Annotated in this window: 113 protein-coding genes and 1 pseudogene (2 of these 114 cut by a window edge); 58 read left to right on the top strand and 56 right to left on the bottom strand. The window is 71.3% G+C overall.

Annotated elements, in window-relative coordinates; genetic code table 11:
• The 4 genes from ACSP50_RS19405 to ACSP50_RS19390 all read right to left on the bottom strand — a co-directional run.
• On the bottom strand, positions 1–2111 hold the 5' portion of the coding sequence (locus ACSP50_RS19405; RefSeq protein WP_014690956.1) for a LuxR C-terminal-related transcriptional regulator. It extends 499 nt beyond the left edge of the window; the window shows 2111 of its 2610 coding nt (coding positions 1–2111); the start codon lies at positions 2109–2111; its stop codon lies beyond the left edge, outside the window.
• Between the two features lie 115 nt (positions 2112–2226).
• Positions 2227–3555: an alpha-amylase gene (locus tag ACSP50_RS19400; RefSeq protein WP_014690955.1), complete on the bottom strand. Its 1329-nt coding sequence runs from the start codon at positions 3553–3555 to the stop codon at positions 2227–2229.
• A complete protein-coding gene (locus ACSP50_RS19395; protein ID WP_014690954.1) occupies positions 3552–6158 on the bottom strand; it encodes a glucosidase in 2607 nt (868 codons plus the stop codon). The genes ACSP50_RS19400 and ACSP50_RS19395 overlap by 4 nt, the downstream gene beginning before the upstream one ends.
• Before the next feature lie 100 nt (positions 6159–6258).
• Positions 6259–6753 (bottom strand): DUF1269 domain-containing protein, encoded by a 495-nt coding sequence (locus ACSP50_RS19390; RefSeq protein ID WP_014690953.1) that lies wholly within the window; start codon positions 6751–6753, stop codon positions 6259–6261.
• A 148-nt stretch (positions 6754–6901) separates the two neighbouring features.
• On the opposite strand from ACSP50_RS19390, the gene ACSP50_RS19385 reads away from it, so the two are divergent.
• The 4 genes from ACSP50_RS19385 to ACSP50_RS19370 are packed head-to-tail and all read left to right on the top strand — an operon-like array spanning position 6902 to position 9128.
• Complete coding sequence (locus ACSP50_RS19385) at positions 6902–7108, top strand: hypothetical protein (protein ID WP_014690952.1); 207 nt, start codon at positions 6902–6904, stop codon at positions 7106–7108.
• Entirely contained in the window at positions 7105–7521 is a 417-nt protein-coding gene (locus ACSP50_RS19380) for a hypothetical protein (protein WP_014690951.1), read from the top strand. The genes ACSP50_RS19385 and ACSP50_RS19380 overlap by 4 nt, the downstream gene beginning before the upstream one ends.
• A complete protein-coding gene (locus ACSP50_RS19375; protein ID WP_014690950.1) occupies positions 7505–8620 on the top strand; it encodes an AI-2E family transporter in 1116 nt (371 codons plus the stop codon). The genes ACSP50_RS19380 and ACSP50_RS19375 overlap by 17 nt, the downstream gene beginning before the upstream one ends.
• Positions 8621–8630: 10 nt before the next feature.
• Complete coding sequence (locus ACSP50_RS19370) at positions 8631–9128, top strand: DUF1269 domain-containing protein (RefSeq protein WP_014690949.1); 498 nt, start codon at positions 8631–8633, stop codon at positions 9126–9128.
• 107 nt (positions 9129–9235) lie between these two features.
• Here the strand turns inward: ACSP50_RS19370 and ACSP50_RS19365 are convergent, their stop codons facing one another.
• A complete protein-coding gene (locus ACSP50_RS19365; protein ID WP_014690948.1) occupies positions 9236–9607 on the bottom strand; it encodes a hypothetical protein in 372 nt (123 codons plus the stop codon).
• Between the two features lie 153 nt (positions 9608–9760).
• On the opposite strand from ACSP50_RS19365, the gene ACSP50_RS19360 reads away from it, so the two are divergent.
• Entirely contained in the window at positions 9761–11146 is a 1386-nt protein-coding gene (locus ACSP50_RS19360) for a helix-turn-helix domain-containing protein (protein WP_014690947.1), read from the top strand.
• 29 nt (positions 11147–11175) lie between these two features.
• On the opposite strand, the gene ACSP50_RS19355 is transcribed toward ACSP50_RS19360, so the two are convergent.
• Both ACSP50_RS19355 and ACSP50_RS19350 read right to left on the bottom strand, forming a co-directional pair.
• Positions 11176–11706, bottom strand: a complete 531-nt coding sequence (locus ACSP50_RS19355) for a hypothetical protein (protein WP_155123559.1) — start codon at positions 11704–11706, stop codon at positions 11176–11178.
• Between the two features lie 185 nt (positions 11707–11891).
• A complete protein-coding gene (locus ACSP50_RS19350; protein WP_231956976.1) occupies positions 11892–13271 on the bottom strand; it encodes a hypothetical protein in 1380 nt (459 codons plus the stop codon).
• Positions 13272–13395: 124 nt separating this feature from the next.
• Here ACSP50_RS19350 and ACSP50_RS19345 point away from each other — a divergent pair, with 124 nt between their 5' ends.
• From ACSP50_RS19345 to ACSP50_RS19330, 4 genes are read left to right on the top strand one after another with little or no spacing between them, the layout of a single operon-like run.
• Positions 13396–13812: a DUF6325 family protein gene (locus tag ACSP50_RS19345; RefSeq protein WP_014690944.1), complete on the top strand. Its 417-nt coding sequence runs from the start codon at positions 13396–13398 to the stop codon at positions 13810–13812.
• Between the two features lie 8 nt (positions 13813–13820).
• Positions 13821–14048 (top strand): hypothetical protein, encoded by a 228-nt coding sequence (locus tag ACSP50_RS19340; protein ID WP_014690943.1) that lies wholly within the window; start codon positions 13821–13823, stop codon positions 14046–14048.
• Positions 14048–14497, top strand: a complete 450-nt coding sequence (locus ACSP50_RS19335; RefSeq protein ID WP_014690942.1) for a DUF6325 family protein — start codon at positions 14048–14050, stop codon at positions 14495–14497. Before ACSP50_RS19340 ends, ACSP50_RS19335 begins: the two co-directional genes overlap by 1 nt.
• Before the next feature lie 4 nt (positions 14498–14501).
• Positions 14502–14777: an SHOCT domain-containing protein gene (locus ACSP50_RS19330; protein ID WP_014690941.1), complete on the top strand. Its 276-nt coding sequence runs from the start codon at positions 14502–14504 to the stop codon at positions 14775–14777.
• Positions 14778–14850: 73 nt separating this feature from the next.
• On the opposite strand, the gene ACSP50_RS19325 is transcribed toward ACSP50_RS19330, so the two are convergent.
• The 6 genes from ACSP50_RS19325 to ACSP50_RS19300 form a co-directional block, all read right to left on the bottom strand.
• The gene (locus ACSP50_RS19325) at positions 14851–15900 is read right to left on the bottom strand and encodes a YbdK family carboxylate-amine ligase (protein WP_043511727.1); all 1050 of its coding nucleotides are present in this window, start codon (positions 15898–15900) and stop codon (positions 14851–14853) included.
• Positions 15897–16313 (bottom strand): RDD family protein, encoded by a 417-nt coding sequence (locus ACSP50_RS19320; RefSeq protein ID WP_014690939.1) that lies wholly within the window; start codon positions 16311–16313, stop codon positions 15897–15899. The genes ACSP50_RS19325 and ACSP50_RS19320 overlap by 4 nt, the downstream gene beginning before the upstream one ends.
• Positions 16310–16747: a hypothetical protein gene (locus tag ACSP50_RS19315; protein WP_014690938.1), complete on the bottom strand. Its 438-nt coding sequence runs from the start codon at positions 16745–16747 to the stop codon at positions 16310–16312. Before ACSP50_RS19315 ends, ACSP50_RS19320 begins: the two co-directional genes overlap by 4 nt.
• Positions 16747–19377 (bottom strand): HAD-IC family P-type ATPase, encoded by a 2631-nt coding sequence (locus ACSP50_RS19310; RefSeq protein WP_014690937.1) that lies wholly within the window; start codon positions 19375–19377, stop codon positions 16747–16749. The genes ACSP50_RS19315 and ACSP50_RS19310 overlap by 1 nt, the downstream gene beginning before the upstream one ends.
• Before the next feature lie 10 nt (positions 19378–19387).
• On the bottom strand, positions 19388–19846 hold the full coding sequence (locus ACSP50_RS19305) for a DUF6069 family protein (protein ID WP_014690936.1): 459 nt from the start codon (positions 19844–19846) through the stop codon (positions 19388–19390).
• Positions 19847–19911: 65 nt separating this feature from the next.
• Positions 19912–21057 carry a cytochrome P450 gene (locus tag ACSP50_RS19300; RefSeq protein ID WP_231956975.1) on the bottom strand — a complete coding sequence of 382 codons (1146 nt, stop codon included), beginning with the start codon at positions 21055–21057 and terminating at the stop codon, positions 19912–19914.
• A gap of 104 nt (positions 21058–21161) precedes the next feature.
• On the opposite strand from ACSP50_RS19300, the gene ACSP50_RS19295 reads away from it, so the two are divergent.
• The 4 genes from ACSP50_RS19295 (at position 21162) to ACSP50_RS44045 (ending at position 23752) form a co-directional block, all read left to right on the top strand.
• Positions 21162–21365, top strand: a complete 204-nt coding sequence (locus tag ACSP50_RS19295) for a hypothetical protein (RefSeq protein WP_014690934.1) — start codon at positions 21162–21164, stop codon at positions 21363–21365.
• Complete coding sequence (locus tag ACSP50_RS19290; protein ID WP_014690933.1) at positions 21362–22528, top strand: cupin domain-containing protein; 1167 nt, start codon at positions 21362–21364, stop codon at positions 22526–22528. The genes ACSP50_RS19295 and ACSP50_RS19290 overlap by 4 nt, the downstream gene beginning before the upstream one ends.
• A 502-nt stretch (positions 22529–23030) precedes the next feature.
• Positions 23031–23375: a hypothetical protein gene (locus ACSP50_RS44050; protein ID WP_014690932.1), complete on the top strand. Its 345-nt coding sequence runs from the start codon at positions 23031–23033 to the stop codon at positions 23373–23375.
• Entirely contained in the window at positions 23288–23752 is a 465-nt protein-coding gene (locus ACSP50_RS44045) for a magnesium transporter MgtE N-terminal domain-containing protein (protein WP_231957042.1), read from the top strand. The genes ACSP50_RS44050 and ACSP50_RS44045 overlap by 88 nt, the downstream gene beginning before the upstream one ends.
• Before the next feature lie 112 nt (positions 23753–23864).
• Here the strand turns inward: ACSP50_RS44045 and ACSP50_RS19275 are convergent, their stop codons facing one another.
• From ACSP50_RS19275 to ACSP50_RS19265, 3 genes are all read right to left on the bottom strand, one after another.
• A complete protein-coding gene (locus tag ACSP50_RS19275; RefSeq protein WP_043511724.1) occupies positions 23865–24356 on the bottom strand; it encodes a hypothetical protein in 492 nt (163 codons plus the stop codon).
• A 293-nt stretch (positions 24357–24649) separates the two neighbouring features.
• Entirely contained in the window at positions 24650–24946 is a 297-nt protein-coding gene (locus ACSP50_RS19270; protein WP_014690929.1) for a hypothetical protein, read from the bottom strand.
• Positions 24947–25427: 481 nt separating this feature from the next.
• A complete protein-coding gene (locus tag ACSP50_RS19265) occupies positions 25428–26384 on the bottom strand; it encodes a GlxA family transcriptional regulator (protein WP_014690928.1) in 957 nt (318 codons plus the stop codon).
• A gap of 135 nt (positions 26385–26519) precedes the next feature.
• Between ACSP50_RS19265 and ACSP50_RS19260 the strand changes: the two genes are divergently transcribed.
• Together ACSP50_RS19260 and ACSP50_RS19255 are read left to right on the top strand one after the other, a co-directional pair.
• A complete protein-coding gene (locus ACSP50_RS19260) occupies positions 26520–27035 on the top strand; it encodes a PaaI family thioesterase (RefSeq protein ID WP_014690927.1) in 516 nt (171 codons plus the stop codon).
• A 179-nt stretch (positions 27036–27214) separates the two neighbouring features.
• Positions 27215–28255 (top strand): hypothetical protein, encoded by a 1041-nt coding sequence (locus ACSP50_RS19255; protein ID WP_014690926.1) that lies wholly within the window; start codon positions 27215–27217, stop codon positions 28253–28255.
• Between the two features lie 125 nt (positions 28256–28380).
• Here ACSP50_RS19255 and ACSP50_RS19250 read toward each other — a convergent pair whose 3' ends face one another.
• Together ACSP50_RS19250 and ACSP50_RS19245 are read right to left on the bottom strand one after the other, a co-directional pair.
• On the bottom strand, positions 28381–29052 hold the full coding sequence (locus ACSP50_RS19250) for a DUF4166 domain-containing protein (protein ID WP_014690925.1): 672 nt from the start codon (positions 29050–29052) through the stop codon (positions 28381–28383).
• Positions 29049–29705: a hypothetical protein gene (locus tag ACSP50_RS19245; protein WP_014690924.1), complete on the bottom strand. Its 657-nt coding sequence runs from the start codon at positions 29703–29705 to the stop codon at positions 29049–29051. The genes ACSP50_RS19250 and ACSP50_RS19245 overlap by 4 nt, the downstream gene beginning before the upstream one ends.
• Before the next feature lie 180 nt (positions 29706–29885).
• Here ACSP50_RS19245 and ACSP50_RS19240 point away from each other — a divergent pair, with 180 nt between their 5' ends.
• Positions 29886–30497, top strand: coding sequence for a hypothetical protein (locus ACSP50_RS19240; protein ID WP_043511722.1), 612 nt, complete (start codon positions 29886–29888; stop codon positions 30495–30497).
• 21 nt (positions 30498–30518) lie between these two features.
• Here ACSP50_RS19240 and ACSP50_RS19235 read toward each other — a convergent pair whose 3' ends face one another.
• From ACSP50_RS19235 to ACSP50_RS19225, 3 genes are all read right to left on the bottom strand, one after another.
• Entirely contained in the window at positions 30519–31382 is an 864-nt protein-coding gene (locus ACSP50_RS19235) for a hypothetical protein (protein ID WP_014690923.1), read from the bottom strand.
• Positions 31383–31581: 199 nt separating this feature from the next.
• The gene (locus tag ACSP50_RS19230) at positions 31582–32205 is read right to left on the bottom strand and encodes an NAD(P)-dependent oxidoreductase (protein WP_014690922.1); all 624 of its coding nucleotides are present in this window, start codon (positions 32203–32205) and stop codon (positions 31582–31584) included.
• The gene (locus tag ACSP50_RS19225) at positions 32202–32984 is read right to left on the bottom strand and encodes an inositol monophosphatase family protein (RefSeq protein WP_014690921.1); all 783 of its coding nucleotides are present in this window, start codon (positions 32982–32984) and stop codon (positions 32202–32204) included. Before ACSP50_RS19225 ends, ACSP50_RS19230 begins: the two co-directional genes overlap by 4 nt.
• A gap of 66 nt (positions 32985–33050) precedes the next feature.
• On the opposite strand from ACSP50_RS19225, the gene ACSP50_RS19220 reads away from it, so the two are divergent.
• A complete protein-coding gene (locus ACSP50_RS19220; RefSeq protein ID WP_014690920.1) occupies positions 33051–33968 on the top strand; it encodes a LysR substrate-binding domain-containing protein in 918 nt (305 codons plus the stop codon).
• Positions 33969–34101: 133 nt separating this feature from the next.
• Complete coding sequence (locus ACSP50_RS19215; RefSeq protein ID WP_080127920.1) at positions 34102–34431, top strand: hypothetical protein; 330 nt, start codon at positions 34102–34104, stop codon at positions 34429–34431.
• Positions 34432–34767: 336 nt separating this feature from the next.
• On the opposite strand, the gene ACSP50_RS19210 is transcribed toward ACSP50_RS19215, so the two are convergent.
• Both ACSP50_RS19210 and ACSP50_RS19205 read right to left on the bottom strand, forming a co-directional pair.
• The gene (locus ACSP50_RS19210) at positions 34768–36267 is read right to left on the bottom strand and encodes an amino acid permease (RefSeq protein ID WP_014690917.1); all 1500 of its coding nucleotides are present in this window, start codon (positions 36265–36267) and stop codon (positions 34768–34770) included.
• 36 nt (positions 36268–36303) lie between these two features.
• A complete protein-coding gene (locus tag ACSP50_RS19205; RefSeq protein ID WP_080128227.1) occupies positions 36304–36705 on the bottom strand; it encodes a MarR family transcriptional regulator in 402 nt (133 codons plus the stop codon).
• A gap of 96 nt (positions 36706–36801) precedes the next feature.
• Between ACSP50_RS19205 and ACSP50_RS19200 the strand changes: the two genes are divergently transcribed.
• Together ACSP50_RS19200 and ACSP50_RS19195 are read left to right on the top strand one after the other, a co-directional pair.
• Positions 36802–38391, top strand: a complete 1590-nt coding sequence (locus ACSP50_RS19200) for a DHA2 family efflux MFS transporter permease subunit (protein WP_014690915.1) — start codon at positions 36802–36804, stop codon at positions 38389–38391.
• 167 nt (positions 38392–38558) lie between these two features.
• The gene (locus tag ACSP50_RS19195) at positions 38559–39641 is read left to right on the top strand and encodes a polyprenyl synthetase family protein (RefSeq protein WP_043514731.1); all 1083 of its coding nucleotides are present in this window, start codon (positions 38559–38561) and stop codon (positions 39639–39641) included.
• Positions 39642–39713: 72 nt separating this feature from the next.
• On the opposite strand, the gene ACSP50_RS19190 is transcribed toward ACSP50_RS19195, so the two are convergent.
• Together ACSP50_RS19190 and ACSP50_RS19185 are read right to left on the bottom strand one after the other, a co-directional pair.
• Positions 39714–39950, bottom strand: a complete 237-nt coding sequence (locus ACSP50_RS19190; protein ID WP_014690913.1) for a hypothetical protein — start codon at positions 39948–39950, stop codon at positions 39714–39716.
• 3 nt (positions 39951–39953) lie between these two features.
• Positions 39954–40373 carry a hypothetical protein gene (locus ACSP50_RS19185; RefSeq protein WP_043511719.1) on the bottom strand — a complete coding sequence of 140 codons (420 nt, stop codon included), beginning with the start codon at positions 40371–40373 and terminating at the stop codon, positions 39954–39956.
• A 94-nt stretch (positions 40374–40467) separates the two neighbouring features.
• On the opposite strand from ACSP50_RS19185, the gene ACSP50_RS19180 reads away from it, so the two are divergent.
• The gene (locus ACSP50_RS19180; RefSeq protein WP_014690911.1) at positions 40468–41412 is read left to right on the top strand and encodes a GlxA family transcriptional regulator; all 945 of its coding nucleotides are present in this window, start codon (positions 40468–40470) and stop codon (positions 41410–41412) included.
• Between the two features lie 83 nt (positions 41413–41495).
• Here ACSP50_RS19180 and ACSP50_RS19175 read toward each other — a convergent pair whose 3' ends face one another.
• From ACSP50_RS19175 to ACSP50_RS19150, 6 genes are all read right to left on the bottom strand, one after another.
• On the bottom strand, positions 41496–41702 hold the full coding sequence (locus tag ACSP50_RS19175; RefSeq protein ID WP_043511716.1) for a hypothetical protein: 207 nt from the start codon (positions 41700–41702) through the stop codon (positions 41496–41498).
• 195 nt (positions 41703–41897) lie between these two features.
• Positions 41898–43745, bottom strand: a complete 1848-nt coding sequence (locus ACSP50_RS19170) for a GGDEF domain-containing protein (RefSeq protein ID WP_155123557.1) — start codon at positions 43743–43745, stop codon at positions 41898–41900.
• A gap of 134 nt (positions 43746–43879) precedes the next feature.
• On the bottom strand, positions 43880–44416 hold the full coding sequence (locus tag ACSP50_RS19165) for a hypothetical protein (RefSeq protein WP_080127919.1): 537 nt from the start codon (positions 44414–44416) through the stop codon (positions 43880–43882).
• 31 nt (positions 44417–44447) lie between these two features.
• Positions 44448–45245, bottom strand: a complete 798-nt coding sequence (locus ACSP50_RS19160) for a DUF6209 family protein (protein WP_014690906.1) — start codon at positions 45243–45245, stop codon at positions 44448–44450.
• Between the two features lie 332 nt (positions 45246–45577).
• Positions 45578–46513, bottom strand: a complete 936-nt coding sequence (locus ACSP50_RS19155) for a hypothetical protein (protein ID WP_014690905.1) — start codon at positions 46511–46513, stop codon at positions 45578–45580.
• A 111-nt stretch (positions 46514–46624) separates the two neighbouring features.
• The gene (locus tag ACSP50_RS19150; protein ID WP_014690904.1) at positions 46625–47461 is read right to left on the bottom strand and encodes an NAD(P)H-binding protein; all 837 of its coding nucleotides are present in this window, start codon (positions 47459–47461) and stop codon (positions 46625–46627) included.
• 116 nt (positions 47462–47577) lie between these two features.
• Here ACSP50_RS19150 and ACSP50_RS19145 point away from each other — a divergent pair, with 116 nt between their 5' ends.
• Entirely contained in the window at positions 47578–48393 is an 816-nt protein-coding gene (locus tag ACSP50_RS19145; RefSeq protein WP_014690903.1) for an SAM-dependent methyltransferase, read from the top strand.
• 48 nt (positions 48394–48441) lie between these two features.
• Here ACSP50_RS19145 and ACSP50_RS19140 read toward each other — a convergent pair whose 3' ends face one another.
• Both ACSP50_RS19140 and ACSP50_RS19135 read right to left on the bottom strand, forming a co-directional pair.
• Positions 48442–48864: a hypothetical protein gene (locus ACSP50_RS19140; RefSeq protein ID WP_043511712.1), complete on the bottom strand. Its 423-nt coding sequence runs from the start codon at positions 48862–48864 to the stop codon at positions 48442–48444.
• Between the two features lie 60 nt (positions 48865–48924).
• Entirely contained in the window at positions 48925–49560 is a 636-nt protein-coding gene (locus tag ACSP50_RS19135) for a TetR/AcrR family transcriptional regulator (protein ID WP_014690901.1), read from the bottom strand.
• Positions 49561–49606: 46 nt separating this feature from the next.
• Between ACSP50_RS19135 and ACSP50_RS19130 the strand changes: the two genes are divergently transcribed.
• The 6 genes from ACSP50_RS19130 to ACSP50_RS19105 all read left to right on the top strand — a co-directional run bounded on the left by ACSP50_RS19130 (position 49607) and on the right by ACSP50_RS19105 (position 54192).
• Positions 49607–50752 (top strand): FAD-dependent monooxygenase, encoded by a 1146-nt coding sequence (locus ACSP50_RS19130; RefSeq protein ID WP_014690900.1) that lies wholly within the window; start codon positions 49607–49609, stop codon positions 50750–50752.
• Positions 50753–50983: 231 nt separating this feature from the next.
• Entirely contained in the window at positions 50984–51715 is a 732-nt protein-coding gene (locus ACSP50_RS19125; protein ID WP_014690899.1) for a class I SAM-dependent methyltransferase, read from the top strand.
• An 80-nt stretch (positions 51716–51795) separates the two neighbouring features.
• Positions 51796–52311 (top strand): GNAT family N-acetyltransferase, encoded by a 516-nt coding sequence (locus ACSP50_RS19120; protein WP_014690898.1) that lies wholly within the window; start codon positions 51796–51798, stop codon positions 52309–52311.
• A 70-nt stretch (positions 52312–52381) separates the two neighbouring features.
• Positions 52382–53146 carry a hypothetical protein gene (locus ACSP50_RS19115; protein ID WP_014690897.1) on the top strand — a complete coding sequence of 255 codons (765 nt, stop codon included), beginning with the start codon at positions 52382–52384 and terminating at the stop codon, positions 53144–53146.
• Positions 53147–53192: 46 nt separating this feature from the next.
• On the top strand, positions 53193–53663 hold the full coding sequence (locus ACSP50_RS19110) for an HIT family protein (RefSeq protein WP_014690896.1): 471 nt from the start codon (positions 53193–53195) through the stop codon (positions 53661–53663).
• Positions 53664–53694: 31 nt separating this feature from the next.
• The gene (locus ACSP50_RS19105; protein ID WP_014690895.1) at positions 53695–54192 is read left to right on the top strand and encodes an NUDIX hydrolase; all 498 of its coding nucleotides are present in this window, start codon (positions 53695–53697) and stop codon (positions 54190–54192) included.
• Between the two features lie 252 nt (positions 54193–54444).
• Here the strand turns inward: ACSP50_RS19105 and ACSP50_RS19100 are convergent, their stop codons facing one another.
• From ACSP50_RS19100 to ACSP50_RS19090, 3 genes are all read right to left on the bottom strand, one after another.
• Positions 54445–55023 (bottom strand): DUF305 domain-containing protein, encoded by a 579-nt coding sequence (locus tag ACSP50_RS19100; protein WP_014690894.1) that lies wholly within the window; start codon positions 55021–55023, stop codon positions 54445–54447.
• Positions 55024–55091: 68 nt separating this feature from the next.
• Positions 55092–56366 (bottom strand): primary-amine oxidase, encoded by a 1275-nt coding sequence (locus tag ACSP50_RS19095; RefSeq protein WP_014690893.1) that lies wholly within the window; start codon positions 56364–56366, stop codon positions 55092–55094.
• A gap of 50 nt (positions 56367–56416) precedes the next feature.
• Positions 56417–57148 (bottom strand): hypothetical protein, encoded by a 732-nt coding sequence (locus ACSP50_RS19090; protein WP_014690892.1) that lies wholly within the window; start codon positions 57146–57148, stop codon positions 56417–56419.
• A 271-nt stretch (positions 57149–57419) separates the two neighbouring features.
• Between ACSP50_RS19090 and nudC the strand changes: the two genes are divergently transcribed.
• Positions 57420–58328 (top strand): NAD(+) diphosphatase, encoded by a 909-nt coding sequence (gene nudC, locus ACSP50_RS19085; protein WP_014690891.1) that lies wholly within the window; start codon positions 57420–57422, stop codon positions 58326–58328.
• Positions 58329–58424: 96 nt separating this feature from the next.
• Here nudC and ACSP50_RS19080 read toward each other — a convergent pair whose 3' ends face one another.
• On the bottom strand, positions 58425–59591 hold the full coding sequence (locus ACSP50_RS19080) for a branched-chain amino acid ABC transporter substrate-binding protein (protein WP_014690890.1): 1167 nt from the start codon (positions 59589–59591) through the stop codon (positions 58425–58427).
• A gap of 146 nt (positions 59592–59737) precedes the next feature.
• On the opposite strand from ACSP50_RS19080, the gene ACSP50_RS19075 reads away from it, so the two are divergent.
• The 5 genes and pseudogenes from ACSP50_RS19075 to ACSP50_RS45080 form a co-directional block, all read left to right on the top strand.
• On the top strand, positions 59738–61777 hold the full coding sequence (locus tag ACSP50_RS19075; protein WP_014690889.1) for a bifunctional diguanylate cyclase/phosphodiesterase: 2040 nt from the start codon (positions 59738–59740) through the stop codon (positions 61775–61777).
• A gap of 238 nt (positions 61778–62015) precedes the next feature.
• On the top strand, positions 62016–62750 hold the full coding sequence (locus ACSP50_RS19070; protein WP_014690888.1) for a hypothetical protein: 735 nt from the start codon (positions 62016–62018) through the stop codon (positions 62748–62750).
• 505 nt (positions 62751–63255) lie between these two features.
• Positions 63256–63753, top strand: coding sequence for a DUF4265 domain-containing protein (locus ACSP50_RS19060; RefSeq protein WP_080127917.1), 498 nt, complete (start codon positions 63256–63258; stop codon positions 63751–63753).
• A 186-nt stretch (positions 63754–63939) separates the two neighbouring features.
• Positions 63940–64578, top strand: coding sequence for a hypothetical protein (locus tag ACSP50_RS19055; RefSeq protein ID WP_014690885.1), 639 nt, complete (start codon positions 63940–63942; stop codon positions 64576–64578).
• A pseudogene (locus ACSP50_RS45080) lies at positions 64469–64918 on the top strand (AAA family ATPase); the annotation flags it as partial. The gene ACSP50_RS19055 and the pseudogene ACSP50_RS45080, both read left to right, overlap by 110 nt.
• Here ACSP50_RS45080 and ACSP50_RS44035 read toward each other — a convergent pair.
• Both ACSP50_RS44035 and ACSP50_RS19040 read right to left on the bottom strand, forming a co-directional pair.
• Positions 64837–66183, bottom strand: a complete 1347-nt coding sequence (locus tag ACSP50_RS44035) for an SDR family oxidoreductase (RefSeq protein ID WP_014690884.1) — start codon at positions 66181–66183, stop codon at positions 64837–64839. The pseudogene ACSP50_RS45080 and the gene ACSP50_RS44035 overlap by 82 nt on opposite strands.
• On the bottom strand, positions 66180–67616 hold the full coding sequence (locus ACSP50_RS19040; RefSeq protein WP_014690883.1) for an NAD(P)/FAD-dependent oxidoreductase: 1437 nt from the start codon (positions 67614–67616) through the stop codon (positions 66180–66182). The genes ACSP50_RS44035 and ACSP50_RS19040 overlap by 4 nt, the downstream gene beginning before the upstream one ends.
• A 65-nt stretch (positions 67617–67681) precedes the next feature.
• Between ACSP50_RS19040 and ACSP50_RS19035 the strand changes: the two genes are divergently transcribed.
• From ACSP50_RS19035 to ACSP50_RS19025, 3 genes are all read left to right on the top strand, one after another.
• Positions 67682–68896 carry a CdaR family transcriptional regulator gene (locus ACSP50_RS19035; protein WP_043511707.1) on the top strand — a complete coding sequence of 405 codons (1215 nt, stop codon included), beginning with the start codon at positions 67682–67684 and terminating at the stop codon, positions 68894–68896.
• A gap of 90 nt (positions 68897–68986) precedes the next feature.
• Entirely contained in the window at positions 68987–69427 is a 441-nt protein-coding gene (locus tag ACSP50_RS19030; RefSeq protein WP_014690881.1) for a YciI family protein, read from the top strand.
• A gap of 86 nt (positions 69428–69513) precedes the next feature.
• Positions 69514–70806, top strand: a complete 1293-nt coding sequence (locus ACSP50_RS19025; RefSeq protein WP_014690880.1) for an RNA polymerase sigma factor — start codon at positions 69514–69516, stop codon at positions 70804–70806.
• Here the strand turns inward: ACSP50_RS19025 and glpK (ACSP50_RS19020) are convergent.
• Both glpK (ACSP50_RS19020) and ACSP50_RS19015 read right to left on the bottom strand, forming a co-directional pair.
• Entirely contained in the window at positions 70803–72272 is a 1470-nt protein-coding gene (gene glpK / locus ACSP50_RS19020) for a glycerol kinase GlpK (RefSeq protein ID WP_014690879.1), read from the bottom strand. The genes ACSP50_RS19025 and glpK (ACSP50_RS19020) overlap by 4 nt on opposite strands.
• Positions 72273–72312: 40 nt before the next feature.
• Entirely contained in the window at positions 72313–73071 is a 759-nt protein-coding gene (locus tag ACSP50_RS19015; protein ID WP_043514705.1) for an IclR family transcriptional regulator, read from the bottom strand.
• Between the two features lie 138 nt (positions 73072–73209).
• Here ACSP50_RS19015 and glpK (ACSP50_RS19010) point away from each other — a divergent pair, with 138 nt between their 5' ends.
• The 5 genes from glpK (ACSP50_RS19010) (at position 73210) to ACSP50_RS18990 (ending at position 77998) form a co-directional block, all read left to right on the top strand.
• Positions 73210–74637, top strand: a complete 1428-nt coding sequence (gene glpK / locus ACSP50_RS19010) for a glycerol kinase GlpK (protein ID WP_052311925.1) — start codon at positions 73210–73212, stop codon at positions 74635–74637.
• Between the two features lie 28 nt (positions 74638–74665).
• Complete coding sequence (locus tag ACSP50_RS19005) at positions 74666–76381, top strand: glycerol-3-phosphate dehydrogenase/oxidase (RefSeq protein WP_014690876.1); 1716 nt, start codon at positions 74666–74668, stop codon at positions 76379–76381.
• A gap of 169 nt (positions 76382–76550) precedes the next feature.
• Positions 76551–76916, top strand: a complete 366-nt coding sequence (locus tag ACSP50_RS19000) for a hypothetical protein (RefSeq protein WP_155123555.1) — start codon at positions 76551–76553, stop codon at positions 76914–76916.
• A gap of 126 nt (positions 76917–77042) precedes the next feature.
• Positions 77043–77468 (top strand): SRPBCC family protein, encoded by a 426-nt coding sequence (locus ACSP50_RS18995; protein WP_080127915.1) that lies wholly within the window; start codon positions 77043–77045, stop codon positions 77466–77468.
• Positions 77465–77998, top strand: a complete 534-nt coding sequence (locus ACSP50_RS18990; RefSeq protein WP_014690873.1) for a MarR family winged helix-turn-helix transcriptional regulator — start codon at positions 77465–77467, stop codon at positions 77996–77998. Before ACSP50_RS18995 ends, ACSP50_RS18990 begins: the two co-directional genes overlap by 4 nt.
• A 10-nt stretch (positions 77999–78008) precedes the next feature.
• Here ACSP50_RS18990 and ACSP50_RS18985 read toward each other — a convergent pair whose 3' ends face one another.
• Positions 78009–80471, bottom strand: a complete 2463-nt coding sequence (locus tag ACSP50_RS18985; RefSeq protein WP_014690872.1) for an IPT/TIG domain-containing protein — start codon at positions 80469–80471, stop codon at positions 78009–78011.
• Between the two features lie 157 nt (positions 80472–80628).
• On the bottom strand, positions 80629–81783 hold the full coding sequence (locus ACSP50_RS18980) for a hypothetical protein (protein ID WP_080127914.1): 1155 nt from the start codon (positions 81781–81783) through the stop codon (positions 80629–80631).
• Between the two features lie 534 nt (positions 81784–82317).
• On the opposite strand from ACSP50_RS18980, the gene ACSP50_RS18975 reads away from it, so the two are divergent.
• On the top strand, positions 82318–84621 hold the full coding sequence (locus ACSP50_RS18975; protein WP_155123554.1) for a sigma-70 family RNA polymerase sigma factor: 2304 nt from the start codon (positions 82318–82320) through the stop codon (positions 84619–84621).
• Between the two features lie 55 nt (positions 84622–84676).
• Here ACSP50_RS18975 and ACSP50_RS18970 read toward each other — a convergent pair whose 3' ends face one another.
• Both ACSP50_RS18970 and ACSP50_RS18965 read right to left on the bottom strand, forming a co-directional pair.
• A complete protein-coding gene (locus ACSP50_RS18970) occupies positions 84677–85351 on the bottom strand; it encodes a DUF6766 family protein (protein ID WP_014690869.1) in 675 nt (224 codons plus the stop codon).
• Positions 85352–85434: 83 nt separating this feature from the next.
• Positions 85435–85830, bottom strand: coding sequence for a hypothetical protein (locus ACSP50_RS18965; protein ID WP_014690868.1), 396 nt, complete (start codon positions 85828–85830; stop codon positions 85435–85437).
• Between the two features lie 70 nt (positions 85831–85900).
• Between ACSP50_RS18965 and ACSP50_RS18960 the strand changes: the two genes are divergently transcribed.
• Together ACSP50_RS18960 and ACSP50_RS18955 are read left to right on the top strand one after the other, a co-directional pair.
• Positions 85901–86665 (top strand): SDR family NAD(P)-dependent oxidoreductase, encoded by a 765-nt coding sequence (locus ACSP50_RS18960; protein WP_043511702.1) that lies wholly within the window; start codon positions 85901–85903, stop codon positions 86663–86665.
• Between the two features lie 290 nt (positions 86666–86955).
• Entirely contained in the window at positions 86956–87900 is a 945-nt protein-coding gene (locus tag ACSP50_RS18955) for an endonuclease/exonuclease/phosphatase family protein (protein WP_014690866.1), read from the top strand.
• Between the two features lie 94 nt (positions 87901–87994).
• On the opposite strand, the gene ACSP50_RS18950 is transcribed toward ACSP50_RS18955, so the two are convergent.
• The 3 genes from ACSP50_RS18950 to ACSP50_RS18940 form a co-directional block, all read right to left on the bottom strand.
• On the bottom strand, positions 87995–89203 hold the full coding sequence (locus tag ACSP50_RS18950) for a hypothetical protein (RefSeq protein WP_155123553.1): 1209 nt from the start codon (positions 89201–89203) through the stop codon (positions 87995–87997).
• 40 nt (positions 89204–89243) lie between these two features.
• Positions 89244–91490 carry an SGNH/GDSL hydrolase family protein gene (locus ACSP50_RS18945; protein WP_172898776.1) on the bottom strand — a complete coding sequence of 749 codons (2247 nt, stop codon included), beginning with the start codon at positions 91488–91490 and terminating at the stop codon, positions 89244–89246.
• Positions 91491–91654: 164 nt separating this feature from the next.
• Entirely contained in the window at positions 91655–92269 is a 615-nt protein-coding gene (locus tag ACSP50_RS18940; RefSeq protein ID WP_014690863.1) for a class I SAM-dependent methyltransferase, read from the bottom strand.
• Between the two features lie 134 nt (positions 92270–92403).
• Between ACSP50_RS18940 and ACSP50_RS18935 the strand changes: the two genes are divergently transcribed.
• The 3 genes from ACSP50_RS18935 to ACSP50_RS18925 all read left to right on the top strand — a co-directional run bounded on the left by ACSP50_RS18935 (position 92404) and on the right by ACSP50_RS18925 (position 95849).
• A complete protein-coding gene (locus tag ACSP50_RS18935) occupies positions 92404–93360 on the top strand; it encodes an anti-sigma factor RsbA family regulatory protein (RefSeq protein WP_014690862.1) in 957 nt (318 codons plus the stop codon).
• Positions 93361–93432: 72 nt separating this feature from the next.
• Positions 93433–95100 (top strand): GAF domain-containing SpoIIE family protein phosphatase, encoded by a 1668-nt coding sequence (locus tag ACSP50_RS18930; RefSeq protein WP_014690861.1) that lies wholly within the window; start codon positions 93433–93435, stop codon positions 95098–95100.
• 95 nt (positions 95101–95195) lie between these two features.
• A complete protein-coding gene (locus ACSP50_RS18925) occupies positions 95196–95849 on the top strand; it encodes a fasciclin domain-containing protein (protein ID WP_014690860.1) in 654 nt (217 codons plus the stop codon).
• Positions 95850–95917: 68 nt separating this feature from the next.
• Here the strand turns inward: ACSP50_RS18925 and ACSP50_RS18920 are convergent, their stop codons facing one another.
• Positions 95918–96883: a LysR family transcriptional regulator gene (locus ACSP50_RS18920; protein WP_014690859.1), complete on the bottom strand. Its 966-nt coding sequence runs from the start codon at positions 96881–96883 to the stop codon at positions 95918–95920.
• 95 nt (positions 96884–96978) lie between these two features.
• On the opposite strand from ACSP50_RS18920, the gene ACSP50_RS18915 reads away from it, so the two are divergent.
• Positions 96979–98430: an MFS transporter gene (locus tag ACSP50_RS18915; protein ID WP_197688160.1), complete on the top strand. Its 1452-nt coding sequence runs from the start codon at positions 96979–96981 to the stop codon at positions 98428–98430.
• A gap of 12 nt (positions 98431–98442) precedes the next feature.
• Positions 98443–99564, top strand: a complete 1122-nt coding sequence (locus ACSP50_RS18910; protein ID WP_014690857.1) for a hypothetical protein — start codon at positions 98443–98445, stop codon at positions 99562–99564.
• Positions 99565–99731: 167 nt separating this feature from the next.
• On the opposite strand, the gene ACSP50_RS18905 is transcribed toward ACSP50_RS18910, so the two are convergent.
• Together ACSP50_RS18905 and ACSP50_RS18900 are read right to left on the bottom strand one after the other, a co-directional pair.
• The gene (locus tag ACSP50_RS18905; protein ID WP_155123552.1) at positions 99732–99881 is read right to left on the bottom strand and encodes a hypothetical protein; all 150 of its coding nucleotides are present in this window, start codon (positions 99879–99881) and stop codon (positions 99732–99734) included.
• Positions 99882–100072: 191 nt separating this feature from the next.
• Positions 100073–100255: a hypothetical protein gene (locus ACSP50_RS18900; protein ID WP_014690855.1), complete on the bottom strand. Its 183-nt coding sequence runs from the start codon at positions 100253–100255 to the stop codon at positions 100073–100075.
• A 196-nt stretch (positions 100256–100451) separates the two neighbouring features.
• Here ACSP50_RS18900 and ACSP50_RS18895 point away from each other — a divergent pair, with 196 nt between their 5' ends.
• From ACSP50_RS18895 to ACSP50_RS18885, 3 genes are all read left to right on the top strand, one after another.
• Positions 100452–101342 (top strand): helix-turn-helix transcriptional regulator, encoded by an 891-nt coding sequence (locus ACSP50_RS18895; protein ID WP_014690854.1) that lies wholly within the window; start codon positions 100452–100454, stop codon positions 101340–101342.
• Positions 101332–101547 (top strand): DUF397 domain-containing protein, encoded by a 216-nt coding sequence (locus ACSP50_RS18890; protein ID WP_014690853.1) that lies wholly within the window; start codon positions 101332–101334, stop codon positions 101545–101547. Before ACSP50_RS18895 ends, ACSP50_RS18890 begins: the two co-directional genes overlap by 11 nt.
• Before the next feature lie 119 nt (positions 101548–101666).
• Positions 101667–101882: a DUF397 domain-containing protein gene (locus tag ACSP50_RS18885; RefSeq protein ID WP_014690852.1), complete on the top strand. Its 216-nt coding sequence runs from the start codon at positions 101667–101669 to the stop codon at positions 101880–101882.
• Positions 101883–102137: 255 nt separating this feature from the next.
• Here the strand turns inward: ACSP50_RS18885 and ACSP50_RS18880 are convergent, their stop codons facing one another.
• A complete protein-coding gene (locus ACSP50_RS18880; protein ID WP_014690850.1) occupies positions 102138–103583 on the bottom strand; it encodes a PepSY domain-containing protein in 1446 nt (481 codons plus the stop codon).
• 178 nt (positions 103584–103761) lie between these two features.
• On the opposite strand from ACSP50_RS18880, the gene ACSP50_RS44030 reads away from it, so the two are divergent.
• On the top strand, positions 103762–104418 hold the full coding sequence (locus ACSP50_RS44030) for a GNAT family N-acetyltransferase (protein WP_014690849.1): 657 nt from the start codon (positions 103762–103764) through the stop codon (positions 104416–104418).
• Positions 104419–104427: 9 nt separating this feature from the next.
• Here ACSP50_RS44030 and ACSP50_RS18870 read toward each other — a convergent pair whose 3' ends face one another.
• Entirely contained in the window at positions 104428–104853 is a 426-nt protein-coding gene (locus tag ACSP50_RS18870; protein WP_014690848.1) for a DoxX family protein, read from the bottom strand.
• Between the two features lie 163 nt (positions 104854–105016).
• Between ACSP50_RS18870 and ACSP50_RS18865 the strand changes: the two genes are divergently transcribed.
• The 4 genes from ACSP50_RS18865 (at position 105017) to ACSP50_RS42030 (ending at position 109239) form a co-directional block, all read left to right on the top strand.
• Positions 105017–105688 (top strand): VOC family protein, encoded by a 672-nt coding sequence (locus tag ACSP50_RS18865; RefSeq protein WP_099343813.1) that lies wholly within the window; start codon positions 105017–105019, stop codon positions 105686–105688.
• 346 nt (positions 105689–106034) lie between these two features.
• On the top strand, positions 106035–107033 hold the full coding sequence (locus tag ACSP50_RS18860; RefSeq protein WP_014690846.1) for a glycosyl hydrolase: 999 nt from the start codon (positions 106035–106037) through the stop codon (positions 107031–107033).
• 65 nt (positions 107034–107098) lie between these two features.
• The gene (locus tag ACSP50_RS18855) at positions 107099–108064 is read left to right on the top strand and encodes a PHB depolymerase family esterase (RefSeq protein ID WP_014690845.1); all 966 of its coding nucleotides are present in this window, start codon (positions 107099–107101) and stop codon (positions 108062–108064) included.
• Positions 108065–108168: 104 nt separating this feature from the next.
• Positions 108169–109239, top strand: a complete 1071-nt coding sequence (locus ACSP50_RS42030) for a hypothetical protein (RefSeq protein WP_155123550.1) — start codon at positions 108169–108171, stop codon at positions 109237–109239.
• Here ACSP50_RS42030 and ACSP50_RS18850 read toward each other — a convergent pair.
• From ACSP50_RS18850 to ACSP50_RS18845, 3 genes are all read right to left on the bottom strand, one after another.
• The gene (locus ACSP50_RS18850; protein WP_014690843.1) at positions 109228–110994 is read right to left on the bottom strand and encodes an ABC transporter ATP-binding protein; all 1767 of its coding nucleotides are present in this window, start codon (positions 110992–110994) and stop codon (positions 109228–109230) included. The genes ACSP50_RS42030 and ACSP50_RS18850 overlap by 12 nt on opposite strands.
• Positions 110991–111128: a hypothetical protein gene (locus ACSP50_RS42025; protein ID WP_014690842.1), complete on the bottom strand. Its 138-nt coding sequence runs from the start codon at positions 111126–111128 to the stop codon at positions 110991–110993. The genes ACSP50_RS18850 and ACSP50_RS42025 overlap by 4 nt, the downstream gene beginning before the upstream one ends.
• Before the next feature lie 70 nt (positions 111129–111198).
• Positions 111199–111788: the final stretch of a cellulase family glycosylhydrolase gene (locus ACSP50_RS18845; protein WP_014690841.1), read on the bottom strand. The gene runs 1891 nt beyond the window's last position; the window shows 590 of its 2481 coding nt (coding positions 1892–2481); its start codon lies off the right edge, out of view — the gene reads right to left on this strand; it ends in the stop codon at positions 111199–111201.

The raw sequence follows: 111788 nt of genomic DNA, 5'->3' as shown, positions 1-111788 counted from the left end.
GCCAGCGCGGCCTGCACCACCGCGACGTCCGGGGACGGCTGCGGGCAGTCGGCCAGCACCGCGGCCGCGTCGTCCAGCCGGCCCGCGCCCAGCAGCAGCCGGGCGCGACCCAGCTCGATCTCCCGGCGCAGCCAGGCCGGCGCGCCGGGGACCGGGGTCAGCACGTTCAGCGCGCTGCGCAGCTCGCCGCGGACCTGCAGGCGCCGGGACCGGACCACGGCGTACGCCGCGGCCGCCACCGGATCGGTGCCGGCGCCGGCACCGCGCAGGTGCCGGTCGGCGGCCTCGATGTCGAAGCGTTCCAGGGCCACCCAGGCCAGGGCCACCTGGGCGGCGATCGGCCGGCGCCCGGCCGGCAGCCCGCACTGCCCGGCCAGGTCGACGGCCTGTCGTGCGGCGTTCTCGGCTCGGCCCAGCCGGCCGCGGTGCGCCTCCAGCACCGCGAGCAGTCGCAGGCAGTCCACCTTGAGTGCCTCGTCGCCGGGCGGGACGGCGGCCACCGCGTCGGTCAGCACCTCGACCGCGCCGGTCACGTCGCCGGCGGCGCTGCTCGCGGTCCCCTCGGCGGCCAGCAGCACGGCCCGCAGCTCCGGGTGCCGGGCCAGTTTGCGGATCGGCGCCACGGCCAGGAACGCGGTCGCGACCGGGGCGAGTTCGGCCACCCGCTCCGGGTCCGGGCCGCCGGCCAGCAGCAGCAGTTGCATCACGAAGCTGCTCAGGGTCATGCCCTCCCCGCAGTCGCCGCCCCGGGTCGCGAGCAGGTTGCCGGCCAGCGCGAACAGCTCACGCGCGGCGTCCAGCCGGGCGTCGCCCCAGGCCAGCGCGGCCCGCACCATCACCACCTCGGGCAGGTCGAGGTTCTCGGGCAGCGCGGCGAGCAGTCCTCCGAGCCGCCCGGCGGTGCCTTCCACGATCAACCGGCCGATGGCGAAGTCCTCGATCACCAGGGCCGCCGCGGCGCCCCAGTCGCCGGCCTCGACCGCGTGCCCGACCGCGTCGGCGAGCCGTCCGTTGCGCGACAGCCAGCCCGCGGCCCGCTGGTGCAGCACCGTCACCTGGTCCGGTTCGAGCCAGGTCAGCTGGGCGCGCAACAGTTCGGCGAAGAGCCGGTGGTAGCGGTACAGGTCGGTGCCGTCGCCGACCGGCTGGATGAAGGCGTTCTCCCGGGTCAGCGCGGCGAGCAGCCGGGCCGCGTCGGGCCGGGCGGTGACCGTGGCGGCCAGGTCCGCGGAGAAGGTGTCCAGCACGCTGGTCTCCAGCAGGAACCGGCGGATCGCCGGCGGCTGGGTACGCAGCACCTCCCCGATGAAGTACTCGGCGATGGTCGACTCGTCGCCGGAGATGGTGGCGACCATCCGGGTGACGTCGGCGCTGCCCTGCATCGCGCAGGCGCAGAGCCGGATCCCGGCCGCCCACCCCTCGGTGTGCTCGACCAGCGCGGTCAGGTCCGGCCCGGCCAGCGGCACGCCGTGCAGCTCCATCAGCCGGGCCGTCTCCTCGGCGGTGAACGCCAGGTCGGCGCCGCGCACCTCGCGCAACTGCCCGGCCAGGCGGTAGCGGTACAGCGGCAGCGGCGGGTCCCACCGGCCCGCGAGGACCACCCGCAACCCCGGCGCGTGGGCGAGCAGGAACTCCAGGCCGGCCGCCCAGTCCCGGCCGGGCAGCTGGGCGGCGCCGTCCAGGATCAGCACCACCGGGGTGGGCTGCTGGTCGATCACGGCGGCGAGCCGGGCGAGCACCGCCCGGCTCGCCGCGGCGCCGGGCACGGCCGGTTCCGGAGCCGGCACCCCGGCGCGGCGCAGTCCCTCCAGGACGTACGACCAGAAGGTGGTCGCCGGCTCGTCCCCGTTCTCGCAGGTGACCCAGCCGATCGGCCAGGGCACGGCGCGCGACCGCGCCCAGGAGGCCAGCAGCTGCGTCTTCCCGCTGCCGGCCAGCCCGGTGACCAGTGTCACCGGGCCGCGGACGCCGTCACTCACCCGGTCCAGCAGTCCCGGCCGGGCCACCATGAACGGCGGCGCGGCCGGGACCGTGAACTTCGAGGCGAGTAGGGAACCGTCCGCGTCGTGCTCAGATATACCGGGTGAATCCGCGATCAGGTCAATGGACACGTCTGTTCTACCTCCGAGGCCGACCCCGTTCGATCTCCTCGTCCAGACTCCCGGGGGCCGGCATCGACGCGCATCGTCCGGATCGGATAATCCGTGACCGTCCGCGCTGGTCCCGTCACTTCACGGCTAGAACATGCGTTCCCCAGGGCGGCAGATCGACGAAGAGCGCGTCGCCCTCCCGGTCGAACACCCGGCCGTCCAGCCGGTCGACGAGCCGCCACGCCCGGCCCGGTTCCGGGAGGGTCACCCAGCCCTGCGACCAGTGATCGGCGAAGTTCACCACCACGATGGCCGCTTCCCAGGCCCAGGCCAGCAGATCCGGGGCCCCGGTCTCGAGCAGCCGCCACCGGCCGTGTCGCAGCGGTGCGGCCGCACCTACCACACGTGTGTAGAAGTCGCGCAGTTCTAGATTAAACTCCTCATTCGGATATCTGGCCAGAAAGACCGGCAAGTGGGTACGCCGTCCCTCGAACTGCCCGTCGTGCCAGAGCGTCGCCCCGGGCAGCGTCGCGACCACCACCGCGGCGGCCCGCCCCCGCCCGTCCGGGAAGGTCGCGGCGGCCCGCGGCTCGTCGTGGTTCTCCAGGAACCGGATCAGCCGGTTCTGGTAGTCCAGCCCGGCGCTCAGATGCTTGCGGATCGACGCGGCGTCCTCGTGCACCAGCCGGTCGTAGAGCCGCTTGTCGTAACAGTGGTCGAAACCCTGCTGCTGCAGCGTCCACTCGGTGTCCCAGTAGGCCTCGGCGACCAGGGTGACATCCGGATGCCGGTCGCGCAGCGCCGCGATCACCTCCGGCCAGAACTCCCGCTCCGGCGGCGGGCCGACGTGCTCCCCCCAGGTCCGCGCGAAGATCTCGTTGATCAGCAGCATCGCCATGTCGCACCGGATGCCGTCGCACTGCTCGGCGATCGAGGAGAGCGCGGCCACCGTGGCCGCCCGCATCCCCGGCGCGAACGCGTTCAGCTGCATCACATCCGGCCAGGGCGGGAAGTACGGGTCCCGGCCGTTGGCGATCGCCCCGTCCATGTGCACGAACCAGTCGGGGTGCGCGGTCACCGCCGGATGGTCCGGGGCGACGTGGTTGGGCACGTAGTCCAGGAACAGCCTCAGCCCGCGCCGGCGCAGCTGCGCACGGGCCGCGGCCAGGCCCGCCGGGCCGCCCAGCCGGTCATCCACCCGGTAGCGGCGCACGCAGTACGGCGAGCCGACCACGTCCGACCCGGCCAGGTCGGGCAGCGCCTCCCGGAAGGACTCCTGCAGTTCCCGGTTGGTGCGGGCCACCTCGAGTCCGGCCGGGCTGCGCTCCCACACCCCCATCAGCCAGACGGCGTCGAGCCCGGGCACGCACACCTGATCCCACACCTCGTCCGGGACGTCACCCAGGGTGCGGCCCAGGCCGGCCAGCCAGGGCCAGGTGTCGATCTCGTAGATCACCGGATTCATCGCGGCGCCGCACCCTCCCCGGAGAACTTCCGGAACACGCCGGCCATCCCGCCGGCCAGCAGATCCTGGCCGGTCAGACCGGCGAACAGGTTGGGGAACACGGCGACCAGCCCGGTCCAGCCGGTCTGGTGGGCGGCGCCCAGACCGGCCCCGTTGTCGCCGTGGAAGTACTCGGAGAACAGGATCAGGTCTCGCCAGTGCTCCGTCGCGAAGATCGTTTGGCCGCCGTAGCACGGCCGCGCACCGTCCTCGCCGGGCAGGAAGATCCGGGTGAGCCGCGCGGACAGCTCCCGGGCCACCTCGAACAGGGTCATCTGCTGCCCGGAGCCGGTGGGGCACTCCACGGTGAACTCGTCGCCGTATCCGACGTACAGGTTCAGCAGCGCGCGGATCACCAGCGCGTTCACCGGGAACCAGATCGGTCCCCGCCAGTTCGAGTTGCCGCCGAACATCCCGCTGTCCGACTCGGCCGGCTGGTAGGAGACGCTGAACACCTGGTCGCCGACGCGGAACTCGAACGGGTGCGCCTCGTGGAACTTCGACAGCGCCCGCAGCCCGTACGGGCTGAGGAACTCGTTCTCGTCCAGCATCCGGGCCAGGACCCGGCGCAGCCGGTCGGCGTCGAACAGGGCCAGCAGCCGGCCGGGCCCGTCACTGAGCCGCAGCGTCTCATGCCGGGCCAGGAACTCCTGCGCGTCGGCCAGCACCTCGGGATGCCGATCGATCAGCGTCCGGTCGAAGACGGTCGTCGCGGCCAGCGGCAGCAGTCCCACCATCGACCGGACCCGCAGCGTCCGCGACGAGCCGTCGGGCATCCGCAGCAGGTCGTAGTAGAACCCGTCCTCCTCGTCCCACATCGACCGGCTGCCGGCCGCGATGTAGGCGAAGTGCTCGAAGTAGGTCTGCGCCTGCTCCAGGTAGACCGGGTCGCGCCCGGCCAGCTCCAGGGCGATCTGCAACATGTTCTGGCAGTACAGCGCCATCCACGCGGTGCCGTCGGCCTGATCCAGGTGGCCGCCGGTGGGCAGCGGGGCACTGCGGTCGAAGACGCCGATGTTGTCCAGGCCCAGGAAGCCGCCCTGGAACACGTTGCGCCCGTCGACGTCCTTGCGGTTCACCCACCAGGTGAAATTCTTGGCCAGCTTGTGGAAGGCCCGTTCCAGCCAGTCGTGGTCACCCTGCCCGGTCCGCGCCTTCTGCAGCTCGTTGACCAGGTAGCAGGCCCAGGCGTGCACCGGCGGATTCACGTCGCTGAAATTCCACTCGTACGCCGGAATCTGGCCGTTGGGATGCAGATAGCGCCGGCTCAGCAGCAGGTCCAGCTGGCTCTTGGCGAAGTTCAGGTCGACGACGCTGAACGCCACCGCCTGGAAGGCCAGATCCCACGCCGCGAACCAGGGGTACTCCCAGGTGTCCGGCATCGAGATGATGTCGTGGGCGTCCAGGTGGAACCACTCGCCGTTGCGGATGCCGGGCGCGTCCAGCGGATCCCGGCCGTGCTCGATCAGCCACTGCTCGACGTCGTAGCCGAAGTACTGCTTGGACCAGATCATCCCGGCCAGCGCCTGCCGGGCCACCTGCCGCTCCGGCTCCCCGAGGGCGGGCGCGAACAGGTTACGGTAGAACTCGTCGGCCTCGGCGCGGCGCGCCTCGACGACCTCGTCGAAGCTCCGGGAATCCTGGTCACTCCCGGTGGACGGACGATCGGAGAGCATCGCCCGTACGACGTGGGAGCCCCCCGGTGGCACCGTCACCGTGACCACCGCGGCGGCCTTGCTCCCCGCCTCGCCGGGGTTGACCGCCTCCTTCTCGCCCTGGATGAGCCAGCGGCCGATGGCGTCCTTGCGCCCGTCGGCGTTGTCGGTGAACAGCACCGTCGGGTCGCCCAGGCAGGTCCACCAGCGTTGGCCGAGCGAGCCCTGCTCGGCGCGGACCGCGCCGCCGTCGCGGACCAGCAACCCCTGATCCGCGGTCGCCCGGAACCACACCGTCGGCAGCACGTGCAGCACCGCCTCCTCCGGCCCGCGGTTGTGCACGGTCACCCGGGTCAGGATCTCCTCCGGCCCGGCCTTCGCGTACTCGACGACCACGTCGAAGTACCGGTCCTCGGCGAAGATCCCGGTGTCGAGCAGCTCGTACTCGAACTCGCCGCGCCCGCGCGCCCGGTTGCCCTCGACCAGCCCGGTGTACGGGAACTCGTGCTGCGGATACTTGTAGACCATCTTCAGATACGAGTGGGTCGGCGTGGCGTCGGTGTAGAAGTAGTACTCCTTGACGTCCTCGCCGTGGTTGCCCTCGGCGTTGGTCAGGCCGAAGAAGCGCTCCTTGAGGATCGGATCCCGCCCGTTCCACAGCGCGACCGCCAGGCAGAGCCGCTGGTGGTCGTCGCTGAACCCGGCGATCCCGTCCTCGCCCCATCGATACGCCCGGGACCGCGCCTGATCGTGACTCAGGTAGTCCCACGCGTCCCCGCCCGGGCTGTAATCCTCCCGGACCGTGCCCCACTGCCGTTCGCTGAGATAGGGCCCCCAGCGTCGCCAGTCGACGGCTCCGCTGTCGGCGTCGGTGAGGCGCCGCTGTTCGGCATGCTCGGTTGCGTCCATGCCGTCAGGCTGAACATGCCCAGGTCAGCGGACGTCCCCCGGAACGGATGAAACGCCGCCCGGACAGTATCCGGACGGCGTTTCGCTCGGGTCCCGCGACCTACCGCTGGGCGCCCCCGTGCAGCGCCTCCTGGAGCTCCTCCTCGGTCTCCTTCGGCAGCGACGACTTGAGCACCGTGCCGCCGTAGTGGCTCAGCGCCTCCACCGCCTTGTCCGGGGTGACCGACTCGACCACCAGGAACAGCGCGGACGTGCCCGGCTGCAGCTCGTCGCGGATCCGCTCCTGGAACTCCTTGTTGATCGCGCCCTTGGCGAGCTTGCCGGTGAGGGCGCCCAGACCGGCGCCGACCGCCATGCCCAGAACCGGGATGAAGAACAGCATCCCGAACAGCAGACCCCAGAACATGCCCCAGGTAGCGCCGCCGCCCACCGCGTGATGGTTGGTCGAGACGTGGAACTTGCCCTCCCGGTCCCGGATGATCGTGGCGATCGCGTCCGGCTGGATGATCAGGTCCTTGGCCAGCCGGTTCGCCTCCAGCGACGCCGCCGTCGCCGTGGTCTCGTCGGGGTACCCGATGGCGACCAGTGTTGCCATGACGTGCTCCTTCCGCTTGGTGAGGCCAAGTCAGCCACGGCCCGGCGCGGCCATCCTCATCACCGGCGAATGACTTCTCTCGATCCGTCCGGGGCGTTCACCCGCGGCGGACGATGCCCGGGCCGCGCGGCGCGACCAGGGTCGGACCATGCGCGAGCGATACGAGATCCGGGTCCGGGGATTCCTCGGGCCACTGCTCCGGCGGACCCTGGGCGACCTGCGGATCCGCACCATGCCCCGGCAGAGCACGATCCGTGGCCGGCTCTCCGAGCACGACCTGGAACGTCTGCTGACCCGCCTGGACCGCTCCGGTGTCCAGGTGGTCTGCCTGACCTCGGTGGGAGAGAGCCGATGAGCCGCTACGACTACCAGCGCACCAGCCCGCCGCCGTCGCCGTGGGTGGGCATGGTGCTGTTCGCCGGCGTCACCCTGCTGCTGACCGGCGGCTTCGAGGTGCTGGAGGGGGTGGTGATGCTGGCCCGCGACGACCTGGCCCAGGCCACCGCGGACGCCCTGGCCATCCCGCTGAACTTCACCTTCTGGGCCTGGGCGCAGCTGATCCTCGGCACGATCAGCGTGCTGACCGGCATCGGCGTGCTCTACGGCCGGATGTGGGCGCGGATCATCGCGATCATGATCGGGGTGGTCAGTGCCTTCACCAACATGATCATGCTGCCGGCCTATCCGTTCTGGTGCTCCATCGTGATCGCCCTGGACGTGCTCTGCATCTACGCGGTCGCGGCGCACGGCCGTGAGATCCGCGCCTGACACGCGCCCGGCCGGCCCGCGGCTGCGGCCGCCGGCGCCGGTCGCGGTGCTGCCCCGCGGTGTCCTCGTCCTGCTCGGCTTCGCCTGCCTGGTCGTCGTGGTGGCCGGGCTGCGCTGGGTGGCCGGTCTGATCGGACCGGTCTTCCTCGGCCTGATGCTGGTGGTGACCGTCGCCCCGCTCACCGGCCGGCTGCGTCGGCGCGGCCTGCCGGTGTGGCTGGCCGCGGTCCTCACCGTCCTGGTCACCTACCTGATCCTGGCCGGCCTCGGCACCGCCCTGGCGGTGTCGGTGGCCCGGCTGATCGACCTGATGCCGCAGTACCAGGCACAGTTCGCCGCCCTGCGCGACGACCTGGTCAGCGGACTGGGCGCGCTGGGCGTCTCCGCCGAGCAGATGCACTCCGCGGTCGCCGGGGCCACCCCGGACACGGTCGTACGGGTGATCGGGTCGCTGTTCGGCGGCGTCGCCGGGCTGCTCTCCAACACCCTGTTCCTGGTCGCCGTGCTGCTGTTCATGTGCCTGGACGCGGTCGACTTCCCGGCCCGGCTGTCCACCGTGGTGGCCGACCGGCCACAGGTCGTCGTGGCGCTCCGCTCGTTCGCCCGGGGCACCCGCCGATACCTGGTGGTGTGCACGGTCTTCGGGCTGATCGTGGCGGTCTGCGACACCCTGCTGCTGTGGTGGCTCGGGGTGCCGCTGCCGCTGCTGTGGGGGCTGCTGTCGTTCATCACCAACTACATCCCGAACATCGGCTTCGTGGTCGGCGTGATCCCGCCGGCGCTGCTCGGCCTGCTGCAGGGCGGCCCGCACCTGATGCTCACCGTGATCGCCCTGTACTGCCTGATCAACTTCGTGATCCAGTCGGTGATCCAGCCGAAGGTGGTCGGCGACGCCGTCGGGCTGTCCGCGACGGTGTCCTTCCTGGCGCTGATCTTCTGGGCCTGGGTGCTGGGCGGCCTCGGGGCGCTGCTGGCGATCCCGCTCACCCTGCTGGCCAAGGGCCTGCTGGTGGACATCGACCCGAGCACCCGGTGGATGAACGTCCTGCTCACCTCCTCCTCCACCAAGGATGAGGCGCCCGGTCCGGACGCGCCGTGACGATGGCGCGATGACGACGTTCACTGTGTGGAAGTACGACGATCCGCAGGGCGCGGAACACGCGTTCCGCGCCATCCGCTACGCGGCCGACGACAACCTGGTCGAGGTCGTCGACCACGCGACCGTGAGCTGGCCGGCCGGCGCCGCCGAACCCGACACCCACCACGCCCACGACAGCAACCGGCAGGGCGTCGGCTGGGGCGCGTTCTGGGGCTTCGTGTTCGGCAGCCTGTTCTTCATGCCGGTGGTCGGCAGCGCGGTCGGCGCCGGCATCGGCGGCCTCACCAAGGCCTCCGAAGGCACCGGCATCAGTCAGGAGCAGATGGACCGCCTGCGCGCCGAGATCATCCCGGGCACCTCCGCGCTGTTCCTGGTCACCGAGTACGGCGACCTGGACCGCCTGGCGGAACGCCTGCACGGGATGGGCAGCCGCCTGATCTCCACCAACCTCACCGACGCCGAACGCGACGAACTCCTCGAAGCCTTCGGCGACCACCGCACCGCGTGATCCCGGCCCGCCCGGGACCACCGGCCGCGGATGCGGATCCGTCCGGGAAAGCGCGGCCGGGCCCTCGTCCCACCCGAGTCGGGCCCGGCCGCCGCGCCGACCCGGGACTACCTGGAACCCCGGTAGCGGACATCGGCACTGCTGGCCTTGAAGCGGCAGTTCAGCTGACCCCAGTTGTCCACGGTCGCGCCGTTCGAGATCAGCACCCAGTTGCTGACCTTGTCACCCTCACCGTTGCACACCAGGTGGTTCTGGTAGTAGCCGGTGGCCGTGGCCGGCAGGCAGTGCGCGCTTGACCCGGTGTTGCCCCAGGTCGAGTAGCAGTTGTTGGTCCTGCCGCTGGTACCGCCACTGGCGTAGGCGGCACCGGCGGTCGCGGGCACGACCACCGCGATGACGGCGGTGACGGTCGCGATTCGCCACCCGGCCGTCCGGACGCCTCCGGAGGCGGACCGGGTCGGGCTGTCGCTGGTTGCCATAACGTGTCCTTCCGTTGGTGACGAACACCTCGCTCGTCGTTGCCGCGATCGGATCGCCGCGGCATCTGCCCCGTTTCTATGCGGCACCGAGGACGTCGCCTGCGGCGACGGTCTATTTGCACGAGGCGACGACCTATCGGCACGCTGGGTCACATGTCGCGTACGGAACGCCCTCTTGATCCGTCGTCCGGGCCGGCCGCCGCCTTCGCCCTGCAGCTGCGAGAGTTGCGAGTCGCCGCCGGATCCCCGAAGTACCTGCAGATGGCGCGCCGGACCGGCCGATCCGGGACTGCCCTGGCGGAGGCTGCCGGGGGCGACCACATACCGCAGTGGGAAACGGTCGAGGCATATGTGCGAGCGTGCGGCGGCGATCCGGCCGAGTGGGCCGACCGCTGGGAGCAGGCGCGTGACGCGGCATCCCGGAAGGCCCATGGCGCACCGCCGGCGTCCGTGGCGCCCGACCCGGCCGTCGGACCGGAAGACGCCGCCCGGGACGGCTGGTCACATCGCCGGGACGGGGTGCTTACCGGGCGGCCCATGCTGCTGGCGGTGGCGGCAGTGGCGCTGGTGCTGCTCGGCATGATCACGCCACGGCCCGGCGCGCTTTTCGGGCGACACCCGGACACCGCCGGCGTGGGGCAGATCCATGTCGCCCGACCGGCCGCGGTGACGCTTGTCGCCTTCAGCCGGTTCGGCAGGTTCGCCTCCGGGAACTTCGCTGTCACCGGTGCCGGCGGTGCGGTGGAGATCTGGGACACCGGCCCCGTCGCGCGGCGCCACACCCTCGTCACCGGCGATGAGCAGATCACCGAGGTGCAGTTCGATCCGCTGAACCGCGACATCCTCGCGACCGCCGGCACCAACGGCCTGCTCCGTCTCTGGAACACGACAACCGGCAAGTCCGTCCTCAGCATCGCGGGCCAGGCGGCCGGGCACAGCATGACCTTCGCATTCGATCCGCGCCGCCGAGGAATCGTCGCCACCATCGGCGCCGGCGGAACGATCCGGATCCTGCAGACGGAGACCGGCCGGATCGTCCGCGAACTGCACACCGGGCTGACCGATGTCACCGCCCTGACGTTCGACTGCCAGAACGAGGGACACCTGGCCGCCGGCGGCGACGGCGCCCTGGAAGTCTGGAACAGCGGCGACGGCACCCGCGTCAGCGTGGGCGAGAAGATACCGGGACGGGTCACCTCGATCCGTTTCGACCCGCTGACCCGGAACACTCTCGCGATCACCACTGCCGGTGCGCCACCGGGCATCTGGGATGCCAGCAACGGCCGAGTGGTGCGCTTCCTGCGCAGCGACGCCCGCCCCACGGTGACCGCGTTCAACCCGCTGATCAGGAACAGCATCGCGACGGACGACGGGCACGGCGACGTACAGATCTTCGACGCCAGCACCGGCCTGCCGGTCCACACCCTGCACGGTCGATACGGCCCGATCACCTCGCTCGAGTACGCACCCGACGGCGCCACCCTGGCCGTCGGCGCACGGGACGGCGTCGTCGGGCTGAACGCCGTGGACGACTGGTGACCACCCGGTGCCCGGCCGCACCGGGCCGATCAGCCGACCGGGATCTCCAGCACGGTGATCCCGGGGTCCCCGGTGCGCAGGGCGTCCGCCTCGGCCGCGCCGGCCAGGCGGATGCCGTCCAGGTGGAACGGGTCGATGAACAGCGGCCCGGTGGACAGGTCGAACAGCACGGCGCGCGCCACGCCGTTCTCCAGTTCGGACTCGGCGCTGAGAAACAGGGTCACGCTCCGGCAGCGCACCGGGAAGTACGTGCTCATCACTGTGCCGGCCACACTGACGAACAGCGGCCGGGTGTCCTCGTCGTCGGCAGCGTCGAACTCGTCCTCGTTGAGCTCCTCGTGCAGCCGTGGCCGGTCGGGGCCGCTGAGCCGCAGTGAGTAATCCCCGTCTGCCAGCACCATGGACAGCCAACCGGCCGGCCCGCCGAGATGGGCGTCCTTGCCGAAGATCACCGCCCGCTCCGGCGGGTCCTTGTCCAGCCAGGCCGACATCAGCATCTCGTCGAAGACGGTGTGCCGGCGCAACAGCTCGACCAGCCATCCGGGTGCTTCCGCATTCACCCCGGTGATCATAGTGACCCGGCACGGCCGGTGCCGGCGGCGCGAATCGCGGCCAGGGCGGCGCGGACGCGACCGGCGACCTGCTCGTCCGACTCCACCGGCAGCGTGACCCGCCGGCCGGCCCGCGTCGATCCCCGGGTCGCGCTCGCCGCCGAGACCGCGCTGCAGGGCCGGGCCCTGCGCCGCTACCGCGCCTGGCTCGGCGCCCGATCCGCCCACTGCCCCTTCGGGGCGACCGCGCGGGCGATCAGGGTGACCGCCACCTCGTACGCCGCCAGCAGGACCACGATCACCAGCAGCGCCGTCCAGGACGACAGGATCAGCGTCAGGATGGCGGCCACCACCATGCCGGCGATGCGCACCGGGTCCCGATGGGCGGCGATCCAGGACGGTGCGTGACCCACCAGCCGGACGCTGCCGACGCCGATGCCACGGGCGCCGCGCACCACCTGGGTGCGCAGCCAGCGGGGCAGGCGTCCGGGGCCGGCCAGATAGGCGAGCACCGCCAGCACCGTCCCGATCACGATGAGCTGGGTGCCGCGTTCCCGTAGCAGGCTGAACACGCTGGTGATCGCGGCGGCCGCCCCGTCGCGGTAGGTGCCGGCCGGCACCTGGGCGAGGATCTCCCGGCGGACGGCGCGCAGGATCGCGGTGACCGCGACCGCGGCGACCACCAGCCACAGGCCGAGTTGCAGGGTGGTGCGCCGGCGGCCCGGGGAGACCGCATACGCCGCGATCAGCAGCACGACGGTGGCGCCGACGAACAGCGCCAAGTCGCGTTCGGCGGTGGCGACGGCCTGCTGGGCGGCCCAGAGCCGGCCCGCGTCGTACACCGTGAACTGCGCGAAGTTCGCGGGCAGGCTGACCCCGAGCTGGTCCTCGACCCGCTGGCGCAGGTTGTCCGGGATGGCGCCGCTGCTCAGGTCGGGCAGCGTGATCTGCTTGCCGAACAGGGTGGGCAGTTCGTCCCCGACCTCGCGCAGGCCCTGGTTGATCAGGGGCAGCAGGTCGATGTCGATCCGGTCGTGGCGCGCGGCCAGCACGTCGCTGCGGCCGTCGAGGACGGCGAGCATCCGCTGGTGGACCCGGCGGTTGAGGTCGATCCAGATCGGCTGGAACCGGCCGCTGCGCAGCACGTTGCCGATGATCTTGCGGACCTGGTCGCGGATCTGCCCGGTGATCGGGCCGGCCACGAACGCGGCCTGTTGCGGCAGCACGGTGCGCAGCCGATGCTCCACGTCGAGCACCTCGAACAGCTGGCTGCTGGCGTATTCGGCGACCGCCGCCGACACCTGCGGGTCCTGAGGCAGCGGCGCGACGGTCGCGACCCACCGTTCGGTGTTCAGCGTGGTGGTCGCCGCCCACAGCCCGACCACGCTGGTGACCAGCGCGAACGCGGCGATCGCCGCGAGCACCGCGGCGGTCGTGCGGCGCAGCGTGCGCCGTTGCCACCCGGGCTGGCGCTGCGGGGGCGGCCGCTCGGCCAGCCGGGCGCGCAGCGACGCCACCTCGGCCCGTAGCCGGGCCAGTTCCTCCGCCTCAGCGGTCACCGGTGAGCTGGACACCCGGCGACGGTCTCTGACCGGGGCGGTCCGGCACCTCATCCGGCAGGGGTGAACGGTCCCGAAGCCCGGGGTTTCACCCTGCGCGGATGAAGCCCGGCCGGGCCCGGTGCCGCAGGGTGGGCGCATGGCATTGGGCCCGCTCGAACTCATGATCATGTCCTTTCCGGCGGATCGGCTCAACGACGGCGTGCTGACGACCCTGGACCGGCTCACCCGGGCCGGCGAGATGCGGATCGTCGACGTGCTGGTGGTGCGCGCCGACGCCGCGGGCGTGGCGTGCACCGTCGAGCTCTGCGAGCTGCCCGGGCTTTCCGGGGATCTCGCCTGGGCCCGGCTGGCGACCGGGCTGATCACCGCGACCGACGTCGAGGAGGTGGCGCGTCTCGCCGACCACGAGACCGACGTGCTCGCCGTGCTCCTGGAGCACCGGTGGGTGAACGACCTGGCCGGCCGGGTCGCCGCGTCCCGCGGCACCATCGTGGCGCTCAACCACATCCCCGGTGCGCCCGGCCACGGACGAGTGCTGACCAGCACGAGGTGAGGAGAAGCATGACCAGGAGACAGATCGCGCGGCGGCGGGCCGCCGACGCGTACGACGTGTTGCTGGGCCGGCCGGTCCGGCCCGGGTACGGGATGCTGGTGGTGGTGCCGCTGTTCGCGGCCGCCGGCGGCGCGCTGATCGGGCTCGGGGTGGACATCCTGGTGACGCAGCGGCGTACCGCCGCGGCCACCGCGCAGCCCGCGCCGAGCCCTCGACTCGAGCCGGTGAGCGCCTGATGAGCGGGCTGGACGAGATGGGACCGGTCGACTACCTCTGCATCGAGTTCCCGAAGGGCGGCCTGCGCGGCCGTGCGCTGCCGATGCTGCTCGACCTGGTCGACCGGCGGGTGATCCGGGTGCTGGACCTGCTGTTCGTGCGCAAGTCGCCGGACGGCACGGTGGTCGCCCTGGACGGACGGGAGCTGCAGCTCAACGGGCTGGGGGCGTTCCACGGCGCGGCGTCGGGCATGCTCGGCGGCGACGATCTGCGCGAAGCCGGGCAGATTCTGCAACCGGGTGCCGCGGCGGCCCTGCTGGTCTACGAGAACCTGTGGGCCGCGCCGCTGGCCCGGGAGCTGCGCGAGTCGGGTGCGCAGCTGGTCGCCGGCGGGCGGATCCCGATCCAGGAGCTGCTGGCCGCGCTGGACGCGACCGAGGCGGCTGCCGCCCCGGCCGGCGGGCGGTGACCCGATGCCCGGACTGCTCAGGGGAATCGCCCGCACCGCGGTGATCGCCGGCACGGCGACCGCCGTCTCCAACCGGGTGTCGCGCCGCCAGCAGGGTCGCTGGGCGCGGCACGACGCCGAGGACCAGTATCTGGCCGAGCAGGAGCAGGAGCCGGTCGACCAGGAGGATCCGATGACGGCGAAGCTGGACCAGCTGCGCCGGCTGGCCGACCTGAAAGCCGAGGGCCTGCTCACCGACGCCGAGGTCGAGGTGCAGAAGTCCCGCATTCTCCATTCCTGAACTTCTCAATTCCTGAACGGTAAGCGTGCGCAAAAGGGCCGGTCGGTGATCCGACCGGCTCCTTTTCCTTACGTCAGTACGCCACGGCCAGCGGCGTGGTCGCGTGCGCGAGCCACCGGACGAACCCGGCGCCACCGGAGTGCCGGGCCCACAGCCGCCGCTGCCGGTCCGCCCCGGTGCCCTCCCGGCGCAGCCGCTCGAACCCGGCGTACACCTCCCCCACATCGCCGGCCAGGTAGGGCGTGATCTTCTCGAGCAGCCGCCGCCCGTGCCCGAGCCGTCCCCGGGCGGCCAGCTCCAGGTCCGCCTCCACCCGGGCCGACGCCACCGGCACGATCTTCTCGCCCCGCCGCACGTCGTCGAGCAGCGCCGCGACCAGCGCCCGGACCACCCCGGCGAGCAGCACCGAGTCGGCCACGTCCAGCCCGGTGTCACCGATGCGCACCTCGATGGTCGGGTAGCGGGGCGAAAGCCGGGCCCAGAAGTACACGCTCGCCGCGTCGGTCGCCATGCCGGCGTCGACGTGGTCGCGCACCGCGGCGTCGTACCGGTCGGCGCTGGGCCACACCCCGGGCGGCCGGCAGGTCGGCCAGCGCAGCTGGGCCGGGTAGCGGGAGCTGGCCCAGCCGGTGTCGGCGGCGCCCGAGTACGGCGAGTTGACCGCGAGCGACAGCAGCGCGCCCAGCCAGGGCCGCAGCCGGGTGAGCACCGCGGTGGCCAGCTCCCGGTCGGGCACCCCGACGTGCACGTGGCAGCCGCAGGTGCCGCCCGCCGCGGTCGCGTCCGGGAACCGGCGGGCCAGGTCCCGGTAGCGTGCATCGTCGGTGAGCGCCTGCCGGGGGCCGCCGTCCAGCGGCGCCGAGCCGGTCGCGACCAGCAGCGCGCCGTCGCGTTCGGCGGCGTCGGCGGCGATCAGCCGCAGCCGGGTCAGGTCGCGGCGCAGCTCGTCCAGGGTCTCGCAGACCCGGGTGCTGGTCTCCAGCTGGTAGGCCATGTATTCAGGTTTGATCTGCTCGGGCAGCCGCGCGTGGCGGACCGCCGCGGCGGCCGTCGGCGACACCGCACCGTCCGCGGTGAGCAGCAGGAACTCCTCTTCGACACCGATGGTGAGCACGGGCCTCATCCCTCCCGGACGACGGCGGTCATGGCGATCTTGTCGGGCAGGCCCTGGTGCCGGCGGTCCACGATCAGCCACAGCGCGCCGATCGGGAAGTACGCCAGCAGCAGCGCGCGGACCAGGGCGGCCGGCCAGCGCACCGGGGCGCCGTCGGCCCGGACCACCCGGACGCCGAGCAGGGCCATCCCGGGGGTCCGCCCGGCCAGACCCCAGAACAGGGCGCAGTAGAGGGCCAGCAGGGTGGGCAGGAACACCAGATAGGACGACAGGACGAAACGCGCGAGGTCGCGCGCCTCGGAGCCGACCACCGAGGCGACCACCCCGAGGGCGATCACCCCGGCCCCGGTCAGCGCCGCGACGGCGACGGTGTCGATCAGGTACGCCAAGGTCCGGCTGACCAGCCCGGCGTACCCGGTCATGCGGTCTCGCCGCGCCGCGACATCCGCAGGGTGAGCCGGTCGACGGCGATGTCCCCGGCGGCCGCGCCGGCCCGCACCCGGCCGACCGCCTCGCCGACGATGCTCTCCCGCTGTCCGCGGATCAGCGCGCGGATCCGGTCCGGCTCGTTCTCCAGCAGGGTCAGCACCCGTTCCAGCTGGGCGTCGACGACCCGGCCGACCACCTCGGAGTGGACCAGGCGTTCGACGGCGGCGTCGACGGCCCGCTGCGCGCCGCGCCTGCCGCGTTCGCGTTCGGCGGCACCCCGCTCGGCGAGCAGGGTCCATCGTGCCCAGAGCTCGGACGCCGTTCGCAGGCTCTCCTTGTCGAGCCGGGACCGCAGCGTCCCGATCGTGTCGGCGCTCTTCTCGCCGGCGCGGAACGCGGCGCCGATCGCGATATCCATCAGGTACATCACGCGCTCCCGTTCCGGCGGCGCAGCACCGCCTTGCGGATCTCGGTGGGGATCACCACGACGACGCCGGCGAGCAGGCAGATCAGCCAGTGCCGGACGCCCAGGCTGCTGGTGTGCAGGATCTTCTGGAACAGGCCGAACTCGGTGGCCAGCACGATCGCGGCGGCGGACAGGCCGGTGGTGACCACGAAGCGTTTGTCGCCGAAGGTCTCCAGACTGAACACCGAGCGGATGTCGCTGCGCACGGTCAGCGAGAAGGCCAGGTTGGCGATGGAGAACGCGGTCAGCCCCATGGTGCGGGCATAGTCGACGTCGTGGCCGTGGTCCGCCCAGCCGATCACCACCAGGGTCACCGCGCCCATGATCAGGCCGAGGATGCCGAGCCAGCCCAGTGCGGCGCGGCTGAGCAGCGGCTCGTCGGAGCGGCGCGGCGGGTGACTCATGATGTCCGCCTCGGCCTTGCCGTAGCCGAGGCCGACCGACTGGAAGATCTGGGTGGTGAAGTTCAGCCACAGGGTCTGCAGTGGCACGAACGGCACGCCGGCGGCGATGTTGCCGATGCTCGCCACCAGGAACGTGATGATCATCCCGACCAGGGTGCCCATCTGGAAGAAGATGTACTTCTTCAGGTTGGCGTACAGGGCGCGGCCCAGCGCGACGGCCTTGACGATGGTGGCGAAGTCGTCGTCGGTGAGGATCATCGCGGCGGCTTCCTTGCTCACCTCGGTGCCGGTGATCCCCATCGCGATGCCGATGTCGGCCTTCTTCAGCGCCGGCGCGTCGTTGACGCCGTCGCCGGTCATCGCGACGATGTGGCCCCTACGCCGGAGCACCTCGACCAGGCGCACCTTGTGTTCCGGGGTGACCCGGGCGATCACCCCGATGCCGCCGATCTCCCGGTCGGCCTCCTCGTCGCTCATCGCGGCGAACTCGGCGCCGGTGATCGCGCGGCCGCGGATGCCGAGCCTGCCGGCGATGGCGGCGGCGGTCACCGCGTGGTCGCCGGTGATCATGCGGACCTCGATGCCGGCCGCGTGCGCCTGCTCGATCGCGTCCCTGGCCTGCGGCCGGGGCGGGTCCACGATGCCGACCAGGGCGAGCGGGGTCAGGTCCTGCAGGCTCTCCAGCAGGTCGTCACCGAGCCTGTCGAAGTCCCGGTAGGCGGTGGCCATCACCCGCAGCCCCTGCCGGGCCAGGCGATCGTTCTCGGCCGTGTAGCGTTCGCGCTGGTCGGGCGTGACATTGCTGCGGGCGAGCAGCTGATCCGGCGCGCCTTTCACATAACACCGGATCTTTCCCGACATCTCGTGGAATGTGGCCATCAGCTTGTACGCGGCGTCGAACGGCAGTTCGGCGATCCGCGGATACCTCTCCCGGGTGGCCTGAGCGTCGAGCCCACCCTTCTCCGCCAGCACGACCAGCGCACCCTCGGTCGGATCCCCGATCATCGACCCGTCGGTCACCACCGCGTCGGAGGCCAGGATCATCGGCAGCAGGAACTCCTCCAGTGGCGTGTCCGGCTCCCCGGCCACCCGTTTGATCGAGCCCTGTGTGGAGTAACCGCTGCCGGACACCACGTACCGCCGCCCCGGGATGACCATCTCGATCGCGGTCATCTGGTTCAGGGTCAGCGTCCCGGTCTTGTCCGAGTTGATCGCCGAGGTGGAACCCAGCGTCTCGGTCGACCGCAGCCGTTTCACGATCGCGTTCGCCTTGGCCAGCAGCTGGGTGCCCTGCGACAGGATGGTGGTGACCACGGCCGGCAGACCGGTCGGGATGGCCGACACCGCGAACGCCACCGCCGCGGTGAACACCACGGTGAACTCGTTGCCCCGGGCCAGGTTGATCAGCACCGAGGCGAGCAGCGCGATCCCCGAGATGATCAGGATCTGGTTGGTCAGCTTGGCCAACTGCCGGGTCAGCGGGGTGTCGGCGCCCTTGTCGGTGGCCAGCATCTTGGAGATCCGGCCGACCTCGGTGCCCATCCCGGTCGCGGTGACCAGCAGTTCCCCGGCTCCCCGGGTCACGTTGGTGTTCATGTACGCCATGTCGGACCGGTCGCCGAGCGCCACGTCCGCCTCGGCCAGCGGTTCCACGTTCTTGGCGACCGGCAGGCTCTCGCCGGTCAGCGCCGACTCGTCGATCTCCAGGGTGGCCGCGCGCAGCAGCCGCCCGTCGGCCGGCACCACGTCGCCGGCCTCCAGCTGCACCACGTCGCCGGGTACCAGGTCCTCTGCCGGCACCTCGATCAGCGTCCCGTCGCGGCGCACCCGGGCCTTGACGATCATCATCTTCTGCAGCGCGTCGATCGCCGCCGCGGCCTTGCCCTCCTGGTGCAGGCCGAGCGCGGCGTTGAGCAGGGTCAGCGCCAGCAGCAGCACGCCGGTCCCCCACTGTTTCAGCGGGTAGAGGCTGCCCAGGCCGGCGAAGAGCAGGACCAGCTGCATCGGGTCGGCGTACTGCCGGGCGAAGGACCGCCACCAGGGTTCCCGCTTCGCCTCGGCGAACCGGTTCGGCCCGAACTTCTGCCGGCGGGCGTCGGCCTCCGCACCACTGAGGCCCCGCTGCTGGTCGACGTTCTCCGCCTCCAGCGCCTCCGGCACGGTCAGCACGTGATAGGTCGCGGTCATCTCGCGCCCCTCACCGGTAGGACGGCCGGGGCCGCACCAGGGTGGTGGCCGAGCGGGCCACGCCGGCGATCAATGAGCCGATCGCGATGCCGAGGATCATGGTGAGGCCGGACGTGTAGACCTTGGCGGCCCGTTCGGCGTCGGTGACGTACGGCGCCAGCATCGCCGACACCGTGGCCAGCCCGACCACCCAGCCGAAGAAGCGCATCGGCCGCGGGGTGGTCAGGATCAGCACATGCACCAGGCCGGTAGCGGCGAGCGCGGCCACCGCGGCGCCCAGCGCGTACCAGCCGGTGCTCGCGTCACCCCAGGCGCCGTCGCCCTTCGGGGCGAGCACGCCGATGTCGAAGATGCCGCGCCCGAGCAGGATCCCGGCGACGGCGATCAGCGCCGCCACCGCCGCGGTGGCCCCGCCACCGGCCCACAGTTTCCCGGCGTTGACGGACGGTTTGACAGGTTCGGAGCTCATCGGATTCTCCTGAGGTCGCGGGAGGTGCCGCGCCTGAGAATCGCCGCCGGAGCCCCGGCGCCGCCTCATCCAGCGGGGGTGAATACCTCCGCGGCGGCCGGGACCAGCACCACGCCGCTGCACGGCCGGGCCGGGATGCGGGTCAGTGGGATGGTCAGATCCTGCTCCGGTACGGAGTAGTCGCACCGAGCCAGTCGGGTCGCCAGGTCGGCGAGCAGCATCACCACCACGTCCTCTCCCGGGCACCGGTGATTGGTCGCCGCGTCGCCGCCGCCCTGCGGGATCAGCTCGTCAGCCTGGGGCGAGATGCCCAGGAAGCGGGCCGGGTTGAACCGGTAAGGCTCCGGGAACAGGTCCGCGTCGTGGTTCTGTCCGTAGATGTCGAGCAGCACCATCGACCCGGCCGGGATGTCGTGCCCGCCCCAGGACAGGTCGCGCACCGCCCGGCCGCCGACGAACGGCGCGAACGGGTAGAACCGCCGGACCTCGTGCGCGAACGCGATGGCGTACGCGGTGTTGCCGTCCCGCAGCGGCTCGGCCTGCCGGGGCCACCGGTGCAGCGCGTGCCCGGCGAACGCCACGAACCACGACACCGCCACCGTCGGGCGCAGGATGTTCAGCATGTCGACCGCGTCCAGGCCGCGGATCCAGCTGTGCCCGAGCAGCGGTTCCAGCCAGCGTTCCCGGCGGCCGCGGGCGGTCCGGGCCCGCCAGTGCCGCGGCCCCAGCGTCGCGAACCCGTCCACCATCGCGGTCAGGTCGGCCGCCACCCGCGGCACCTCGGCGTCGCTGACCGGCACCCCGGCCCAGTCGCAGACCGCCCGGGTCAGCACCCGGCTCGCCTCGTCGAAGAGCACCACCGGACGGCCCGGCGTCCACCCGGCGGCCGTCTCGTCCCAGGCCCGCCCGGCCCGGTCGACCAGATCGGCGATGTGCCGCGGGTCCTTGAGCACGTTCAGGAAGATCGCCTTGCGGGCGTGGTGCTCGTCGCCGTCCAGGGTGTGCACGGCGCCCTTGCCGAACAGGGTGCCCTGTACCGGTTCCGGGAGCGCCCCGTGCCGCCGGATGTGCGACTCGTCGTAGAAGAATCGGACCGCCTCGGGGCCGCGCAGCGCGGTCACCTTCTGCCCGAGCAGCCGGGTCTGCACCACCGGGCCGCCGCCGGCGCGCCGCCACACCGTGGGGAGCCAGCCGTACCCTTGGACCGCCAAGCCGACACTGTCATCGAGAAGCATGCGTCCCCGGTTGCCCCGGTGTCGGGCGGACAAACGTCCCGGGTGGATTAGGAAGATCCATTCTGGGTAGCTGGAGCCGCATGGCATTGAATGAGAACGACATCGTGAGTTCCGACCCTGCGGACAAGGACACCGAGGGCCCGGCCGACGGCGGCGCGTACCCGGGTGGGCACGACGGCGGCGCGGACGGTGCCGCCGACACCGAGGGCACCCCGGACGAGGGCCCGGCCGACGGCGGCGCGAACCCGCTGGGCCACGACGGCGGAGCCGACGGCTCGGCATGACCACCAGCGCCCTGGCCCGCGCCGTCGGGATCGGCGAGGCGGAGTTCGCCGACACGTACTGGGGAAAGCAGCCCCTGCTCTCCCGCGGCCGTGCCGGCTTCACCGATCTGCTGTCCGTACCGGCGGTCGACGAGCTGCTCAGCCGCCGTGGTCTGCGCACCCCGTTCCTGCGGGTGGCGCAGCACGGCAAGGTGCTGCCGGCCGGCCGGTACACCGGTGGCGGCGGGGCCGGGGCCGAGGTCGGCGACCAGGTGCATGACGAACGCGTGATGCGCCTGTTCGCCGGCGGCGCCACCCTGGTGCTGCAGGGACTGCACCGGCTGTGGCCGCCCCTGATCGAGTTCACCGGGCGGCTGGGCGCCGAGTTGAACCGGCCGCTGCAGGTCAACGCGTACCTGACGCCGCCGGGCAGCCAGGGGTTCGCCACCCACTACGACACGCACGACGTGTTCGTGCTGCAGTGCGAGGGCCGCAAACGGTGGATCATCCATCCGCCGGTGCTCAGCGACCCGATCGAGAATCAGCCGTGGGGCGGACACGCCGACGAGGTGGCGGCGACCGCGGAGGGCACGCCGGCGATCGACACCGTGCTCGAACCCGGGGACGCCCTGTACCTGCCGCGCGGCTGGCTGCACTCCGCCCGTACCGAGCAGGTGCGCTCCCTGCATCTGACCGTCGGCATCCGCAGTCTGACCCGGTATGCGCTGGTCGAGGAACTGCTGGCGATGGCGGTGCAGGAGCCGCGGCTGCGCGCCACCGTGGCGTACCGCCGCAATCCGGAATCCGAGCTGACCGCGACGATCGAAGCGCTCCGGGAGTGGCTGCCCACCGTCGATCCGGCGGCGGTGGCCGCCCGGATGCGCGAGCGGACCGGGCCGGCCACCCGCCCGGCGCCGCTGAGCCCGCTGGCCCAGCTCGACTTCGCCGAGCGGCTCACCGACACCGACGAGGTCACCGCCCGTCCGGGCCTGAGCGTCGACGTCGACGGCGGCACCGTGCGGGCCGCCGGCTACACGGTGACCTTCCCCGGGTACTGCGAGCCGGCCCTGCGCCTGGTCCTCGACGGCAAACCGCACACCGCCGGCGACCTGCCGCTCGACCGCGACGACAGCCTGGTCCTGATCCGCCGCCTGCTGCGCGAGGGCCTGCTCACCCCCGCCTGAGCCGACCGGCACCACCGCCGGTGGATCCTCCGTCAGCTTGTCATTCAACCCGTGCGGCGCGTGCTGTGGCGGCGCGCCCGCGGATCCGGCTCGAACCTCTACCGGTCCGGACCGCTCGGGCGCACCGCGTGGGGCACCTACCAGCTGCCCGGCATCCTGGCCGCGGCCGGCGTGGTGTTCTGGCTGCTGCTGCGCCGGGCCGGCAAGGCCACCCGGGTCGACCGGGCGGCCAAGTACATGGATCGCGGCCGCAACATCGACGCCCTGACCACCGGGGCCGCCGCGACCGCGAAACGCCTCGGCGTCACCACCAGCGTCGGCCTGCCGCTCGGCGCGGCCCTGGCCGGCGGGCAGACCTTGCGGATGTCCTGGGAAGACGTCGCCGTGCACGTGTGGGGGCCCCCGACCCGGCCGCCGACGACACGATCGCCGAGGCCCTGGAGTCGCTGCGCGAAGTGGAACAGCAGGAAGCGACCGCCGGCACCCCGTGGACCGGCCAGGCGTGAGCAACCTCGGAGAGTGGGACGACCTCGCCGCCCTCGACCCGGCCGGCGCCGGCGACCAACCGGCCACCGGGCCGACGCCGGGACTGGACGGGGCGATCGCCGCAGCGTTGCGCTCGCTCGACCTGGGCGCCGCGGTACAGGCTGCACAAAAAGCGATTCAGCAGCGGATCGACCGGATCGTCGCCAAGGTGGTCACGCAGGTCGTCGACCAGGACGTCGACGCCCTCGCCCGGCTGCGCACCAGCGCCGAGGAATCGGTCGCCGCGGCGCTGACCACGGCCGCCGACACGCCGAGCCTGTACTACCCGAGCCTTCGCCGAAGTGGGCGGTTTGGCTCCTGAATGCGATGAATCCGCTTCAGGCGGCCTCGGCGTTGGCCGGGATGGATTCGGCCCTGACGGCCAGGCTGCTGGCTGAGATGCAGCCGCGTCCGGCGGCCAGGGTGCTGGCCGCGATGGAGTCCGACCGGGCAGGTTCACTTATGGAGACAATGGCCCTGAGGACACCGCACAAGGCAGTTCCGCTACTGACTGCGATGGACATGACCAAGGTATTCGACTTGGTAAATGCGACGGCACCGAGCCTGCGGAGCCGGATAATGCAGGCGACGGGTCTGCGCCAAGTGCCCGCGCTGCCGACTGAAACAGATCGGAACACGGCACACCTCATCGTGGCCGCGCTGGCGGAGCTACATACGGAACGCCCGGGCCTTACCTGACACATCAGGACGGCGGCGACGCCGAGCCGCCTTTACCGATACCGGTCCAGGGCTGCAGACTCGGCCGGACGCCGCCTCTAACCGGCACCGGACTGCCCAGTTGGGGCAACAGTTATGGCGCTGGATTCTGGCGCGGCCTGCGGCTGCGGAGCAGTCGGTCGATCCCGTCGGTCCGGTACAGCGGTGTACGGGCGTCGAGCCGGGTGGCGGGGCTCAGATTCGCACGACGTACCGCGGACGTGAGGGTGTTGACGTCGAGGTCGTGCCGGGCGGCGGCCCGCGGGATCGTTTCGGCCGGTTGGTGGTCCACGGTGATCGTGACGGTGGGGGCGGGCGTGCCGAGGATCTGCACGAACCGTAGGTCGGCGGCGCGGCGGGCGATCGCCGGCAGCGCTTCGGTCAGGGTGGTGTGGTCGGACCAGTCGAGGGCCGGGGCGGCCCGGGCCAGCCGAACCTGGGCGGTGCGGACGTGTTCGGCGATGATCCGGTCGGCGTCGGCCAGTGCGGCCGACTCATCTTCGGCCAGAGCCGCGTCGAAGTCGCCGTCGAAGTACTGGCTCAGGCTGGCCTGCAGGGCCTGAAACGGCTCGACCTCGGCACCCACTCCCGCATATACCAGCGGGAACGTGGCAACTGCCCCCGAAGGACTGACGACCGGCTGTCGGATTCGAAGGGCGTAGCAGTAAAGCATTTGGAAGATCTTGGACTGTCCACCGGTGATGCTCAGCGAGAATTGCCCGGGTGGTGGAGGGTGGATATGCGGGCAGCCTCACGCCGTAGGGGGCGCGAGGCTGCCTGCTGCCGATTACTTAGCTGATCTGGTCGGAGGGTTACGGTGCCCGGTCGTCACGGTCCTCGGCGTAGGGGGTGTCGAGGGAAGTCACCGGGCTTGCTGGTTCAGCTGTAGGAAACCCAGGACTTGGTGGTCGGGGTGTTCTTGGCGGTGCAGACGGCGTGGTTGCCCGAGAGCAGTTCGGTGCTGAGCACGTTGACGGTCAGGCCGCACACGTTGGCGGCGACGTCGACCGGCACGTTCTGCAGCGCGATGACCTGGTTGCCGCTGGCGACGTCCTGGACGTAGACGTTGACCAGGCCGTTCTGCGGGGTCGCCATGGCGGGGCCGGTCAGCGCGAGGCTGCCGGCGGCGGCGCCGGCGGTCAGGGCGAGGACGGCGACAGCGGTACGGATACGCATCAGAGGATCTCCGTTCAACCGTAGGGGGTGTTGCTCGAACGGGGGCTCTAATCCCCTCCACGAAGATCAGTAATCACAGAGAAAACAAAAGTCTAATTTCCTGCAAACGTCTTTCGGCCAAAGCTGAACCATGCTATTTACGCCGACCGCGAATGCAACATTCTTCATATGTGCAACTTGCACATATGAACAGAGTGGAGCCACTCTCTGAAATTACTGATGAGTCACTTTCTTGTATGGCGTTGCAATGCTGATAGCGGACCACTGACCAAGTACGACCAGCTGCTCACCGACGGTCTCATTGGCCCGGACGACCGATCCGCCGTTTGGTGCCCTTCTCGTGGCGGGTCGGCCGTTGAGCAATCTCAAGCAATCTCGATGCCCGCTGAAGGACCTGCCAGGATCCGAGCCTGACCCGAATGGTCGATCCATGCTTCCCACACCACCGGCGTTCCCCGAGACATCCCATCTGTGCCGCGTTTCAGGATCCGCGCAGCGCCGTGGTGGTCTTGCCGGTCCTTTCCCGCAGCAGCACGCGCAGCGTGTTCGGGTGCTCGTAGCCAACCTTGTGAGCGATGCTCTCCAGCGAGAGCTCGGTCGTCCGCAGCAGGTGCGAGGCTCTCTCGACCCGCAGGTCCTGGATGAACCGGATCGGTGACGTGCCCAAGGTGCGCTGAACGCAGCGCTGCAGCGTCCGGTTGCTGACGCCGATGGCCTTGGCGGCATCGGCGATGGTGATCGGGTCGGCCAGACGCCCGCGGGCCCAGCGTTCGAAGGCCGCGACGGTGGGATCGCTCTGCGCCAGGGCGCTCGAGATGGTGTACGCGGACTGCGACGGCCGCTCATCCACCACGAGGTAGCGGGCGACCAGGTCGGCCAGGGCCGGACTGCCGGCCCGGACGACGGCCAGCGCCAGATCGACGTGCCCGAAGGCCGCGCCCGCAGTGGTGACCCCGTCCGAGGCGATCACCATCCGGCTCTGGTCCACCTCGACGTGCGGGTACCGGGCGCGGAAGACCGGTGCCAGCCACCAGCTGGTGGTGGCCCGCCGGCCGTGCAGGATGCCCGCTTCCGCCAGCAGGAACGTGCCGGTGCAGGCGGAGGCGACCGGGGTGCCGCGCTCCCGGGAGCGGGCGATCTGGTCCCGCACCGGCCGGGAGGCGGCGCCGCCCACGTGGGCGAGCAGCATCTCCGGCCGGCGCTCGGCCAGCGCGGGCACGATCAGCAGATCGGCTTCCTCGGCCCGGGCGAGTGACTCGGTGACGACGAGGTGACCGGCGCCGGTGCGGATCTGCGGCCGAACACCCACGGTGCGCACGTCCCACGTTGGTGCCCCGCCGATCTCGTGACCCATCGCGTTGGCGCCGTCGAGGATGTCGAGGATGGCCGCGAGGCCGGAATCGAAGACGCCGTCGTAGACCAGGACCGCCACCTTCATGACGCAAACGCTATCAGTGATGGCGTTCCTGCCACTGATACGCAAGCCGGAGGGTGGCATAGGTTTGTTTTTCAGCGGATATCCGAAACCTACCTATTCCCGCTACCCGAGTCGCCTGCCAAGAACGGACCCACAGTGACCACGAACCTCGACAGCCCCCGATCCCGGACGCACACCTGGCGGCAGCCGCTGCCCTGGGCGCAGCTGGGTGATCTGAGCGGCCGGGACCTGCTCCAGAAAATCCTCGACGGCGAAGTGCCGGAACCGCCCATCACCGGGACGCTCGGGTTCCGGCTGACCGAAATCGGCGACGGCACCGCATCGTTCGAGGGCGACCCGGGCGAGCACCTGCTGAACCCGATGGGCACCGTGCACGGCGGATTCCTGGCGACGCTGCTGGACTCGGCGCTGGGCAGCGCGATCGCGACCCAGCTGCCTCGCGGGCGCGTCTACACCACCATGCAGCTCAACATGCACCTGGTGCGGCCGGTGCTGACCGACACGCCCCGGCTGCGGTGCGACGCCGTCACGGTCCACGTGGGGCGCACCATGGCGACCGCCGAGGCACGCGTGGTCGACGTGGCCGGCGGCAAGCTCTACGCGCATGCCACCACCACCTGCGCAGTCATCGCGTCGAGCCGCCCGGCCTAGTGCGAAAAGGGACGGCATCGCTGGTCAGAGTGGGTGGTGCCAGCGGTGGCAACGCTCGTGCCATCACCCCGGTGGACCAGCGTTGCTGCACGATTTTGATCAGCGGCTACCCTCGCTTTGTCTCACCGTGGTCACATCGGACACGGCGAGGAAAGTCGATCGGCGATACGGGGAGAGTTGTGAAGCGCAGAAATGTACTGGCCGCGGCGGTCGTGGCGATGACGTCGGTGCCGTTGACGGCAACGCGGGCCATGGCGGCGCAGACGCAGGTGGAAACACCGGCGGAGGCGGAGAACACGTTCGTGCGCTGGCTGTCCACGCAGGACCCGCGGGCCATGATCCGCAGCCGGGCCCGCGCGGCGATCCTGTCCACCCCGGCCGAGAGGACCACGTTCCTGGCCGAGACCTACACCCGGGTGCTGCCGGACATCGCGCTGACGCGCGCGCGCCAGACGGACTACGCGACCCGGATGGTCCGCACCCACCCGGCGATCTACTACCCCTGGGTGAACGCGACCGGCTTGCGGGCGCTGGACGGCGCCGAGGCCAGGATCCGCGAGTTCTCCAGCACCGACTACACCGCGGCCCTCACCAAGGATCGCGACAAGGTGCCGTTCGACACCGGGGCGGCCGGCGTGGTCGCGGAGGACCGGGCATTCGTGGCCGAGCTGGCCGTCAGCGGCCTGAGCCCGGTGGCACGCGAACGCGCGGCTCGTGCCGTGACGGCCGGCACCGACGCCGACATCGCGGAGTTCCTGCTGTACCGCTGGGCCATCTCCGCGGAGGTGGACATCGAGCTGTTCCGCACCGATTACGTCGCCGCCGAGTTCGGCTGGTGGACGGATGTCCGCAAGGCGGTGGTCGCGGCGGAGAGCGCCGAGCAGCTGGCGCGGGACGCGGTCGGGGACGCCGCGGAACCGGCCCGCGCCGCGGCGGTGCGAGCCTGGGAAGCGGTCGGTGCGCAGGCAGCCACGGCGCTGGCCGGCTGGGCCGCCCACCAGAGGTTCACGCAGGTCCAGATCGACGACTGGCAGCGCACCGCGACGACCGCCGCCGCTTCCACCAGCCCGACCTGGCGCCTGCTCAAGGTCGACGCCCCGGCTGTGCGCAAGCTCTGGCTCGCCGAGCAGGCGAACGCCGCGGCGCGCACGGCGTGGTGGACCGCGGTGAACGAGAACGCGCGCGCTCGCGTGGCGGCCCTGACCACCCCGGCCGTCTGAGCCCGGGCCCGCAGGGACCCGGCGGGTCCCTGCGGGCCACGGACGATGCGAGGGCCGGCGATTCCCTTCCGCCTCCTTCCGTAACGACTCCTGGCGCCCCCCATCGCGTCGGCCGGCCGGCGGCGTCAGCGCGGGCAGGCCTCGCGCAGCGGGCGGACGGCGGCCGGAACCGGGGCGCCGGACGGGACGTAGGCGGTGGTGAAGGTGCCGTGGTAGCCGAACAGCGGGCCGAAGTGCCGGTTCGTGACCTTCACCCGGATGTGGAACCGCTCCGCCCGCTCGTCCCACCACTCGTGCACCTCGGCGTCGCCGGTCAGGAAGCGGGGACAGCCGACGCCGCCGCGGAACAGCTGCGGACCGCTGCGCAGGTGCAGGGCACCGGTGGCGTCGACGGACACGTCCAGGTCGACGGCGAGGTGCTGGGTGGTGCCCAGATAGTCGACGATCACGTCGCGGCCGGGGTGGTAGACCATCGTGGCGTCGAAGCGGCGGCGCCGGTGCGGGCGTACCTGAAAAGTCCGGACGAAGGTGAGGGTGGGCCGGCCGTAGGTGTCGCGGTAGGCGTAGTTCTCGATGGTGAACGGGATGCCGGCACCGGTCTCCGGAAACAGGATGTGCCGCAGCGTGCCGAGGTGCAGGAACGGTGCGGTGTACGCCCCGCCCCGCCAGACCCGCTCCATCACGCCGGTACCGACGCAGCCCTGGTCGCGCTCGCCGTCGACGCCGAAACGCCGCTGCAGCCGGGGGTGCAGGCGGCCGAAGTCGTCACCGAGGGCGTGCTGGAAGACCGAGGTCATCGCGGGTTCTCCTGTTCTGGGCGCCGCCGGCACCGGCGTGCCGCGGGCGTGTGGGGGTGTGGGGGCAGGCCGATCGCCAGCAGGGCCGCCACCAGGACGACGGCCGGGCGCCCGTCGAGCAGGCCGGCGGTGGCCACCAGAGCGGCGCGCAGCACCAGCTCGAGCGCGGTGTACAGGCGGGCCCGCTCCGGGGTGATGCCGTGCTCAAGCCAGAGCCGGAGCCGGTCGAACGACCATGCGGTCGCCCAGCCGAACGTCGGCCCGAAGACCAGATCGACGAGCCGGCCGGCGCGGCCCCAGCGGGTGCGGTACGTGTACCCGGTCAGGAAGCGCACCCCGCCGGGAACCGGGACGTAGCGCCAATAGCCGGAGCCCTCCTGGATCGGCGACCGCCGGTCGGCGGAGCCGAACCGCAGTGCGGACACCGCCCCGCCCGCCTGCTGCCGCTCGCCGCTGTGCACGCCGTACCCCGCGATCTCGACGCCGGGTAGCACGGCGGTGGCGTAGGTGAACGCGGCTGGCGTGCTGCCGGGCACTGGATCGATCCGGCCGAAGCGTGCGTCCCACCGGGGGTGCTGCCGGTGATCCTGCGTCGCCAGCCAGACGCGATCCATCGACGCGGCGATGGTCGTCTCGACGTAGATCCTTGCCACGACACCTCCCTGGAGTTTGAGCGACCGCTCAAACCTAGCAGTTTTGAGCGAATGCTCAATGGTGGTCGACGTTGGCTTGCCGGACGCAGGGCGATGTGGCCGCCGCGCGTCCAGGACGATCGCCGCCCCCTCTCCATCCGCTCCCGGTCACGGAACCCGTTTCGGGACTCCTGTTCCTCCGTGCCAGGCCCAGGCCGTGATCCTGCGCTTCCACTTCCCCGACGGAGACGTCACACCCCGATCCCGGCCCGAGACCGCAGCCTTGATCGACCGCGCCTTCGCCGAGCAACGCTGCTGGATCCCCGGCCTCGGTGCCGGCGACGAGATCTCGCTCAGCTGGCTCGACCCGGACGACGCACCGTCGCACCCGGACCCAAACCCGGACCGGCAACCGGACACCCTGCTCATCCGGGCGCGACCGTCCGGAAGTACCGGGACTCGACACCCCGATGGGACGTCCCGGACTGGGCACTGCTCTCCGGATCCCGGACCGTCGCCGGCCTGGCCCTGATCGCCGCCGGCGAGGACGACACCGAGTTCGCCTATGCCAGCAGCAACTTCTGGAGCAACCTCCATCACAGCCTGTGCAGGGCGAATCCCACCCCGGACTGGCCGCTGCTCACCCGGTTCCGCCGCCTGGAGGACACCGCCCGCCACCGCGAACTGACCCGCCTGCACACCGAGCCGGATGCCACCGAGGTCGTCCGCTCGGAACTGGCCGCCTGGTCCCCGCACGAGCCGGTCCTGCGGGCCGTCGCCACGGCGATCGTCGACGCCGTCACCCGCCGGTGACCGTCCGCCCCGATGTCCGGGTCAGAACGGCAGTGTCACCGCGTCCGACGCCGGCTGACCGGGCGGCTCCGTGAAGAAGTCGTTCTTCCGCGTGGTTTCCTGCCGCTTCAGCTTGACTGCCGCCTCGTCGCTCACCGCGCCGGTGAGACCGTAGATGCGGCCGGTGCGCGAATATTTCAGGTCCGCGTCCTCGACCAGCACTACGTCGAACGACGTCGTCCGGCCGGTCAGTTGGCGGCGCGGATAGTATTCGACGTAGTTGTTGCCGTAGTCGACGTCGACGAAGAACCAGTACGTCAGCCCCGGCTCGGGCTGCCCGTACGCCATCGCCTTGATCCTGACTTCGCGGGCGCGGTTGCGGGTGGCGGCGACGTCGTAGTGCAGATCCTCGGGTGCCGGCGCCGCCGTGACGACCGGCGTGGTCGTGCCGGTCGTGGTGTTCACCGACGACGGCCCCGCTGTCGACGGCCGGGCGAAGCGCAGCGCGACCACCAGGATCCCGATCGCCACCGCGGCGACGACGACCAGGCTCAGCACCACGTATCCCGCCGGCATGCCGCTGTTCTGGTAGTTCCCGCCCACCGTTATCGAGTCGTCGCCCGCGGAGGTCACCGACACTCCACCCGCTGGCTGTCGGCGAGGCTCGGCCGCCGCCGGTGCGGGTCCGCTGTGGTCGGGGCGGGCCGGTGGCTCCTCGGCCATCCGATGTTCCAGCCGGGAGTTCAGCACCGCCAGCACCACTCCGGCGACCACCAGCATGACCACGACCGCGCCGAGCGTCCACGACGCCTTGCCGCCGGTCAGCACATTGGTGGCCACGCCGGTCAGAGCCGACACCGCGACGCCGACGCCGGCCAGGACGGCATGCTGCTTCTTCTTCGACATGGGAGGCGGGTCCAATGGTCAGCCGGGTCAGATCACCTATGCAACCACCGACCCCGACCGCCGATAATCATCCACCTGGATCTCCGCTGACACCGATCATCGGGCGGGACCGCGACTCGTATTCTTCCCCACCGCATTCGGGCCGCCGACGCCATACGACCGTCCATGGTCGAGGCCGCACGTCGACGCGGCCGGTGTGTCACCCGAGCGGAACGGCGATCCCGGGCCCGGGGGCCGGCTTCTCCGCCTCGTCGAGCAGGGCGGCGGCCACGGTGGCCCGGCTGATCCGCGCCGGGAACAGCCGCCGGGGCACCTCGTCCAGTCCGGCCGTCCAGCGGTCCGGGCTGAGTGGCCCGTCGGACAGCGGTCCGGCGTGGAGGAGGGTCCCGCCCGCGGCCAGGATGATCCGCTCCGCGGTGACCTTGTCGTCGAGGTCACCGAGCATCCGCAGCAGGGTGCGGGTGAGCGGCCCGGCCACCGCCGCGGAGCCCCCGGTGCCGAAGGCTCCCAGCCAGACCACCCGGTCCGGGCCGGCTGCCGCCACGGCGCGCGCCCCCGCGGTCAGCGCGCCGGGCCGGTCACCCTTGGCCACGCCGAGGGCCGAGACCACGATCGGACGGTCGCGCAGCGCCTCGGCGATCTGGTCGGGACGGCCGACGTCGGCGGCGACCCGCAGCAGTCGCGGCGAGTCCGGGGCGACGATGCGGTGCGGGGTGCGGGCGATCGCCACCACGCGGTGCCCGCGGTCCAGGGCCTGGCGGGTCAGTTCCCGCCCGGTCGCGCCGGAGGCGCCCAGCACGGTGATCTCGATGGGTGTCGTCATCGCAGCGGCCGCAGGACGTCGAGGGCGGCGGCATGCACGCCGGGCGCCGCGGCGAGGTAGCTGTCGCTGGTGATCTGCCAGGGTTCGCCATCGAGGTCGGTGACGACGCCGCCGGCCTCCCGGACGATCAGCACCGGCGCGATATGCGAGCGCAGGTTGTCGAACTGCCAGTGCACGTCCATCCGTCCGGCGGCGACCTGGGTGAGCTGGTGGCCGACCGGCACCGAGGCGCGCACGTACAGGGCGTGCCGCATCATCGCGGCGACCGCCGCCCCGGCGCGGTCGGCGGCGGCCGCGTCCCGGCCGGGTTTCGCCTGCCCGGTGCCGGTGAGGGCGAGCCCGAGATCGGTTTTCCCGGACACCCGCACCGGTTCACCGCCGAGCCACGCGCCGCCGCCGGCGATCGCGGTGAACGTCTCTCCCGCCACCGGCGCGTGCAGGACGGCGAGCACCGGGCGGCCGTCGCGGACCAGGCTGACGCCGATGTTCCAGTCGGGCATGCCCTGGACCGCGTTCATGTTGCCGCCGACCGGGTCGACGACCCACCAGTCGCCGCCGGGCATCGGCCCGGAGCCGTGCTCGTCGGCGGTCCACTGTGCGCCGGGCAGCGCGGCGAGCAACGCCGGCCGCAGGGTTGCGGTGACGGCGTCGTCGTTGGCGCGGAGCGCGGCGACCAGGTCCGCCTCGGTCACCGGCGTGCGTTCGGGGCGGGACACGCGGGCCGCGGCGGCCCGCACGGCGGCTGTCGCCGCCGCCAGAAGTTGCTGGTCGGAAGTCATGGATCAACGGTGCGCCCCGACGCGGATTAAGTCCAGTGCAACGTTCTTACGCTAGAGTTTACCGTCGTGCAATTGGACCTGAATCTGCTGACCGTGCTGGACGCGCTGCTGGAGGAGGGCAGCGTGACCGGCGCCGCGCAGCGGCTGCGCCTGTCCTCCCCCGCGGTCAGCCGTAGCCTGGGCCGGCTCCGCCGGCTCACCGGCGACGACATCCTGGTCCGCACCGGCCGCACCATGACCCCGACCCCCTACGCGACCGCCGTCCGCCAGCGGGTCGCCGAGCTGCTGCGGCAGAGCCGGGAGGTGCTCACCCCGCGCGGCGCGCTGGATCCCTCGACCCTGGACCGCGTCTTCACCCTGCAGTGCCACGACGCCCTGGCCACCGCCGTCGCTCCGGTGCTGCTCGCCGACATCGCCGAGCGTGCGCCCGGGGTCCGCATCCGGTTCCTGGCCGAGAGCGCGCTGGACACCGACGAGTTGCGGCACGGCCGGGTCGACCTGGAGATCGGCGCGACACTCCCGGCCACCCCCGGGATCCGCCACGAGACCGTGGGTCACGACCGTTTCGTCGCGGTCCTGCGCCACGGCCACCCGCACGCGAAGCACCTCGACCTGGCGGCGTACGCGGCGCTGCCGCACATCCTGATCTCCCGTCGCGGCCGCCTCACCGACCCGGTCGACACCGTCCTGGAGACGCACGCCCTGCAGCGCCGCGTCCTGGCGTCGGTCGGCACCACCGCCGCGGCCGCCCACGTCATCGCGCACGGCGACGCGGTGCTGACCGCCGCGGAGCTCACCTGGCGCCCACTCCTGCGGGCGTTCGAGCTGGTCGGCGTTCCACTGCCGTTCTCCTTGCCGGCTCCGCCGGTCATCTGTTGCTGGCATCAGCGCTACGACACCGACCCGGCCCACAGCTGGCTGCGCGACCGGGTCAGCGCCGCCTTCAGCACCGTCCTCGCCGACGATCAGGCACCCCTCGGGTGAAGGGACGGCCCGCGGCTTGATGCGGAAGCCGCGGAATGCGGCTGCCGCTCGCTGTATGCGAGCCACCCCCGGCGGCCGGACGTCGGCGGGTAAGGCGCTGGAGAATGCTTCCCCCGACCGGTATCTTCCTCGCGTGACTGATCATGGTGAGGTCGACATGCGACGTTCGCGGCCGGCGTACCGCGCGGGTGTCTGGCTGTACCGGCTCGCGTTTGTCGTCGCCGCCGTGTACGTGCTCGCGATGGCAACGCATGCTCTACCTGTGCTCAGCGGCCCCTCGCTGGCCTTCTTCCCGATCCTCTACCTGGCCTGCCTGGTAGCCGGCCAGTACCTGTTCGCCCAGGTCGGTATGCGGATCTTCGCGCTTGCCCTGGTGCGCACGGACGGGCCGGTCGGAAACTCGGATGAGGTCCGGGCCCATCGCCGGACCGTCTTTCGGGATGTGTTCGGACGCGGTCGCTGAGCAATCCCGCTCAGCCTCGATCCACGGAGGGTCGGCAAGCGAATACTGCCCGCCGGGGCGGGATGTCAGCCGCCGCCGACCGCACGGTGTGGCCACCCGCGAACGGCTCTACCGATGCATGACCCGGCGCGGCCGGTCGGCCCTCGCGATGCCCGTCTCGCGACACCTGGGGCCGGTCACCACAGCGGGGCAGCAGGCCACCCCGATCCGGTGACCGACAGGATCAGCGGCGCCCCGACTTGATCACCGCCACCACCAGGGCGACGCCGATCGCCGCCACGGTGCCGATACAGCCGAGCAGGAGCACGATGTGCCAGGGCTGGAGAGCGTCCATGATCAAGGACGGTAGCCGGTCCGTGCACCCCGGGCCTCTGCCGAAAGACGGTTGTGCCGCCGGCCATAGGTCAGATAGACCACCAGCCCCACCGCCATCCACACCAGGAAGCGCACCCAGGTCTCGCCGGACAGGTTGGTCATCAGGTAGAGGCAGGCGAGCGCCGACAGGGCCGGGATGATCGGGGACAGCGGAACCCGGAAGCCACGGTTGAGCTGCGGGCGGGTGTGGCGCAGGATCGGCACCGCGACCGAGACCACGACGAAGGCGAACAGGGTGCCGATGCTGACCAGGTTCGCCAGGGAGGACAGCGGCACGAAGCCGGCCACCGCCGCCACCGCGACGGTGACCACGATGGTCGTCCGGTACGGCGTGCCCCACCGCGGGTGCACCGAGCCGACCGCCGCGGGCAGCAGCCCGTCCCGGGACATCGCGAAGCCGATCCGCCCGATCGCCACGATGTCGACCAGGATCACGCTGGTCAGCCCGGCGACCGCGGCGATCGACACCAGGTCGGCGGCCCAGCCGGCGCCGACGGCGGCGAAGGCCGAGGCGATCGGCGCGCCCGGGTCGATGCTGCGGTAGTCGACCATCCCGACCAGCACGAACGACACCGCGACGTACAGCAGTGCGGAGATCCCGAGTGTGCCGAACAGGCCGAGGGGCAGGTCGCGGCGCGGCCGGCGGGTCTCCTCGCCGAGATTGGCGACGGCTTCGAAGCCGGTGTACGCGAAGAACACGACCGCCGCGGCGGTGAGCACCCCGGCCATCCCGTAGGTGGACGGCGCCACCCCGAACAGCAGCTGGGTCAGCGGCCGGGCCAGCCCCGATTCGCCGCCGGCCGGGTGTTCCGCGGCCGGCACGAACGGCGTGAGGTTGGCGCCCTTGACGTAGAAGGCGCCGGCCACCACCACGAACACGCAGATCGCGATCTTCACGGCGACCAGCACGTTGGTGACCCGGGACGACTGCCGGATGCCGACCGTGGCGACCGCCCCGAGCAGCAGGGTGATCAGGATGGCGCCGACGTTGACCGTGCTGCTCTCACCGAAGATCGCGCCGGGCAGATGGAACAACTGGGCGAGATAGCCGGACCAGCCGCGGGCGACCACCGCGGCGCCGAGGGCGAATTCGAGGACCAGGTCCCAGCCGATGATCCAGGCGAAGATCTCGCCGAGTGTCGCGTAGGCGTAGGTGTACGCGCTGCCGGCGGTCGGCACGCTGGACGACAGTTCGGCGTAGCAGAGCGCGGCGAGCAGGCTGGCCACCCCGGCCAGGGCGAACGCGACGGTGACCGCCGGGCCGGCGTGGTCGCGCGCCTCGATCCCGGTCAGCGTGAAGATCCCGGTGCCGATCACGATGCCGATGCCGAAGCCCATCAGGTCGAGCGGCCCGAGCCGCCGCCGCAGTCGCGGGCCGTCGTCGCCGGCCTCCGCGGAAGCCTGGGCGAGGACGTCCTCGACCGGTTTGGTGCGCAGTACAGAATCCCGGAACGTCGGCATGAAGCACGCATACCCCGCGGGGCGCCGGGTAAGCCGTCAGCGGCCCGCCGCGTACTCCCGCATCGCCGCCGCGACCTGGTGCAGGAAGGCCGCCGTGGCCGCCGCCTGGTCGTCGGTGAGCTGGGCGGCCGCCTGCTCAACGCGGTCGAACAACGGCGCAAGGGCTTCCAGGACCTGCCGGTACGTCTGATCCGTGACCACCACGCTCTGCCGGCGCCGGTCGGAGGGGTGTGGCACCCGTTCGGCATGGCCGGCGGCTTGGAGCCGGTCGACCAGGGTGGTGGCGGACGCGGAGCGGATGCCGAGACGCTGGCCGAGTTCGGTGGGGCCGAGCCCGTCGCCGCTGGCGATGAGGTGATCGAGCGCCACCGCGTCGGTCACGCCGATGCCGAGCCGGGCCGCGAGGCTGTGCGTCGCCTCGCCATTGGCCTGCAACATGTCTCGGATGGCCAGGGCCACCGGGCTGGGTTCCACGACAAGAATCATACGGCTCCCGGGTAGCAAGAATTTCTAACTACTTGTATAACAAGATTCATGACCGCAGAGATATCCCCCCGGCGCCGCTGGCTCGGCCTGCTGGTGGTCAGCTTCGGCGTGGCGATGATCATCGTGGACGCCACGATCGTGAACGTCGCGGTTCCCTCGATCATCGACGACCTCGGCGCCACCTCCAGCGACGCTCAGTGGGTCCAGGAGTCGTACACCGTCGTGCTGGCCGCGCTGCTGCTGGTCGCCGGCCGGACCGCGGACCGGGTCGGCCGCCGCCGGCTGTTCATGACCGGCATCGGCGTGTTCATGCTGGGCAGCATCGGCTGTGCCCTGGCCCCGGCACCCCCGCTGCTGATCGTCGCGCGCCAGGTGCAGGGCGTCGGCGGCGCGATGATCCTGCCCACCTCGCTGTCGCTGCTGAACGCCGGCTTCACCGGCCGCGAGCGGGGCATCGCGTTCGCCGTGTGGGGTTCCACGATCGGCGGCGCCGCGGCACTCGGTCCGCTGCTCGGCGGCTGGCTCACCACCGCGGTCTCCTGGCGCTGGGCGTTCGGCATCAACCTCCCGCTCAGCGTGCTGATTCTGATCGCCGCGCCGATGCTGCTGGCCGAGTCCCGGGAGTCCGGCGACCGGCGGGGCAACGACCGGGCCGGCGCGGTGCTCTCCTCGCTGTCCCTCGGCTGCCTGGTCTTCGCCCTGATCGAGGGCCGCAGCTTCGGCTGGTTCGAGCGCACCGGCCCGGTCAGCGTGGCGGGTGTCTCCTGGACACTGCGGCTGTCCCCGGTGCCGATCGCTTTCGGACTCGCCGCCGCCGGCCTGGTCACCTTCCTCTGGCTGGAACACCGCCGCAACGCGGCCGGCCGCCCGGTCCTGCTCGACCTGCGGCTGTTCGCGATCCCGTCGTTCCGCAACGGCAACCTGGTCGCCGCCGTGGTCAGCCTCGGCGAGTTCGGACTGCTCTTCGCCCTGCCGCTGTGGCTGCAGAACGTGCGCGGCTACAGCGCGTTCCAGACCGGGCTGGCCCTGCTGCCGCTGGCCGCGGGCAGCTTCGTGGCCAGCGGGCTGGCCATCCCGCTCGCCGCGAAACGGGGCGCGATCTTCCTCGTCCGGCTGGGCATCGTGCTGGAAATCGCCGGCGTAGCCGGCATCGGACTCGTCGCGGCTCCGGACACGGCCTGGTGGCAGGTCACCCCACTGCTCTTCGGGTACGGGGTGGGCGTCGGCCTGGCCACCGCGCAGATCACCGGGGTGGTGCTCGCCGACGTGCCGGTCGCGATGAGCGGTCAGGCGTCCGGCACGCAGAGCACCACCCGCCAGCTGGGTTCCGCGCTCGGCATCGCAGTGCTGGGCACGATCCTGTTCAGCACGCTCGCCGGTCACCTGAGCTCGGCCCTCGACGACCGCGGGGTGCCCGCGCAGCAGCGGTCGGCGGTGGTGGCGGCCGTCAAGGACAGCGCGGGCGCGGCGATCCCCGGCCTGGCGGGTGATCCCCGGACCGCGCCGCTGGCCGCGGACGCGAAGCAGGCACTGTCGACGGCGACCCGGTGGACCGCGTTCACCGCCGCCGGCTTCCTGCTGATCGGCCTGCTGGCCTCGGCCCGCCTGACCCGCACCACCCCGGGCGGTGACCGGTGACCGCCACCGACCGCACCGCTTCCCCGCCGACCGCGCCGCCGCACGATTCTCCGCCACCGCAGGCCGGCGTCCCGTCACCGACCGCGCCGCCGCACGATCCACCGCCACCGCAGGCCGGCGTCCCGTCACCGACCGCGCCGCCGCACGATCCACCGCCACCCCAGGCCGTGCCCCTACGGACCGCCACCTCGCCTCTGGACAGTGCGGATCTCCGGAGCCGGGTCCGCGGCGTGATCGACGACTTCCTCAGCGCGCAACGCGACGTGCTGGCCGAGGTCAGCGACGACTGCGCGCCGCTGGAACGCTACGTGGCCGACCTGATGGGCGGCGGCAAACGACTCCGGCCGGCGTTCTGCTACTGGGCGTGGCGGGCGGCCGGCGCCCCCGACGGCCCGGGCATCGTGGCGGCCGCGACATCCCTGGAGTTCCTGCAGGCCGCCGCGCTGATCCACGACGACATCATGGACGATTCGGACACCCGTCGCGGCGCCCCGGCGGTGCACCGCAGACTGGCGGCCCTGCACTCCGGCGGCCGCTGGGCCGGGGACGCCGACCACTTCGGGCTGTCCGCCGCCGTGCTCGCCGGCGACCTGTGCCTGACCTGGAGCGACGCGTTGTATTCGGGCAGCGGCCTGCACCCGTCCGCGCTGGCCCGGGGCCGGCCGGTCTTCGACCGGATGCGCACCCAGCTGATGGGCGGCCAGTATCTGGACCTGCTGGACCAGGCGCGGCCGTCCCGGGGCGGCGTCGACCGGGCGCGCCGGGTGGTGCACTTCAAGAGCGCCAAGTACACCGTCGAACATCCGCTGCTGCTCGGCGCCCGGCTCGCCGGCGCGGACGACGATCTGCTCGCCCGGTTGTCCGCGTTCGGTCTGCCGCTGGGCGAGGCGTTCCAGCTGCGCGACGACCTGCTCGGGGTCTTCGGCGACGCGGCGCAGACCGGCAAACCCACCGGCGACGACCTGCGCGAGGGAAAGCGCACCACGCTGGTCATCCTGGCCGCGGACCGCGCCACCGCACCCCAGCAGGCCGCCCTCACCGCGCTGCTCGGCGATCGCGGCCTGACCGGGGCCGGCGTCGACACCCTCCGGCAGATCATCGTGGACACCGGTGCCCGGGCCGAGGTCGAGCGGATGATCGAGCAACTGCTGGCGACGAGTCTCGGCGTGCTCAGCGGCACGCCCGTCGACGAGGCGGCCCGCTCGGTGCTGCTCGCCCTCGCCGAGGCGGCGACCGCCCGCAGCTCCTGAGCGGTCACCGACACTCAGCGGTCACCGAAACCGGGCGGTCACCGAAGCTGAGCGGTCACCGAAACTGGCCCGTCACCGGCGCCGGGCGAGCAGGCCGCCGATGCCCGGGACCCAGGCCAGCAGCTTCGCGGTGCGGCTCGCCCTGGCGTCGGTCGCGGTGCTGACGATGACGAACAGGTAGGCGCAACCGTGGATCGGACCGCCCAGCGACGTGACCGGCCGGGCGTGCACGGTGGCCAGATTGATCAGGAGAATCAGCAGCGAGCTCAGCTCCACGGCGGCGGCGACGCCGCGGTATCGTGCCGGCATCGCTCAGGTCCCCGTCGTCGAGCCGGGGCGGACGACCATCAGCACCACGACCGCCGCCCAGATCAGGTTGAAGACACCGGTCAGCATCCCGAGCCGGGCCGGCGGGACCGCCGCGCCGGCGACGATCCCGCGCTGCGCGGGCAGGATCACCAGGGCCAGCAGCAGCCCGGCGGCCGCGGTCAACCCGATCGAGGTCAGCAGCCAGGCGTCGCCGAGGACCCCGAGGCGGGACGCGGTGGCCAGGCCGAAGACCGGGACGGCCAGCCCGAGCAGCGCGTACATCCGGCAGATCCGGTGCAGCAGCGGCAGCGCCCCGCGATCGGCGCGCCGGGTGGCGGCGGGGAACATGCTGGCGGCGACGGTGACCGGCCCGATCGCCACGAGGGCGGCCAGGACGTGCACGCTGAGCAGGAGTTTTGTCACGCCTGCGAACGTTAGGGCCGGATCCGCCCGGACAGAACTGGCGAGATTGCCCACCTTCAACGAGATCTGGCCAGGAGGGCGTTAGAGTGCCGGGATGCACCTCGTGGCGGTCCTCGCCCTGGACACCGTGATCCCGTTCGACCTCGCCACCCCGATCGAGGTCTTCGGCCGGACCGGCCACGGCGCGCTGTACGAGGTGCGGATCTGCGCGCCCACCTCGACGGTCGACGCCGGCGCCTTCACCATCAACACCCGGTACGGCCTGGACACGCTGCTGGAAGCGGACACGATCATCATCCCGGGCTGCGCCGACACCGCCATGATCGTCCCGCCGGAGGTCGTCGACCACCTGCGCAAGGCGGCCGCCGGCGGCGCCCGGCTCGCCTCGATCTGCGCGGGCACGTTCATTCTGGCCGCGACCGGTCTGCTGGACGGCCTCCGCGCCACCACCCACTGGCTGGCCACCGGCGCGCTCGCCGCCCGCTACCCGGAGATCACCGTCGACCCGGACGTCCTCTACGTCGACAACGGCCAGTTTCTCACCTCGGCCGGCGCCGCCGCCGGACTCGACCTGTGTCTGCATCTAATCAGGCGCGACCACGGCTCCGCGGTCGCCGCCGACGCCGCCCGCCTGTCCGTCATGCCACTGGAGCGGGAGGGCGGGCAGGCGCAGTTCATCGTCCCGGCGCAGCCGCCTGCCCCGCGCGGCTCCGTCCTCGAACCGCTGCTGCGCTGGATGCAGGACTGCACCGATGTCGAGGTATCCCTCGCCGACCTGGCCACCCGCGCCGGCATGAGCGTCCGCTCGCTGAACCGGCACTTCCGCGACCAGACCGGCACCACCCCGCTGCAGTGGCTGCTGCGCGCCCGCGTCCGCCAGGCCCAGCACCTGCTGGAGGCCACCGACCTGCCGGTCGAGCACATCGCCGGCCGGGTCGGTTTCGGCTCCCCGACCGCCTTCCGTGACCGATTCAAGCGGGTCACCGGCGCCAGCCCCCAGTCCTACCGAGCCGCATTCCGGACCCGTCCGCGCCCGTAGCCGGGCCCGCCCTCGACGTGCCCGCTCGGATCGAGCGTCCATCGAAGTCCGGACCGGTTTGGCACCGGCCGACGCCCGCGTCGCTATTCGGCGCCGCCGTCCGCCCCGCCGTCCTGGCCGGCCGGGTTCGCTCCGCCGTCGGCGAGCCCTTCGCCGTGCGGCTTCTCCTTTTCCGCGCCGCCGTCGGCCCCGCCGTCGCGCCCCAGCGGGTTCGCCCCGCCGTCCGCCGGCCCTTCCCCGTCCTGCCCGGCCGGGTCAGAGCTGATGATTTCCTGCTCGTTGAGTGCCATACGCTGGGGCATACCCCCAAAAAAGGGACTTAATCCCGACGATCAGGAAGACCACCAACACGTTCACCAACCAGTTGCCGGTACGCGTGTAGACCGTCCCGCTTCCGCCCGGCCGGCTGATCGATCGGCACACCGTCGTCGGGCTGGTCACCTACGAGTCGGTCCTGGTCGTCCCGGCTCCTGAACCGCCTCCGCTCAGCTCACCGCGTACTCTTCGTGCGCCGCGCCGGTGGTCGCCGGGTCCGGCACACCGACGAGTCCGGCCGTCTCCAGTTCGAGGAAGAGGTCGACCGCGTCCGGGTCGAACTGCACCCCGCGGCAACGACGCAGCTGGTCGCGGGCCTGCTCGGCGGAGAGTCCGGCCCGCCCGGCGCCCGGGCGTCGCATCACCGCCCACGCCGCGCAAACCCCGATCAGCAGGCTGGTCGGCACCACCGGGTCGGCGGCGCGGCAGCGGGCGGCCTCGGCCACCGTGGCCGTCCATCGCCGGATCTGCTCGTCGGGACCGGGTGCGCCGGCGGGGTCCGGGAGCACGGCGTCCCCCGTGGCGACGGCGTGCCCGGTCCCGCCCACGACGACCCGGTTGCGCCCGCCGCGCTTGGCCGCGTACAGCGCGGCGTCCGCGGCGCTGAGCAGTTCTTCGGTGCCGGCCCCGCCGGGCAGCGCGGCGGCGCCGACGGAGACGGTGACCGGGATCGCCGTGCGGCCGTTGACCACCACCGGCACCTCGGCGATCCGCTCGCGCAGCCGCTCCGCGAGCGTGGCCAGGTCGGCGTGATCCCTGGTCACCAGCACCGCGAACTCCTCGCCGCCGAACCGTGCGACGACGTCGGTGCCGCGGCAGGCCCGGCGCAGCCGGCGGGCCAGCTCCACGAGGACCTGGTCGCCGGCCGGATGACCGTACGTGTCGTTGATGCGCTTGAAGTGATCCACGTCCAGGAGCAGCATCGCGATCGGGGTGCCGCGCCGGGCGGCCCGATCGCCCTCGGCGCTCAACGCCTCGGACAGGAAGCGGCGGGTGTGCACACCCGTGAGACCGTCGGTCATCGCGATCCGGCGCTGTGCCGAGACGAGAGCCGCCATGCGCGTGAGGACCAGCAGGAACAGCACCGCCGACGCGGTCACCACGACGAGGTCCGAACTCGTGGAGTGTCGCAGATCCTGCACCAGCAGGACCGCCGGAGCCATCAGGGTGGCGAGCGCGAGCAGCGCCACGCGGTTCAGGGTCGCCCCCGACCGGGTCTCCACCGGCTCGGCGATGTGCCGCATCGACGGATGCAGGGCGGACGCGCCCAGCGCGACGTAGGCGGCCAGGTACACGGCGTCCGACCAGCCACCGTTCACGTACACCTCGTGCAGCGACAGCAGGCCGTACGCGGTGTCGGCCAGCAGCGTCAGCCCGAGGTTGATCAGCAGCAGCAGGTAGGACCGCTGCCGGGTGCCACCGCCGAGCAGGAGCCGGATCGCCACGGTGAGCACGCACAGGTCGGCCACCGGATAGATGGTGGCGCCCAGAGCATCCAGCGGGGACGAACCCGGCACGGCGACGGCGGGATGGATGAGGAACACCCACCAGAGCACCGCCGCGGCCACCGTGAGGATCGCCGTGTCGATCATCGCGGCCGTGTTCCGCTGCGGTGAGCGCCGCCGGCCGAGCAGCACCAGCGCCGCGCCGGCGAACCCGTACTGCGAGAGATAGAGGGCGTTGGCGAAAAGGGGATAGCCGTTCGTCCCGGCGGCGGCGGTGGCCGTGAAATAGGCGATGTCCCCGGCGACGTACATCGCCTGGCCGATGGCGAGCAGCCACCACACGACGGCGTTGCGCGGCCGGTGCAGCCGGATGCCGGCGGCCAGAGCGACGGCCGTGCCGGCGCTCACCGCGCAATACAGCACCGACTGCGCGACGGGATGCGTGGCCGGCACGATGAAGTGGGCGGCGATGAGTGCCACCGCCACCACGCACCACACCTGCCAGGCCACCGACCGGAGCCGGCGGGCACCGGCCGGGACGGTCCGCTCCGGGCGCCTGCTCCAGCATGTCACCGGGATATGTCACCACCGTCGCGGTGACAGCCGGTTCGCCGCCGGTTGCGATTCGGGTGCGGTTTCGCCGGGCGCCGCCGGCGCAGCGTCTCCGGTACGGCGGTGGGTGCACCGCCGTACCGTCAGCAGGGATCTCAGACCCGGCACTGCCAGGAGCGCGCGTCGAAGAAGTCGGCGAAGCGGTCGACGGTGGCGTAGCCGAACGTCGTCTCCCGGCAGGCGGCCAGCACGTCGATGGCCGAGCGGGTGCCGCCGGTGACGCAGTGCCAGTCGTAGACCGTGCCGCCGTCGAGCGCGGCACCGTCCGCGCCGCGGGTGCGGCAGAAGCGGTCGAAGTCCGGCACCACCACGTCGGAACGGACCCGCCAGCAGCCGATGCTGTCCGGGCGGTGGAAGTCACCGATCCGGTCGATCGCCAGGTCGATGCCGTAGGTCCAGCGGCAGGCGGCGTCCAGGGCGATGTCGTGCCCCTGGCCGCAGTGCCAGTCGTACGCGGTGGCTCCGGTCAGGACGGCCCCGGGGTAGCCCTGGGACCGACAGAATCCGGTCAGGTTCGGCGCGCCCAGGTCCCGCGGCGGGGGCGGGGAGGCCGCGGCGGGGGCGGCGGTGCCGGCCAGGGCGGTGACGGCACCGGTCAGCAGGGTGAGCAGAAGGCGTACCAGGGTGCGCATGGGGTTCTCTCTCGACGGGATGCCGGGTGGATCAGGCGACGGCGTACACGTAGTTGGCGCCGAAGTCGGAGTCGTAGGCGGTGCAGCCGCCCTGATCCGCGGTGACCTGGAACCAGATCTCGACCTGGTGGCTGCCGGCGGGGATGTCGATGCTTCCCGGCACCTGGGAACCGTCGCCGGTGGTCAGGGTCTCCGACTGGGCCGGCCCGCCGTCGAAGCGGCGGAAGACGTCGATGCGCCAGGCCTGGTCGCGACACTCCGGAAGGCGGGCGGTGTCGTAGCGCAGGGCCAGCCGGTGGCCCGCCTCGATGCTGCCGGTGACCGTCTCGGACCAGTCGGCGCGGAAGGTGACGACGGCCGGCTGCCCGATCGGGTAGTGGTAGTTGGCGCCGGATCGGGAGTCGTATTCGCTGCACCCGGCACGGTCGCCGGCGTGGAACCACAGTTCCAGGTCGTGCCCGCCGGGCGGCAGGTCGATGCCGGCCGGGGCGGTGACGTTGTGCCGGTTCTGGTCGAGCCGGGTGACCGGCCGGGTCTGGATCGGGCCGCCGTCGACGCGGTAGTAGACGCCGATGCTCCAGGCGTCGCCGCCGGCGTACTGGTTGCGGCATTCCGGCAGCCGGGACAGGTCGTAGTCGACGATCACGGGCCGGCCGGCCTCGATGGCGCCGTCGACCCGGTCGGTGCCGTCAGCCGCGAAGTGAATCACGGGCGCGGCGGTCGAGGGCACGGCGGTCGAGGGCACGGCGGTCGAGGCCTGGGCCGGGCCGGCCAGCGCGGCCAGGGTCGCCGCGCTCGCCAGGATGATGACGGCGATGGTGCGAGGCATCGTGTTCCCCTCACAGATCGGTATGGTGGCGCCGCGAATCGCGGCACCACTGCCGACACTGCAAGTTCTTGCAGAAGCAGTCAATAACCATCATCACCTTAAGTAATCGAAATCGTTCACCATGTCATAAGCGGAAGCGATTCGATGCAGCTCACCGGTGCTAAAACGCGACAGATAAGAACAGTGTGGGCGTCATCACGCCAACGGACACCCGGTGAGAGGATGCAAGAAATTTCATGACGCACGGCCCCCGCCGAGGAGGTGGAGGCCGTGCGAATGTCTGCGGCGACGGATCGGCGGCCCCGCAAGGCCGCCGATCCGTCGCCCGAGGCTCAGCCGGCCACGTTGACCGCGAAGGCGACCAGGTTGGCACCGTCGGTCTGGGCCGGACCCGCACCCAGCTGGACCCGGGTGGTGACGGTGCCGAGGGACCCGGCCGCCGTGCCCTCCGGGGCCCGCACCCGCAGGTCGTAGGTCTGCGTCTCGCCCTCGGCGATCCGCACGCCGAACAGGTCGCAGCCCTCGCCGGCGCCGCCGGCCGGGATCGGCAGGTCGTCGCTGGATCCGACGCACGGGCCGCTCGGGTCGAGCATCGGCCACGGGCTCACGCCCGCCGGGGTGATGATGTCCGCGTGCAGCCACTTGTGCGGGGCGTCGCCGTCGCTGTGGACGGTGATCGGCAGGTGTCCGGCGAAGGTGCCGTCCTCCTGCTTGGTCAGGGTCACGCCGGCGTCCGCGGTCACCGTCAGCTTCGACTCGGTGTCCTGGTGGTAGACGCGCGGACGGCTCAGGCTGCCGGTGGTGGACCGGAACACCGCGCCGTACCTGACCTTGCTGCCGGCGTACTCGACGGTGCCGACGTTCGGGGCGATCTGCGCGTACTTCTGCGGCTTGGCGGGCGACGTGAAGCCGATCGTGACGGTCCCGCTCTGACCGGGCTGGATGGTCTGCTCCAGGCCGCAGTAGTCGGTCTCGCGGCCGTCCGGGCCGACGTCCAGGGTGCAGCCACCGGCCCCGTCGAAGGTGGTGAACGAGGCCGGGAGCGGCTCGGTGATGGTCAGATTGCCGCCGCTGACCGGCTGGTCCGTGCCGTTCTTGATGACGATCCTGATCGTGCCGGTGTGCCCGTACCGGCCGGGCTCCAGGATCAGCCGGTCGACCTTGACGGTCACCTTCCCGGTCGTCGCCGCCTGAGCGGTGACGGCGTTGCCCAGCAGCAGGGTTCCGGCCGCGAGCGCGACAGCGCCCGCACGCACGACAGTGCGCATGAATGATCTCCTCAGTTCGATTCCCCGTGCAGCCGGTCCAGATCCCGGCTCATCGATGAAAATGATCCTAAGTAGATCGACGTCCGGGCATCTCCCGGATTTGTGCCACCATCATCGGAAGTCGGCGGCGTGGTCGACGGCCCACTCGGCGAAGGTGCGGGCCGGCCGCCCGGTCACCTGCGGCACCACGGTGGACGTCTCCGCGGCCGCCCCCGTCGACCAGTTGCGCAGGATCGCGGTGACGGCGAACTCCGGCAGGCCACCACGCAGCATGTCGGCGCGGGCGACCTCCTCGTCGACCTCCTCGACAGCCACCGGGCGGCCCACCGCCGCGGCGATCGCGCCGACCTGCCGGCGCAGGGTCAGCGATTCCGGACCATGGACGGTGTACGCCATGGCGGCGTGCCCGTCCGCGGTGAGCGCGGCGACCGCGACCGCTGCCAGGTCGGCCTCGTGGACCGGGGCGGACTGTGCCTCCGCGTACGGGAGCCGGACCCGGCCCTGCTCCCGGATGGACGGGCCCCACAGGCCGATCGCGTTGACCGCGAACATCCCGCCGCGCACGAACGTCCACTCCAGGCCGGAGCGCTCCAGCACCTCCTCGACCGCGCGGTGCCGGCGCGCGATCGGGTTCTGGGCGGCGTCCGGCCTGGTCACGGCGGCGCTGGAGAGCAGCACGACACGGCGCACCCCGGCGGATCGCGCGGCGGCGGCGAAGCCCTCGGCGCCGGCCGGATGAGCGTACGCGAATGCCGCCCCGGCATCGGCCAGCGCCGGCCCGAGAGTCTCCGGACGGTCCAGATCCGCCGCCACCGTCTCGACCTCGGGGCCGAAGGCCCCGGCGGGCGCCTCCCGACCCGTCGCCCGCACCCGCTCCCCCGCCGCCCGCAACCCGGCGACCACCTGCCGGCCCACCCGTCCGCGGGCCCCGAACACCACGATCGTCATGCCGGGAGTCTGCAACCTGCACCTCGGTTGAGGTCAAGACCGGCCGGGCGGCATGGCGGAATGTCCACTATGGCCGTTAGGATCGTCCCGACGCAGCCGATCGGAGGACGCTGGCGATGGCAGACGACGGGGACCTGTCCGCACGGATCGACACCACGGTGCCGCACCCGGCCCGACGGTACAACTACTGGCTGGGCGGCAAGGACAACTTCGCCGTCGACCGGGCGTCCGGCGACGAGATCGAGGCGAAATTCCCCGGCATGCGCGCCGGTGTCGTGGCGAACCGGGACGTGCTCGGCCGGATCACCCGCCACCTGGCCCAGGACGCCGGGATCGGCCAGTTCCTGGATATCGGGACCGGGCTGCCCACCGCCGACAACACGCACGAGGTGGCGCAGCGGCACGCCCCGCACAGCCGGGTGCTCTACGTCGACAACGATCCGATGGTGCTCACCCACGCGGCCGCGCTGCTGACCAGCGACCCGCGCGGGCACACCCGGTATCTGGAGGCCGACCTGCGCGACCCGGAGAAGATCCTGGCCAGCCCGGAGCTGGCGGCCACCCTGGACCTGTCCCGGCCGGTCGCGCTGATGCTGATCGCGATCCTGCACTTCCTGCCCGACCGTGCGCAGGCCCGGGCGATCGTGCGGCAGTTGATGGACGCGCTGCCCTCCGGCAGCTACCTGGCCGTCACCCACTTCACCACCGACTTCCTCGGCGAGCAGCAGCGGGCCACCTACCGGGCGATGCTCGACAGCGGCCGCAGCGACGCCTGGCCGTGCACCCGGGACGAGTTCGCCGGGCTGTTCGACGGTCTCGACCTGGTCGAGCCGGGTATCGCGGTGGCCAGCGAGTGGCGGCCGGCCCCCGGTGCGGGGGCCGTCGACCCGTCGCTGGTCAGCATCTGGGCCGGGGTCGGCCGCAAACCGTGACGCCGCGCCGCGGCCCGCTGCGGGCCGCGGCGTCGCGCCGTACGCCCATCAGTCCTCTGCCTGGTATTCCTCGACCTTCTCGACCGGCCAGCCGATGAATTCCGCGACCTCGTCGGCGTCCGCGGTCAGCACCCAGTCCTCGACCGCGTTCGCCAGCCCGTCGGGCAGGCCCGGCGTCGACACGTACTCCAGGTCCTCGTCCTCGAGGATCCGGTCATGGTGGATGAACTTGTCGTCCGGGTCGAGGTCCGCGGCGGCCGCCTCGTACTCCGGCAGGCCGCCGTCGCCGGCGGCGAGGATCTCGCTGGTCCGCCAGTCGATGATGTCCCAGCCGTCCTCGCCGATCTGACCGCCGGTGATGATCCGGTGGCCCTGCGCTTCGAGGTCCTCGATGCGGCGCCGGGTCTGGTTGACCGAGGCGAAGTTGGCTTCGAGCACGCTCTGGACGTGCTCCTTGAGAAGGTCGCTCACGGGGCGTGAGCATAGAGCGGGTGGGCAACCCCGCACCATTCGACATCCTTCGACCGCGGTCTACGGCGCCGTCGCGCGCGTGCCGGCGTAGGCGCGCAGGAACGCCCGCACCCCCTCGGCCACCAGCGATCGCACCCGCTCGTCAGCGGTGATCAGCGTCGACCCGTGCCGGTTGAGCACCACCCCGAACGTGAGCGCGATCAGGTGGTCGGCGGCCAGCCGCGGATCGGCAACGGTCAGCAGCCCGGCCTCGCCGAGCACCGCCAACCGCTCGGCGAGCGCCTCCTCGGGTGCGTCCCGGAACGGCGCCTCGCTCAGGTGCCCCTCCCCGCCCAGCAGCTTCAGCAGCGTCGCATAGTCGGCCGAGCCGAGCATGTCGGTGGCGATCCGCATCGAGAAACCGGTCAGCGCGTCCTGCAGCTGGGCCGGCTCGGTCAGCCCGGTCAGGGTGGCGTCGATGGTCCGGCGCACCGCCGCCACCAGCGAGTCGGAGATGTCCCCGACCACCGCCTGCAGCAGCGTGTTCTTGTCACCGAAGTAGTCGTAGACGGTCCGTTTCGACACCCCGGCGCGGGCGCTGACCGCGTCCACGCTGGTGCGGTCGAATCCGTCGCTGAGGAACAGCTCGCGGGCGGCGGACAGGATCGCGGCCCGTTTCGTCGCGGACCCCTCGCGCAGCGGTTTGGTACTCGGCACCCGCCCACCCTACCCGAACTACACTGCACGGTGTAGTTTACTTGTCATGAAGGCACTCGTCTCCGGCGCCGGCATCGCCGGCCCCACCCTCGCCTACTGGCTGCGCCGCCACGGCTGGGACGTCACCGTCGTCGAGAAGGCACCGGCCGTCCGCGGCGGCGGCTATCCCATCGACGTCCGCGGTACCGCCCTCGACGTGCTCGATCGGATGGGCGTCCTGCCCCGGGCCCGCGCCGCGCACATCGACACCCGGCAGCTCACCTTCCTCAGCCCGGACGGCCGGGTCGCCGGCCGACTGCGCCCGCGCAACCTCAGCGGCGACGGTCTCGAACTGCCCCGCGGCGTCCTCACCACGATCCTGTGCGACCTGGTCCGCCACGACGCCCGGTTCCGCTTCGGCGACTCGATGGCCGCGATCGACGGCCGCCGGGTCACCTTCGCCAGCGGCGCGCAGGAGGAGTTCGACGTCATCCTCGGCGCCGACGGCCTGCACTCGGCCACCCGCCGGCTCGTCTTCGGCCCGGAGGAGTCGTTCAGCCGTCACCTCGGTTACGTCTTCGCCGGCTTCACCCTCCCCAACGACCTCGGCCTGCGCCACGAGGGCCAGGTCTGGTCGGCGCCCGGCCGGATGGCCACCCTCTACGCTCCGGGTTGCTCGGACACCGTCCACGGCCTACTGATGACCCGCAGCCCCGAACCACCGCGCGACGGCCTGAGGTTGCTCGAGTCGGCCTTCGCCGGCGACGGCTGGCTGGTCCCCCGGCTCCTCGACGGCCTGCGCACCGCCGGCGACGTCTTCCTCGACGTGGTCAGCCAGATCCACATGCCCACCTGGTCACATGGCCGGGTGGCGCTGGTCGGCGACGCCGCGCACGCCCCGTCCTTCTTCTCCGGCCAGGGCACCAGCATCGCCCTGGTCGGCGCCTACGTCCTGGCCGAGGAACTGGCCACACACGCCGATCCCACCGCGGCGTTCGCCGCCTACGAGCAGAAGACCCGCGATTTTGTACGACGTAACCAGGCGCTCGCCGATGGCGGTGGCGGCACGCTCGCCCCGGACTCGGCACGCGCCCTGTGGTTCCGCAACCACGTGCTGCTCAAGGCCGCTCCGTTGCTCGGCGCCACCGGCCTGTTGGGCCGCAGCGTCCGGCACGCGGCGACCGCCCTGCGCCTGCCGGCCCCGGTCCACTGACCTTCGCACCGGTCGCGGTAGTAGTCGCCCTGGTGGACCGGCAGGCATCGGGTTCGTCAGCGCATCGGCGTGCACCGGGCGTTCCGGGCCCTGCCTGATAAATCACAGTACGTCGCTATGGGTCGCTGACGTGCGAAGACATCTTCGTATCGACGGGCTCGCGACGGCGATCGATGTGAACCGGTGCACGGGGTCTTGCCCGCCGTGTGGTCGGCCAGGTTGGCTCGGCGCATGGCACTCATCGCATACGACAACGAGCAAGCGGCGGCCTTCGAGGAGACCCGGCATCTGCAAGACGATGACCTCGCGACCTGGCGTGCCGCGATCGGCCGGCACTTCGAGCCCCGCTCCGGGGCGCGCCTGCTCGACCTCGGATGCGGCACCGGCAGTTGGGCCCGGGCGTTCCGGACCTGGTGGCCCGGCGTCGAAGTGCTGGCGGTCGAGCCGTCGGCGGCGATGCGGGAGCGGGCGATGTTCCAGCCCGTCGCGGCCGGCGCGGCCGACGACATCCCGCTTCCGGACGCCAGCCTCGACGGGGTCTGGCTCTCCACCGTGATCCACCACGTCCCCGACCTGGAGGCCGCCGCCCGCGAGATCCGGCGGGTGCTGAAGCCGGGCGCACCGGTGCTGATCCGCTCCGCGTTCGCCGGCCGGCACGAAGCGATCAACCTGTTCCGCTGGTTCCCGGAGGCCGTCGCCGTGCTGGACCGCTACCCGAGCATCCCCGGCGTCGAGGCGGCGTTCGCCACCGCCGGCTTCGCGACGACCGGCTGCGAACCGGTCCCGCAGGTGACCGCCCCGTCGGTGGCCGATGCCGCCGCCGCCCTGCGACGCGAGGCGCACACGCCACTGCAGTTGATCAGCGACGAGGCCTATGCCGCAGGCGTGGCCCGCCTGCGGGAGGCCGCGCGAACCGAGTCCGGCCCGGTCGTCGACGCCCTGGACCTGCTGGTTCTCCGGTGACTCTTCGACCGACGGTGGTCACCGACTCTCCGCAGTTGTCGACCGCTGCCCGAGGGCGCCGTCAGAAAGGACACTGAGCCATGATCATCCGGGAGTGCCGCGAGGACGACATCGTCCAGTTGGAGTTCCACCACCCGTCTCCCGGACGGACTCGCCGCAACGAAGCGCGCTTCCACCGCCAACAGCAGGGACTGAGCACGTTCCTGACCGCCTGGGCCGACGGCATCCCCGTCGGAGCCGGCGACATCCTCTGGCAGGGATGCGAAGCCGCCGAGGTCCACGAACGCTACCCCGACTGCCCCGAGATCAACGGCCTGGCCGTCTGGCCCGCCGAGCAGCAGTCCCGCGGCATCGGCACCGCCATCATCCAGACAGCCGAGACCCTCGCCGCCCGACGCGGCTACCACCACATCGGCCTCGGTGTCGACGACCAGAACCCGCGCGCAGCCGCGCTCTATCTTCGCCTCGGCTTCCAGGACATCGACTGCCACTACCTCGACCGCTACCACTACCTCGACGATCACGGCACCCGCCACGACTTCGCCGACCCCTGCCGGTTCCTTGTCAAGCCGCTCCGGAACGGGCCCGGCCGATGACCATGAGGACCACGAACGACGACCCGGACGCGGGATCGGGCTGCCGGCGCCGGGCGTCTACCCTGCCGCCATGGTGATCAGCATTCTCGGCTGGGTGGCCCGGCGGCGACTGGCGGTGCTCACCGCGGCGTTGCTGACCGCGGTCGCCCTGCAGGTGGTTCTGCACGTCACCGGGACCGTCTTCGCCCCGTGGGCCAGCTTCGCGGTCTACGCGCTGCCACCCGCCGCGTTACTGCTGTGCATGGCGGTCGCCATCCGGGTCCACGACGCGGCGCACCTGGTGGCGCGGCCCGAGATTCCCGCCTTCGGCTCCCCGCCGAATCCGACCCTCGTGCTCGGCGCGGCATGCCTGACCTATCTCGCCGTCTACGGCGCGGCCGGCGGTATCCGCAGCATCGAGCCGCACCCGGACCTGGGGCACACGATCGTCAGCATCGCGCTGTACCTCACTGAGTTGGCGGTCTTCTGGTGGGCGTCACGGCTGCGCACCGGCATCAGCATCCGCCCGGACGGCATCCTCGACCGGCAGCCCTTCGGCGACCTCTTCATCCCCTGGGACGCGCTGGCCACCCCGATCGCCGCCCAGCCGCACGACGCCCACCGGGTGACGCTCCACCTCGCCCACCCGGACCTGACCCGCAGACGGGGCCTGCGACGCGGCGCCCCGGCCGCCCTGTCGGCCGCGGGCGTCAGAACCGACCTGCTCGCCTGGATGATCAACCACTACGCCGACCAACCGGCCGACCGGTCCGCCATCGGCTCACCAGCGGCCCTCACCCGGTTCCTGCTCCCCCTCGACCGACTGGCCACGCCCGAGGTGGCGAGGCAGCCGTAAGGGCGCCGGTGGGACCGTGCGGGGACCGGTCCATTAGCATTCCGGCGTGACCGACTGGCGTGCCGACCGGACAGGTTCAGCGTTACGGGGACAGAATCCGACCGTTCTCGCCCGTCTCACGGCCGGCTTCGCGGTCATCGGCGACTCCCAGTTCCTCCCCGGATACTGCGTGCTGATCACCGACGATCCCGCCGCCGACCGCCTCACCGACCTGCCCCGCCCGCGACGGCTCGCCTTCCTCGCCGACATGGATCTGCTCGGCGAAGCCGTGGCCACCGTGTGCCACCGACACGACCCCCGGTTCCGGCGGGTCAACTACGCGATCCTCGGCAACCTCGACCCGTTCCTGCACGCTCACGTGCATCCGCGGTACGACTGGGAGCCCCCGGATCTGATCAACGGCCCGGCCACCCACTATCCGGCCGACTTCCGCAATGCCGCGGACAACCTCCTGGGCCCGCGTCACGACGTCCTCCGAGCCGACCTGACCGCAGAAATCCACCGGCTCGCATCATGATGCGGCCCGCGGCATCTCTAGAATTGCCGGGGTGTCCGACCCACTGCGCCGCTCCGCCCGCGTGCTCCTGCTGAGCAGCACCGACCGAGTCCTGCTCCTCCAATTCCGGTTCGACCCCGCGGACGCCGCGAAGGGCCACGGCTGGGCGACTCCCGGCGGCGGCGTCCAGGACGGCGAGCCTCTCGCCCAGGCCGCGACCCGGGAGCTCCACGAGGAGGTCGGCCTCAAGGTCAGCCCGGAAGTCCTGGGCGACCCGGTGGCCTACACCTCCGGCTTCGCCGACCTGGGCTGGGCGAGCGGCATCTTCCGTGACGAGTTCTTCGCGCACCGCGTCGACGACCACGAGGTCGACACCAGCGGCATGGAGGACCACGAACGGGGCTACCACGCCGGGCATCGCTGGTGGACGGTCGACGAGCTGGCCACCACCACCGAGACCGTCTACCCGTTCGGGTTGGCCGATCTGGTGGAACGCCTGCTCACCGAGGGCACCCCGGCACAGCCCGTGCAGCTGCCCTGGCACCACTGACCATCGCTATCCGGCCCCGGTGTCCGCGCCGGGACACCGGGCCTCGCGATGCCGGCGCCACGCGGAGATCACCGGGTCCGGCGGTCCGGAGTGCCGGACCGTAACAGCTTCGGGGCGCGGTTTCCGGGGTGAACGGTGACCGGCCACGGGCAATGAAGGGTGCGGCGATCACCCTTGGACGCGCCAGCGGCCGGATCGCCGCGCCCGGCCTCCGCGGGAGCAGCGCTCAGTTGTCGGCCGCAGCCGGGGACATCAAGAGGGTGAATCTGACCTGATGAGTGCCGCCATGGCGTCGACCTCCGACGATTGTTCGTTGAGGACGTGTTTGGCCAGGCTGTGGATGTACGGGTTGCCGGACGGCCCGTCCAGCAGGGAGCGGGACATCGTGATCGCGCCCCGGTGGTGTTCGATCATCAAGCGAAGGTAGACGTTCGGCGCGGCGTCGCGGCTGGCGTGATCGAGTTCGGTCAGCTGGGCCGGGGAGAGCATGCCGTGGGCGGGGCCGCCGGCGGACGGGGAAGGCTCGTTCCAGGCGCTGAGCCAGTCGGTGGTCTCGTCGATCTCGCGCTGCTGGTCGTGGATGATGTAGTCGGCGATCAGCCGGACGCGTTCCGGGACCCCGCCCTTGGCGAGCAGGGTGCGGCTCATGGCGACCGCCTGCTCGTGGTGGTCGACCATCATCTGGGCGTAGTGGACGTCGATCCCCGACGGGGTGGTCTCGGTCTGCGCGGCGGCCGCCTGCGGGGCCGGGTGGTCGCCGAGGCGCAGGACGAAGACGGTCGCGGCGGCGAGGGCCAGGACGGCCGAGGCGGCAAGGCGGCGAACGATCACAAGCGGTCTCCAGGAATGAGAGAGGCCCGGCCCGGGATGACCCCGGACCGGGCCGGACCTACTGGGGGTCAGCCCTGCGATCCGTCACCGCTGGTGTTGCCGTTGGCGCCGGCCAGGCCGGGCGGCGTCAGCGGGTTCATCTCGGTGAAGTCGCGGGGCAGCAGGTCGAAGCCCTGCCAGTGCAGTGGCATCGGGCTCTGGTCCTCGTCGCGCGGGATGTGGTGGAAGCCGACCCGGACCCACATGACCGGGTCGGTGAGCTTCTGCTTGTCCTTGGCGAAATCGATGATGGTCTTCTTGTCGAGCGGGCATTCCGGGTCGGAGTTGTTGTCGCTGGCCCACTTCTCGCAGGCGTCCTTCTGGGTGAAGGTGACGTCCGGCTTGGTCTCCGGGTGCCCCTGGTACTGGTCGGTGGCGCCGAGGGCCAGCTCGTACGACCGCTGGTGCCCGTCCGCGTTCTTGCTGGTCGGGCTGACCAGCCGCCAGGACCGCTGGTTGACCTTGGTGAAGGTGCCCTCGTTGGTGACGGCGGTGCGGGTGGTCTTCAGCTTCGCGGTCACGCTGCCCCGGCCGGCCGTGGTCGTGTCGAGCTGCTCGACCTTCTCACCGCCCTTTCCGGCGATGTTGAAGTCGACCCGCCAGAATGCGTTGTGGTAGTGCATGGTGGCGTAGTCCTTGGCCGGCCCCTTGCCGATCGGCCAGCCGGTGCTGCTGGTGGAGTACTCGCTCGGGGCGAGGTCGCCGGTCGCGCCGAGCCGGGCCGTGATCTGGCCGTCGTCGTGCAGACGGTATTCGGTGACGTACTCGTACCAGCCGAGCTTGCTGACCGTCCGCAGCACCAGGTCGTGGCCCTGCTGCGAGTACACCTTGTCCTGCGGCTCCGCGGACGGGCCGGCGCCGCCGTCGTCCCAGGAGTGCAGGCGGTAGGCGAGGCCGCGCGGCTCGGCGCTGACGCACAGGACCTTGCGGCGCTGCGGCTCGCTGCTGCCGTCGGAGCCGAGCCGGATGGAGCCGCCCTTGCAGTCGTCGCCGGTCAGCGTCTCCAGGCCGTAGCTGCCGAGGCCGATCTGGGTCAGGTCGTCGTACTCGGTGTCACCGGTGTCGTAGGGCACGTTGAGCTGCGCCAGCCGGATCGAGTCGAGCACCTGCACCGGCGCCGGGTAGCGCTTGGTGGCGACGAAGACGTGGTCGAGCACCAGGCCGGCCTTGTCGTTGATCCGCCAGCACAGCTGCCAGGTGGTGCCGTTCGGCAAGGTCTCCTTGACCATCGACGACGCGCCGCACGGCGAGGCGGCCGGCGCGGCCTGCGCCGGCACGGTCAGGCCCAGCGCGGCCGAGGTCATCAGCGTTACGACACCAGCGAATTTACGGTACGCCACGGAAGCTTCCCCGCTCACTTGAGGCGGGCGACCCGGCGCCCGGACAGGTCGACGATCACGTCGGTGACATTGATGAAGTGACCATCGGAGGTCTTGATGATCAGCTGTACGCAACGGCTCTTGCCGCACTGCGTCGCGCCCCGGTCCGCCGGCTTGGACGTGTACACGTGCGCGGTCGGCACCAACCCGTCCGTACCGTGCAGGTCCTGGCCGGTCGCCTTGCGGTAGGCGGTCTTGAAGTCCGCGCCGAGCGGGTCGGCGACCAGCAGGTCCAGTGCGACCTTGGCCTCCTGCTCGGACGCCGGCGGCTGCATCCCGGTCGCCGCGTACGACTTGGTCAGCTTGCCACTCGCCAGGTCGACGACCTGCTTGTACAGCTTCTGCGTGCCGTAGTCGTAGTAGTACAGCTCGGCCTGCCGGCCGGTCCCGTCGGTGTCGAGCTCGGCAGCCAGGTATTCGGGGCCGGCCTTGCCGGTCACGTCCTTGGCCTTCGCGGCCAGCTCGGGGGTGAGCGCGGCGGCGCGGGCCCGGTCCACCTCGGCGCTGGTCAGCGGGTCGCTGCCGGCTCCGGTGGCGGCCTCGGGCAGCGGGCTCGGGTCGGAGACCTGCGCCTGGCCGGCGGCGGCACCGGTGGTCGGCGGCGCGGTCGGCGCTGCGCTGGCCCCCCAGGCCGCCAGGCCGAAGGCGCTGGCCGCGCTCACTGTCGCGATACCCAGGCCCCAGGCCCATTTTCGATAACGATCCACTGTCGGCAATCCTTCGCGTCGCTCGGGCAGTGCGCGTGAAGGATCACCAAAGGTGAGTGAAATCCATGTGAGTCGAACAGAAATCGATCACTGCGTTGGTGTCGTTTTCTCGCTGTTCAGCGGGGAAGCCGGGGCGTCGCTGAGGTGACAAGAATTTAATATTTAGTTCATAGTTCTCCGAGCATGGTGTGAGGTTGGCGTGGTTCCGGCCCGTCGACAGGCGGTGCGATGATGATCGGGCTGGTGTCCACGACAGGACTGGTGACCGTTCATGACCATGCAGGTCCCGTATGCCGGCGGCCGGCTGGACCGGGCGGCCGCGCGCCGCGCGGACCCGCGATGGCTCGCCGAGGTCCACTCCCGCCCGGATGTGCGGGTGGTTCCGATCTGGCGGGACGAGTGCGTCGTACACGGCACACCCGCGCGGGCGATCGTCGCCGCCGGCCCGGCAGCCCGGCGGTTGCTCGACGCCACCGCCGAGCCGGTGTTCCTCGGGCTCGACGACGGCGCCGGCATCTTCGCCGTCGACCTGTCCGAATACGACAGCGGCACCGCGGTGGCACTGGCCGGCGGTGACGCGACCGCGTCGGTGCGCTCCGTCTATTCCGAGCACACCCCGGCCGAGGCCGCCACCCTCGGCTACGCGCGCGGCCTGCTGCGCGCGATCCGCGACCAGCGGCACTGCGGGCGCTGCGGCGGTCCCACCGAGCCGCGCCACGGCGGCCACGTGCGGGCCTGCCCGGCCTGCGACCGGCTGCTCTTCCCCCGGATCGAACCCGCCGTGATCATGCTGGTCGAGTCGGCCGCCGACCCCGGCCGCTGTCTGCTGGCCCGGCACCGCGGCTCGGCGTCCGGCGAGTATTCGACCCTGGCCGGCTTCGTCGAGACCGGGGAGAGCCTGGAGGACGCGGTGCGCCGCGAGGTGGCCGAGGAGGTCGGCCTGACAGTGGGCACGGTCGCCTACGCCGGCTCCCAGCCGTGGCCGTTCCCGGCCGGGCTGATGGTCGCGTTCCGGGCCACCGCGATCGACGAGGTGCCCACGGTGGACGGCGACGAGATCCTCGACGCCCGCTGGTTCACCCGCGCCGAGCTCGCCGGGCGAGCCGCGGCCGGTCGCCTCGGCCGGGTCGACTCGATCGACCGCCTCCTGCTGCACTCCTGGCTTGACCACAACGGCTGAGGGGGCGACAGGGTCGGACGGGGGCAGGGCATTCCTTGCCGCTCGGCGCGCAGCCGGCGCCGCCGTCCCGCCGTCGCCACCGGCACCCGGGCCCGGTCAGCCCGCCGGAATCTCCACCAGCTTACCGTCCCGGACCTGCAGCAGCAGGAACACCGGGTTCTCCCGGGTGCCGTCGGCGTTGAACTTGACCTTCCCGGACAGCAGCGGCAGATCCGGGGTGGCGGCGATGGCGGCACGCACGGCGGCGTGGTCGACCGAACCGGCCCGCTTGATCGCGTCCACGGCCACCGTGACCGCGTCGTACGACTCCGGTCCGCCCGCGCCGGGCTGCCGCCCGGTGACCTTCTCGAATCGTTTCGACCACTCGGCCAGCGACGGCATGAGCGTCGGCACCATCAACGCGGTCCCGAACACATTCCTGGTCTGCGCGGCGGTCAGATTCGTGAGCAGCGGCCCGTCGGTCGCGCCGTCGCCGACGAAGATCCGGCCGTCGAACCCGGCGGTCCGCAGATCCCTGATGAGCTGGTTGGCCTCGCCGTAATAGCCGGTGAAGTACACCGTGTCGACCTTCTCGCCGACGATCTGCCTGGCCAGCCGGGCGTACGACGGCGCACCCTGGCTGAGTTCATGGGTGGCGACCGTCTCGATACCCGTACCGGGCTTGGCGGCCGCATCGGCGGTCGTCCGGCCGAGGGTGACCGGAAAGCTGGTGCCGTCGTTGACGATGATCAGCCGCTTGCTGCCCATCCGGCGCATGGCGGCGACCGCGAAGACGCCCTCGGCGGTGACCGTGCCGCTGATCAGGAAGACGCTGTCGTACTTCGGCACCAACAGGTCGGTCGAGGTGGCCAGGGCGATCACCATCGGCACACCGGCGTCCCGGAAGACCTTCAGGGTGGGCACGGTGGCGCTGCTGCAATAGCCGCCGACCGAGACGGTGATGTCCTGCGCCACCAGATCGTTGGCCTTCACCACGGCGGTGCCCGGGTCGCAGGCGTCGTCCGAGACCAGCAACTCCACCTTCCGGCCGAGCACTCCCCCGGCCGCGTTGACCTCGTCGACCGCCATCTGCGCCGCATCGCGCATCTCCCGGCCCGACTGCGCGTTGGTACCGGACAACGGCACCAGGGCGCCCAGGCGGATGGCGGCCGGCGCCGAAGCGCCGGAGGTGGCCGCATGGTCGCCGCCACAACCCTCGAGTGCGGCCGCCCCGGCCAGCACCAGGACAGTGAGCAGAGTGCCGAACCGTGGGCGAATGCCCATGACAGTGCCTCCCAGCAGAACCTTGTCGCCGCCTTCTCTCATCGGCGTCCCCGCGGGGTGTGCTGAGCACTTGCTTCAGGTTCGGCAACGGTCGGCCGATGGTTCAACGACCAGGCCTTACCGGTTACCGTCCGAAGGGAGACATCGTGAAACGGTGGCGGATGCCCTCCGGACCCGCGGGACGCCGGTCGTCCGTGCGCGACGGCTCCCGGGGACGGCGACGGGTCAGCCTGAACACCACGGCCGCGCTGGCGAGCGTGCTGCTGGCGCTCGGCGCGTACACCATCATCGGAACCGCGTTGACCGCCCAGGCGGTGCACGACCACAGTCGCGCCCTCCAGGTGGACGCGGACTTCAGCGAGGCCCGCGGGGCGATCACGCTCGAAGAGGTGAATCTGCGCCACTACCAGGTGGAGCCGTCCTCGGCGGTGCTCAGCCGCTTCCTGCAGGCCGCCGCCTCGGTGGACGTGGCACTGCACCTCGCGGTCCAGCACGGGCTGCCCGACGCCGACCGCGAGGCGGCCCGGTTGCTGGACCGGCAACGGGACTACCGGACGAACGCCGAGCAGCTCATCGCCCTGGTGGCGGACCGCGATCCGGACAGTTTCAGCGTGGACAGTCTCAGCGTCACGCCGTCCTACTACACCCTGCAGCAGGACGTGGACGCCGTCAGCCGGGCGTACCATGCCAGCGCGCAACGGCAGGCCGACGCGATGCAACGCGCCGAGGTGCGCATGCTGATCGGCACGTCGGTCGGCTTCGGGGTGGGGCTCACGCTGGTCGGGGTGATCTGGCGGCTGGTGCTCAGCTATCAGCGTCGCCTGGTCCAGGATGCCGACGCCAGCGAGCACCGGTCTCTGCACGACCCGCTGACCGGGCTGCCGAACCGGCGGATGTTCCACGAGCGCCTGACCGACTCGGTCCGGGTGTCGGCCAACCGGCGGGATGACCAGGTGGCCGTCATGATCATCGACTTGGACGGCTTCAAGGCCGTCAACGACACGCTCGGTCACCAGGCCGGCGATCAGCTTCTGCAGGAGGCCGGGCACCGGCTGCGGGCCGGCATCCGCGACGGCGACCTGGCCGCCCGGCTGGGCGGCGACGAGTTCGCGGTGCTCCTGTCCGGCGTCACCGATCTGGCGACCGCCGTCGAGGTCGCCGAGCGGCTCTCCGACAAGATCCGGCACGACTTCCTGCTCGACGTCGGCGCGGCCTCGGTCAGTGCCAGCATCGGTCTCGCCCTCGGCACCACCGATGTCGCCGACGACGAGCTGCTGCGCCAGGCCGACGCGGCGATGTACCGGGCGAAGGCGGCCGGCGGGGGCGTCGCGGTCTACGACGCGCTGCTGGACGCCGTGGCGCCCGAGGAGATGAGCCTGTTCGGGGAGCTTCGCGCGCTGCTGGACAGCGGCGACCCGGAGAATCAGCTGGAGTTGTTCTTCCAGCCGCAGATCCGGATCGCCGACGGCTCGGTGGCCGCCGTCGAAGCGCTGGTGCGCTGGCGTCATCCGACCCGCGGACTGCTGCTGCCCGGGGCGTTCCTCGACATGGCCGCCTCCCGGGGTCTGGAGATCGCGCTGACCTACCACCTGCTGAAGGTCGCGGTGGCGCAGGCGGACCGGTGGGCGGCGGCCGGCAACCCGATGGCGGTGTCGGTCAACATCTCACCGCGATGCCTGCTGCACGACGATTTCCTGACCCAGATCCGCGACGCGGTCACCGGTGTCCACCTGCCGCACGGCATCCTGCAACTGGAGCTGACCGAGAGCAGTGTGATGCTCGAACCGGACCGTGCCCGGACCGTCCTGCGCCAGGTCCGCGAGGAGGGCATCCTGATCTCGGTCGACGACTTCGGGACCGGCTTCAGCTCGCTGTCCCAGCTCCGCCAGCTCCCGGCCGACGAACTCAAGATCGACCGGTCGTTCGTGCAGGGTCTCGCCCGGGACGTCGACGGCCTGGTGCTGGTCCGCAGCGCCATCGACCTGGGCCACAACCTGGGCCTGTCCGTCGTCGCCGAGGGCGTCGAGGACCTCGAGACGCTGGCCGTGCTCCGCGAGATGGGCTGCGATCTCGCCCAGGGCTTCGCGCTGAGCCGGCCGGTCCCGGCCGATGAGGTGCCGGCCGCGTGCGCCCGGGCAAGCCAGGCGGCCGGCCAGCAGCGGGTGCCGCAACCACACGCCGGGTGACCGATATGCCGACCGGGTCACCCGCACCCTCACATTCGCGATCACCCTGATCCAGCTCTACCACGCAGCACTGCCACTGCGACTACGACGCCAGCGAAACAAATCCCGCGCCCGCGACTCGAACCAGCATGTGGCCTCCGGCCAGGACCGCCACGCCGACCCCGACGACAGCGAGCGAGTCTGTCGCAAGCCGACTGCGGCCGTTCGGGGCTTCTGCTTGATCGATGGAGTGCCGTTGGTGACTACGCTGGCGCCGATGGAGGCGGAGGGTGAAGCAGCGCTGGGACGGCTGTTGGCGTATCGGAGGCCGAAGCTTGCCGCAACGGCAGGTACTGTGCGGCCGGAACTGAAGGAAGTGCTCCAAGGCGGCGCGCTCACGGACGCGCTGGTGCGGCGCCTGGCGCCGGCGCTGGGCTGGCGCACCGCGGACCTGTTCGTGATCGCTGGGCTCGATCTACCCCGCGATCTGGTCCCTGCAAACGGCACCAAGCCTTGGGATGTCGGGTCGATCCTGGAGAAAGCGGCAAGGCTGGCGCCGCAGTCGCTCCGCCGGCTACACGAGTTCGTCCGCTCGCTTCCCGAGCGTCCGCCCGCGTGGCCGCCGGCTCTGCCGCGCCATGCCTACCCGCTCGGGCCCGGCGAGATGATGCTGCGTCTGCTGCGGAACCGTAATATCCGGCCGTACAGCCCGAAGGTGTTGTACTTCATCGGCAACGGTCCGATCGTGTCGCACTCGACGATGGCGATGCTGGGACCAGGCCGTACGAAGCTGACGCCGCAGTACGTGACGGCTTTCGCCACTGTGCTGGGTATTCCCGCCGACGAGCTGGCAGCCGTAACAGGAGTCGCCGCGGCCGTGGATCCGATGCTTCACGGCAACCACGCGGAACTCGCCGAGTTGGCTTGGGCTGCCCGGCGACTGGACGGCAACCAACTTGCCGAGGCACTCGAACTAGCGACAGAGCTGCGATAACGACGCTGTCGCTCGACTTACTCGGGTATCCACTCGTCGACTACCCGCGCATTCACCTTTGGCTGACTTCATGATTGATGGCACGCGGCGTGAGCTGGTTCGCAGGGGACTGTCGGCACCACCGGATGGTTGATAGTGCGTACGTGGTTCCGTGGCGGTTCACCGCTCGGGCCGCCGAGCCACAGCTCGGACTGGCTGGCCGGACTCGAAGCGGTCACGAACTGCGATATCGCCATCCGACCCTTCCGGGTCGACTTCGACGACGTTGTCTTCGGCCTCATCGATGAGACCACTGACGATCCATACGAGGGCCACGGAGGGCCATGGGCCGAGCTCCTCCCTCAGGGACTTGGGTTCCACGAGCCCTGGAACGGCCAATACGACACCTGAGGACGCGGGGATGGCTCCGCCCCCCGTGATCGGTGCACTCCTCGCGGCAGAACAGTATCGTTGACCTTGGATAGGTGTTTGCGGCCTGCCGATCGCCTCCGGCAAGCTGCGGACGATGCGTAAAGGGGGCGATGCAGTGGTCAAGCCACCGGGCGAACAAGTACATGTCTGGTTCGCGTTGACTGGCTGCAACGCTTCCTCCTTCGGCATGGGCGCTGAAGTCATTTCGCCTGAGCGCGTCCGGCTCCCGTCTGCTCCTTGGTTTCCGGTCGATGCGGCCAAGGGTGACATTCTCCGCGTCCAGCAGGGAGAGGACGGCGAACTGTGGGTGCAGGAGAAAGTTCAGACAGCCGGCTACTGTGCCGTCAGGTTGATGCTGACGGCCGACGGCCCACTTGGCTCCGTCGACACCGGCACGAATGCCATGCTGGACAAGTTCGCCGCCTTTGCCGTCACAGGCAAGGGAATGTTTGGAGTTGCGGTAATCGATATTCCACTGGAGGCGGATCTCGACCGGATACGCAGCCTGCTCGAGCATGGCCAGCGCGCCGGCTGGTGGGAATATGAGACCCTTTGCGTAACCGATGCGTGGAAGACTGCTTCCACCAAGTAGTCGTCTGGCCACGTACTCTTCTCGGCAAGGTGAGCGCGCCACCGGAAAAGCCCCGACTGCAATTGTTGAGCCGCCCCGGACGCGTCGGTGCGGCCACCGGAAACCGGATGGGGATCCTGCACGTCGTCGACCGGTCGACGCGGCGGGGACTGTGGCAGTGCGAGGTGATCTCGTTACGCTGCCGGCGTGGGTGACTTCCTCAAGACGACGCTGGCCCGGGTGCCGGACGGATTCGACCTGCCGGAGCCGCTGCGCCTGCTCTTCGCCTGGGTCGACGAGCAGGGTTTCGTGGTGAAGGGGCACGACGGTGACCTGTACGGCTCGTTGAGCGACAACGGCCGGGTGGGTACCTCGATCGAGTTGCGCGGCTACACCGACGAGCAGACCCTGTCGTACGCACGGTCCTGGTTCGACGATTCCGTCCCGGACGCGGCCGCACGGTTGTGGCCGTTCGCGCAGACCGGCGGCGAGGGTTCGATGGCCGCGCTGTGGCGCGACGGCGAGGGACGGGTCAGGATCGTCCATCTCGGTTCGGGCAGCGGTTCGATCATGACGTGCGTGCTCGCCGACGACGCGGTCGACTTTCTCCGGCTGCTGGCGATCGGTTACCGGGAGATCTGCTGGAACGAGGAGTTCGGCGCGCCGCCTGAGCCGTGGGACGCCGACCACGAGGTCGTCAATGCGCCCTACCGCGACTGGCTGAACCGCACCTTCGGTGTCACCGCCCCGGCGACCGGGCTGGAGATCGTGTCGGAGCCCGCCGAGATGGGCGACGAGGACACCACGGACCCGTTCTGCCGCTGGGTCGACAACAGGGACGCCTGAGGTGGTCGCGGGTGCAGGACGCCTTGGCGATCAACGCCGTTCCGCGGGGTCGCCGACGCTGGTGGTGATCCGCGGCAATTCCGGGTCGGGCAAGTCGACGACCGCCCGCGAGGTGCGCCGCCGCTACGGTCGCGGGGCGGCCCTGATCGAGCAGGATCACGTGCGCCGGATCGTGTTGCGAGAGCATGGGGACGTCGACGAACCGGTCGCGCCGCGGCTGATCACGGTGATGGCCCGGTCCGCGCTGGACGCCGGGTATCACGTGATCCTGGAGGGCATCCTGTCCGCCGGCTCGTACGGCCCTCTGCTGCGCGCCCTCGTCACGGAGCACCCGGGGCCGGCGGCGACCTTCTGGATGCAGGTCGGTTTCGACGAGACCGTCCGCCGGCACGAGCGCCGCGATCCGCCGATCCCGGTCACCGCCGCGATGATGCGTGCGTGGTACACCGACCGGGACCTGCTCGGTGTGCCCGGCGAGCAGGTGATCGACGAGACGGTCGGCTTCGAGGAGGCGGTCACCACGATTTTGCACACCAGCGGTCTGGCCACGACCGCGGCGCTGACGCCCTGCCCGATCCGCTGCCCGCGGTGCGCACCGGTGCACGAATCGTCCTCGCGCCGCGTCCAGGAGTGGTGACCGACCACGACTTCCACGTTCCCGGGCCGACGCTGGAGCTCATTCACGCCCGGGTGCGGGCGCTGGCCGTGCTGCGCCGCCGCCGTCGTCGCCGCACGGTCGTCGCGGCCGTCCTGGTCGCCGGTGCGGTCCTGGTCAGCGGAACAATCGGCGTTCGTAACCGGCGATGATCCTCGGGTAGGCGCGCGGCAGCAGCCGCACCAGCCGATCGACGAGTTTCGCGTCGCCGCCCACCAGGATCCGCGATTTCCCGGCCGCCACGCCGTCGGCGATGATCCGTGCGGCCTGCTCCGCAGGCAGTTCAGGAGCTTTTCGTTGTACGTCCGTGCCCGCGCCCGTTGGTCGGCGCTGGGCGACAGCCCCGCCTCCTCGGCGTGCCGCAGGCTGGCCGAGGCGATGTCGGTCTTCACCCCGCCCGGGTGCACCACGGTGACCCGCACCGGATGGCCGGCGTGCAGCATCTCGGTCCGCAGCACCTCGGTGAAGCCGCGCACCGCGAACTTGCTGGCGCAGTACGGTCCGAGGGTCGGCTGGGCCATGAACCCGTTCAGGCTGGACACGTTGATCACATGCCCGTCCCCGGAGGCGATCAGGTGCGGCAGGAACGCCTTCGTCCCGTGGATCACCCCGTACAGGTTGATGCTCAGCGTCCGGTCGAAGCTCGCCCAGTCGCTGTCCAGGATGGTCTGCCCGCCGCCGCTGACTCCGGCGTTGTTGTAGATCTGGTGGACGACGCCGTGGTGCGCGGCCACCGCCGCCGCGTACGCCTCGACCGCGTCGCGGTCGGCGACGTCCAGGTACGCGGTGTGCACCGGCGCGTTCACCCGCTCGGCGGTCTCCTTCAGCCCGGCGTCGTTGACGTCGCTGAGCGCGAGCCGGGCGCCGCGGCGGCCGAGTTCGAGCGCGAGGGCGCGCCCGATGCCCGACCCGGCCCCGGTGATGACGACGACCTTGTCGTGAAAACTCATGAGAAATGCAGCTCCGGGTCGGTGACGTCGTCCCCCCGCAGGAGTTTGACGTCGGACTGGTAGTCCATCGAGGTCAGCCACGGCATCCGGTCACCCTGCCGGGGCAGTTGGTCGACGGCCCGCTGGATGTAGCCGGCGCCGAAGTCCAGGAACGGCCTGGTCGGCATCGCCGGGTCGGCCACGAGCGGACGGCACACGCGGTATCCGCCGGCCTCCATGTGTTTCAGGACGCGGCAGAAGTGCTCGCACAACAGACCGATCTTGAGGGTCCACGACGAGTTCGTGTAGCCGATGGCGTACGCGAAATTCGGCACCCCGGAAAGCATCATCCCCTTGTACGCCACGGTCTCCGGCAGGGCGACCGGCACCCCGTCGACCGACACCGGCACTCCCCCGAACGCCTGCACGTTCAGCCCGGTCGCCGTCACGATGATGTCCGCGTCCAGATGCTGCCCGGAGGCGAGTTCGACACCGCCTGGGGTGAACCGGACGATCCGGTCGGTCACCACCGCCGCCTTCCCGCCCCGGATCGCCGTGAACAGGTCGCCGTCGGGCACTGCGCACAACCGCTGGTCCCACGGGTCGTACGGCGGATTGAAATGCTCGTCGACGGGATATCCCGGCGGCAGCTGACGGGCGTTGACCCAGCGGATGAGTTTGCGGGCCGCTTTCGGATACCGCTGGCAGAACGACCAGACGGCCTTCTGCTGGGCGATGTTCTTGCGCCGGGTCCAGGCATATCCGCGTTCCGGCCCGAGATACTTCTTGAGCGCGTTCGCGACCGGGTCCTTCTTCGACACGGGCATGATGTACGACGGGGTGCGCTGCAGCATCGTGACCCGCGCCGCTCCGCCGTCGACCAGGGCCGGGACGAGGGTGACCGCGGTCGCGCCGCTGCCGATCACGACCACCCGCCGGCCGGCGTAGTCGAGGTCCTCGGGCCAGTGCTGCGGGTGCACGAGCGTACCGCCGAACCGTCCCTCGAAGGACGGCGTGAAACCCTCGTCGTACCGGTAGTAACCGCTCGCCGAGAAGATCCAGTCGCAGGTGATCTCCAGGCTGGTCCCGTCGACGTCGACCGAGACCGTCCAGCGCGCGTCGTCGGTCGACCAGGCCGCGCCGACGACCCGGTGGTGATAGCGGATGTGTTTCTCGATGCCGTTCTCCGCGATCGTCTCGCGCAGGTAGTCGAGAATCCGCGGCGCGTCGGCGATCGACTGCTCGTCGCGCCACGGCTTGAACTCGTATCCGAACGTGTGCAGGTCGGAATCGGAGCGGATGCCCGGATAGCGGAACAGATCCCAGGTGCCGCCGGACGCGCCCCGGGCCTCCAGGATCGCGTAGCTCTTGCCCGGCAACTCGGTCGTCAGATAGCGCGCGGCGCCGATGCCGGAGATGCCGGCGCCGACGATCAGGACGTCGATGTGCTCCACGCAGTAAAGAATCCGTGCCCCGAGCCGGTTGCGCCAGCACAAAACGCACCAGCATGATGACTTTCATGGTGCAGAGTGCTGCGGAGTGGCCGGTCGTGTCGCCGCGGGTCGCCGAGCTGTTCCGGCAGGGCGCGCAGGCGGCGCTGGACGCGGAGGCCGAGTCGGTGGAGGCGGTGCACGAGGCGTCGCTCAGCGGCGACCGGATGCGGCCGGTCGCCGACGACCCGGTGCTGGTCGCCGCGGTGCGCCGCAGCAACGTGGCGAACCTGCGGCAGTGGACCGAGGCGAATGTGCGCGCCCCGGGCCGCCGGGTGCCGGCCAACCTGGGCCCGGAGGTTCTGGAAACGGCGCGCGACATGGTCCGGCGCGGCCTCGACCAGCGGGCCCTCGACTCGTACCGGACCGGGCAGAGCGTCGCGTGGCGGCGCTGGATGCGGATCTGTTTCGCGCTCGACGCCGAGCCGGACGAGCTGCGCGCGCTGCTCGACGTGTCGTCGCTGTCGATCTCCACGTTCATCGAGGACACGATCACCGCGGTGTCCGCCCGGATGGAGGCCGAGCACACCGAGCTGACCCGGGGCGCACACGCCGAACGCCGGGCCGCGGTCAGTCTGCTGCTGGAGGGCGCGCCGATCAGCCGGGGACGGGCCGAGGCCCAGCTCGGCTACCGCCTGACCGGCCCGCACACCGCGGCGATCGTGTGGACCACCGCGGACACCGCCACCGCGCGCCTGGAGGCCGCCGCGGAGGCGCTGACCCGGGCCGGCGGCGCCACCCATCGGCTGACCGTGCTGGCCGGCGCGGCCGCGCTGTGGCTGTGGCTGCCGGTCGCGGTGGCACCCCGGATGACCGATTCCGGCGACCCGGACGTCCGGGTCGCGATCGGCCGCCCCGGCGCCGACGTCGAGGGTTTCCGCCGCAGCCACCTGGACGCCCTGGCCACCCAGCGGATGCTGACCCGGCTGACGTCGCCGCAGCGGGTCGCGCACTACGCCGACATCCAGCTGGCCGCGCTGCTGACCATCGATCCGGCCCAGTGTGCGGAGTTCCTCGCCGACACCCTGGGCGGCCTGCTGCACGCCGACGCCGAGACCCGGGAGACGGTCGCCACGTACGTCCGCGAGCAGTGCAACACGCTGCGCACCGCGGACCGGTTGTTCACCCACCGCAACACGGTCGTCCGCCGGTTGGCCCGCGCCGACGCGCTGCTGCCCCGCCCGCTCGCCGACAACGTGCTGGCGGTCGCCGCCGCCCTCGAGATCCTCCGCTGGCGGGGCTGACGAAACTTTTTCTGGCAGGGTGTCGATCGGGGCGGTCGCCGTTCGACGCACAGGTGAAGAGCCACCCGCGACACTGGAGGAGACAACGCGATGCGGTTCATGGTGATCACCAAGGCGACCACGGCCAGCGAGGCCGGTGTCCTGCCGAAGACCGAGGACTTCGCGACGATGGGCGCGTTCATCGAGGAGCTCGTCGACGCCGGCGTCCTGCTGGCCGCCGAGGGCATCGGCCCCAGCTCCACCGGCGCCCGGATCTACTTCGACGGCGAGAAGAAGACCGTCGTCGACGGCCCGTTCGCCGAGACGAAGGAGCTGATCGCCGGCTTCTGGCTGGTCGAGATGAAGTCCCTCGAAGAGTGCGTGGAGTGGTTCAAGCGCTGCCCGATCCAGAAGACCGCCGGCGAACCCACCAACATCGAGATCCGCCGTCTGTACACGGCGGCGGACTTCGGCGACGAACTCACCACCGAGCAGCGCGAGGCCGTCGCCCGCCGCGAGGAGAAGGCCGACCCGTCCTACCGCTCGGCATAGCCGCGACGGATCGCGCCACGGCCTGAGCCTCCCCGGTCGACGGGCCGGGATGGCCGCGGCGGATCGCGCGGTGGGATAGTCGGGGCGTGCCGACCGACACCCACCGCGCGATCGAGACGGTCTGGCGGATCGAGGCGCCGCGGCTGATCGCCGGGCTCACCCGGCTGGTCCGGGACCTGGGCACGGCCGAGGAGCTGGCTCAGGACGCCCTGGTCGCGGCCCTGGAGCAGTGGCCCGTCCAGGGCGTCCCGGACAATCCGGGCGCCTGGCTGACGACCGTCGCCCACCGCCGCGCGATCGACCGGATCCGCCGCGCCGAGACGTACCGGCGCAGGGTCGAGGAGGCCGGCCGCGACCGAAAGGACTCGGCACCGGATGTCGGCACGCTGGTCGCCGAGGACGACGGCATCGGCGACGACCTGCTCCGGCTGGTCTTCATCGCCTGCCACCCGATCCTGTCCACCGAGGCTCGCACCGCACTCACCCTGCGCCTGCTCGGCGGGCTGACCACCGACGAGATCGCCCGCGCGTTCCTGGTGCCCGAGCCGACCGTCGCCCAGCGCATCGTCCGCGCCAAGCGGGCCCTGGCCAAAGCCCGGGTCCCGTTCGAGGTGCCGCAGGGTGCCGAGCTCGCCGCCCGGCTGTCCTCGGTGCTCGAAGTCATCTATCTGATCTTCAATGAGGGGTACGCCGCGACCGCCGGCGACGACTGGATGCGCCCCGCCCTGTGCGAGGAGGCTCTGCGGCTGGGCCGCGTCCTGGCCCGGCTCGCCCCGCGCGAACCCGAGGTCCACGGCCTGGTCGCCCTGATGGAGATCCAGGCGTCCCGCGCCGCCGCCCGCACCACCCCGGACGGCGAACCGATCCTGCTGGCCGACCAGAACCGCGCCCGCTGGGACCGCCTGCTGATCAGCCGGGGCCTGTCCGCCCTGCGCCGAGCCGACGAGCTGCACGCCGGCCGGCCGGGCCCGCGAGAGTCGCGGACCGGCAAGCCCGGCCCCTACCAGCTGCAGGCGGCGATCGCGGCCTGCCACGCCCGGGCCCGCCGGTTCGCCGACACCGACTGGGTCGCCATCGCCGGTCTCTACGAGCGGCTGGCCGAGGCGGCCCCGTCCCCGGTCGTCGAACTCAACCGGGCGGTGGCCCTGTCGATGGCCTACGGCCCGGCGGCCGGTCTCGACCTGCTCGACCAGCTGGCCGCCTTCCCGGTTCTGGACGGCTATCACCTTCTCCCGGGTGTCCGCGGCGACCTGCTGGCCCGCCTCGGCCGCCACACCGAGGCCCGGGCCGAGTTCGCCCGCGCCGCGTCGCTGACCCGCAACGAACGCGAACGCACGGTGCTGCTGAACCGGGCCGCCGCCTGCGAACGGCTCGGCTAATCCGGGCGGCCGAAGAACACCGCGCAGTCCACGGCCCGCCGCCACCGTCGGTGCTCGGCCGCCCGCCGCCCGGCATCCATCGCGGGCGTCCACCGCCCCGCATGATGCCGGTTGGCCCGCAGATCCCGCGGGTCCGACCAGTATCCGACCGCCAGCCCGGCCGCGTACGCCGCGCCGAGCGACACCGTCTCGGCCACCATCGGCCGCACCACCGGCACGTCGAGGAAGTCGGCCACGATCTGCATCAGCAGGTTGTCCGCGGTCATCCCGCCGTCCACATTGAGTGCGGTCAGCGCGAGCCCCGCATCGGCGTTCATCGCGTCGACCACGTCCCGGGTCTGCCACCCGGTCGCCTCCAGCACCGCCCGGGCCAGATGCGCCTTGGTGATGTAGGAGGTCAGCCCCACGATCACCCCGCGGGCCCGGCTGTCCCAGTGCGGCGCGAACAGCCCGGAGAACGCCGGCACGATGTAACACCCACCGTTGTCCCGCACCGTCCCGGCCAGCGTCTCGATCTCCGACGCGGTGCCGATCAGCCCGAGCCCGTCCCGCATCCACTGCACCAGCGATCCGGTGATCGCGATCGACCCCTCCAGCGCGAACATCGGCGCCTGGTCCCCGATCCGGTACCCGACCGTGGTGATCAGGCCGTGGCTCGACCGCACGGGCGTGGTCCCGGTGTTCATCAGCAGGAACCCGCCGGTGCCGTAGGTGCATTTCGCCTCGCCGGGTTCGAAGCACGTCTGCCCGAACAGTGCGGCCTGCTGATCCCCGATGGCCGCGGCGATCGGCACCCCGGGCAGCACGCTCGACGCCGTCGCGTACACCTCCGCGGAGGACCGGATCTCCGGCAGCATCGCCCGCGGAATCGCGAACCGGGCGAGCAACTCGTCATCCCAGTCCAGCGTCGACAGGTTCATCAGCATCGTCCGGCTGGCGTTGGTCACATCGGTCAGATGCGCACCGCCGGTCAGATTCCAGATCAGCCAACTGTCCATCGTCCCGAACAGCACCTCGCCCCGCCCGGCGCGCTCCCGCAGCCCCTGGACGTTGTCGAGCAACCACTGGATCTTCGTCGCCGAGAAGTACGTCGCCGGCGGCAAGCCGGTCCGGGACCGGATCACCTCAGGATCGAGAGCGGAGACCAGCTCGGCCGTACGGGTGTCCTGCCACACGATCGCGGGCGCCACCGGGACGCCGGTCGCCCGGTCCCACAGCACCGTCGTCTCCCGCTGGTTGGCGATCCCGATCGCGGCCACCTCCGTGACCCCGGCCTCGCGCAGCACCCGCCCGATCAGTCGCCGCACGTCCCGCCAGATCCGCGCCGCGTCGTGCTCCACCCAGCCCGGCTGCGGATAGGACTGCGGATGCTCGGCCCGCGCCACCCCCACCACGGTCGCCCGCCGGTCGAACAGGATGCACCGCGTCGACGTCGTCCCCTGATCGATGGCCAGCACGAAGCTCACGCCCACACCCCCGACGAGACCGTCCGGCCCGGTCCGAAGCTCACGCCTGCACCTCCCGCGAGATCGAGCGCGCCACCGCCACCACCTGCTCCACCAGCGCCGGCCGGGCCTGCCGCCGGGTGTCGGTCAGCCGCTCGACCGGCCCGGCCACCCCGACCGCGCCGATCACCAGCCCGCCGGACGCCCGCACCGGCGCCGCGATCCCGGCCAGTCCGGGCCGCCACTCCTCCACCGACAGACCCCAGCCGCCGGCCCGGGTCGCGGCCAGTGCCCGGGCGAGGGCGCCGCTGTCGGTCACCGTCCGTCGCGTGTACGCGGTGAGCCCTCCCGCCACCGCCGCCCGGGTGGCCGCCGCCGAGTAGGCGAGCAGCACCTTGCCGAGCGCGGTCGCGTGCGGCGCCAGCCGGGTCCCGATGTCGAGGCTCTGCGCCGAGTCGTCGGGCCGGAACACGTGGTGCACGACCAGCACCTGCCCGTCGGCGAGCACCCCGAGCCGCACCTGTTCCCCGCTGCGGGCGGCCAGGGTGTCGGCCCAGTTCAGTGCCCGGCCGCGCAGCTCGTTCGCGTCGATGCCGGGCGCGCCCAGGTCGTGCAGGCCCCGACCGAGCCGGTAGCGGGCGGTCCGCGGGTCCTGCTCGACGAAACCGACGTGCTCCAGGGTGCGCAGGATGCTGTGCGCGGTCGATTTCGCCATCCCGAGGGCGTCGGCGATCTCTTTCACCCGCAGCCGGTCGTCACCGGCCGCGAGCAGCCGCAACACGGCCGAGGACCGTGCGATCGACTGGATCAGGCCGGGCACGTGCGACATTGTCGCACGCATGGCGTTGCCGCGTCCCCGGGTCGCTCTTAGCGTCGCTGCCGGGGTTCGGGCATCCAGGGAGGGCCAGTGGGGCGGTACGTCGGCGCGATCGATCAGGGCACGACCAGCACGCGGTTCATGGTCTTCGACCGGTCCGGCGCGGAGATCGGCCGGTGCCAGCTGGAGCACCGGCAGATCCAGCCGCGGTCCGGCTGGGTCGAGCACGATCCGGTGGAGATCTGGGAGAACACCCTCAAGGTGATCGCGGGCGCGCTGGCCGGCACCGGTCTCACCCCGGCCGACCTGGCCGCGATCGGGATCACCAACCAGCGGGAGACGACGGTGCTGTGGGACCGGGCGACCGGCGTCCCGGTGGCGCCCGCGATCGTGTGGCAGGACACCCGTACGGCCGAGCTGGTCTCCGCTCTCGATCCTGAGGTGATCCGGTCCCGGACCGGCTTGCCGCCGGCGACGTACTTCTCGGCGACGAAGATCCAGTGGTTGCTCGACAACGTCCAGGGGCTGCGGGAGCGCGCCGGGCGGGGCGAGGTGCTGTTCGGGACGATGGACAGTTGGCTGATCTGGAATCTGACCGGCGGTGCGCATCTGACCGATGTGACCAACGCCAGCCGGACGATGCTGATGAACCTGTCGACGCTGGACTGGGATGACGAGTTGCTCGCCCGGTTCGCGATTCCGCGGGCGATGCTGCCGGAGATCCGGTCCTCCGCGGAGGTGTACGCGACGGCGTCGAGCGTGCTGCCCGGGGTGCCGATCGCCGCGGCCATCGGGGATCAGCAGGCCGCACTGTTCGGGCAGACGTGCTTCGAACCCGGCGAGGCGAAATGCACCTACGGCACCGGCGGGTTCCTGCTGATGAACACCGGGACCACGCCCGTGCGGTCGAGCCACGGCCTGATCACCACGGTCGCCTACCGTTTCGCCGGTCAGGCGCCGGTCTTCGCCCTGGAGGGGTCGATCGCCGCGTGCGGCGCCGCCATCCAGTGGCTGCGCGACCAGCTCGGCGTCCTGGACACCGCGGCCGACAGCGAAACCCTGGCCGGGCAGGTCGAGGACAGCGCCGGCGTCTGCTTCGTGCCGGCGTTCTCCGGCCTGTTCGCCCCCTACTGGCGGCCGGACGCCCGGGCCGCGATCGTCGGGCTGTCCCGTTTCCACACCGCCGCGCACCTGACCCGGGCCGCGCTGGAGGCGATCTGCCACCAGACCCGCGACGTGGTCGAGGCGATGGCGCAGGACTCCGGCACGGCCCTGGACTGCCTGCAGGTCGACGGCGGTGTCACCGCGAACGCGCTGTGCATGCAGCTGCAGGCGGACATCCTCGGCGTCCCGGTCAGCCGGCCGGCCGTGGCCGAGACCACCGCGCTGGGCGCCGCCTACGCCGCGGGACTCGCCGTCGGCTTCTGGTCCTCCCCGGCCGAGCTGCGCGCCAACCGGCACGAGGACCGCCGCTGGGAACCCACCTGGCCGGCGGACCGGCGTACCGAAGGCATCACCCGCTGGCGGGCGGCGATCGACCGCACCCTCGACTGGGTCAGCGTCGGCTGACCGGCCCTGTAGGAAAGAAGGATCGACTATGAAAACCGGAGTGATCTCGCCGGAGTCCCGGCGGCGGGCCCTGGCCGCCATGACGTCCGGGGAGCTGGACGTGCTGGTCGTCGGCGCCGGCGTGGTCGGCGCCGGGTCGGCTCTCGACGCCGCCACCCGAGGGCTCAGCGTCGGCCTTCTCGAGGCCCGTGACTTCGCCAGCGGCACCTCCAGCCGGTCCAGCAAGCTGATCCACGGCGGGCTGCGCTACCTGGAGATGCTCGATTTCAGCCTGGTCCGGGAGGCGCTGCGGGAACGCGGCCTGCTGATCCAGAAGCTCGCCCCGCACCTGGTCCGCCCGGTGCCGTTCCTGTATCCGCTGCAGCGCCGGGCCTGGGAGCGGTTGTACGTCGGCGCCGGCGTCGCCCTCTACGACATCCTGGCCCTGTCCGGTGGCGGCGCCGGCGTGCCCGTGCACCGGCACCTGAGCCGCCTGGAGGCGCTCAAGGCGTTCCCGTCGCTGCGCCCGGAGACCCTGGTCGGCGCGATCCGCTATTACGACGCCCAGGTCGACGACGCCCGGCACACCATGTTCCTGGTCCGCACCGCCGTGGCCAACGGCGCGCACGCCGCGTCGCGCACCGAGGTCACCGGTTTCCTCCGGGAGGGCCGCCGGGTCGTCGGCGTCCGCGCCCGTGACCTGGAGACCGGCGCCGAGCTGGAGATCCGCGCCCGCACCGTGATCAACGCGACCGGCGTGTGGACCGGCGACAGCCAGGCCCTGCTGACCGGCGAACGCGGCCAGTTCACCATCGCCGCGAGCAAGGGCATCCACCTGGTCGTCCCGCGGGACCGGATCGCCGGCCACACCGGCATCATCCTGCGGACCGCCACCAGCGTCCTGTTCGTCATCCCGTGGGACCAGCACTGGATCATCGGCACGACCGACACGGCGTGGAATCTCGACAAGTCGGACCCGGCCGCCTCCGGCCGGGACGTCGACTACCTCCTCGACGAGGTCAACAGGGCGCTGGCCGTCCCGCTGACCCGCGACGACGTGCAGGGTGTCTACGCCGGGCTGCGGCCGCTGCTGTCCGCCGAGGCGTCCACCACCGCCAAGCTGTCCCGCGAGCACGCGGTCGGCCACCCGGTCCCCGGCATGGTCGTCGTGGCCGGCGGCAAATACACCACGTACCGGGTGATGGCCAAGGACGCGGTCGACGCCGCCGTCCAGGATCTGGCCGCCCGGGTCCCGGCGTCCTGCACCGACCAGGTCCCGCTGCTCGGCGCCGACGGTTATCGCGCCGCCTGGAACCGCCGCCAGACTCTGGCCCGCGAATCCGGCCTCACCGTAGCCCGGATCGAAGCCCTGCTCCACCGGTACGGCACCCTGCTCGACGAGGTGCTCGCCCTGATCGAAGCCGACCCCAGCCTGGCCCTGCCCCTGGACGGTGCCCCCGGCCACCTGCGCGCCGAGATCGTCTACGCCGCCACCCACGAGGGCGCCCGCCACCTGGAGGACGTGCTGGCCCGCCGCACCCGCATCGCCTTCGAAACCCCGGACCGCGGGGTGATCGCCGCCCGCGCCGCCACCACCCTGCTCGCCCCGGCCCTGGGCTGGTCCCCGGCCGACGCCGAGCGCGAGGTCGCCACCTACGAGGCCCACGTGCGAGCCGAACTCGCCGCCCAGACCGAACCCGACGACCGCTCCGCCGACGCCACCCTCCGAGCCCTCACCACCAGCCCCCTGACCTCGGCCGTCTGACCCGCGCGCCGGTCACCTCGGCCGCCTGACCCGCTCGGCCCCGGGCCGAGCACGCACAACGCGCTGGAGCACTCCGGTCCCGGGCACTGCGCCCGGGACCGCTACGGCGTGGCCGCCTCGGCACCGCGCGGCCGAGGCGGGTTGGCGACCGCTCGTAATATCGACAAACGTGATGGACGATGAGCCGGAGGCCGTGGAACCCACCCCGATTCCCCCGTCCCGGTCGGGGAGCGCGGGCGCGGTACTCGCCATCGTCGTCCTGACCGCCTTCGCCGGTTATGCGCTGGTGCTGGCTTACCTCTTCAGCTGGGCCGCCGGGAACCGTTGCGTCCCCGACGATCCGGGCTTCTTCTGCACCCCGACCGGCGAATCGCTGGCCTCGATCGTTCCGATGATCGCCACCCTGGCCGGCGCGATCTGCGGCTACACCGGCATGAGCCGCCCGCCGGGGCACCGCGGTCGGCTGATCCTCGTCGGCTATCTGATCATCGCGGGTGGACTGCTCGTCGGGCGGGTGCTGGTCGACGTCGGCTGATCTCCGGCGATCAGTGCGGTGCTGACAGCCCTCGTTGCGACGGCTTGTCGGTATGCGCCCCCGGGTCCGGCAGGACGAGTTTCCCTTGTGGAACAGCTTCACGTCGCATAGTGTTGTCACGACAACATGGGGGTTGCGATGTACGAGTTCGGCGAGAGCACCGTCATCCGGGCCGACCTGTCCGCGGTGTGGGACACGGTCACCGACGTCAGCGCCTGGCCCGCGTGGGATCCGCACGAGCAGCAGGCCCGCCTCGACGGCCCGTTCGCGACGGGCACCACCGGCTGGTCCAAGCCGCGCGGCGGCCCGGCCACCACCTGGCGTCTCACCGAGGTGGTCCCCCGCCGCCGCTGGGCCAGCGAGTGCGACCTGCCCGGCGGGACACTGTCCGGGGTCACCGCCTACGAGCCGCTCGACGACCGGCGGATCCGCTGCACCAAGACCATCCGGGTCACCGGCCCACTGACCCCGCTGTTCCGGTTCTACTTCGCCCGCCGCATCCGCCGCGACATGCTGAAAACCTGGGCCGCCCTGGAGACCCGAAGCGCATGACCGGACCCGACGCGCAGAGCAGGCCCGGCCCCGGCCCCGACCCCGGCACGGAAAGCATGACCAGGCCCGACTCCGGCCCGATGCTCTCCCCCGGCTTCTGGCTGCACCACGCCGCCCTGACCTGGCGCGCCGAGTTGGACGCCCGCCTGCGCCCGCTCGGCCTCACCCCGACCCAGTTCATGCTGCTGGCCTCGGCCGGCTGGCTGGAGCACGTCTCCGGCCCACCGACCCAGCAGCAGGTCGCCGACGAGGCCGGCGCCGACCGCATGATGACCTCCCGGGTGGTCCGCACCCTGCAGGAGCGTGGCCTGCTGACCCGCAGCCCCGACCCGGCCAGCCCGCCGTCGCTGCGCCTGAGCCTCACCGACGCCGGCCGCGCCGTCACGCGGCAGGCCACCCGGGCCGCCCGCGACGTCGACACCCTGATCTTCGGCGACGCCGCCCCGCACCTGCGTACCAGCCTGCGGCAGATCGCCGAGTCCGGAGGACCGACAAGGGTGGCCCGACCGCACCGGCCGGGCCACCCTTGACGAAGCGGTATCAGAACGGGCTGACCGTGAACGTCGAGCCGCTGGTCACGTCCGTCTGGAAATAGGCCGGGTCGGTGGTCGCCGCATCCGGCGCCCCGTTGCTGACCACCACCAGGTTGTACGCGCCGTCCGGCACCGGGGCCGCGGCGTACAGGTTGGCGTTGACCGGCTTGTTCAGCGTGAGGTCGGCCGGTCCGGCGGTGACGGCCGCCTGCGCCGACAGGGTCGCGCTGGTGCCCGCGACCACCGCTCCGACCGTCGTCCCGGGCGTGATGCCCAGTGAGTTGTTGCCGATCACCGCGCCGCTGTCGCTGGACTGCAGCCCGCTGCTGGTGAGTGTCGTCGACCCGCCGGTCGTGCTGGCCGCGGACAGCGTGTACTGAGTGCTGGCCGTGGCCGGCGCGGACAGGGTGGCGGTGGCGCCTCCGGGGGCGACCGCGGTGATCGTGGTGCCGTTCGCGATACCGCTGGTGCCGCTGACGACCCGGCCGATGTCGGCACGGGTGAACGCGCCGCTGGAGGTGGAGACCGTCGCGCTGCCCGCGGTCGTGGTGATCGATCCGGTGAAGGTGTGTGCCGGCACCGCGCCACCGATGGTGGCCGACAGGGTGGAGCCGGTCAGCGGGGACGGGGCGGAGATGACCACCTTGGTCGGGCCGAGCACCGAGGTGATCAGGCTGTTCGGCGGGATGTTGGCGTTGCCACCCTGCACGATCGGCTGGCCGAGGTCGTTCGGGCTGAACTTGCCGGCGGCCGAGACCACCACCCGGCTGCCCGCCGTGGTGGACAGGTCGGAGGCGATCGTGTTGGTGTAGGCGGACGGGTCGAAGAAGCCGGTGCCCTGGGCGTTCAGTTTGCGGTTCAGCTGCAGCGTGCAGACCAGTTCGGTGTCGCTGATCGGCAGCACGTTGACGCATTCGGCGACCGGGCCGTTGGCCCGCACCCCGCTGGTCACCTCGGCGCCGTTGTAGACGCCGTTGACCAGGAACACCCGGCCGGCGTTGCCACCGGTGCCGAAGTTGATCGCCACGAAGCCGGCGCCCTGGACGTCGACGTCGACCGTCGGTGACGTGCTCGGCGCGGTGTTGGGGCTGACCGTGATGGTGTTCAGGTAGGAGTACGCGCCGGGCAGCGCCTTGGTGCCGGCCGGCGTGCTGACCACCAGGGTGAGGTTCGTGTCGGCGGTGTGCGCGGGCACCTGGGCGGTGAACGCCTTGTCGCTGATCGGCTGGATGTTGGTCAGCGGCACGCCGTCGAGGGTCGCGGTGATCCGTCCGGCGTCGGTCGGGAAGTCGGTGCCGACCACGGTGATCGTGTTGCCACCGGCGGGCGGGCCGGCGGACGGGTTGATGCCCATCGGGTTGGCCACCACCCCGGCGGTGTAGTTGGTGGTCCCGATCAGGCCGCTGGTTCCGGTGCTGCCGCTGTAGAAGCAGATCTGGTACGTCGTGGGCTGACCCGGCTGCTGCAGCGTCAACGGTGGCAGGGTGACCGCGGCCCGGCTGCTGGTCAGTCTGCGCACGCTGCCCGGCGCGGTCAGGGCGAGCGGGGTCACCCCGTTGACCTGCCCGGTGGAGTAGGTGCCGGGGCAGCCGGCGTTCATCGGCAACACCAGCACGGCGGGGGTGGTGATTCCGGTGAGGAAGGCGCCGGGAGCGCTGACGGTGACGCCGGTGCTGGCCGAGTACGAACCGCTGCCCGGGGTGACGGCCAGCGCGTTCGCGTTGTAGCCGGCGATGCTGAGCAGGGAGCCGGCGGCGCTGCTGCCGTCGTACAGGCAGATGTTGTAGTTGGTGGGTGCCGGCCCGTTGGTGACCACCCCGGACGGGACGGTCAGCGCCACCGTGCTGTTCGACTGCCGGGCCAGGCCGGCGACGGTGAGGTTCGCCGGGTTGGTGCTGCCCAGGGTGGCGGCGCACTGTCCGGTGGTGAAGACCGCGGACACGGTGTTGTAACCGGTGAAGACCGGGTTCTGCATGCCGGTGCTGAGGGTGAGCGGGTTGCCGCCGCCGGTGAGACCGGCGTTGCTGCTCGCGGCGGCCCCGGCGCCGACGTACAGCGGGCCGCCGCTGAGCAGGTTGCTGGTGCCGGCCGTCGCCCCGTCGTAGGCGCAGGCGTAGTACAGCTTGACGGCCCCGTTGGGGCCGGGGGCCGGCCCGCCGCTGGCCGGCACGGTGAAGGTCAGCGAGGTACCGGTGCGGTTGCTGACGGTGGGATTCCACGGTCCGGTGCCGCCGGCGGTAGCCAGTTTGCCCGGGCACGGGCTGGTGTTCAGCTGCACGACCGAGTTGCCGGTGAACGCCGCGCTCTGGTCGCTGAGCGTGGCGTTGCCACCCGGCATGACGATCCACGGGCCGATGTTCGCGCCGGCCAGTGCCGGCAGGGGCGCCGCCAGGATGACGGCGCCCACCGCGCCGGCGGTGAGTCCGGCGCCGAGCAGGCGGCGCCGGGTTCGGGACAGGAATTGGGACATGCGTCGCCCTCCAACGGCGGTCACACCGCAGATCAGGATCGGGGTTCGAGGGCGGCCGCGGTCGCCCGTGGGCAGCCTAATAGCGCATGTCGGAAACTATTTGGCTTATCGGATTCATCCGTTTTAATCCGACATTTAACCGCTGGTTGGTGGGTGGTCAGGGGTGGTGGCGGGGTCCGATGGTGGTGTTGGTGGTGTGGGTTTTGGTGGTCCAGCGTTGGTATTCGGTGTGTTCGGTGGTGGGGGTGATGGGTTGGGGCAGGCTGGTGTTGGCGGTGCAGGTGGGGGTGCAGTCGTCGAGTTTGTAGTCGTGGCGGGTGGGTCGGTTGTTGGTGATGGTGGTGTAGCCGACGGTGTTGCCGGTGGCGGTGTTGTTCTTCCAGATGCCTTGGGTGGTGTGGTGGTAGCAGCAGTCCCAGACGTAGAGGCCGGTGAAGAAGTGGGTCATGCGGCGGCCGTCGGGTAGCAGGCCGGAGGAGATGACGCGGTTGCCGGTGAGGGTGTTGTCGTGGCCGGCGGCGATGAGGATGCCGACGTTGGTGGTGGAGACGATCTGGTTGTTCTCGCCGTGGACGAAGGCGGGGGCGTAGGCGGGGTTGACGCCGGTTCCGGAGTCGGCGATGTTGATGCCGCTGCCGGAGGAGGCGTCGGTGGCCGGGTTGCGGGGGTAGGCGCCCTGGACGTAGTTGTCGTGGATCCGGATGGGTTGTTGTGCGGTGCCGCTGCTGTTGGACAGGTTGATGTTGTCTTCGCTCTGGCTCTGTCCCGCGGTGTTGATGATTTCGTTCCAGCCGATGTCGATCCCGGTGCGGGTGTGCTGGAAGCCGTTGAGGGCGATGGCGTTCGCGCCGCACTGGCCGTTGCGGGTCGGGAACGGGTAGGTGTTGAGCGTGGTGCTGCAGCCGCTGGTGCCGGTGACGCGTCCGTCGACGTTGCGGACCTGGTTGCGTTGGACGCGGATGCTGTCGGTCGAGCCGGGTTTGTTGTCCCCGATCAGGGTGACGCCCCGGGTGTGTTCGAAGTAGTTGTTCTCCACCACGATCTTCTTCGGCCAGACCGCCAGGACGAAGAATCCGCGGGTTTTACCGGTGATCCGCGGGTCCTGGCCGGTGCCGCGGCAGTCCCGCACGGTCAGGTCGATACCGGTCTGCGCGTCCCGGTCGCTGAACCGGGCACTGATCAGATCCCCGGGGCCCTGGACCTGGCAGTCCTGCAGGATCACCGGCTCGGAGGTGCGGATGCTGACCGCCGGCACCCCCGGGTCCGTGCTGCGCCAGTTACCCCGGTACGTGCCACCCTTCGTGATCGTCAACGGTCCCTGAAACGACACCCCCGGACTCGCCGACACCACACCCGAACCCGACGGCGAAACCGACACACCGACCGACGCCGCTTCAGGACCGGGGGACGCCCCGGCGCCGTCCGGAGACCGCCCGGCGGCCGCGGGAGAGGCCGACTTCGAGTCGGCAGCGGGCCGGCATCCCGCCATCGGCAGCAGAAGCAGCGCTGCGGCGACGGCGATCGAGCGCCTGCCCAGACGATTCGTATAGGACATGGTAATCCCCTAGTGGGTGTGGAGCGGAAAGACCGCCGGTGACATTAATGGCGTCGCCGAACACTTTCCACAGGCCCCCAGGCCGCCCGTGACCCGCATTTTCAGAAAAGCGCGAGCCGATTACTCCGAGTCCGATGTCACTTTCCCGGAAACTCGATGCCGACTCACAGCGACGCGGAACCGAGCGCGACGGCAGGTTGACGCCGGGTGGCGGCGGCGCGCTGGTGAGGGGTGTCGCCGAGCTGCGGTGACACTTATTGCGGAACACCTTCTGCGGCGATTGTCACACCGGTGTATCCGGAGCTCGAAGCAGTTCTCACGGAACCGTTATTCCTCAGGTATCGTCTCGCGCACTGCACACGGGAAGTCGAGGTCGGCGCGGTGGGAAAAAGCGGGAACACGGGATTGGTCCGTCGTGCGCAGCAGGGGGACCGCCGGGCCTTCGACGCGCTGATGCGACACGAGATCCCGGTCGTCTACTCCGCGGCGGCCCGGGTGCTGGCGCCCGCCGACGCCGACGACGCCGTTCAGGAGACGTTGATCAGTGCCTTCCGCAACCTGAAAGACCTCCGGGAACCGGACAAACTGCGGCCGTGGCTGCTGACGATCGTCATGCGAGAGGCGCGGCGGCAGGCCCGGGACGCAGAGCTGCCGGTGGGTCTGCCGGCCGGTTCTGCCGAGTCGGTGCCGGTCGACGTCCAGGAACGTGCGGTCGCCGAGGTGACGCTCGCCGAACAACGTAAGGACATCTCCGCGGCGACCCCGTGGCTCGACCCGGAGGACCGGGAGATGCTGGCGCTCTGGTGGCTGGAACTGCTCGGTGAAGTCGACCGCTCAGGGCTGGTGCAAGCGGCGGGGACCAGCCCGAACCACGTGGCCGTCCGGCTCAAGCGCCTCCGGGAACGCCTGACTGCGGTGCGGGTGCTCGTCCGCGCCCTCGCCGCCCGGGACCGGCCGGACGGGTGCGCCGAGTTCCGGGTGCTGCTGGCCGGTTGGCCGGGCCGGCCGTCCTCGGTGTGGCGAAAGCGCTTCGTGAACCACATCTCGCAGTGCCCCACGTGCGGCGCTCTGCGGCATGGCCTGGTACCGCCCGAACTCCTGCTGTCCACCACCGCGTTGCTGGTGGCTCCCGCCACGCTGGCGGCTCAACCGGCCACCGCGGGAGCGATCGTCCGGGTCATGGACGCCGGCAGGCGGTTGCTGCACGCCGGCAAGGCCGGGATCGCTCAACCGGTCGCCGCGGTAGCCGCGACCGCCGCCGTGCTGGGCGGCGCCGCCGTGGTCATCGCCCGCACGGGTGAGTCCCGCCCGCTGCCATCCGCGCAGGCGCCGAGCACCACCTCCCCGCGGGCCCCGGTTGCGGCGTCGGTCGGTGTGTCGGTTTCGCCGTCGGGTTCGGGTGTGGTGTCGGCGAGTCCGGGGGTGTCGTTTCAGGGACCGTTGACGATCACGAAGGGTGGCACGTACCGGGGTAACTGGCGCAGCACGGACCCGGGGGTGCCGGCGGTCAGCATCCGCACCTCCGAGCCGGTGATCCTGCAGGACTGCCAGGTCCAGGGCCCCGGGGATCTGATCAGTGCCCGGTTCAGCGACCGGGACGCGCAGACCGGTATCGACCTGACCGTGCGGGACTGCCGCGGCACCGGCCAGGACCCGCGGATCACCGGTAAAACCCGCGGATTCTTCGTCCTGGCGGTCTGGCCGAAGAAGATCGTGGTGGAGAACAACTACTTCGAACACACCCGGGGCGTCACCCTGATCGGGGACAACAAACCCGGCTCGACCGACAGCATCCGCGTCCAACGCAACCAGGTCCGCAACGTCGACGGACGCGTCACCGGCACCAGCGGCTGCAGCACCACGCTCAACACCTACCCGTTCCCGACCCGCAACGGCCAGTGCGGCGCGAACGCCATCGCCCTCAACGGCTTCCAGCACACCCGCACCGGGATCGACATCGGCTGGAACGAAATCATCAACACCGCGGGACAGAGCCAGAGCGAAGACAACATCAACCTGTCCAACAGCAGCGGCACCGCACAACAACCCATCCGGATCCACGACAACTACGTCCAGGGCGCCTACCCCCGCAACCCGGCCACCGACGCCTCCTCCGGCAGCGGCATCAACATCGCCGACTCCGGAACCGGCGTCAACCCCGCCTACGCCCCCGCCTTCGTCCACGGCGAGAACAACCAGATCGTCTCCACCACCAACGTCGGCATCCTCATCGCCGCCGGCCACGACAACACCCTCACCGGCAACCGCGTCATCTCCTCCGGCCTGCTACCCGACGGCCGCCGCATGACCCACTTCTTCACCGGCCTCTACGTCTGGGACTGCTGCTACCACCACACCACCCAAGGCATCTGGAAGAACAACACCGCCACCGGCAACACCGTCGGCTACACCACCATCACCAACAACCGACCCACCCGCCACGACTACAAACTCGACGACTGCACCCCCACCTGCACCGCCAACACCAGCCTGCCCCAACCCATCACCCCCACCACCGAACACACCGAATACCAACGCTGGACCACCAAAACCCACACCACCAACACCACCATCGGACCCCGCCACCACCCCTGACCACCCACCAACCGACGAGGCGAACAGGGGGTACCGACGGTGGCGGCGGAGTCGGCTACCCCTCCACGCCGGTGGCGGTGTGCGCGGCGCCGACCGGCTTCGACTGCGACGAGCCACGCTGCCGCAGATAGATCGCCAGGATCGCCATCGACGCCACCGCCAGCAGCTCCGACTGCCAGTTCTGCAGCGTGCGGTTCCAGAAGTCGGGCTCGGTCAGATACTGCGACCAGGACACCGGGTCCTGCAGGTCGCCGAGCTGCCGCTCGTTGAACGCGGCCCGGCCGGCGATCGACTGGCCCAGCCAGGACAGCAGGAAGATCAGACCCATCACCAGGCTCAACGAGTTGGAGAACAGCCACAGCCGGACTCCGGTGGCGCGGGCCCATGCCGGGGAGTCCTTGTCGGCGTACACCCCAATTTTTTGATCTTTGTCGGTCTCGCGGCCCGGCTTGTCGAGCTCTTTGGACTCCGGGGAGCCCTTCTGCAGCAGCCAGACGGTCAGCACGATGTAGAGGAAGAACTGCAGGTATTCCGACTGCCAGTTCTCCAGGACGTCGGCGCCGAAGCTGGCCGAGGTGAGGTAGCGGCCGAACGTGATCGGCGGCAGGCCTTCGACGAGCTGCTGCTGGTTGAAGTCGGCGTGCCCGGCGATCGCCTCGCCGGCCAGTACGATCAGGAACAGCAGCCCGAAGACCAGGCCGAGCGAGTTCTCGCGGAGGAAGCGTTTCATCGGTGCAGCACCCCCAGCGCGGTGAAATAGATCAGGCCGGCGGCGACCACCAGCAGAAGCAGCACGAACAGGAACCGCATCGCTCAACTCCCCTGCAGGGTGCAGTCGTAGGGCTGGTCACCACGCGGCTTGCAGCCGGCCGCGAGGACCCGCCAGCCGCCCGGGAACACGCCGAGGAAGATGGTGTCGTCGGCGAGGCGTACCTGGGCCTGCTGACCGAAAACGGCCGCGCTGATCACGCGGCCCGGTGCGGGCAGGTGCTCGTCGAGGATCGCCTCAGGGCACGATGTGCCGGCCGATTTCTCCAGCTCGGCGCGGGTGCGCGGGGCCAGGCTCGCGCAGGCGGCGGCGCCGTCCCGGCCGGCGACCGCCGTCAGCAGTCCGCTGGCGACGGCCGCCGCGGCGTCCTCGCGACCGCCGGCCGCACCGCAGCCGGCCAGCAGAAGCACACCCGCAGTCATGATCAACACGCGCTTCATGGCGCGCAGCATTCCCAGGACGGGCGGATTCCAATCCCGGTACGCCGGTGCCGGGGCTACCGTGACCGCGATGGACCATGATGGCGGGACACGGGTGGCGCGGGTGACCGGCGCCGGGAGTCCGAACGGGATCGGTGTCGCGATCGCCCGGGAGCTGGCGTCGGCCGGCATGCGCGTGGTGGTCACGGCCACCACCGGCCGGGTGCACGACCGCGCGGCCGAGCTCGGCGGCGGCGCCGTCGGGCTGGTCGCCGACCTGCGCGACCGCGCGCAGGCGCAGCGGCTGGTCGACGCCGCCCGGGCCGCGACCGGCGAGATCGACGTGCTGGTGAACAACGCCGGCATGGCGCAGACCGGGTACGCGGACCGGTCCGCCGAGGTGGGCGACCTGGACCCGGCGGAGTTCGACCGGCAGCTCGCGGTCACCCTGACCACCTGCTTCAACGTGACCCGGCTGGTGCTGCCCGGGATGATCGGACGCGGCCACGGCCGGGTCGTGAACATCTCGTCGGTCACCGGGCCGCTGGTCAGCGTGCCGGGCCAGTCGGCGTACGCGGCGGCCAAGGCCGGGATGGACGGTCTGACCCGGACCTGGGCCCTGGAGGGCGGCCGGTCCGGGGTGACGGTGAACAGTGTCGCGCCGGGGTGGATCGCGACGGCGTCGAGCACCCCGGAGGAGCTGCGGGCCGGCGCGGCGACCCCGGTGGGGCGGCCGGGCCGGCCGGCGGAAGTGGCCGCGGCGGTCGCCTTCCTGGCCTCACCGAAGGCCGCCTACATCACCGGCCAGGTGATCGTCGTCGACGGCGGCAACCTGCTCGACGAACGCCGCGCCTGACCGGCGGCGGCGCGCCCGCCGACCGGTCTGCGCGCGGACCACGGTGCTGGCGGTGCCCAGGCAGGCCTTCAGCATGCCCTACACCGCCTGGCCCGACGGTGCCCGTCTGCTCCACAGCCTGACCCGGTCGCCGGCATCGTCGTCCTGACTCCGCGCCCGGTGTCACCACACCGGCACCGGAGTACGGTGGCCCGCCACCGCGCCCGGGAGGGACGGGGTTGAAGATCGTTGATAGAACTGGAGCGGTAAGGTGAACTACTGTCCACATTGTTCTCAAAACGGGGGATTCATTGCGTACACGCCTGCGCACCATTCTGGCTACCGCCACCGCACTCCTGCTGGCGCCGGCCGTCGCGCCGCAGCCGGCCCAGGCCGCGACCACGGTCCGGCTGACCGCCATGCAGTGGAACGTCGACGGCGGCTGGAAATACCAGACGCCCGGCGCGTCCGACCTGCTGGTCGCCAAGATCTTCGACACGATCAAGGAGAAGAACCCGGACTTCGTCGCCCTCAACGAGATCTGCCAGAGTCAGTACGCCGCCCTCACCAAGCGGCTGCAGAACGAGACCGACTGGCCGCAGGACAAGGGGAACTTCGTCCGGTTCCAGGCGACCCGCAACGGCACGACCGACGACGGGGACGTCTGCGACCACAAGGCGGTCGGCATCGCGCTGCTCAGCCGGCAGCCGCTCGGCACGGCGAACCGGTTCGCGCTGACCCCGAACCCGGATTTCGACAAGGACGAGATCCGCCACCTGCTCTGCGCACCGACCACCACGATGCCGGTCCGCTACTGCGTCACCCACATCACCCCGAAGCCGTTCGGCACGATCGGGAAGATCCAGGTCAACGAGGTGCTCTCGCACGTCGAGGACTTCGAGGCGGCCGGTGACACGGTGCTGGTGGGCGGCGACTTCAACGCCACGCCGAGCTGGCCGGAGCTCAACGTCTGGTACGACCGGAGCGTCAACACCCCGGCGAACGGTGACAACGTCGGCGCGTACCGGGAGATGGACGACGCCGATCCGTACTGCCTGGGCTACGGCGAAGGCACCACCGGGGCGACCACCGGCAGCCCGTGCGGCACCGGCACGAAGATCGACATGATCTTCTTCCGGGCCAACCACCTCAACGGCCAGCACGCCGGTGACGCGCTGCCGATGAGCACCTGCGGCAGCGCGCCCTGCTCCGACCACCGCCTCTTCTGGGGCTGGGCCGACCTGAGCATCGGCTGACCCATGGTCGTGGGCGGGCCGGTCCGGCTCGCCCACGACCGTCTCCGGTCAGCTACCGGCGGTCCGGCGCGGACCCGGGTCCGGCTGAGCGCGATCAGTGCCGCGCCGGCACGGTGAACCAGCGCCGGTCCCAGGACGCGGACACCACGGTGGCGGTCAGGACGAACAGGCCGGCCGCGGTCAGCAGATGGATCTCCTGCCGCCCGGGAACGCGCAGCCCGAAACCGATCAGGGCCGCCACGCTTGCCGGCACCCCCGCGACGCCCAGCCCGAGCAGCCACCGGCGGGTCACCGCCGGACGCCCGCTCAGTGGCAGCCGGTCGTGGACCTCGCGCAGGGCCACCGCCGTCGCGACCCCGATGACGAGCAGCCCCGCGGCCGCGGCGAACAGGCGTGAGCCGAAGCCGAGCTCGTACCGGATCGCCATGGCCGGAATCAGGAACAGCGCCAGCCACCAGGACAGCCCGGTGATCAGCGTGTCGAGACCGGGCCCGGTGACCGTGACCGGCCGGCGGCGCAGCCGGGCCGCCGCGAACCGGGCGGCCGCGATCACGACGACGTCGGCGATCATGCCGGGCAGGTGCGCCGGCAGTCTGCCCAGGCTGTAGAGCAGCACACTGTCGTACAGACCGAGGATGAGGTGGCCGAGCGCGGCGGTCGACGCCGCGAACACCAGGAACTCGTGGGCGGTCCGGGGCGCCCCGGTGCCCGGCGGCGCGGACGGCCGGCGCCCCAGACGGATCAGCGCCACCGCGGTCAGCACCCCGGAGACGAACCGCAGAACAAGATCTTCGATGGTGTACGTCGTATGCATCGCCCACTCGATCAGCCCGAACGTGATCGAGTACGAGGCACTGGTCAACGCCACCACGGCGGGCGTGGTGAGCCGCCGGTACAGGCCCGGGTCGAGCCAGTCGGCGATGGTCAGGTAGGCGAGCATCCCCAGCGGCAGCTCCAGCAGCGACGGCAGCCGCAGCGCCGACAACGCCAGGAGCTGCGGCTGCGGCGTGTGGGCGACCAGCCAGGAGACGACCGGGCCGTCGGCGAGCTGGAACCACCCCTGCGGCACGTAGCCGCCGAGGTAGCCCAGGTCGCCGCCGTGGACCCGCCGGGCGTAGATGGTGAACGCGATCTGGTTGAGCCACAGCAGTCCGATGACGATCAGGAGCCAGGTGCCGGGCCGGTGCCGTCGACGTACCGCGCCGTGATGTTCTTCCGCGGCCTTCGCCCGTCCTGTCACCGGCAGGCCGATCAGCACCGACATCCCCACCGTGGCGTGCAACGCCAGACCCGTCCCCGTCATGATCATCGAAGATAGACGACGGGGGCGAGCCGGCGTCCGGTCAGTTACCGCGGCACTGGTAGGTCGGGTTCGATCCGTGGAACTGGGCGTCGCCGAAGGCGAAGATCCCACCGTCGCAGCCGTTGAGCCAGTATCCGCCGGCGGACGGGGTGACCGACATGCCGGTGATGTGCCCGTTGAGCGGCTGGCCGGCCATCGAGCCGAAGAAGCCCGCGTCGCCGAAGGCGAACACCCCGCCGTCCTCGGCGGTCATCCAGTACCCACCGCCGTCCGGGGTCACGTCCATGTCGACGACCGGCGCGTTCAGCGGCTTGCCGCCCATCGAGCCGTAGAAGGCGGCATCGCCGAACGCGAACACGCCGCCGTCGCCGGCCGCCAGCCAGTAGCCCTGGCCGCTGGCCGTGGCGCCGATCGCGGTGACCGGCTTGTTCAGCGGCTTGCCGCCCATCGAGCCGTAGAAGCCGGCGTCGCCGAAGGCGAACACCCCGCCGTCCGCGGCGGCCAGCCAGTAGCCCTTGCCGGACGGGGTGACGGCCATCCCGACGACCGGGCCGTTGAGCGGCTTGCCGCCCATCGAACCGTAGAACGGGGCGTTGCCGAACGCGAACACGCCGCCGTCCGAGCCGACCAGCCAGTAGCCGCCGTCGTCCGGGGTGCGGGTCATCCCGATGATGTTGTTCACCTTGACGCCGAGCCCGGGCAGGGAGCCGTGGAACGGGGCGTCGCCGTAGGAGAAGACACCACCGTACGTGTCCACCTGCCAGTAGCCGTTGCCGGTCGACGTGGCGGTCACGTCGGCGGCGGTGGGCAGCATCGCGACGGTGAACGAGGTCGTCGCGGTCGCGGTGAGCCCGGACGGGTCGCGGACGGTGACCGCGACCTGGTACCGGGCGCCCGGGTCGAGGCGGTGCGCGGGCACGGTCCAGGTGGCGCCGACCGGGCCGGACGAGACGTCGACCGCGGGGCCGGTGACCCGGAAGGTGGTGCTCAGGTCGTCGCCGTCCGGGTCGGTGGCCGCGACGGCGAGGTCCGGCACGGTGCTGCCGACGATCGCGCCCGCCCGCGGGGTGACGCCGGTGATCCGCGGTGCGCGGTTCTGCAGTGACAGCGTGCGGCTGACCGTCCCCGGGGCACCCCGGTTGTCGGTGACGGTGAGGGTCACCGAGGGGGCGGCGACGCCGGCGAAGGACACCGTGGCGGTGCGGCCGGTGGCGATCTGGCGGCCGCCGGAGGTCCAGGTCCAGGTGGCGATCGACCCGTCCGGGTCGGCGGAGGCGCCGCCGTCGAGGGTGACGCGGTTGCCCGCGCCGCTCAGCCGGGTGTAGCCGAACGCGGCGACCGGCGCCCTGTTGACCGGGGTCGGCGTGGGCGTCGGGGTCGGGGTCGGCGTCGGGGTGGGGACTGAAGGCTCGGCCGGGAAGGGGTGGTTGTGCAGGTAGAGCGCGACTTTGCCGGCCATGGCCTGCTGCCCCTGCGCCAGCGGGTGGGCGCTGAGGCTCTTCTGCCCGCTGGCCGGGGTGATGCTGCGGACCCAGGAGTGCTCGGTGCACAGCTCGTGGCCGCTCAGCGCGTCCCAGGTGCTGACATAGGTCACTCCGGCGGCGTCCGCCTCGGCGTGCACCCGGGCCTCCATGTCGGCGATCAGGCCGTCCAGCTTGGCCAGGACCCCGGAGGCGGCCCAGAGGCACCGGCCGTCCGCGCGGTAGCCGGTGGCGAACAGCCGCGGATAGCCCACCACGATCAGGCGGCCGCCGCTGATCTGCTGCTTGATGTCCCGGTAGACGTCGCGCAGGCAGTACCGCCCGAGCGAGTCGTCGTTGGCCGCGCAGTCGCCCAGCAGGCCGATCTTCGTCTTGGCGGTGGCCATCGCCTGCGTGCACTTCAGGCCGCCGTACAGGTAGCAGGTTCGGACCACGGCGGCGAAGTCCGCGTCGTTGCCGCCGATCGTCACGGTGGCCAGGTCGGGCCGCACCGGCAGGGCCGCCAGCTGGGCGAGCTGGGTGCCGAGGCCGGTGTGCTGGCTGATCGCGCGGATGTTCTTGACGGTGGCGCCGGAGCAGGCGAGGTGCCCGGCGATCGAGTTCCGGCCGGCGGCCATCGTGAGACCGAGGGAGGTGTCGGCGGCCAGCACCCGGCCCCAGGCGAGGCGGCTGCGGTGACAGTCGCCGCCGGTGCCGGCGTCGTAGTCGGAGTCGTCGAGGTAGGTGCCCTCGCCGGACGAGTACGAGTCGCCGAGCGCGACATAGAAGTGTCGGGTGGCGGCGGTGGCCGGCCCCGCGACGGCCACCGCCATCACCACGGCCCAGAGGCCTACCCAAATACCGATTTTTCGCGACAAAACGCTATCTCCTGTGAAAAGGCTGATAAGCGAGTGACTGTATGAGGTGTCGAGCCCCGCGCGCATCGGCGGTTCGGTCACGCCGCATCGGTCGGCGGCGTGACCCCTCGTCGTCAGGCCCGGCGGGTCGCGGCCAGCGCGGCGAGCGGCCGGGTCGTCGCGTCGGCGGGCCGCCGCTGGCGCTCCACCTCGTCGAAGCCGGCCCGGGCCAGCCGCGCCGAGAACGCGTCGACCGGCCACCGGTAGGCGGTCGCCACCCGGTGGTCGAACGGCCCGAGTTCCGGCGCCTCGAAGATGCCGACCACCAGCGTCGCACCCGGCGCTGTCACCCGCCGGAACCCGTCGAGCACCGCGTCGAGGGCGTCCGGCGGCAGGTGGATCAGCGAGTACCAGGCCAGGATGCCGGCGACCGACTCGTCCGCCACGTCGAGGCTGGTCAGCGACCCCTGCCGGTAGTCGCCGTCCGGGTGGGTCGCCCGCGCGTACGCGAGGAATTCCGGCACCATGTCGATTCCGGTCGCGGCCACACCCCGCGAGCGCAGGAGGCCGGTCAGGTGACCGGGGCCACACCCCAGGTCGAGCACCCGTCCGGGCCGGATGGTCAGGTGGCGTTCGATGAACGCGACATCGTCGGGATGGGACTGCTCCACCGTCCCGAAAAGGTCGATGTAGACCCCGGAGAGCGCGGAGTAGGCGTCCCGCACCGCCGCGTGCCCGTCCTCCCCCATGACCGCATCCTACGAGGCGGCGAGCCCCGAGTGGGGCGCCCGTCTGTCCCCCACCGAGGCGTTGCGCACCGGGTGACCGGGTTGCCTGCGTCGATTTTGGGAGCTGCCCGGCGGCGCGGGTAATCTCTGGCAACGTGAGGTCGGGTGCTGCGGCCGGATATTCCGGCTATTTCCACGAGTCGGCGTTCTATGACTCGGACGAGCGGTTCCTGGCCGTGATCGTGCCGTTCTTCACCGAGGGCCTGGCGGCGGGCGAGCCGGTGCTGGCGGCGTTCGACGCGGGCCGTCAGGAGCTGGTGCGCGAGGCGTTCGGCCCGCGCAGCGGCATCCGGTTCCTGGACGGCGCGACGCAGTATCGGCGCCCGGCCGGCGCGATCCGCCGCTATCGGGAGATCTTCGGGGAGTACGTGGCGGGTGGCGCCGCGCAGATCCGGGTCGCCGGGGACGTGCCGCAGCCGGCGAACGGCGCGCCGTGGGACTGGTGGGCCCGCTACGAGGCCGCGGTCAATCGCGCCTACCAGGATTTCCCGGTCTGGGGCATCTGTCCGTACGACACCCGCACCACCCCGCCGGAGGTGGTCGCCGAGGTCCGCCGCACCCACCCGCACGTGGTGGCCGGCGGCGGCCACGCGGCGAACCCCGACTTCGAGGATCCGGCCGAGTTCCTGCGCGCCCGGGCCGGATCCTGGCGCGATCCGCTGGAGCGGCGCCCGCCCGACCTGGAGTTGACCGACCCGACCACGCCGCAGGCCCGGGCTGCCGTCCGGGCGGTGGCCGCGCCCACCCGGCTGCGCGCCGAGGATCTGGACAACCTGCTGCTCGCGGTGACCGAGGCGGTGACCAACGCGATGCTGCACGGCCGGCCGCCGGTGGTGCTGCGGGTGTGGGCCGCGCCGCGGCGGCTGGTGGCGACGGTGACCGACGCCGGGACGGGGCCACCCGATCCGTACATCGGGCTGCTCCCGGCCGACCGGGCGGTCGGCAACGGCGGCCTGGGTCTCTGGATGAGCCACCAGGTGTGCAGTTTCGTCGGCATGCACCGCGGCCCGGAGGGGTTCACGCTGCGACTCGTCGCCGGCGACCTCGACTGATCAGTTCGACGCATGAAACGACGCGGGGCCGGGAATGGTGGCCGGAGCTGGACACATTCTCTGGGGGACCTGGTGCGGCAGAGTGGGCAGCGGCCCGGTGGGCGGGCCACACGCGCGGATCTGGCGCGCGCCGCGGTGCTGATCCGGACCGCGTCGCGGCTGGCCCGCGTCGACACCCCGGACGACGTGCTGCAGATGCTGGCCACCGACGCGGTGCACGCGTTCGGGGCCCGGTCGATCAGCGCGGTGATCACCGCGCCGGGTGGTCCCGGATTCCTGGCCGTCGCCGGTGACGGCGTGCGGCTGACCCGCAATGACCGGATCGCCCGGCTCGACCCGGAGTCACCGGTGGCCGCCGTGATGCGCGACCGCTCCCCCGGGCGGCCCGTCCCGGCCGGACCGCTGGTGCTGCCCATCCTGGTCGACGACCGGACGCTGGGCGCCATCGAAATCGACACCGACGACCCGGAGCTCGATTTCCTGTCCGCGCTGATCGCGCAGTTCGCCCAGGCCTGGGACCGGACCGTGGCCCGCGCCGACGCCGACCGCGCCCACGTCCAGTTGCAGGCGCTCAACGACCTGTCCGGCCGGTTGGGCAGCGCCGCCGAACCGGCCCAGGTGTTCCGGGCGCTGCTCGACACCGTCGTGCCCCGGCTGGCCCGCGGCGTGCTGATCCACTATCCGGGCAGCGACAAGGTGCCGTCGCTGATCGCCGGCACGCACGCCGACCGGCTGCGCTGGCAGAGCCTGGAGGCGGCGGTCAACGGCGATCCGGCCCACCCGCAGACCACCGCAACGATCGGCGAGGTGCTGCGCAGCGGGGCCAGCGCGATCACCACCGTGGACACGGAGTCGTGGCTGGTCAGCCCGATGCAGGACGGCGTCGACCGGCTCGGCGTGCTGACCCTGGTGCGCGACGCAGCCCAGCCGTTCACCGACCGCGACATTCCGTTCGCCAGCGAGTGGAGCCACCGGGCGGCGGTCGCGCTGGCCCGGATCCGTGACGCGCAGCGGCTGCGCCGGGTCGCCGACGAGCTGCAGAGCGGTCTGCTCCCCCGCCGGCTGCCCGCGGTGGCCGGCCTGAGCCTGGCCGGGCGGTATCGCCCCGGCCGGCGCGACCTGCAGGTCGGCGGCGACTTCTACGACGTCTTCCGGACAGGCGGCGACCGGCTGTCCGTGGTGATCGGCGACGTGTGCGGCACCGGGCCGGTCGCCGCCTCCCGCACCGCCCTGGTCCGGCACAGCACCCGCGCCTTCGCCCGCGTGCTGACCGGCCCCGATCAGATCTGCGCGGCGGCCAGCGAGGCGCTGCTGCAGCAGGAGGAGCTGAACGGCGCGTTCTGCAGCATGGCGTACGCGAGCCTGCGCACCGGCGGCGACCGGATCACCGTCGACCTGGTGCTGGCCGGGCACCCCCGGCCGCTGCTGCGCCACGCCGACGGCCGGGTCTGCGAGATCGGCACCTCCGGCACCGTGCTGGGGGTGGTCCGCGACGTGGCGTACACGGTCACCCGCCACCACCTGACCCCCGGCGAGACGCTGCTGTTCTACACCGACGGCGCCAGCGAACGCCGCCACGGCGACCGTTTCCTGGCTGCCGACGGCCTGCGCGACCTGCTCGCCGAGGCGCCCGCCGGCTCGGCCGAGGAGCTGCTCGACCACCTGATGGAACGGATCCTCGGCTTCAGCGACCAGCCGCTCGCCGACGATCTGGCCCTGGTGGCCGTCCACAGTGAATAAATCTCCGGTCGGCACCCATCCGGCGGCCACACGGCGGCGAAGTACGGGCGGTGGCACCGCAGCCACCATCCCGTACCGGAAAGGACGTACGACCAATGAGGCTCACCCGACTCGGCAAGAAGGCCGCCGCCGTGGCCACCACCGCCGTCGTCGCCAGCACCCTCACCGCCGCACCGGCCTTCGCTCACGGCACGGCGCAGCCGCTGAAGACCCGGTCGCTGGCCGCGGTCCTCACCGCGGACAAGTCCGGCTTCGACCGCAACGGCCGCGACTACGACATCCTGACCGCCGCCGTGCAGGCGGTGCTGAAGGCGAAGCCGGCCAGCCCGGTCGGCGTCCTCGCCGACGGCAACACCGCGCTGACCGCGTTCCTCCCCGACGACCACGCCTTCGAGCTCCTGGTCGCCGACATCCAGCACAGCAAGCGCCTGCCGAGCGAGAAGGCCGCGTTCACCGCGGTCGCCGGGCTCGGCATCGACACGGTCGAGTCGGTCCTGCTCTACCACGTCGTGCCGGGCGCCACGATCGACCGCAAGGCGGCTCTCAAGGCCGACGGCGCCAAGCTGAAGACGGCGGCCGGCGCCACGGTCACCGTCGACGTGTACGGCTTCTGCGTCAAGCGGATCGCCCTGATCGACGCGGACACCAGCGACCGGAACCCGCGGGTCAACCGTTTCGACATCAACAAGGGCAACAAGCAGATCGCCCACGGCATCGACCGGGTGCTGCGCCCGATCGACCTGCCCTGACCCACCCCGGGAGCGGCGCGGGCGTCGGCGACGCCCGCGCCGCTTCGCCTTTTGCCGGGGCCGGGCCGTCACCGAGTGATCCGACCATCGCCGATCGCCTCCTGATGGGATGACGACGGTGCTGTCCTTCGCGTCAGACCTGGCGCCCGTTCGGGTGCGTATGCACTGGCGGCGTAGAGCAGATCCCGGACGTGGGGCGTGTTCTCGCGGTCGGCGCGCCAGACGAGGCGCAGCGTGAGCGCGGGTAGGGGGAAGTCCAGGACGGCGAGGGTTCCGTTTCGGACGGCGTCGGCGATGGCGAATTCCGGCAGGAGGGCGACGCCGAGTCCCTGTTCTGCCCAGGAGCGGGCGGTGGGGAGGGAGCCGACGAAGGTCCGTTCGGGGCCGGGGCCGAGCAGCTTGTCGGCGGCCAGGGCGAAGGAGCAGTTCGGCGCGTTGAGGAGCAGCCGCTGGCCGTGCAGGCTGGTGGGGTGCGATGGTCGGCGTTGGAGCTCGTGGTGGGGTTCGGTCACGAGGGTGAGCGGGACGGGGGCGAGGTCCAGGAAGCGTAGCGATGCCGCCGGCGGCCGGAAGCCGAGCTCGCCGAGGGTGCTGCCGGTGTCCAGCAGCAGAGCCGCGTCGAGCCGTCCGGCGTCGACGTCGGTGAGCAGGGCGAGCCGGTCGGCGCTGGACTGGATGCCGACGCGAAGGTGGGGCCGGCGTTCAGCGAGCCGGGCCAGCACCGCGGGGACGCAGGTGGCTACGAGGGTCTCCAGGGCGCCGAGTCGTACGTCGGATCGTTGACCCGTCATGTCGGCGGTCGCCCGGTCTGCCAGGTCGAGCAGTTGGCGGGCCCAGCCGACGAGGCGTTGCCCGTCGCCGGTCAACCGCATGCCGGTGGCGCGGCGTTCGAACAGGGACACGGTGAGGGAGTTCTCCAGGGCGCGGATCTGTTCGGAGACACTCGACGGCGCCATGCCCAGCGACACCGCGGCGTCGGTGACGGTGCCGGTGCGGGCGACGGCGTCGAAGACGCGCAGATGACGGAGTTCCACGTCGGGGTCAACCGGCCTCTCGTATTCGGTATTTCCGAATGCCGGTTCGGCGGCACCGGTGGAGTCGCCCGGGGACGATCGGTGAGAGTGTCGGCGTGACTCCATCCTCAACCGGCGTTTCGCCGGCCGGCCGGGACCCGGTGGCGGTGCGACGCGGTATTGCGCTGTCGGGTGTCTCGCTCGGCTATTTCATGGTCCTGCTGGATATGACGGTGCTGGCTGTCGCCGAGCCGGACGTGGCCCGGGCGTTGCACGCGTCGGTGGCCGGTCTGCAGTGGACGACGACCGGCTACACGGTGGTGTTCGGTGCGCTGCTGTTGTCCGCGGGAGCGGTGGCCGACCGGTACGGCGCGCACCGGGTCTTTCGTGCCGGGGTCGCGGCGTTCGGGCTGCTGTCCCTGCTGTGCGCGGCGGCGCCGACAGTGTCGGCATTGGTCGCGTTGCGTGTCCTGCAAGGAGCGGCGGCGGCCGCGTGTGTGCCTGCTTCGCTGGCTCTGATCGCCCGGTTGTATCCGGATCCGGCGCGGCGTACCCGGGCGATCGGCACGTGGGCGGCGATCAGCGGGGCCGCGGTCGCCGTCGGCCCGGTCGTCGGTGGTCTCCTGGTGGACGCGTTCGGCTGGCGGGCGGTGTTCGTGGTGAACGCGCCGATCACGGTCCTCGTGCTCGTGCTGGCCTCGGGTGCGTTTCTGCGATGCCCGGCCACCGACCGGCCTGTTCAGGCGGCGGCCCAGGTCGTCCTCGGCGTCGCGATGGCCGCGGGCACCGACGCGGTGATTGCCGCCGGGCGGGCGTCGTGGCTGCACGCCGGCGGGGCAGCGGCGGTGGCGATGCTCGCGGTGGCGGTGTTCGCCCGCCGGGAACGGACCGGCAGCACCCCGGTGCTTCCCCGCGAGCTGCTGGCCGGTCCCGGCATCCCGGCCGGCCTGTTCGTCGGTGCGGCCGTCAACTTCACCCTCAACGGGACCCTGTTCGTGCTACCGCTGCTGCTGGTCCAGGACCGTCATCTCGATGCGGCCGGCACCGGTCTGAGGTTGCTGCCGTTGACCCTGCCGTTCGTCGTCAACCCACCGCTGACCGGTCGCCTGGTGAGCCGTTTCGGGCCGCGTCCGCCGGTGCTCACCGGGCTCGGGCTGCTCGCGGCCGGCAGTGCGGGGCTCGCCTGGGTGGCCTGGTCGACCGCCGGGGACGGGTGGCTCGCCGCTGCCCTCCTGGTGGTCGGGGTCGGCGTGTCGCTGGTGCTGCCCGCCGTGGTCGCCGTCGTGCTCAGCGCCGCACCGCCGGCCGCCGCGGGTGCCGGGAGCGGCCTGCTCAACGCCGCACGCCAGCTCGGCGCGACGGCAGGCGTGGCGATGATGGGGGCGCTGCTGCACACCGGCGTCCGCACCGGCGCCGGCGGTGCGCTGTTCCTGGCCGCCGTCGTCTGTGCGGTGGCCGCGGCGTGGTTCGGCTTCGGCGGCCGGCGGCGCGGCGGCCCGGAGAACCGGACAAGATTCGACCAAGGACGATTGCCGCGTACGCCATGGCGATCTTCACCCGGGCGATGACAGCATGCGGCAATGGGCTTCAGCGAGATGCCGCGCGAATCCGAGCCACTGTCACCGTGGCGTCCGTGGACCTTCGACGCCGACCACTCCAGCGAATTCGACCTGCCCGTCATCCGGGAGCCCGATCGACCGTTCGACCACGAGTCCGATCTCTCCTTCGAGGCGGAGCCCGGAACGCATGACGGCGTCCTGGCCGACGGCGGGGAGCACGAGAGCGACCTGGCGGACGGGCCGGGATTTCCCGACGGACACCTGGCCGACCACGTCTGGATGACGAAAGAGGTCACGATCTCGATCCTCGCGGACGCCGTGCAGGCGCCGGAGGTCCGCCGGGCCACGCTGACCACCGTGACCGATCGCGCGACGATCAGTGACAGTTTCTGCGTGGTGATCGGCGATCACGGACAGCTGGAGTATCGGGCGCGACGCGAGATCGGCACCGTCGAGTTCGCTCCGGACCGGCTCCGTGAGGACCTCGGGTTCATCGCCCGGTGGGCCCTCGACCGTCTCGTCGAGAACCCGGGCAACCTCCTGCTGAACGGCATCTTCCAGGCCGCCGTGTGGGGCGCCATCGAGACGCCGTGCACCCGGACGGTGTTCGGCACCGGCACCGACGGCCCGATGCAGATCGCGGTCTTCGACTGCGCCCGGGTGATGGTCGGCGACCACGCGAAAGCCGTGGTTGCCGACCATCGCAGCCAGGAGGTCGCCGAGGTCGACTTCGCCCGGCTCATCCCCGGCCATCCCGGCCTGGTGCGGGCGCTCGCCGAGGTGCTCGCCGACCCGCTGGACCAGGGCCTCCGCGACGGGCTGGACCGGGCCGCGCGGGCCGCCGCGGACGACTTCGCCCCGGGGGACCTGCTCGACGCGGCGGCGACCGACGGCGGTGCGCGGCGGGGGCGGATCGACTTTCCCGGACTCTTCGGCGGCGAGGTGACCGTCGACGGCGTCATCGGGGCCGTCATCGGGACGGACATCACGACGAGCCGCTCGGTCGAGGTCCGCATCGACGCCATCGCGATCACCGGCGACTGGGGCGGTGAGATCGAGCCGGCCGCGGCCGACGAGAGGCGCCGGTGGAACGAGCTCGAGTGGTTTCTCCTGCAGGAATACCTCCGCAAACGCCGGCCGTGACGACGTCGTGCGGGAGGTCCGGCATCGTCTGCCGGCCGGCGACGGGCCGGCGACGGGCCGGCCGTCGGTGACCGGGCCGCGGTACCGAGCCCGCCATCGGGTGACCGGGCGGCGGGGCAGAGTCGGTCATCGGGTGACCGGCCCTGCGGGGCCGCCCCGGGTCATCGTCAAGCGTCGCCGGGGTCGTTCGGCGGATTGATCGGGAGCTGCGCCGTTTCCAGGAAGGCCAGCAGCGTCGCGCCGAGTGCCGGGACCCGGTCGTCCTCGATGAAGACGAATCCGTGGTCGGCCAACAACCCCGCGATGGCCGTGGACATCTGACCGATCGTGGGCCGGTCCCGTTCATCGATGGCAACACTGATCATGACGGTTCTCTCCCTCGTTCCGGGCCGCCGGACGCGGCGGCCGGTAATGCGACAGACATTCATGACTCGTCTTTTCCGGTAGCGGGAATCCGGCGTGGGCAACAATCGGCTCGACGCCCCGGACCCCGCTGCGCGAGATCGCTCTAGCGGAAAGCGTCGGGGCCGGCATTGCGCGGCTCGCGGGGACGCGGGGCCGGGAACCGCTGGCAGGCGTGGCAGTCCAGCGTGCGGCCGCAGCGGGGGCACCAGCGCCCGCGGTTGTGACCCACGAGCAGCCCGCCGAGCAGGCCGATCAGGATCCCCGCGACGGCGGCCAGGACAAGCATCGTTCACCTCCGTGAATAGGTTATCCCTTGTGGTGTCTGATGCTCACTCTGATAGGTATCGGAAAGCAACGCCGATCCCGGGAACTTTCGAATCGATCTAGAAAAATCCGGGTGATTACCTCTTGACGTACCAGAAAGCCGAGCGGAACCTACCAAGTTGTAACGGCGGTGAGTGACAGCTTGAAAGGGGACGAACGTGACAGCTTCCGAGACGACCGGATCCACCATCCCCCGGCGCACACTCGGGCTCGCGCTGCGAAAGGCGCGCGAGGACGCCGGGATCACGATGGCGGCGGCGGCCGACGTGATCGGACAGTCCGTGCAGAGTCTCCGCCGCATCGAGCAGGGCACCGTCTCCACACCCAAGGGCAAGGTGACCCTGTTGTGCATGCACTACGGAATTCCGAACCAGACCCGCCTGGTGTACGAGCAGTTGGCGCTGGAGACAAGATCCAAAGGCTGGTGGCAGTCCTTCGGAGACGCCGTGCCTGCCTGGTTCGAGCTCTACGTGGTGCTGGAGCAGACCGCGGACCGAATCCGTTCATTCGACCCGCTGCTCGTGTCCGGGCTGCTGCAGGAGAGCGGCTATATGGATGCGGCAATTCTGGCCGTTGAACCAGACCTGAAAGCCGACGAAGTGGCGGCTCGCGCAGAGGTACGGCGCTCACGGCAACGGCAGCTGACCCGTTCCTTCCCGCAGCCCCCACAACTGGACGTCATCCTCACCGAGCCGGTCCTGATGGTCGATCTTCCCGAAGGCGTGATGCGCGCACAACTGTGGCATCTGTTGAAGGCAACCGAACTGCCTCACGTGTCAGTGCGCGTCATACCGCTGGCGGCGGGCTTGCACCGAGCGTCCGTTACCGGCCCGTTCACGCTCTTGGACTTTCCGATCGAAGGCGGCAACCGGCCGCCGAGCACGGTTTACAGCGAGAGCCAGACCGGTGCGATCTACCTTGACCGCCCACACGAGATAGAGGCCTACGAGCGGGTCTGGAATGGGATCGACGCCGCAGCGCTCGACCAGGCGAGATCGGTAAAGTTGATGTCCCAGAGGTTGAAGGAGCTGAACGATCGTGAGTCTTGATCTGTCCGGCGCGGAGTGGCGCAAGTCGGCACGATCCGGCGGAAGCGGCCAGTGCGTCGAGGTCGCCTTGGAGCTGCCGAGTGCGCCGGGCTTCGTAGCGGTTCGGCACAGCCAGCGTCCGAGTGCCGAGGTCATCGTCTATACCGACACGGAGTGGGCCGCCTTCCTCGGCGGTGTCCGCGACGGCGAGTTCGACAAGAAGTAACTACTTCTTCCCCTGTGCCCGCCCTCGCCTGGGGCGGGCACAGGTTTTCCTGCCGCTACCCGCCTCGGCTGCCCCGTGGCAGGCTGCGCTCAAGCCACTCACCGAGGGAGCCGAAGCTGATGACCATCGATCTGACGGTCGCCAACTGGCAGAAGTCCACACGCTCCGGCGGCAGCGGAGAGTGCGTCGAGGTGGCTCTTAACCTACCGAACGCGCCCGGTTTCGTAGCAGTCCGGCACAGCCACCGCCCCGACGCCGAGGTGATCACCTACACCGACGCCGAGTGGGTGGCCTTCCTCGGCGGAGTCCGTGACGGCGAGTTCGACAAACCGTAGGCATGCGGCTCGGCGCTTCCTTTCCGCGGGATGCCGGACCAGGCACGACGGGAACGATGGCCGGGCGCGGTCCGCGGGAACGGCTACCGCGGCGTCGTGCCGGGAGCGAGGTTGGCCGACCAGCGTTCCTCGACGCGGCCGAATTTCCAGATGGCGATCGCGAGCAGCCCGGTCCGCGCCCAGACCGGGCAGAGCATGGACGACCTGATCAAGGAACTCACCCTGCTGATGGCCGACCCCCCGTGAGCGTGCCGATCACCGGCCGGCCGGGGCCGGACTGACCGGGACGGCCGGGCCGCGACGTGGCCGGATCAGGCCGGCGATCGTGTCGAGGGCCAGGAAGGCGAGCAGCGGGATGCCGAACAGCGGCAGGAACCAGCCGACCGCGAAGAGCAGCGGCAGTCCGATGACGATCGTCCACGCCGGCAGGCCGGTCCAGTTGCCGCCGGCCGGCGCGGTGCCGACCGGGGCGCGGCGGGCGGCGCGGGTCGGGCGGCGCTGCCACCACATGCGGTAGCCCCAGATGATGACGCAGATCAGGCCGAGGGCGAGGGCGGCGAGGAGCAGTTGGTTGGGCAGGCCGAACAACTGGCCCATGTGGGCGTAGATGCCCCACTGGGTGAGCTTGGCGAGCAGCGGCCAGTCGGCGAAGTCGATCCGCTGCACGATCCTCCCGGTGCTGTCGACGGCGACGCTGTCCCGGCCGACCGGCCAGCGGCTGTCGATCTCGGTGACGCTCCAGGCGGTCTTCGGGTCGGCCGGCACGGTGATCGACAGTGGTCCGGACAGGCCCGCGGCGGTCGCCGCGCCGTACACGCCGGTGATCGCCGCCGGGTCGACCGTGCCGCCGTCCGCGCCACCCATCGCCATTGCGGCGTGGTGCCCGCCGCTGGCGGCGGCGGTGCCGGTCAGGTCGGTGGTGACCGCCGGGCGGCTGGAGTTCATCGCGTCGATCAACGCGGTGAAGTTGGCACCGGCGTGGTTGGACCAGGTCAGGCCGGTCGCGGAGAGGAACAGCAGGCCGACGGTGATCCACAGGCCGGTGGCGGCATGCCAGCCGCGGGTGCGGCGCACGCCCTTGCGGGCGGTCAGGTCGGGGACGAACATCCGCCGCTTCCGGTCCCGCTGGCGGCGCCACCACAGCAGCACGCCGCCGAGGGCGAGGACCCACAGCCAGCTGGCGGCCAGCTCGGAGTAGAGCGCGCCGGTCTCGCCCAGGTGCAGATTGGCGTGCAGGTTGTCGAGCCACTCGGTGAGCGGGGTGGCCGCCCACCAGGTGGTGAGCTGACCGGTGACCCGGCCGGTGTACGGGTTCACGTACACCGTGTGCTGGTGGTCGGCGTCCAGTGCGGCGTCGCTGAAGTCCACCTGGGTGGTGGCGCTCCCCTCCCCCGGCCGTACGGTGAGCAGATCCCCGGCCGGGTGTGCCGCCCGGGCCGAGGCGACCTGCTCGGCCAGTGGCAGCGCCGGGCCGCCGGGGTCGGTGACCACCAGCTCGGCGCGGTAGGCGAGGTGTTCCAGTTGCGGGATGAACGCGTACAACATCCCGGTGATCGCCGCGACCAGCAGTAACGGCGCCACCAGGAGGCCGGCGTAGAAGTGCAGACGCACCAGCAGAGCGCCGAAGGCGGACGGCCGCCGGCCGGATTTCACGGGTGTCGGGTCGGTTTCGGGCACGGCGAGATCGGGCGTCACGGCCATCGGCTGTCCTCGTCCAGGCGTCGGCGGCGCGCGTCGGGCGCACCGGCATCCAAGGGGTTGCAGTCGACGCGCCGGGCGTCCCCGGTGAAGCGTCGTCCCGGTAGTCGCCCGAACGTGGCCGATGGTTCCCGGCGATGCAGCAGATTTCCCGGATCGACCGGGGGGAAGGATCAATGAGGTGACGGTGACTCACCATCGGTTCGACGGCATGCTCGGCGCCTGGCTGCGCGCCTGGACCCGGTCCCGCGGGACGCCGGTCCCGGAGACGGTCCCCGGCGGCTGGCGTGTCGACGTCGGACTGCCCGGCCACCGCCAGCGGTATCTGCTGCACACCTACGACCGGCGGTCCCTGTCCGACCTGGCCCGCCGGGAGAGCGCCCCGGGCACCTGGATCAAGACGGCCGGCGGCGAGGCCGACCTGCACGCGGCCGTCCCGCCCGGGTGGGAGCGCGCCGACACTTACCAGTTCATGACGATCACCTTCGGCGCGCGCCCACTGACGCTGCCATCGACGTACACCATGGCAATCGACCGAACCGGTCCGCTCAGCACCGTCACGATCATCGGCGAGCAGGGGGATGTTGCCGCCTCGGGGCGGCTGGTGGCCGACGGTGCATTCGGCATGGTCGACCGGATCGAGACGGCTGCCGGGCACCGCCGCCGCGGCCTGGGCACCGCCGTGATGAACACGCTGGCCCGGGCCGCGCTCGACGGCGGCGCCCGCACCGGTGTCCTGATCGCCACCGACGACGGCCGGCAGCTCTACGAGTCACTCGGCTGGTCCGCTCGCGTCCCGATCGCCGCCGCCTTCGTCCCCGAAGTCACGGACTCCTGACGTGCGCGCTCAGGCGTCGACCGTCTCCAGCGACGGCGTCCGCGAGCGGCGCAGCGCGTCGAGCGACCAGCGGCCCGCGCCGACCACCGCGATGGCCAGGAACGCCCAGCAGAACAGGGCCGGCGCGTCGCCGCCGTTCTCCAACGGGAGCAGGCCGTGCGGCTGGTGCACGGTGAAATAGGCGTACGCCATGGAGCCGGAGGCCAGGATCGCGGCCGGCACCGTCAGCAGGCCGACCAGCACGAGCAGGCCGCAGACCAGCTGGATGACGCCGGCGTACCAGCCGGGCCAGCTGCCCACCGCCGCCGCGTGCCCGCTGCCGCGGTTGCCGCCGAAGACGCCGAACACCGTCGACACTCCGTGCAGGGCGAACAGCAGCCCGATCACGCCCCGGAACAGCGCCCAGACAGCCTCGCTGAAGGGATTCCCGCGCATCCGTAACCTCCACTCCCACCGTGCAAATATTTACGGATATTAATGGGCCGCGGCCTATTGGCATAGAGAGACTTCGATGAACCTCGCGCGTCCTAGCTCCCTTAACGACGCAGCGCCCGGTAAAGCCGTTGGCGTCACGCGGGCCGCCGCCTACTTTCTGGTGATGCGCCCACAACTGACGACCCTGACCGTTGAAGCACCCGACCCGGCCGGACCGGGCCGGTTCTGGGCCGCCCTGCTCGGCCGCGAGATGATCGTGGACGCCGCCGGCGTGCGCCTGCCGGGCGACGACACCCAGGTCGGGCTGCGGTTCGTGGCCGGCCGCGCCGGCCGGCTCGGCACCAACCGCATCCACCTGCACCTGACCAGCGACGACCCGGACGATCAGCAGCGGATCGTGGCGGCCGCGCTCGACCTCGGCGGCCGGCACCTCGACGTCGGCCAGCGTCCCGAAGAGGGACACATCGTGCTCGCCGACCCGGCGGGATACGAGTTCTGCGTGATCGAACCCGGCAACGACTTCCTGGCCGGGTGCGGCCCGCTCGGCGAACTGGCCTGCGACGGCACCCGGGAGGTCGGCCTGTTCTGGAGCCGGGCGCTGGGCTGGCCGCTGGTCTGGGACCAGGACGGGGAGACCGCGATCCAGTCTCCGCACGGCGGCACCAAAATCGCCTGGGGTGGCCCGCCGCTGCGCCCGAAGACCGAGCCGAGCCGGCAGCTGTTCGAGCTGGTGACCGACTCGGTCGACGAACTGCTCAGCCTGGGCGCCACCCGGCTGGGCCCCGGCCTGCTCGCCGACCCGGACGGCAACGAGTTTCGGATCCGGCCCGCCTGATCGTCGCCCCCGGCCACGGGTGTCACCTGAACAGCGGATCCGCCGGCATCGACGACTTTCCTAACGTTGTCCACGGTGGCGGACGGAGATATCGGGTGACCGTGTCGAACTCCCGGGGCGTGCAGGTCGGCGATCACAACCAGCAGTACAACGTGTTCGGTGAGGTGGCGAACTTCGGCGGTGAGCTGGCCCAAGCCACAGCGGCGCGGTTCCGGTCACGCGGAGATGACCGCCGATCCGTTTACTGCCACAGATTAAATTATTAATCTAATCTTGACATGCCTGTAACGGCGGTTGCATGCTGGGCCCCCGCAGCAAGGAAGTCCGTTCCCAACGGAGGTCCCTGATGAGAATCCCCCGTCCGTTCTGGGCCGTCAGCGCCGCTCTGGTGCTGATCGGCGCGGGCATCGTCCACAACGCGTCACCCGCGTCGGCGTTCCCGGCCACCCCGAAGTCCACCGTCATCAACTACCTGAAGTCGATCACCGGCACCTCGATCGTCTCCGGTCAGCACAACAAGGAACCGGCCAGCCAGCCCGCGCAGTACACCGCACAGGTCAAAGCCATCACCGGGCAGTACCCCGGCCTGTGGGGCGGCGACATGATGTTCACCTCCACCGACATCGCCAACCGGCAGGCCGTGATCAACCAAGCCAGGACCGAGTGGGCCAACGGCTCACTGGTGGCGCTCACCTGGCACGCCTGCTCCCCCACCGTCGGCGCCAGCTGCAACTTCGACGGCGGCGTGAAGACCAGCATCTCCGACGCGCAGTTCCAGCAGATCGTCACGCCCGGCACCACGCTCTACAACACGTGGCGCAGCCGGATGGCGGCGGTCGTACCGTACCTGAAGCAGTTGAAGGACGCCGGCGTGCCGGTGCTCTGGCGGCCGTTCCACGAGATGAACGAGAGCTGGAACTGGTGGGGTCACCGGTCGGGCTCGAACGGTAGCCTCAAGCTCTATCAGCAGATGCGTGACTACTTCACCAGCCAGGGCCTGGACAACCTGATCTGGGTGTGGAACGTGCAGGACAACCCGGCCGGCGGCTGGGGCGACTTCTACCCCGGCAGCAACTACGTCGACGTGGTCACTCTCGACGCCTGGTACAAGAGTTACCCGTCGTCGGCGGACTACTCGCAGATCCAGTCGATCGCGGCCGGCAAACCGATCGCGATCGCCGAGATGGGCAAGGTCCCGACCAGCAGCCTCTTGACCAGTCAGCCGAAGTGGACCTACTTCATGATCTGGTCCGAGCAGCTGCGCGGCAGTAACACCAACGCCGAGATCCAGACGGCGTACTTCCTGCCCCGCGTCCTCAACCAGGGCGAGATCCGCCTGAGCTGACCCGATCCGTCCGACTGTGGCCGCCGACCCTCCCGTCGGCGGCCACAACCTCGAGAAAGACGAAGATGAAAAGATCTTTCGCCTACGTGGTGGCAGCCTTGTCGTTGTCCGGAATGCTCGGGTCACCCGCCGCGGCCAGTTCCGGTCACTCGGCCTGCCGACGCGCGGCCGGAGCGGGCGAGCAGACCGTCGGGGTCACCTTCGCCGGCACCGAATACCCGGTGACCGTCTACGTCCCCGTCGGAGTGCGGCCGGGCACCAGGCTGCCCGCGATCCTCAACCTGCACGGAACGCAGAGCAACGGTAGCAACCAGCTGCATTACAGCGACATGGCAGCCGCGGCCGACGCCGGCCGTTTCCTGGTCGTGGCGCCCAGCGGCAACATCCCGGCCGCTGGCGGTTTCGCCTGGAACGTGCCCGGCGTGGGCACTCCCCCGGCCGGCGCCCGCGACGACGTCGGCTTCCTCAGCGAGGTGATCGCCACAGCTGTGCGGTCGCTCTGCGCCGACCCGGCCCGCGTCTACGGCACCGGCTACTCCGGCGGCGGCCGGATGATCTCGGCGTTCGCGTGTCACCGTGCCGACCGGATCGCCGCCATCGCGCCGGTCGCCGGGCTGCGCGCCGGGCGACCCGACCCACTCGACAAGACCAGACCCGACCCGGCGTCGTGCCAGCCCGTGCAACCCGTACCGGTCCTCACCTTCCACGGCCAGCAGGACCACACCAACCCTTACCAGGGCGGCGGCTCGGAATACTGGAGCTACCCGGTCCCGGTGGCGCAGCAGCGGTGGGCGCAGCTCGACGGGTGCCGCGGGGCGGCTCGGACGGTCGCGGTCAGCACACACGTGACGCGGACGTCGTACCGGAAATGTCGCTCCGGAAGTGAAGTCACCCTCTACACCGTCGCGGACGGCGGGCACACCTGGCCCGGCACCCCGATCGACAACGGCAACGGCATGGTGACCCAGGAGATCAACGCCAACACGCTGATGTGGCAGTTCTTCCGGCGCCATAGACTTCGCAGTTTCTGATTTCCAGGTGCGGGCCGGCCGCCCTCCCCCTGTGTGACCGAGAATTTCAAGGACGGGTACGGCCTGGCGGATGTGGCAGCGGGGCGGCGCTGCGCTCCTGGCTGGTGGCGATCGCCATGCGCCACGTCCGGCGGCACTGGCGGCTGCGCCGGGCAGCGCCGCCGCGCACGGCCGTGACCGACGCCGAGCTGACCGCCGATCCCGGCGCCGACTTCGTCGACCTGACCATCACCGCTCTGCACCTGTCCGGTCAGCGCCGCGAGGTCGCCGAGGCCACCCGCTGGCGGGAACCCGACGATCGGGAGCTGTTGTCGCTGTGGTGGCTGGAGGCGGCCGGGCAACTCACCGGACCAGAACTCGCGGCCGCGCTCAGCCTGACGCCGGCCCAGGCGGCGGTGCGGGTGCAGCGGATGAAAGCCCAGCTGGAGAGGGCCCGCTCGGTCGTCCGGGCGGTGTCCGCGGTGCCACTGTGCCCACTGCTCAGTGGCGCGACCCGCGACTGGGGCGGCCGCCCGGCCGGGCTGTGGGGCAAGCGGATCGCCCGGCACCTCCGCGAGTGCGCGACCTGCGATCGCGCGCTCGCGGACGTGATCCCGGCCGAGCGGCTGTTGGCCGGCCTGCCGTTGCTGCTTCCGCCTCGCGTGTTCCCGCCACTGCGCGGGCCGCGGCACACCGCCCGTCGGTGGCTGCCCGGCGTCTCCGGCGCCGCGGTGGTGCTGGTCGGGGCCGTGGCCGGGGTCGTGCTGACCCGGTCACCGGAGCGGACGCCGGTCCCTCAAGCGCGGACAGCACCGGCAGCCACGGCCGCGGCGACCACCACCGCGGCGACCACCACCGCGCCGGCATCACGCCCGCACCGGTGTCGCCGTCGACACCGAGCCGGACTCCGGCGAAGCAGCCGCCGTAACCAACGCCCCGTTTCCCGTCCGGGCCGCGTTCTACTATCCCTGGTACGGCGAGAACTTCACCGAGGTCGGCACACACTTCCACTCGTCGGCAGGCCGGCATTCGGTCGACGACCCAGCCACCGTCACCCGCCAGATCGAAGACATGAGGTACGCGGGGCTGCAAGCCGGCATCACCTCGTGGTGGGAGGACTCATGCTCGTCACCGGCCAGCCCACCACAAGAAGTGAACCCCGTCGCACGGGTGGAAGCACGATTTCAGGGCGGTGACTGGGCGGCGTACAGCCGGGCGTAGGCGCCGCCGCGGGCGAGTAGTTCGATGTGTGTGCCGAGCTCCACGATCCGGCCGGCGTCCAGCACCGCCACCCGGTCGGCGGTGCGGATCGTGGACAGCCGGTGCGCCACGACGACGGTGGTCCGCCCGTGCATCAGGCGGGCCAGCGCCTGCTGAACCTGCTGCTCCGACTCGCCGTCCAGGGCCGAGGTCGCCTCGTCGAGCAGCAGCACGCGGGGGTCGCGGACCAGCGCCCGGGCGATCGCCAGCCGCTGCCGCTGGCCGCCGGAGAGCCGGGCGCCGCGTTCCCCCACCACGGTGTCCCAGCCGGCCGGAAGCTGCTCCACGAAATCCAGCGCGTTCGCGTCCCGCAGTGCCGCCCGCACGGTCGCCGCCGGCACGTCCGCACGCCCGTAGGTGACGTTCTCCCGCACCGTGCCGTCGAACAGCACCGATTCCTGCGGGACCACGGACAGGAACCGCCGGTACGTACGCAGATCGATCTCCTCCATTTCCACTCCGTCCAGCAGGATGCTTCCGGACGTGGGCCGCAGGAAGCCGAGCAACAGGTTCAGCACCGTGGATTTGCCCGCCCCGGACGCACCGACCAGCGCGATCGTCTCACCGGGCGTGATGCGCAGGTCGATGCCGTCGACGGCCGGGGCGACGTGGGGCTGCGGGTCGAAGCCGTATCGGACATCGCGCAGCTCGATCGCGCCGGTCACCTGGGTGACGACGCGTTTGCCCTCGTTGTGCTCGATGTCCGGCGCTTGTAGGACTTCGCCGATGGAGCGCAACGACTCCAGGCCCCGGGTGATGATCGGGGCGAGGCCGAACAGCATCACGACGGCCGAGGTCAGCAACGCGAAATAGCTGCTGAGCAGGACCACGTCGCCGGCGCTGACGGGCAGCATCCCGGTGTACGCGGCCCAGCCCGCGCCGACCAGGCAGGCGGCGCCGAGCAACTGGTAGGAGACCCAGGACAGCGCGCCGAGCCGCCCGTTGATCAAGTCGAGCCGGAAGCCGGCCGCGCCGACCTCCTCCACCGTTCCACGGACCCGGTGCAGGGCCACTTGTTCAAGCCCGTGCGCCCGGGTGATCGGCATCAACGTGGACATTTCGCCGACGCGAGCGTTCAGCTGCTCCATCCGCCGGCGGAACTGTTCGTTGCGGGCGCCCGACAGTCGGCGCACCACCGCGACGAGGCCCGCCGCCACCGGCACGACCAGCAGGAACACGCCGACGAACTGCGGTACTCGCAACGCGGTGAGGGTGAGCGCGCCGAGCAGGATGAACAGTGCCGAAGCGCCGGTCTGGGTGACCTGCTGCAGCATCAGTTCCACGTTCTCGACGTCGCGGACGACCTTGGTCTGCGCGAGGCTGGTGCCGGTCCTGGTGTGGTAGCCGATCGACAGGTGCTGCAGGCGGCTGGCCAGCATGGACCGCAGCCGGGTGCCGAGGCTGCGCACGATCCGGCTCATCAGCCGGACCCAGAGCATGGTCACCGGCAGATTCTGCAGCAGCACGACGGCCAGCACGGCCGCGTTGAACCACAGTTGCCCCATCGGCCGGTGTTCCACGACGACGTCGATGATGCCGGCGGTGAGCAGCGGCAGCAGCCAGACCGGGCTGTCCTTGATCCCGAAGGCGAGCAGAGCGGCCAGCACCCGCCACCGGCTGGGCGCCAGCAGCCGCCATGTGGTGCGTAGCGGCCGGCTGCCGTCGAATGACGTGTCGAGCGGGGCGATCACTGCGTCGGGCCGTGGTCGCGGCACTCGGCCAGGTACTTCCCGGTGCGGATCGCTGCGGCGGTAACCGCTTCGTCGCCCGGCGCCGTCGTCTGGATGTTGCCGGCGATGACCGGGGTGAGCAGTGCCTTGCGCACGGCGGTGGAGGTCCTTTCGAGGGGGTGCGCGGTGCCCGCCCGCCCCCCAGAGGGGCGGGCACCGCGCGGCTCACTGTCCGGCGGGGTACGCGGACACGTTGTCGACGGTCAGCCGGCCGGAGTCGCTGCCGCCGAGGTAGATCGACAGTTGGGTGAATTTCCGCAGGTCGAGCGCCCCGGACGGAGCCCACGGCGGCTGCGCGAACGACGTGAACGGCACCCGGACGACGCCGGAGGGCGTACCGGCCGGGAGGGTGTGCTCCCAGTAGACCCCGTTGGCGACGAACTGAAGGGTGATGCTTGCCTGGGTCGCGGAGCGGTTCAGCACGAGTTCGATGCCCTGTTGTCCCCACAGGTCGACCGGGGTGGTGAAGGTGTGGCTGACGCCCGCGTAGCCGGAGCTGCCCGCGGTCACGTCGAGTTGCATGGCGTGACCGCTACCGGAGGACGCCGGGATCAGCGTGGGTGTCACCACGTCGCCACCGGTGTTGCGCGGGTAGGCGGCGGCGAGCGCGGCGCTGTCGGCGTATCCCTCGAAGTCGTCGATCGTGGCCGGCGCCGACGGCAGGGCCCGCGTGGCGAACGAGGCGACCGGGGTGCTGCTGCTGCCGGCCGCATTGGTGGCGCGGACGCTCCAGTACCAGGTGGTGGCCGGGTCGA

This window comes from Actinoplanes sp. SE50/110, from assembly GCF_900119315.1.
Lineage (GTDB): Bacteria > Actinomycetota > Actinomycetes > Mycobacteriales > Micromonosporaceae > Actinoplanes.
This window is presented reverse-complemented; position numbering and strand designations above follow the sequence as displayed.

Excerpts from the sequence above, each read along its gene's own strand:
- ACSP50_RS19400 (WP_014690955.1), bottom strand. The coding sequence starts at position 3,555 with ATGAATCCGGTGATCTACGAGATCGACACCTGGCCCTGGCTGGCCGGC.
- ACSP50_RS19395 (WP_014690954.1), bottom strand. The coding sequence starts at position 6,158 with ATGGACGCAACCGAGCATGCCGAACAGCGGCGCCTCACCGACGCCGAC.
- ACSP50_RS19390 (WP_014690953.1), bottom strand. The coding sequence starts at position 6,753 with ATGGCAACACTGGTCGCCATCGGGTACCCCGACGAGACCACGGCGACG.
- ACSP50_RS19385 (WP_014690952.1), top strand. The coding sequence starts at position 6,902 with ATGCGCGAGCGATACGAGATCCGGGTCCGGGGATTCCTCGGGCCACTG.
- ACSP50_RS19380 (WP_014690951.1), top strand. The coding sequence starts at position 7,105 with ATGAGCCGCTACGACTACCAGCGCACCAGCCCGCCGCCGTCGCCGTGG.
- ACSP50_RS19370 (WP_014690949.1), top strand. The coding sequence starts at position 8,631 with ATGACGACGTTCACTGTGTGGAAGTACGACGATCCGCAGGGCGCGGAA.
- ACSP50_RS19365 (WP_014690948.1), bottom strand. The coding sequence starts at position 9,607 with ATGGCAACCAGCGACAGCCCGACCCGGTCCGCCTCCGGAGGCGTCCGG.
- ACSP50_RS19360 (WP_014690947.1), top strand. The coding sequence starts at position 9,761 with ATGTCGCGTACGGAACGCCCTCTTGATCCGTCGTCCGGGCCGGCCGCC.
- ACSP50_RS19345 (WP_014690944.1), top strand. The coding sequence starts at position 13,396 with ATGGCATTGGGCCCGCTCGAACTCATGATCATGTCCTTTCCGGCGGAT.
- ACSP50_RS19340 (WP_014690943.1), top strand. The coding sequence starts at position 13,821 with ATGACCAGGAGACAGATCGCGCGGCGGCGGGCCGCCGACGCGTACGAC.
- ACSP50_RS19335 (WP_014690942.1), top strand. The coding sequence starts at position 14,048 with ATGAGCGGGCTGGACGAGATGGGACCGGTCGACTACCTCTGCATCGAG.
- ACSP50_RS19330 (WP_014690941.1), top strand. The coding sequence starts at position 14,502 with ATGCCCGGACTGCTCAGGGGAATCGCCCGCACCGCGGTGATCGCCGGC.
- ACSP50_RS19325 (WP_043511727.1), bottom strand. The coding sequence starts at position 15,900 with ATGAGGCCCGTGCTCACCATCGGTGTCGAAGAGGAGTTCCTGCTGCTC.
- ACSP50_RS19320 (WP_014690939.1), bottom strand. The coding sequence starts at position 16,313 with ATGACCGGGTACGCCGGGCTGGTCAGCCGGACCTTGGCGTACCTGATC.
- ACSP50_RS19315 (WP_014690938.1), bottom strand. The coding sequence starts at position 16,747 with ATGTACCTGATGGATATCGCGATCGGCGCCGCGTTCCGCGCCGGCGAG.
- ACSP50_RS19310 (WP_014690937.1), bottom strand. The coding sequence starts at position 19,377 with ATGACCGCGACCTATCACGTGCTGACCGTGCCGGAGGCGCTGGAGGCG.
- ACSP50_RS19305 (WP_014690936.1), bottom strand. The coding sequence starts at position 19,846 with ATGAGCTCCGAACCTGTCAAACCGTCCGTCAACGCCGGGAAACTGTGG.
- ACSP50_RS19295 (WP_014690934.1), top strand. The coding sequence starts at position 21,162 with ATGGCATTGAATGAGAACGACATCGTGAGTTCCGACCCTGCGGACAAG.
- ACSP50_RS19290 (WP_014690933.1), top strand. The coding sequence starts at position 21,362 with ATGACCACCAGCGCCCTGGCCCGCGCCGTCGGGATCGGCGAGGCGGAG.
- ACSP50_RS19270 (WP_014690929.1), bottom strand. The coding sequence starts at position 24,946 with ATGCGTATCCGTACCGCTGTCGCCGTCCTCGCCCTGACCGCCGGCGCC.
- ACSP50_RS19265 (WP_014690928.1), bottom strand. The coding sequence starts at position 26,384 with ATGAAGGTGGCGGTCCTGGTCTACGACGGCGTCTTCGATTCCGGCCTC.
- ACSP50_RS19250 (WP_014690925.1), bottom strand. The coding sequence starts at position 29,052 with ATGACCTCGGTCTTCCAGCACGCCCTCGGTGACGACTTCGGCCGCCTG.
- ACSP50_RS19235 (WP_014690923.1), bottom strand. The coding sequence starts at position 31,382 with ATGTCGAAGAAGAAGCAGCATGCCGTCCTGGCCGGCGTCGGCGTCGCG.
- ACSP50_RS19230 (WP_014690922.1), bottom strand. The coding sequence starts at position 32,205 with ATGACGACACCCATCGAGATCACCGTGCTGGGCGCCTCCGGCGCGACC.
- ACSP50_RS19225 (WP_014690921.1), bottom strand. The coding sequence starts at position 32,984 with ATGACTTCCGACCAGCAACTTCTGGCGGCGGCGACAGCCGCCGTGCGG.
- ACSP50_RS19210 (WP_014690917.1), bottom strand. The coding sequence starts at position 36,267 with ATGCCGACGTTCCGGGATTCTGTACTGCGCACCAAACCGGTCGAGGAC.
- ACSP50_RS19205 (WP_080128227.1), bottom strand. The coding sequence starts at position 36,705 with ATGTTGCAGGCCAATGGCGAGGCGACGCACAGCCTCGCGGCCCGGCTC.
- ACSP50_RS19200 (WP_014690915.1), top strand. The coding sequence starts at position 36,802 with ATGACCGCAGAGATATCCCCCCGGCGCCGCTGGCTCGGCCTGCTGGTG.
- ACSP50_RS19190 (WP_014690913.1), bottom strand. The coding sequence starts at position 39,950 with ATGCCGGCACGATACCGCGGCGTCGCCGCCGCCGTGGAGCTGAGCTCG.
- ACSP50_RS19180 (WP_014690911.1), top strand. The coding sequence starts at position 40,468 with ATGCACCTCGTGGCGGTCCTCGCCCTGGACACCGTGATCCCGTTCGAC.
- ACSP50_RS19175 (WP_043511716.1), bottom strand. The coding sequence starts at position 41,702 with ATGGCACTCAACGAGCAGGAAATCATCAGCTCTGACCCGGCCGGGCAG.
- ACSP50_RS19165 (WP_080127919.1), bottom strand. The coding sequence starts at position 44,416 with ATGCGCACCCTGGTACGCCTTCTGCTCACCCTGCTGACCGGTGCCGTC.
- ACSP50_RS19160 (WP_014690906.1), bottom strand. The coding sequence starts at position 45,245 with ATGCCTCGCACCATCGCCGTCATCATCCTGGCGAGCGCGGCGACCCTG.
- ACSP50_RS19155 (WP_014690905.1), bottom strand. The coding sequence starts at position 46,513 with ATGCGCACTGTCGTGCGTGCGGGCGCTGTCGCGCTCGCGGCCGGAACC.
- ACSP50_RS19150 (WP_014690904.1), bottom strand. The coding sequence starts at position 47,461 with ATGACGATCGTGGTGTTCGGGGCCCGCGGACGGGTGGGCCGGCAGGTG.
- ACSP50_RS19145 (WP_014690903.1), top strand. The coding sequence starts at position 47,578 with ATGGCAGACGACGGGGACCTGTCCGCACGGATCGACACCACGGTGCCG.
- ACSP50_RS19130 (WP_014690900.1), top strand. The coding sequence starts at position 49,607 with ATGAAGGCACTCGTCTCCGGCGCCGGCATCGCCGGCCCCACCCTCGCC.
- ACSP50_RS19125 (WP_014690899.1), top strand. The coding sequence starts at position 50,984 with ATGGCACTCATCGCATACGACAACGAGCAAGCGGCGGCCTTCGAGGAG.
- ACSP50_RS19120 (WP_014690898.1), top strand. The coding sequence starts at position 51,796 with ATGATCATCCGGGAGTGCCGCGAGGACGACATCGTCCAGTTGGAGTTC.
- ACSP50_RS19115 (WP_014690897.1), top strand. The coding sequence starts at position 52,382 with ATGGTGATCAGCATTCTCGGCTGGGTGGCCCGGCGGCGACTGGCGGTG.
- ACSP50_RS19095 (WP_014690893.1), bottom strand. The coding sequence starts at position 56,366 with ATGACCTCGGCCGCGCTGGGCCTGACCGTGCCGGCGCAGGCCGCGCCG.
- nudC (WP_014690891.1), top strand. The coding sequence starts at position 57,420 with ATGACCATGCAGGTCCCGTATGCCGGCGGCCGGCTGGACCGGGCGGCC.
- ACSP50_RS19080 (WP_014690890.1), bottom strand. The coding sequence starts at position 59,591 with ATGGGCATTCGCCCACGGTTCGGCACTCTGCTCACTGTCCTGGTGCTG.
- ACSP50_RS19060 (WP_080127917.1), top strand. The coding sequence starts at position 63,256 with ATGCGTAAAGGGGGCGATGCAGTGGTCAAGCCACCGGGCGAACAAGTA.
- ACSP50_RS44035 (WP_014690884.1), bottom strand. The coding sequence starts at position 66,183 with ATGAGTTTTCACGACAAGGTCGTCGTCATCACCGGGGCCGGGTCGGGC.
- ACSP50_RS19035 (WP_043511707.1), top strand. The coding sequence starts at position 67,682 with ATGGTGCAGAGTGCTGCGGAGTGGCCGGTCGTGTCGCCGCGGGTCGCC.
- ACSP50_RS19030 (WP_014690881.1), top strand. The coding sequence starts at position 68,987 with ATGCGGTTCATGGTGATCACCAAGGCGACCACGGCCAGCGAGGCCGGT.
- glpK (WP_052311925.1), top strand. The coding sequence starts at position 73,210 with ATGGTCTTCGACCGGTCCGGCGCGGAGATCGGCCGGTGCCAGCTGGAG.
- ACSP50_RS19005 (WP_014690876.1), top strand. The coding sequence starts at position 74,666 with ATGAAAACCGGAGTGATCTCGCCGGAGTCCCGGCGGCGGGCCCTGGCC.
- ACSP50_RS18995 (WP_080127915.1), top strand. The coding sequence starts at position 77,043 with ATGGGGGTTGCGATGTACGAGTTCGGCGAGAGCACCGTCATCCGGGCC.
- ACSP50_RS18990 (WP_014690873.1), top strand. The coding sequence starts at position 77,465 with ATGACCGGACCCGACGCGCAGAGCAGGCCCGGCCCCGGCCCCGACCCC.
- ACSP50_RS18985 (WP_014690872.1), bottom strand. The coding sequence starts at position 80,471 with ATGTCCCAATTCCTGTCCCGAACCCGGCGCCGCCTGCTCGGCGCCGGA.
- ACSP50_RS18970 (WP_014690869.1), bottom strand. The coding sequence starts at position 85,351 with ATGAAACGCTTCCTCCGCGAGAACTCGCTCGGCCTGGTCTTCGGGCTG.
- ACSP50_RS18965 (WP_014690868.1), bottom strand. The coding sequence starts at position 85,830 with ATGAAGCGCGTGTTGATCATGACTGCGGGTGTGCTTCTGCTGGCCGGC.
- ACSP50_RS18960 (WP_043511702.1), top strand. The coding sequence starts at position 85,901 with ATGGACCATGATGGCGGGACACGGGTGGCGCGGGTGACCGGCGCCGGG.
- ACSP50_RS18950 (WP_155123553.1), bottom strand. The coding sequence starts at position 89,203 with ATGACGGGGACGGGTCTGGCGTTGCACGCCACGGTGGGGATGTCGGTG.
- ACSP50_RS18940 (WP_014690863.1), bottom strand. The coding sequence starts at position 92,269 with ATGGGGGAGGACGGGCACGCGGCGGTGCGGGACGCCTACTCCGCGCTC.
- ACSP50_RS18925 (WP_014690860.1), top strand. The coding sequence starts at position 95,196 with ATGAGGCTCACCCGACTCGGCAAGAAGGCCGCCGCCGTGGCCACCACC.
- ACSP50_RS18910 (WP_014690857.1), top strand. The coding sequence starts at position 98,443 with ATGGGCTTCAGCGAGATGCCGCGCGAATCCGAGCCACTGTCACCGTGG.
- ACSP50_RS18905 (WP_155123552.1), bottom strand. The coding sequence starts at position 99,881 with ATGTCCACGGCCATCGCGGGGTTGTTGGCCGACCACGGATTCGTCTTC.
- ACSP50_RS18900 (WP_014690855.1), bottom strand. The coding sequence starts at position 100,255 with ATGCTTGTCCTGGCCGCCGTCGCGGGGATCCTGATCGGCCTGCTCGGC.
- ACSP50_RS18885 (WP_014690852.1), top strand. The coding sequence starts at position 101,667 with ATGACCATCGATCTGACGGTCGCCAACTGGCAGAAGTCCACACGCTCC.
- ACSP50_RS18880 (WP_014690850.1), bottom strand. The coding sequence starts at position 103,583 with ATGGCCGTGACGCCCGATCTCGCCGTGCCCGAAACCGACCCGACACCC.
- ACSP50_RS18870 (WP_014690848.1), bottom strand. The coding sequence starts at position 104,853 with ATGCGCGGGAATCCCTTCAGCGAGGCTGTCTGGGCGCTGTTCCGGGGC.
- ACSP50_RS18865 (WP_099343813.1), top strand. The coding sequence starts at position 105,017 with ATGCGCCCACAACTGACGACCCTGACCGTTGAAGCACCCGACCCGGCC.
- ACSP50_RS18860 (WP_014690846.1), top strand. The coding sequence starts at position 106,035 with ATGAGAATCCCCCGTCCGTTCTGGGCCGTCAGCGCCGCTCTGGTGCTG.
- ACSP50_RS18855 (WP_014690845.1), top strand. The coding sequence starts at position 107,099 with ATGAAAAGATCTTTCGCCTACGTGGTGGCAGCCTTGTCGTTGTCCGGA.